The sequence below is a fragment of the Pedobacter agri genome (assembly GCF_032678665.1).
GTDB lineage: Bacteria > Bacteroidota > Bacteroidia > Sphingobacteriales > Sphingobacteriaceae > Pedobacter > Pedobacter agri_A.
In genome coordinates this window covers 229,522-344,864 of the sequence record NZ_JAVTSH010000007.1, presented here as the reverse complement: position 1 = coordinate 344,864, position 115,343 = coordinate 229,522, and the positions used below count along the sequence as shown (strand labels likewise).

The window sequence follows — 115,343 nt, the reverse complement described above, 5'->3', positions numbered from 1 at the left end:
AACTTCCCCACAGTAAATGATTTTGCCAATGCAAGCGAAGCCCAGGTTTTGAAGCTTTGGCAAGGCTTAGGTTATTACTCCAGAGGGAGAAATATGCACAAAACTGCGCAATTTGTTGTCAATAATTTCAATGGTATCTTCCCAAACCTGCATGATGAGTTATTAAAATTAATTGGAATTGGAGAATATACAGCAGCCGCAATTTCGTCTTTTTCATCTGGTGAGGCCAGAGCTGTTGTGGATGGAAATGTTTACAGGGTATTATCGAGGTATCTCGGAATTGATACTCCAATTAACTCGCCGGCAGGTAAAAAACAGTTTTTTAAACTGGCAAACGAGTTGCTGCACCAGGCTGATCCTGCATTATATAATCAGGCGATAATGGAATTTGGTGCCATGCAATGTAAGCCGAAATCTCCAAATTGTAGCATTTGCCCATTAAACCAAAGCTGTTTTGCGCTTCATCACCAATTAGTAAATGATTTACCGGTTAAAATCAAGAAAGCTGCCCAAAGGCATCGCTATCTCAATTATTTTATTTGTCGGCAAGGCGATAAAATTTTAGTCAGGGAGCGGCAAGCTGGTGATGTTTGGCAACATTTGTATGATTTTCCAAGTTTGGAAACAGAAACTGAAATAGATTTACATGGTGAGGCGTTTATAACTCTAGTAAAAAAATCATTCGGCCAAGAAGCCGTTTTTACCTACTTATCGGGTAAAAAACACATATTAACGCACCAAATTATCCATTTACGATTTTTTGTATTAAAAAATTATATATTTAACTTTAATAAACAAAAGGAACTTAATTGGGTTTCTTTAGGTAAGTTAGATGAGTTACCGCAGCCAAAAGCTATTCATGACTTTATACTTGAATATCTTTAATTTATCAGGATGGATTAACTAACCATCTTAGCGGGTGTTCATTTAAAAAAGAGAAAAAACTAACCAAAAATATTTATGTCTGGCATTAACAAAGTGATTTTAGTAGGCCATTTAGGCAAAGACCCTGAAGTGCGTCATTTAGATGGCGGAGTAACTGTAGCAAGCTTTCCTTTAGCTACATCTGAAACCTACAATAAAGATGGAAAACGAGTAGAACAAACAGAGTGGCATAACATCGTTTTATGGCGTGGCCTTGCCGAAGTTGCATCGAAATACCTTCAGAAAGGGAAGTTGGTTTACATTGAAGGAAAACTCAGAACCAGATCTTTCGAAGACAAAGAAAAAGTGAAGAAATACGTAACTGAAATTGTAGCCGAAAATTTCACCATGCTCGGCAGAAAAAGTGATTTTGAGCAAAGTCCTTCAACCGTTGTTCCACAAACTACCGAGCCGAAAATCCAGGATGAATTTACCATTGGGCCATCTGATGAAAATGGCGATTTACCGTTTTAGATTTTCATGGAGCGTAAGTACAAGTTAGCACATCCTGTTTTTATTCTCTCTGTAATTATTTTAATCGTTAACGATTTTTATTTAAAGCAAACCTTTCATAATACATTTACGGGAAAGCTGTCAGATTTTGTTGGTCTGTTTGCTTTCCCTTTCTTTTGGAGCATTCTTTTTCCAGCCAAAACTAAGGGGATACACATTTTGACAGGACTTTTGTTCTTGTTTTGGAAATCAGAATTTTCGCAGCCACTGATCGATTTAATCAATCAAACGGGATTGAAAACATTTAGAACGGTTGATTATACTGATTATATTGCACTTGTTAGCGTGTTTCTGTCGTATTATGTTCTACAAATTCCGTTTCGGTTTAAAACGCAATCTGCTTTCCGGAAATTTTTGTTTTTAATTTCAATATTCAGTTTTGTTGCGACGACACAGAAGAGAGATGCACCAACACGTCAGGATAATTTTAAATCAATTGATATTACCAATCAAGGCAATAAAAAATTAACTGCTATCATTCATTTTGAATATCCAGCTGTTATACTCAAAAAAGACAGCACTTTAAATAATGAATTTAATCGAAACGATACGGTAAGTTTAATGCCTGGTAAATCAGAAAGGATTATAACACCGATTATGATGGGTGACAGTTTGAAATTTCCTGATCATTTTAAAATTGTGGTGTTGAATGAAAAAGGGAAGGAAGTCAAAATTTATGATCGGGACTTATTTTTTAAAAGTGCAGATACCACCTATTATAAAGATGGACAAAGTGAGTATGCTGATTTTTGGAGTATTAAGATTGGAGAAAAAATACCTGAAACGCTTGCCGCACATACACTATTTGGAAGATGGAAAACCCTAGCATCTTACAAAAAACACCATACTTTTGAAATCAGGGAACAATACTATTATGATGTAGATCCGGATAGTGATATTGCTAAATATGAAATTCAGGATAGTATAATCACAATCGCTTACCCTAAAATGAAAAGAAGCGGCAAGGTAGAGAAGTTAAATGGTAGGAGTTTAACGGTAAAATGGGATGATAGGGGAACGTTAAGGTACGAAAAACTATATGATTAGACCTGCCCGTTTTGAAGAGCAGGCCTAATGATTTTATTCTACCGTAACCGATTTTGCTAAATTTCTTGGTTGATCAACGTTACAACCACGCATCACTGCTATGTGATACGATAATAACTGAAGCGGAATCGTTGCAAGTAATGGTAAAAATGCCTCATTTGCATCAGGAATTTCAATGCAGTAATCTGCCATTTTTGTAACTTTGGTATCACCTTGTGTTACAATGGCAATTACTTTACCTTTTCTGGCTTTAACTTCCTGGATATTGCTGATTACTTTTTCATACGATGAGTTTTGTGTTGCGATAAATACAACTGGCATTTCTTCATCAATCAAAGCAATTGGTCCGTGTTTCATTTCGGCAGCAGGATAGCCCTCTGCGTGGATATATGAAATTTCTTTCAATTTCAATGCACCTTCTAATGCCACTGGAAAGCCACTTCCTCTTCCTAAAAATAAGCAGTTGGTAGAGTCCTTTATTTTCTCAGCAACTTCTTTAATGATATCATTTGATTCCAACGCTTGCTGAATTTTTTCAGGAATGTTATCAAGCTCGGTTAACAATTCCATCATTTTTGAAGTGGTAATGGTACCTTTTTGTTGCGCCATGTAAAAGGCCATAAGGGTTAATACCGTAACCTGAGCAGTAAATGCTTTTGTTGAGGCAACGCCAATTTCTGGCCCCGCATGTGTGTAAACACCTGCATGAGATAATCTTGGAATGGATGCGCCTGCAACATTGCAGATGCCAAAAATGGTAGCACCACGCTCTTTTGCCATTTCTATGGCCGCCATCGTATCAGCTGTTTCACCAGATTGTGAAATCGCAATCACAACGTCTTTTTCGGTGATAATTGGATTACGATATCTGAATTCTGAGGCGTATTCAACTTCAACCGGAATTCGGGCGTATTCTTCAATTAAATATTCACCAACCAAACCTGCATGCCAAGAGGTGCCGCAAGCTACAATGATAATGCGATCAATGTTTTTCAGCTTTTCCGCATATTCTTTAATTCCGCCTAACTGAACTTTTCCTTCTTCAGGATAAATACGACCACGCATACAATCTTTGATAGATCTTGGTTGTTCGTAAATTTCCTTTAACATAAAGTGATCAAAGCCGCCTTTTTCGAGCATTTCCAGCTTAAGCTCAAGTTCCTGGATTAATGGTGTTTGCACAAAATTGTCCAATTGTTTAACCAAAAGATCATCTTTAGTAATTAATGCAATTTCATTATCGTTTAAATAAATTACATTTTTAGTATATTCAATAATTGGAGTTGCATCAGAAGCAATAAAATATTCACCTTTACCAACCCCTATTACCATTGGACTCCCTTTTCTGGCGGCAATTAATTGTTCAGGATGCTCTTTATCCATAATTACAATGGCATAAGCTCCGCTTACTTGCTGAAGTGCTAGGCGAACAGCTTCTAGCAGATCAATTTCCTCAATTTTTTGAATTTCTTCAATTAAATGAATTAAAACCTCTGTATCCGTATCACTTTTAAATTCATGATCACGCTGTATTAGTTCTTCCTTTAGTGTTGCATAATTTTCGATAATTCCGTTGTGAATGATCGAAAGTTTATCATTATTTGAAGTGTGAGGGTGAGAATTTCGATCTGATGGCACACCATGCGTTGCCCATCTGGTGTGCCCCATTCCAACTGAACCGGAACGATCCTGACTTTCAGCAAATTCTTCAAGCACTGCCACCTTACCTGCTTTTTTATAAATATGTTGGCCAGAATCATTCATTAGAGCTATGCCAGCGCTATCATAACCTCGATATTCCAATCTTTTTAAGCCTTTCAATACTATTGGCCAGGCTTCTCTATGGCCTATATAGCCTACAATTCCACACATAAATTTGTATATTAATAATCGACACGAATATACTAAACAAACGTTTGTTTTAATATAGTATGAGCGTACTACAAAAAAAGCCCTGGCAGTTGTTTAAAACTGCCAGGGCTTTTGTTAAGCACAGATTTATCTTAATTTATTTTGGTATAATAAATATTTAGTTTCATTTTATTAGTTGCATTACCAGCAGAACCAATTACTGCTCTACCAGCTGATGAAACAGAAGAGGTTAGCTGAAACTGGGTTAGTGAAGTCGGAGCCAAAAAAGTCCCGAAATCAGTCAGTTTTTTATCAATTAAATCCTGTACATAAGCGGTTACTACAAAAACATATCTGTTTCGAATTGAATCATAATATCCACCAAAAACAGCATCTGTAAGTTGACGTGAATCGCCGCTGTTACCTTGATTATGGTCAGGAACGTTTGTAGGTTGTTCTGCAATGTCCCAACGATAAAGCGAAAGCCTTGTTGCAGGTGCAAAAGGATTTGCGAATGTTCCGGCACTTAAATCAACAACCAATTCTGCTTTGTTTACAACTGCCTTGCCATAAGTATTGGTGAAGTTGGCTAAGGTAGGAAATGAAATTTTTGTTTTTACACCTGCCAGAGCTTGCAGATAAGTTACGTTATATTGTGTATTTGCATTGGCTGGCAATAATTGTGTGGCAACCTCTGTTCCTGTATAATCATGTTTAATGTTCGCTGCAGCACCCGATGGACTTACAGGAAAATTAACCGTTACAGTATCTCTACCATTGGTGGCATTGTTTTTTTTATAAACCATCTGCAGGTAAGAATTTGTTCCAGTTAGATCCAAAAACGCAATACCTCCAGTGCCTGTAGTAGCAGTTTTGTTTACTTGCGCATATAAACCCTTGAAATAATCTACAAACTTAGCACTTGTAGATGTTGCCGCAGGAGCCAGGTTTAATAAAGTGGTTTGGATAAAATCCTTATCTAATTTGATCCTGATTTGAGCTGGTACGGTTTTTAAAGTATCGGCCTTACCTGAAATAATATCAAAAATTTTGATTGGCGTTTTAGGGAAAATTTTGCTATTAAAACTACCTAACAACTGGCTGTTACGTGCCTGTACATCAGAGCTTTTAAAATTGGTAACCTTATTTGTAAGCTGATAAACGTCAATGCTGTATTTTGTGCTCGCCGTATCGCCATAAAACTGAGTACCCAGGTTTAGCACCAATATCGCTGAATCTAAAACAGGTGATGTGCCAAAATCGAAACTGGTGGTGCTTGGAACAACAGTCATGGCTACACTTGATTCTGTTTTGCCAAAAATAGGATCAACCATATAGCCTAGTGGATAACTTCCAATGCTAGCGGTAGTCACATCGCCTTCTTTTATCGTTTGCGATTTTATGGGTTCATTGTTTACCAGTGTACCGGTAATCGCAGTGCTTGGATCTACGTCCAAACCAACACCATCCGGATTTTTACACGACGCAAAAAGAAAAAGACCTATCAACAGGGTTAATAAGTCTTGTTTTGTAAATTTCATATTTAAAATAATAATACCTAATTAAGCAACAGAAACCAATTCATCATTTGAAATTTCTTCGTAAAATGAATAGAAGTTTTCAAAATTCTCGGTTAAGTTAAAGGCTAATGTTGGCTTATTGGAATCTTTAACAAATTTTAACACATCTTTGTCTAAGTTTTCATCTGCTAAAACAACTGCGTCTGCGTGTGTTACAGCTCCGATGTGCATGCTGTTACAATCTGATGGTAAGAAGGCTTTTGTATCTTCTTCAGTCATGTTAGCCATTACCGCTTTCTTAGCGAAATTGGCGTTTAATTTTTCTTCAAAACAATCTTCATAAATAGAATATACTACTTTAGAATTTTTGAAAGTAGGATCGTTTTTATAAGTTGTTTTAATGTAAGCGGGTACTAAAGAACTCATCCAGCCATGACAGTGAACGATATCCGGAGCCCAACCTAATTTTTTAACAGTTTCTAATGCGCCTTTGCAAAAGAAAATTGTGCGTTCATCGTTATCGTCGAAAAATTTTCCACTCGCATCTCTAAATACTTGTTTGCGCTGAAAATACTCTTCGTTGTCTAAGAAATAAACCTGCATACGTGCAGCGGGGATGGATGCTACTTTAATAATTAAGGGATTATCATTGTCGTCAATAATGATGTTCATTCCTGATAAGCGGATTACTTCGTGTAAACGATTTCTTCTTTCGTTGATGTTACCAAATTTTGGCATTAAGATGCGGATTTCAAATCCTTTTTCTTGCATCGCCTGTGGTAATTGACGTGTGATTTCAGAAATTTTAGTAAGCTCGAGGAAAGGCGACATCTCGTGTGTAACAATCAGCAGCTTCGTTTTTGCCATCTCCATATTCTAAGAAAATATTAAGTTAAATAAAAGATAATGAGCGGCAAAGATAAGCATAATAATACTATTTATCAATATAGACAAGCATTTGTTTGGTTTCGTTTGGATTATTTTACACCTTTACCACTTTAATTTAGATTGTCCAATTGGAAATATTTAAAACCAAATCAGCACTGGAGGCTTTTTTAAAACCTCTCAAAGCATCAGGTAAAAAAATTGCGCTCGTACCCACTATGGGTGCTTTGCACAACGGGCATATTTCGCTAATCGAGCTGGCCAAAGCAAACGCCGATGTTATTATTTGTAGCATTTTCGTTAACCCTACACAGTTTACCGATCCTAAAGATCTGGAAAAATATCCCCGCCCGATTGAACATGATTTAGCGATGCTCGAAGAGGCTGGTTGTAATGGTGTTTTTATGCCAAATGTAGTTGAAATGTATCCGCAGGGAGCTGATGAAAACTGGCATATCGATTTGGGAAAAGCAGAGTTTCTTTTAGAAGGTGAATTTAGGAAAGGGCATTATCAAGGCGTGACACAAATTGTAAAAAAGCTTTTTGATGCCGTTGATCCTGATGTAGCCATGTTTGGTCAGAAAGATTTTCAGCAGGTTTTAATGATTAAAAACATGCTTGCTCATTTTAATCTGCCTATTAATATTATTACTTGTCCGATTATTAGAGAAGATGACGGGTTGGCGATGAGCAGCAGAAATATTCACCTTTCTCCAGTTGATCGTGAAAATTCGCTCGTCCTAAGCAAGTCGCTTCAATATGTTGCAGATCATTTTAATGATTTTTCATTAGATGAGCTTGAAGAAAAAGCCAAGCAGTTTTACCAAAACATTGAAGGGGTAGAATTAGATTATTTTACCATTGCCAATGGAGATACTTTAGAAAAAGCAAAATCAAAAAATGAAGGCCGTTTAGTAGCTTTAGTGGCAGCAAAAGTTGGCTCAACCAGATTAATTGATAATATGATTATTAAGTAATGAATGAATTTTGAATGAGCGGATGATTGAATTCAGTACAGCTACATTCTCTCATCCTATCCTCCACTAATTCTCTCATTCATTCTAACTTTATTACTAACTTTGCCAAATGATTATCACAATATTAAAATCCAAGATACACCGTGTTAAGGTAACTCAAGCCGAATTGAATTATGTTGGTAGTATTACGATTGATGAAGATTTGATGGATGCAGCCAACATTATAGCAAATGAGAAGGTGCAGATCGTAAATAATAATAATGGCGCTCGTTTTGAAACTTATGTGATAAAAGGGGAGCGTGGCACAGGTACCATTTGTTTAAATGGTGCAACTGCTCGCCTTGCCCAGCTTGGCGATGTTTTAATCATCATGTCTTACGGTGCGCTTCCAATTGAAGAAGCTAAGCAATATAATCCGATACTTGTTTTTCCTGACGATAATAATCACTTGCTAAAATAGATCTTGATTATAAACCTCAAAACAGCGATAAAATATGTAACCCTTTTTTCTATCGGAATCTGGGTTTTATATTTAGCGTTTAGAGGTCAGGATTTAGGAAACATTTGGCTGGAAATCAAGTCTGCTAACTATTTTTGGGTGGGTGCTTCAGCACTATCTGTTTGGTTTGCTCATGTATTACGGGCTTTACGTTGGCGGCTGCTTTATCAGGCGATTCATTATCCGGTAAGTTTTTCAAATGCCTATCATGCGGTAATTATTGGCTATCTGGCAAATTTGGCTTTGCCACGTTTTGGCGAAATTGTTCGCTGCAGTATCATCCACAAAACTGAAAAAGTACCTATGTTCGCTTCAATAGGTACAGTAATTACCGAAAGGCTTTTTGATGTATTGGTCCTTTTTTCTACGGCAGCAGCCATGTTAGTTTTCCAGTATGATTTAGTTTCGGGCTTTATTCACAATGTGCTGGTTAAAGGAATATCAAACAAATTAGCCAGCCTTAGCTTACCAGGGATGATTACGCTGGCAGTTGTTGCGGTACTGTTCATCGCTTCTTTAGTTTACTTTCTCCGGCGAAGGTTTGGCAAAAAGTTCCTGCGGGTTTTTGTAAACTTAAGACAAGGATTTGGCTCCTATAGTAAACTTCCACAAAAAGCCCCTTTTTTGTTATACACCCTGGCGATTTGGATTTTTTATTTCTTATCCATGTATTTCGCTTTTTCTTCCGTTAAAGCTACTTCTGGTTTGCATTTTAATGCCGCATTCACTGCAATTGTATTTTCTGGGTTTGCCATGGCAGCCCCAGTACAAGGAGGTATAGGCGTATTTCACTGGGTTGTTGCCCAGGCGCTCGTTTTATACGCCATTTCTTTTAAAGATGGTTTAGCTTATGCAACAATCATACATTCATCACAGCTGTTATTAATACTAATTTTAGGTAGCTCAAGTCTCCTCATTTTATTTTACAAGAATGCCCGTAGGTTTACAAATACAAAATTCAAATAAACTGATGTAATTTTATTAAACCATTGTTTTCCTTTGAGTTATATGTGTAAATTGCTTCACAAAGTTGTGCTGATTTGTTTGTTTTGAATTCAAATTTCTTATATTTAATTATCCTAAGCTAACCACTTTTTTCGCTCGCCCCATCGTTAAAAACCCTGTTCTTATCAGGGCTTATTGTTCCTTTAAGTTTTGGCTGGGAAATACTTTAATCATCCAATACCAAAAATAAACTTGAGGAACAGGCATGAGCCAAACAATCAAAATATTTATTTCTTCATCAATCAAATTTGTTGGTTTAAGGGATTCTATTCGTTTGTTTTTTGATAAAAAGAATAAAATATATAATGGAAGGATCTTTTTCGAAACAGTTGTTTGTGAAGACTTTGATAACCATATAGCAGGTGGTTCGCAAAATAAATACAATGATTCAATAAAAGAGTGCCAGTATATGCTGCTTTTTTATTCGAACCGGGTAGGCATATACACCCGCGAAGAGTTTGCTGTTTCAACAGCTGGTCATATCAAAACATACATTTACAAACTTCCTGATGATATTTCGTCAACATCAATAGCCGATGCGGATAGTGTGAAGCAATTTAGTGCAATTTTGATGGGGTTGAATTATTTTCAGGAAGAGGCTGAAAATGTTGATCAGCTACTGAATAAGTTCTACCATGCTGTAGAGAGTAAAGTAATTGTTGATTTAGTGGCAAACCCTGTTATGAATGTACAATCTTTTCTATCGAAGAAGTTGTATCGGATTAACAGAGAAGATCCAATCGCTTACTTCAACGCAAACCTTAAGAATAATAAGGAAAAAAGCTGTACACTTTTCTTTTATAAGGCCAAAAAGCGAGACCAGCCAAATTATTATAATTATCGCCTGGATGAAATGCTGAATCAGGATCAATCCAAACTAACCACTTCCTTCAAATATATCGATCTCAATCGCATTTTTCAGCCCGATGAAGATGTAGATAAATGGTTGATCAGGTTTTTGGATGAATTTAATAATGTGTTCGATTCTAAACTGAACTTGGCCAGCAATTATGCTTCATCTGGCGAATTTATAACTGCTTTTTACGATTTGCTGAAATGTAACGACACCTGCAACTTAATATTGCCATTTCGCCTCGTGGGCCAATTGGAATTAAACGACCCGTTTTTGGTTAAGAATATCATCGATTTTTTAAAGTTATTCGATTTTAAGAAAAACAATGGCAACGGCATTTTTCTGCATTTTGTTTTTAATCTCGATATCGATGAAGAAAAGGAAACCCTCTTTTACAACGAAGTTAAAAATGAATTTAACGTTCAGGATTACACTACTTTAAAAGGCATTAATAAAAGAGATTTTGACCAATGGGCCGAGCTTTATACCGATAATGGGTTTGAACAGGAAGAGCTTGTTGATAAAATCATTGAAGCTTTAAAAAGCTTCAACAATCCCTTGCCCACTCAAATGGCTTATGTAGAGCGGGCAGTACAAAAAGTAATCACCAATTTAAATCAATCAGCAGTTTAGCTAATCACTCATATTATGAAAATAATAAAATTAACCAAAGCTCAGGATATTGGCAGTTATCAACCATCAGATGCACTGGTTTCTGTTCAAAAAATGGCCATGTCGCTAGGAAGGCCGTTATTACTGGCAGGGAAACCCGGAGTTGGTAAAACCCAGTTTGCGCATTGGGTTGCCAATCAAAGCTTTGAAAATTTCAATAAAAACGTTTTTCAGTTTAATACCAAATCTACATCGGTTTTTGCTGATCTGTTTTATGAATATGATGCTGTTTCACACTTTCGTGATGCAAACATCAAAACCGCCGCGGTAGCAAACGATGCTAAAACTGCTGCGGATTATATTACCTTAACAGCATTGGGTTTTGCTGTTTTATGCGCCAAGGGGTTAATTGTTGATGATGAAGAAATTCAAAAAATCATCAAACAGTCTAAACAAAAGCTGAAGATTGGCGATGCTGATCTGAGGGCAAAATCAGTGGTATTGATTGATGAAATAGATAAGGCACCAAGAGATTTTCCGAACGATTTACTTTATGAGATAGAAAATCTTTCTTTCTCCATCAAAGAAATAAATAAAACCATTACACTAAACGACCAGGAAAAGGAAAATGTAGTGATTATTTTAACCAGTAATGACGAAAAAAACCTGCCTGATGCCTTCTTAAGGCGATGTCTGTTTTATTACATCGATTTCCCATCAGAAGCAGAATTGAAAGCCATTGTAGCAAAAAAACTAACTATAAATGGAGTTGATTTTACAGCAAATGAACGCGATGGCCTAGATGAGAAGATGTTTTGGTTTTTTAAAATTTACGAAGCAAAAACCATTGATAAAAAACCATCAACATCCGAATGTATCGATTGGATTAACTATTTGAAAGAACATGACCTGCTTGATAAAAGTATTCAGCAATGCAAAAACTCATTCTCTTGTTTAATTAAAAAGAATGAAGATTTACAGGAATTGAATAAGCTGTTTCCTGATTTGGTGGCCAAAAATGTTTTAGACAATTATTAAAAGCCTCAAACCATGCCGCAAATTGATGCTAAACTTATTGATGAATTCCTTTACACCGAACTAAAAGGTAGAGGATTTTCAATTGATGTGGATGATTATGTGGTAACTGCTCAAATTGTTGAAGCGCTTAAAAATAATACTACTGATGCTGATCGGTTAAAGTTTGTTTTGGCTGCACTGGTTTGTAGAAACGCTGATGAACAAAAGCATTTTTATCTCTTGTTCGATAATTTTCTAAAAGAAAAAGAAACTAAAATATTACTGCAACAGCAGGAAGAAACTGAGTTAAGGACTGCTGCCGCTGCTATACAACGGAAAAAAACATTTAAATTTTTAGCCATTAGTCTATTGTTTGTACTGGTAGCTTTTTTCGTGCTGTTTTTACTTATTCCAATATCGAAAACAAAATATCTGACAGGTTTTGATGAAGATCTAATTTTTCCGAAACAACACATTACTGTTGGCGATTCCGTTCAATATTCTTTAAAATCAAGCTATCCTGCTGTTCAGAAATTTGGCGTGAAGCAAACATTACATCAGAAATACTTCCATCCTTTAGTAGATACTACCGGCATTACAGCGAAATGGAATTTGAAAGATACCACTGTTCAGAACCATTCGGACTTTAGCTATGCGTATCAGAAAACAGGCATAAAGCCAATTGCGCTTCAAATTACAAAACATGATCGCACTACCAATTTATTGAAAGATACCATTACGGTTTGCGATGGTTTGCCGGTGGTAACTTTTGATCAGGCTATTAAGGGAAAAAAAATAGCCTTTAAAATTGATAATCCTGAGAATAGGGCAGTAGTTTGGAAAATTGATGGCAAAGCGGTAACAGGTGGAAACAGGGAGTTGGACTATACATTTGATTCCGTTCGGGTTTATCAGCTCAATTGCAGATACCTTGATCAATTTTGTCCTCATGATAGTGTAGGCATAATTGCGGTGAATGTTATCGATGCAAATCAATTCACCGTTTCAAACAGCCAAATGGGTAACATCAAATCAGCAGTTACTCCAAAACTTAAAAGTTTATTTTATTGGTCATATGACATCATTGGTTTTTTTTTAATCTTAATGATCTTAACCTACTCTATTCCCAGACTATATCGCAAATATGAAAACACACAACTTGGTTTTCCATCAATCTATAGCGGAAAAGAAACACAATATTTAAAAAATGTTGAGCTCCCTGACTTTACGGGTAGCAAAGAACCATTGGATATTCAGTTTAATAATAAAAATAAATTAATAAGAGGTAAAGAGGCAATCGTAAAAATGGCGTTTAATTTAAAGCGAAAAATTGAATCCGATCAGTATTACTTAAACCTAAAAAAAACAAGTCTGGCAACCATACGCAACCTGGGCATGTTTACGCCAGTTCTTCAAAATAAAAGTTCGAAACGCAGCTACCTTGTTTTGATTGATAAAACCCATGAAAAAAATGTAGGATTTAAGCTTTTTCAGTATTTGGTGAGCCAGTTGTTAAGTCATCAGGTAGATCTGGATATTTATTATTATTACAAAAGTCCGCTTCGGGTGTTTAAAAAACACATCGACGATTCCGTAAATATCAATTATTTGAAAAACCAGTACCATCAATCTATTTTGATGATTTTTGGAGATGGCCATAATTTCATTGATGCTGTTTTGCCAGAAATTAATGCGGAAATAGAACATGCCTTTTCGTTTTGGCCATCGCGTTTGCTGCTCACTTCTATTCCAGTGCTCGATTGGTCTTTAAATGAAAAAATATTAGGTAAATTTTTTCACCTCCTTCCTGCTGATAACATAGGCTTGTTGAAAACGGTAGAGGTTTTACTAAAAAAGGAATACAAACAGGTTAAAGATACCCATGTTTTAAAAAATTATAGTGCCAACTTTATCGAATTTGAAGAAATCGGAGAACTTGATGAATATCTACATAACGAAAAAATGTTACAATGGATTGCCGCCATCGCTTTGTACCCAAAAGTTACCTGGGAGATCATTTTAGCTATCGGCGATAGGCTAGACAACGAATTGGTGACGTATGAAAATCTTCTTAAAATTTGTAGAATAGACTGGATTCAAAAAGGGATTTTTCCATCAAGAATAAGATTGGAATTGCTTAAGCGGTTAACAATTGAGAATGAAATCATCGCTAGAGAAACCCTTGTAAATTTATTGGAGGGTGAAACCGAAGTAGAACCAGGTTCATTTGCAAGTAATGAAAGGCGCTTGCAACTTATTGTGAATAAATTTGTTTTATACACCCATAATGCACAGAAATATAGTGCTTTCGGGCCTGTAGAAAAGGAATTTTTATTGCTCTACAACCAGCAAAAGCTTAGGGATATTCCGCTAAATATCTATCTAAAAGGAATTGACCCTGATCATAAAAATGACACCTGGGAAAATACCCTTCGCAATCGGGATAATAAAATTGATAATCTTGAGGCCTATAGTAATCAAAAACTGGGCATTACACCTAAAGAGGAGATTCGAAAAAAAATCCGTTCAAACCTTCTTCAAGCTATTATAATATTGGGTTTTTTATTTGCTTCACTCACGATAGTTGGTTTTGTAAAGCCCAATTTCTCGATGCTGGTTAATACTGAAACAAAAGCAATTCAGAATTGGAAAATCGCATTTCAAAAAGACAGTTGTTATAAAATTTTTAACCCGAATAGATTAGTTATGGCCGCGGGATCAAAAACTATATTTGATACGGTTTTAGTCAACCGTGATTCGATACACTTGAATAATTTACCCAGTGTTGCAGGTAAGGAAATTCGTTTTACATTTATTTCTTCTGCTGGCCTTGAAGCAGCAACATCAATGGTAATTTCTAGCGATCAGGTTAAGCTGCAAATCTCTGGAAATTGCAGGGAAGTAATTCCTGGAAATCCGGTATATCTTCGCTATTATCCTGAAGGATTAAAAGATAGTGTAGTACTTTTTCAAGTGCAACTGCAGGCAGAAAAATATGCCGTAAATAACACACTAGATCTAGAACTGACCGCGAAAAGCGAGGTAAGGTATGCCCTGGATGCTGACCGCAAAAGAGCTGTAAAAGTTGCCTCAGATGCTTCACTATTTTTTAAACGGGATATTCAGGCAGTTAAAGTTGAATCAACACATGAAAATCAGATTGAAGTTTGGATGTTAGGGAAATCATTGCCAACAATAGTAAATATCCAATACAATGACTTAACGCAGAAAACCTTTGCAACCAGGCTGCAAAGAAGCTTACAAAAATCGGGATACAAGGTAGAGGAAATTGTGCAGGGAGCGTTTGATTGGGGCAACGAGGTAAGGTATTATGATGACAACAAAAGGGGGGAAGCGGTAGCCATCCTTAAAATTGTTCGGAACGGTACCTTAGGGGAAATGACTACTAAAAAACTACAACTCAGTCTTCCTGAAAAAGATAAAAATATCATCAAAGTCTGGTTGAAAAATTTGCAGGATCCAACATCATGTAAATCGTACATGTCCAATAATGGTGCAACCATCTATTTTAAGACAGGAGAAAACACCGTTTCATCTGAATCGCAAGGAATATTAGATCAGCTCACAAAGAAACTGATGGATAGTCCGAGTGGCAACATTTCAGTTCGCGGCTATAGCAACAGTGAAAAAACAGCAATGCAAAATCTTGTGCAGGCTAAAGAGTTTGCAAACGCGGTGAAAACCTACCTGGTGAAAAATGGAATAGCGGAATCTTCAATCAATACAATATCGGATAGTGAGGTGACAAGGGCAATTAAAAACCCTTGCGACGATAAGGTTGTAATTAGCATTTCTACATCATCATCTAAAAAGAAATCAAATAGAAAAATGCCAAACAATAAGTATTAAATAAATTGCTATGCAGCCATAGTATTTTCAATTGGAAATGCTACATTTGATTTACTAACCTTTTATACATAAATGTTATGCATTTTGAATTAAGTGAAGAACAATTAATGATACAACAGGCTGCCCGCGATTTTGCGCAGCAAGAATTAAAGCCTGGGGTAATTGAGCGAGATGAGCATCAGAAATTTCCTGCCGAACAAGTCAAAAAACTTGGTGAACTTGGTTTCTTGGGGATGATGGTAAATGAGAAATATAATGGCAGTGGCCTCGATGCAATTTCTTATGTTTTAGTAATGGAAGAACTTTCCAAAATTGATGCTTCTGCATCGGTTGTGGTTTCTGTGAATAACTCTTTGGTTTGCTACGGTTTAGAAGCCTATGGAAATGAAGAGCAAAAAGAAAAATATTTAAAACCATTGGCGTCGGGCGAAAAAATTGGTGCATTTTGTTTATCGGAGCCCGAAGCTGGTTCTGATGCCACTTCTCAACGGACAACCGCTGAAGATAAAGGCGATTATTATTTGCTAAATGGAACAAAAAACTGGATTACGAACGGAAGTACTGCCTCAACTTATCTGGTTATTGCACAAACCCATCCGGAATTGAGACATAAAGGCATTAATGCTTTCATCGTTGAAAAAGGAATGGAAGGTTTCACCATTGGGCCAAAAGAAAACAAGTTGGGCATTCGTGGTTCTGACACACATTCTTTAATGTTTAATGATGTTAAAGTGCCAAAAGAAAATAGAATTGGCGAAGATGGTTTCGGATTTAAATTCGCCATGAAAACTTTAGAAGGTGGCAGAATTGGTATCGCTGCACAAGCTTTGGGTATTGCACAAGGTGCTTTTGAATTGGCTACACAATATGCAAAAGAGCGTAAATCATTCGGTAAACCAATTTCAGAACATCAGGCTATTGCTTTTAAGTTAGCGGACATGGCTACACAAATTGAAGCTGCCAGGTTATTGGTTTACAAGGCTGCCTGGTTAAAAGATCAGGGTTTACCCTATACCCAGGCAGGTTCAATGGCTAAATTATTTGCTTCAAAAGTTGCTATGGATGTTACCGTTGAAGCTGTTCAGGTTCATGGCGGTTATGGCTTTGTTAAAGAATACCATGTGGAGCGTTTAATGCGTGATGCAAAAATTACGCAGATTTATGAGGGAACTTCTGAGATCCAGAAAATGGTGATCTCGAGAGAGGTAATCAGGTAATATAGATGGATGATGGAAGATGTCAAATGGAATTATTTGTCCACCGTATATCTTCCATTTTACATCCAAACTTACTCTTTTTCTCCGGCAATAGCACCGAATATAGCTTTAATTAAGGCCACAATAATGGCTAAGAAAGCTGCAGCCAGGAAACCTGTTGTATTGAAAGAGGTCATCATGTTATCTACCAGAAGAATCATCAACACGGTGATGATAAATGAAACCAAGCCTAGTGTTAAAAAGTTGATTGGAAAAGTTAATAACCTCAAAATAAAACCGATGGTAGCGTTGGCAAGGGCAATCAAAATGGCTGCAATAATTGCATTTCCATAACCATCAATTGATACGCCAGGAACCAGTTTTGCGCCAATGTAAAAGGCAAGTCCCATTAAAAGAACTTCAATAATAAATCTCATAATTTTTAATTTTGTAAATGTTTAAATGCTTTTTTAAATATTTGGCCGTGTTTGCAATCGTGATGTTTGCATCAGCGTGTTCACATAGAAACAACAAACCAATCATTAAGTTTTCGGGCGATAGTGCATCAATAATAATTAAAAATTTTGATGAGGCAAGCTTATTGCAAGTTAAGAATGCTTACGCTACCAGTCCCGATTCCAATCAATTGGTATCAGTGTGGATGCAGCCAGGTGAATTGGATAGTTTACAGGATGATCTGCCGGTTGAAGGTACTTGTAAAGTTTATGGTGATTCCCTTGTTTTTATACCCAGCATAACTTTCGAAAAAGGAAAAACTTATGTTGTAGAAAGTTTCATCAATGTAGAATTTGCTAATGCCGGAAAGTTGATTTCAGGTGCTGCAAAGTATAATTTACAACCCCAACGACAATCACTTAAGCGGTAATAATCAGCATAATAATTAAGGCGGGTGTTTGATTTTTCATAAAGATTTCTTACATTTGCATTGTAATCGAAGAAAAGAGAAGGGGACAATGTCCCCTTTTTCTATGAAATCAGGTTAAAATATGCAGGTAGAAAAGAGAGTTGCAGACCTCGTTGAGGAAAAAATTGCAGATCGGCCAGAACTGTTTTTGGTTGAAGTGAAAATGTTGCCAAACAATAAATTAATTATTCATGTTGATGGTGACGAAGGTATTAGCATACAGGATTGTGTAGCGATAAGCAGGCATGTTGGTTTTCATTTGGAAGAAGAAAACGCAATTGAGCAGGCTTATAATTTAGAAGTTTCTTCTCCAGGTGTTGGCGAGCCGTTAAAGTTAAACCGTCAATACGTAAAAAATGTAGGGCGCACTTTAAGTATCAAACTTAATGGTGGACTTAAAAAGGAAGGTAAACTTTTATCAGTTACAGATAACAGCCTACTGATTGAAGAATCGATTAAAGAAAAAGGGAAAAAAGCGGTTACCATACAAACAGAAGTGCCGTTTAATGATATATTAGAAACCAGTGTGTTAATTTCATTTAAATAAAATGAGTACTACAACAATTAATTTGATCGACTCTTTTCAGGAGTTTAAGGATTTTAAAAATATAGATCGCCCTACGGTGATCAGTGTGTTGGAAGAGGTTTTTCGTAGTATGTTGCGTAAGAAATACGGAACTGACGAAAACTGTGATGTAATTGTGAATCCTGATAACGGGGATCTGGAGATCTGGAGAACGAGAAAAGTAATGGAGGATGGGTTTTCTGAAGATGATGATTTGGAAATTGAACTTGCTGAAGTTTCTAAGTTAGACAGCACTTTGGAAGTTGGTGATGATTACATCGAACAAATTACTTTAGAGAGTTTTGGTCGTAGAGCGATTTTAGCTGCCCGCCAAACTTTGGTTTCTAAAGTGTTGGAATTAGAGAAAGACGAAATCTTCAAAAAATATAAAGACCGTGTTGGTGAAATTATCACTGGCGAAGTTTATCAGGTTTGGAAAAAAGAAACTTTGGTTTTAGATGATGAAGGTAATGAACTTTTAATGCCTAAAACAGAGCAAATTCCAGCAGATTATTTCAAAAAAGGCGATTCTGTGAGGGCAGTGATTTCTAAAGTAGAAATGATCAATGCGAACCCGAAAATTATTATCTCGAGAACAGCGCCTGAGTTTTTGCAGCGTTTGTTCGAATTGGAGGTTCCAGAGATTTTTGATGGTTTAATTACTGTTAAGAAAATTGTTCGTGAACCAGGAGAACGTGCTAAAGTTGCAGTAGAATCATACGATGATCGTATTGATCCGGTAGGTGCTTGCGTTGGTATGAAAGGATCTCGTATTCATGGTATCGTTCGCGAATTGAAAAACGAAAATATTGATGTGATTAATTTCACTAATAACATTTCATTATACATCACCCGTGCTTTAAGCCCGGCGAAAATCACATCTATTAAATTGGATGATGAAACCAAACATGCATCGGTTTACTTAAAACCAGATCAGGTTTCATTAGCAATTGGACGTGGTGGACACAATATTAAACTGGCTGGTAAATTAACTGGTTACGAAATTGATGTGTATCGCGAAGCTGGAGAAGAAAGTGACGAGGATGTGGATCTAGAAGAATTCTCAGATGAGATTGATAGCTGGATCATTGATGAATTAAAGGCTATCGGTTGCGATACTGCTAAGAGTGTATTAGCACTTTCAGTAGAAGATTTGGTAAAACGCACCGACTTAGAAGAAGAAACCATTAAAGAAGTGGTTCAGATTTTACAGTCAGAATTTGAATAAGTGGTGTAATTGCCAAATAAACACTACTTTTGTATTAATAAGAAAAAATAACAGGAGCTAAATGTCAGACGACAAACCAATCATTTTAATTAAAGCTATTAAAGAACTTAATATAGGCATGGGTACGGCCGTTGAGTTTTTAAACAAAAAGGGATTCTCTGCCGAGAAAAGCCCTATGTTTAAACTTACGGGAGACATGTATGATGCCTTATTAAAAGAGTATCAGGGAGATAAGATCGTAAGAGAAGAAGCCAAACAAATAGTGATTGGTAAAATACGTCGTGACGAGCCTGAGACTGAGAAACCAGTAGAAGCGCCGAAGAAAAATACCGACTTTGAAAAAAGCGATGAGATTCTGATTAAGAATGCTCAGTCATTTAATCCTCCGGCAGAGAAACCTAAGGTTGTTGAAACACCAGCACCTCAGGTTGAGACACCAGCACCTGCGGCAGCAGCGCCAGTGAAAGAAACTAAGGCTGAAGACAAAGTTGAAGAAACTGGTTTGCCGGGCGTAAAAATTGTAGGGAAGATCGATTTAAATGATCTTAACTCGAAAACCCGCCCTGTTAAAAAGGAAGAGGCGCCGGTTACGCCGCCTGCTGCTCCAGTAGCTCAGGCAGAAGCGCCAGCTAAGCCGGTTGAGCAGCCTAAGGCTGAAGAAAAACTAGTTGAGGTTAAAAAGGAAGAAGCTCCGGTAGCTCAGCCTGCACCAACAGCTCCGGTTACTCCAGAAGTTAAAACACCAGAGGCCGCTAAACCAGTTGAGCAACCTAAAGCAGAAGAAAAACCTGCTGAAGTTAAACCAGCAAGCAATGAGCCTGAGGTAATAAAAGCACGTACCGTTAAATTAACTGGTCCGAATATTATTGGTAAAATTGTTTTGCCAACAACTCCGGATAGGAGAAACGGTCCGGTAGCGTCATCTAGCGATAGTGAAGCTGCAAAACGTAAGCGCAAACGTAAAAAAACTCCCGGTGCTCCAGGTCAGCCAGGTCAACATGGTGGTCAGGGTCAGCAAGGACAAAATCCTGCAGGACAAGGTCAGGGTGGTGCACCAGGACAACCGCGTACCCCATACCAAGGCAATAGGCCAGGTGGCGGAACACCTTACCAGGGTAACCGACCTGCCGGACAAGGTGGAACACCTTACCAGGGAAATAGAAATAACAACAGACCAGGTTTCCAAAACAGGAATGCTACACCAAGCGGACCTAAAGAAGAACCTACTGAAAAAGAAATTCAAGATCAGATCAAAGCAACACTTGCCCGTTTAAGTGGAGCAGGTAAGTCTGGTAAATTTGCTCAACGTGCCAAGTTACGTCGTCAGAAACGTGATGATGTAGCATTCAACGCAGAAGAGGCAGCAAATGAGCTTGAATCTCAATCGAAAATATTAAAAGTTACCGAGTTTGTTACAGCAAATGAGTTAGCAAGCATGATGGATGTACAGGTAACCAAAATTATTGGTACTTGTATGAGTCTGGGTATGTTCGTGTCAATTAACCAGCGTTTAGATGCTGAAACATTAACCATTGTTGCTGATGAGTTTGGCTACGAAATCCAATTCGTAAAACCAGATGAGGACGAAGAAAATGTAATTGAAGAAGTAGATAACGAGGAAGATTTAATCGAAAGAGCTCCGGTTGTTACGATTATGGGTCACGTCGATCACGGTAAAACTTCATTGTTAGATTATATTCGTAAAGCAAATGTGGTTGCTGGTGAAGCAGGTGGTATTACACAGCACATTGGTGCATATATGGTAACCACGCCTTCAGGTAAAAAAGTAACTTTCTTAGATACGCCAGGTCACGAAGCCTTTACAGCGATGCGTGCCCGTGGTGCTAAGGTTGCAGATATCGCAATTATTGTAGTTGCTGCGGATGATGCAGTGATGCCTCAAACAAAAGAGGCGATTAATCACGCACAAGCTGCTGGTGTTCCATTGGTTTTCGCTTTTACCAAAGTAGATAAACCAGGTGCAAATGCAGATAAAGTTCGAGAACAATTATCGGTAATGAACATTTTGGTTGAAGATTGGGGTGGTAAATATCAATCGCAAGAAATTTCAAGCAAAAGTGGTTTAAATGTTGATTTACTTTTAGATAAAGTATTGTTAGAGGCCGAATTACTAGAGCTTAAAGCGAATCCTAGTAAGAGGGCTACAGGTTCAGTAATTGAATCCGCTTTAGATAAAGGACGTGGTATAGTAACTACGGTATTGGTTCAGGCTGGTACGTTAAGAGTTGGAGATCCAATTTTGGCAGGTAGTTACAGCGGACGTGTAAAAGCGTTAACCAACGAACGTGGTCAAAAAGTTGAGTCTGCAGGTCCATCGCAACCGGTACAGGTTTTGGGTATGCAAGGCGCTCCTACAGCAGGTGACCGTTTCAACGCTTTAGAAAGTGAAACTGAAGCACGTGATATCGCAAACAAACGTATGCAGTTACAACGTGAGCAAGGTTTGCGTACGCAGAAACACATTACTTTGGATGAGATTGGTCGTCGTTTAGCGATTGGAAACTTTAAAGAACTTAATATCATCGTTAAAGGTGATGTTGATGGTTCAATTGAAGCATTAGCCGATTCATTGTTGAAACTTTCAACTGAGCAAATTCAAATCAACATCATTAGTAAAGGTGTTGGTCAGATCTCTGAATCTGATGTATTGTTAGCCTCTGCTTCAGATGCGATCATCATCGGTTTCCAGGTTCGTCCATCAACAGGCGCACGTAAATTAGCCGAAGCTGAGCAAATTGATATCCGTTTATATTCTATCATTTACGATGCAATCAACGAGATTAAATCGGCAATGGAAGGTATGTTGGATCCAGAGTTTGAAGAGAAAATCGTGGCTAACGTGGAGATTCGTGAAACGTTCAAAATCACTAAAGTAGGTACCATTGCAGGTTGTATGGTATTAGATGGTAAAATTACCCGTAACAGCAAAATCCGTATCGTTAGAGATGGTGTTGTGGTTTACACGGGAGAATTAGCATCATTAAAACGCTTTAAAGACGATGTGAAAGAAGTTAACAAAGGTTATGAGTGTGGTTTAAACATTCAGAACTTTAACAACATCGAAGTTGGTGATATTGTTGAAGCTTACGAACAAGTTGAAGTAGCTAGAAAACTGTAACAGGTTTTTAGATATAGAATTTAAAGTGACCTCAAAAAGGTCACTTTTTTTATGTCCAGCCGAAATCTATCTTAAAAATTTCCGTCCTGTTTTGCTATATATTTTATAGTCGTGGTATGATCAGAGGGTAAAAGCTTAAAGATAAAGCCTGAACTGCTATCAGTTTACTGCAACAGGTACGATACTGAAAAATAAATCTGCTTGTTGCAGTGGTAAATAAAAGCGAGCTTCAATTTAGGATAAGCCCAAGCCCGTTGATTAATACAATTTAATTGCGCCTCTAAAGCGACTTATATTCATCACTGCCCAACAGTCCATTTCCATTTCTTCGATTTTCCTATGTAATAAACTATTGCATAGGTTGAAGCGTAAATCAAGATAAAGATTGCAAATTGCAGGAAGAACAGGCTCCAAACACTTTCATTGGTGTACACAATCTTCAAAGGCCTCAAAATCATAGGCAGGAATATAATGATGAGTATATGGTGAAGCAAATGGATACCAAAGGTCATCGACCTTGGCTTCAGTTTCTCGATAGCCTGAAAATTGCAGTATCTGTATAAAAATAGGAACGATAATAACGAGAAAATAATATTTGAAAACCTTAACGTATTTCCGGAATCATTAGATCCTAAATGGATCAGATTAATGGTTTCGGCACATGATAGAACAAAAGCTATCAACATAGCGCCAAATAGGAGCCAGAAAGGCTGTTTGCTTATCCATTCGTTATATCGATCAAAGTATTTATGTAAGATAACACCCAGCCATAAATAAAATACAAATCCCAATAATGCAGTTGTATGTCCAGTTGGGATCCAGACATAGTATAGGTTTACGGAATAGAAAAGCGATAACAAGCCTAATATTACCCCAAATGTTATATTATACATGTATTTTCTGAAAACCAGCAGAATAGTAATACATAACATAAAATTTATGATAAACCAAAAGCTGGTTTGAACGATAATAAAATGGATTCTATCCAATATGTACTCGAGTGGGTGTGTAAAGCCCAAAGCATCGGTATGCTTTATGTACCGCACACCTTGATCGATATAAAAAAGTATGATAAAAACGGTTACCCAAAATATCCAGGGCCTAAAGGTTGTATTTAACCTTCTGCCTAAATATTGCTTTGTGCTATATTGGTTAAATTTATCCCCAATTAGAAACCCGGCGAGGATAAAGAACACAATAGTTCCAAATTTTATGAATTGCAGGGAAACTGTCTGAATAATTTGATCGTAAAGTGAATTTAACTTTAAGCCTAAGAAAGGAGAACTATGTTCCATTACAATTCCTATCATAGCTATAAACCTCATCGTATCGATAAAATCGTAATTTCTAACAATGTTTTTTGTAGTCATTTGGTGCAATTTTACGAAATTTGACATATTTATTTATATATCTTTCTTGTTTCATAAGTGTAAAAAATGTTAATTTATGATTAGTGTAATAATCTGCTCTGTTGATAAGGTGTTGTTAGAAGCAGTTAGGCAAAACATTACAACAACCATTGGGGTAGAACATGAGGTTATTGCCATTGATAACCTGAATTCGGGCAAAGGGATTTGCGAAGTATATAACGAGGGCGTGGCGCTGGCTAAATATTCATTGTTATGCTTTTTACACGAGGATATTAGCATAACAACCAATAACTGGGGTAAAACAGTTGTAGCCGTTTTCCGTGATGATAAAGTAGGACTGTTGGGCATTGCTGGGAGCACCTATAGATCTACCGTGCCTTCTGGCTGGTTTCCACCTCATGAATTCGGTACCTCAAGCTGGAGGCTGAACATAATCCAAGGCTCCCGTTATCAGAACAAAGCAGAGAAACACGAATATTTTAATCCACTAAAAGAGAACCTAAGTAAGGTAGCCTGTTTGGATGGTGTTTGGTTTTGCACAACCAAGAAAATTGCCGAAGAAATTAAATTTGATAGCGGTTTGTTATCGGGTTTTCATGGTTATGATATTGATTACTCGTTAGCTGTTGGACAACATTATGAAGTATTGGTCAGTTATGATATTCTCCTGTCGCATGCTTCCGATGGGAACTTTAATGATGAATGGTTGAAACAAATCATTAAAGTACAGCATAAATACCGGAATATACTTCCGCTAAATTATGAAGGCTATGAAAAGGAGGTAGTAGCTACAATGGAATCGTCATCCCTTAAACGTTTTCTCAAAGAAATCATAAAGAATAAAAGTTTCACATTTCAGGAACGCAAAAATGTTTTGAACACGTATTACCGACAAAATCTGATCGGAACATTCAAGTATTTAAGATTTCTATATCAGCTGATTAAGATAAGATCGAATTGATAACAGGCTTAATCTGATCTGGATGATAGCTTTTTATGAGATCTTTGGAGTAGTTAGACAGTTGCTCCCAAAGGCCCTTATTTTCGTAAAGCCTTAAAATCTGGTCGGCAAATTCCTGCGCAGTTGTAGCAAGTAAATAGTCCCTATCGGCAACTAATCCAATCCCCTCAGCACCAATAGATGAAGTAACCACTGGCAACGCATAGCTTAGGCTTTGACCGATTTTTCCTTTCATGCCTGCCCCGAATCTTAATGGAGCTGCAAACACACGGCTGTTGTTAAAGTAATCAGATACATCTTCAACATACCCCGTTACTGCAATTTTTTCCGAAGCCAATTCCATTACTTCACTGCTCGGGTTGCTCCCCAATAATGTTAATTTTATGGCAGGGTTTTTAGCCCAAACTAGTGGCATAATTTCTTTTGAAAGATATTTAACAGCATCTATGTTGGGTTTATGCGCATAACCACCAATAAATATTATACCTGATCTATCTTCAAAAGGAATGGCAAAGTTATTTTCTTGGCCGATATGGATATTCGGGATTACTATTGTTTTTGTGATACCATAATTTTCCAATATTTCTTTTTCATCGTTTGTAATGGCAATAGTAATGTCTGCAGCTTTTGCAAAAGCAAGTTCCTGCTCCCTGGTTTTATGTGCACCTTGTTTTAGCTCAGCGCTATTTAGCAGGTCAGCTTCTCGTTCTTCGCGTAAAAAATGTAAGTCTATGGTGTCGTAAATCCATTTTATTTTGGGGTTGTGGCTAAATAAGAACTCAAATTCTTTGTTATTTTGTGGTTTACAGATCCAGGCGATATCTATGTTGTCTAACTTGTTCATCAGCAGTTTAATCATGCTGTTACGGTTTGGAAACCGATACAGGATTTCTGCACCTAGATTGGTTAGCTGCTCAAAGTAGCTATTTTTTTTGAGCCCATCATTTGGCACAAAAATTACATGGTGCTGTAGGGATATAAGTATTTTGATAATATGCACCAGCCTTACCGAACCTGAATCTTTATCTGGCTCTGGTATGGTATCATCTATAACAAGAACAGTTTTGTTTTTTCTGCACTTCGCAAGAGATGACGCTATGTCGTTTAACTGCGGATAATTAATGAGTTGATTATGCCATTTTTGAGCAAACTTTTCTTTGTTTACCGCTTGAAATCTTTTTATTGGATGTTTCTCAATATCACTGCCTGAACTTATTCCTTCAAAATGGATCAGCTCTGATAAAGGCTGATAGATAACTTTTTTATTGAGGATGTGTTTAACCGATAAACAGAGGTCGGTATCTTCGTAATATGCTGGAATGTAGCGAGTATCAAAATAATTAAGTTTTTGTAAATCTGCATTCCTGATTAATATACTTGCGCCAGAGCAATAATCCACTTCTCTAATAAAATTATACTGTGGATGGGCTGGATCTTGATTGTTGCCGTAGTTGGCCGCATTGGCATCCGAAAAAACAAAGCCTCCGGTCTCTTGCAGAAATCCATTTGCATAAATAAGTTTACTTCCAACCAATCCAACCTGCTCATCGTTAAATGGTACCAATAAATTTTCAAGCCAATTGGTACTTACCTGGGTATCATTGTTCAGGAAACACACATATTCTCCTTTGGCCTGCTTTGCCCCATTATTTGACGAAATTAAAAAGCCGCTGTTAGCCTCGTTCCGGATATATTTTATGCCAGACAAATTCGATTTGAAAAATTTTTCTGTGCCATCAGATGAGCAGTCATCAACGACAATTACCTCATAAGATAAAAAAGAAGGAACGTTGTTTGATAATGAAAGTAAACAATTATAGCTGTATGATAAATTGTTGAAAACAGGTATTACAATACTAACTTTCGGACGATTATTCTCAATAAAATTGAGTCGTTTTTTTAGGATTTTTTCTTCAGGAAGAAGCGGTAATATCATTTCAGAAATGAAATATCTAAAACCAAAAAGTGTACTTAATATATCAGCTAATTTGTTTTGTACAAAATTTAAACCTTTGGCCGGGTGAATTGGCGAATACCTTTTGAATACAAGCGTGTAAAATGCCTGGTAAGCTTCTTTTTGAAATGTAATAACTGATGCCAAAACCAGTAGAAGCCTTAATAAATATTTTAGGTAAAATTTTGGATTTAGATAAAAGTACTCTGATTTACCAGAAATAACCCCGTGATTATATTTTGAAATAATTTTCCTGTTGTTCCTCTGGTTGAATTTATCAATCCATTTATAAATTTTCATTCAATAAAATATTAGTAGGTTTTTCTAACTAGTTTTAAAGCATAATTTAACCTGCTTAAGCCATATCTTGGCTTAAGATCGGGGAACAGCAGAGGGTAATTTTTGAAGAACATGTTGACCAAAAATATTTTGTCGAAAAAATTCAACCTGCTGTATGCTTTAAATAACCTGTAAATTAAAAGCTCATCATTTTTGCCGAGATCCTTGTAGTTTTTTGTTGTGGCTAAATTATCTATTATTTCCTTATACCTTTCTTCCCTTCCTTTTAAGGTGTACATAACAGAGTTGGAATGAATGCGGTGTTGGGTTAGTTTTTCGGGCAGGTATGTTATTTTCTGGTGGTAAATAGCCACAAAACCCATCCACCAATCATAAAATCCCTTATTTGGTATCGGGAAAAAAAACTGCGTAAATTTTTTAGAAAACAAACTTGTATGTCCGGTTACAAAATTTGAAAATAATAAACTTTTAAAAGTTTTGTCCCTCAACGAAAAGTTTTCATTTAATATCTGTCCGCTGATGATTTCTCCATGCTCGTTAATAAATGAAGAGTTGGAAAAAATCAGCCAATTAGCCCCAATATTTCGGTACAGCAGCTTTAGTTTATTCTCCAGCCAGATGTCATCCTGGTCGCTTATGGCGATAAAATCTCCCGAACAATAAGAAATTGCTTTTTGAAAGTTAGCATTAAAACCAATATTCTTTTCGTTAAAATAAACCTTAATCTGTCCGTATTTATCAGCATATTGCTTCAAAAGATCTTTTGTGCCATCAGATGAATCATCATCAACTATCACCAGTTCGATGTGTTTATAGGTTTGGTTAAGAATACTATCGAGTTGTTGCGGCAAAAAAATAGCTCCGTTATAGGTACAAAGCGCTATAGAAATAAGTGGCTCCATGATTGATTACTTTAACAGGAGTTTGACAATCTGTTTCAAATTTAAATTACTAACCGTAAATAACCCCGATTTTAAAAACTTGTTCAGTAAAGATTTATTGTCTGATTTTAATAAATAGTTGAACCAATCTTTTTGAAGTTGTTTCCTGAGTACCTTTTGATCAAATACCTGCCTTTCACGATTGGCTTTTAAGATGTTGATTAGGTGGGCCTCAACTTCTTGACTGGAAAAATCAGTGCCTTCAGGGCGTAGAATTGAATGGTGGATTAATAAGCTTTGCTCATCTACTTTATCGAATAGGAAAGATAATAAGTAGGCTGTTGTTTTGAGCTCACTTTGCACCATTTCTTCCCTTTTCTTCGATGTTATACTTTCTTCGTGAATGCGGTAGTGCAATAAGCGCTCATTCAAATTTGCAACCGGATAAGCCATTGTAATTTGAGAGAATAAAAAATAATCCTCAGCATACTTAAAATCTTCGCTGTAGGCAAATTTCTTTAATACTTCGGCATCAGCCATAATTGTTGGATGTAGAAAAGCATTGCGGAACAGGTTAAATACTTTGATTTCAGCACTGTGCTCCGGCCTGTTCAGGTTGTTTATTTCTTTCCCGTTTGCATCAATAGCAACAGCCCTGCTGCCGCATAATTTATAGCTGGGGTTTGCATAAAGAAAAGCAGCCTGTTTGCTTAATCTATCAGGCATGGCGATATCATCAGCATCCATTCTGGCTATATAATGGCCCATGCTTAACGTTAATCCTTGGTTCAAAGTATTAACTATACCCTTGTTCAGTTCGTTATTCACATATTTTATACGGCTATCGGAAAAAGAGCTGATTATGGCATGCGAATGATCTGTACTTCCATCGTTAATGATCAAAAATTCGAAGTTTTGATGAGATTGATTGAGTATGCTTTCAATAGCTTGCTTAACAAAAAGCTCGCTGTTAAAAACAGGCATTAATACCGTAATAAGAATTTTTTGCTTGTCAATCATGTACTGGGTATAGGTGCCGTAAAAATAAGATAATTTAAGCGTTAATAAGCGTGTAAAAGATGACAGAGATTTTTGCATCTTTAAAGCCGCAAAAAAAAGATAAAATGACTACAGGTTTTTCAAAAAAAGAAGGAGCGCCAATGCCTAAAAAAATATTGTTCATTACTCCGTTTTTTGGCAGAACTGGCTCTGAAATGCAATTGCTATACATCCTTGAAAATTTGAATGCAGAAAAATTCGAGCCCTACTTATTTACCCGTAACGATGGTTCTTTACTTAAAGATCTTCCGAAATACATCAAATACTTTGTTGGTTACAAGAAAAACAGCAACTATCTGCTCAGGCTTTTTAGGCTGCTATTGTATGGTGTTAATATAAACCCGGTAGAGTTTCAACTGCGGAAAATACAGAAAAAGGTAAAAGCAGATTATTGGTACATTAATACAATTGTAAATAGAGATGCTTATGCAATTGCGGTAAAGCTGGGCATAAAAATTATTTCCCATGTACATGAAATGCCACTTTACTACGACATGGTTAAAGAAAAAACCATAGAAAACGTATTAAAGTCTGATCTGTGTATTGGATGTTCAAAAATAGTTTGCCAAAATTTAGAAGATATGGGGCATAAAAACGTGAAATTGCTAAACAGCTTTGTTGACGAGCGATTTATTTCCCTTAGCCAGGTCAAAGTAAGCGAACAGTTTAATTTTTCTCCCAACGATTTTATCTGGATCATGGCAGGCAGTGTTAATGCCATTAAAGGTGTCGATTTTGTTATCCCGTTATTAAAAGTACTAGAACCCAACCATAAAATTATCTGGATCGGTGGCATTGAAGATTCGGGAACAACAGCTTATGCACAGATAGCCGGCAAAGCCGCATTTAAAGACAGACTTTTTTTTGTTGGCCGAAAATCTACCGACTATTACGATTACTTTAATTTGGGTAACGCTTTCTTATTATTATCGCGTCAGGATTCTTTTCCTTTAGTTATGCAGGAAGCTGCACACCTGGGTAAACCGATTGCCGGTTTTAATTCAGGAGGCATTGAAGAATACGTAAATGATAAGATCGGTATCGTAGTAAACCAACTTTCTTTTACTGATTTGGCTGAGGCAATGGAAACAATAGAAAAAAACTACGGGTCCTATGATAAGGATTACATTAAACGATATGCAAAAAGTTTTAATGCAACAGATCAAACCTTAAAGCTGCAATCGATTTTGGAAGAAATCTAATCGCTAAAAGCCTGCATATCGATTAAACGTTTGTAGAGTCCATTATGGCCCAGCAACTCAGTATGACTTCCACTTTCTACAACCTGCCCTCTATCTAAAACAACAATTTTATCGGCATGTTGTATGGTACTTAAACGGTGAGCAATTACAATTGAGGTGCGGTTTTTCATCAAATTGTTCAGCGCATCCTGTACTAATTTCTCCGATTCAGTATCAAGCGCTGAAGTGGCCTCATCCAACAGCATAATTGGCGGGTTGGCTAATACTGCTCTGGCAATACAAATACGTTGTCTCTGGCCACCAGAGAGTCGATTGCCTCTATCGCCCACAAATGATTGGTAACCATTTTCAGTGTTAAGGATAAATTCGTGGGCATTTGCAATTTTTGCCGCTGCAATCACCTCTTCCATGGTGGCATCGGGTTTTGCAAAGGCAATATTATTAAAAATAGTATCGTTAAAAAGGAAAGATTCCTGATTAACAATTCCCATTTTCGATCTGATACTCTCTACGGTTAAGTTTTTAAAATCTTGCCCATCAATTGTAATTGATCCTGATTTGGGATCGTGGAAACGAGGGATTAAATCCATAAGCGTACTTTTCCCGCCGCCTGATGGACCAACCAAAGCAATAGTGCTACCCTTTTTAACTTCAAAATTAATCGAGTTTAAAATCTGTTTATCACCATAGTTGAAAGAAACATTTTGAAATTTAATTTGATCATTAAAATAGTCAAGGTCTTTAGCTTCGGGCGCATTAACCAGCAAAGGTTTGGTGTCAATTAGGTCTAAAACACGTTCGCCCGCTGCAATACCCGAGTGGATGCCGCTAAATGAATCGGTTAATGCTTTAGCTGGACGCATTACCTGAGAGAAAAATGCAATGTATGCGATAAATTGACTGGTAGTTAAAGCTCCAGGTTGGTTGCTGATAATTAAATTTCCGCCGTACCAAACGATTAGAGATACCATAACAACACCTAAAAATTCAGAAACAGGCGATCCTAACTGTTGCCTTCTAATCATTTTCCTATTTAAGTTGGAGTAAAACTCGTTTTCTTGCTGAAATTTTTCTTTAACTCTGGTAGTCGAATTAAATGCTTTTATAATTTTTATCCCGCTAAGCGATTCATCTAAAAAGCCAATCATTTTTGCGAAAGATTCATGTGCTTCTTTAGCCTGTTGCTTAATCCTTTTAACTATTTTACTAATGATAAATGCAGATATTGGAATTACCAAAAGCGAAAATAAAGTTAATTTAACTGAAATGCTCAATAGCACTACAATGTAGAAAATTAGTGTTAGCGGCTCTTTAAATACAACTTGCAAGGTATTGGTTACCGTAAATTGTACTACTTGAACATCAGATGCTACTTTTGAAATAATATCTCCCTTACGCTCGTTATTGAAATAACCAACATGTAAATTCATTACATTGTTAAAAACTGTTTTGCGAAGATTTAATAAGGTATGTACCCTTAAATCTTCCATAAAACGTTGAGAGAAATACTTAAAAAAGTTGGATAACAATACCGATACAACAATGATAATACAGACATAGTTTAATGTTTCGGCTCTACCATTTACCTGGATAGAGTGTTTTACGAAATCAGAAAATTGGCCTGTTATATCGAAAGCAGAACTTGCAGATGATACCGAACTCAAAGTGCTTGGCGCATTTGAGGGAAGCAAAGTATCAAAGAGTGGTACCAGCAAGGTAAGGTTTAACGTGCCGAAAAGCACAGCAAGTAAAGTTACAATCACATAAGGAATTGCAAATTTTTCTATTGGTTTGGCAAAAGATAATAAACGAAAATATGTTTTCATTCGAGGTGAAATGTATATGTAAGATGGACGATAAATCAAACTACCGCCAAAAAAATCTAAATAAAACTTGGCAAAGGTAAACTTTTCGATTAAACCTTACAGATTTTCAGATACAGGATGATTAAATTTACAATCGCTTAATTTTCTTGTCCTTAATTGATTGATTGATCACGGTGATAATATCGTCAATGTTGCGGTGAGATTGATGCTTTAACTTTAGGTTAACTAACCTGCTTTTGCTCTTGTTTATCTGATTTTGATGATTCAAATAATCCAGATAGCTTTTCCAAACCCAGGTTTTACCAGTAAGTAACTTTGGAATGAGTTCGGTGAATATTTGTTGCAGCGGGTATAATGCTTTTCTGATTCCGCTTAGATGAATGCCCTGCAGAATATATCTGTTCCGGTAGTAAATTTTTTTAATGAAATTCGATTTGATTTGTGTTTTGGTGCTGCCGCTTACATGATGGAAGCAAAAAGATTGATGCTCGTAGTAACATTTCCAGCCGAGCTGCCAGGCACGCAAACTCAAATCAAAATCTTCTGACGAAAAGGGAGAATAAATTTCATCGAAGCCGCCCAGCTCCTTAAGTTTTTTTGCGTCAACCAAAGCATTTGCGCCTGAAAGATAGGCTGTATAAACATTTTCATCAGTCGGATTTTCGCTATAATAAAATTTGTTTGCTTTGATTCGGCAGCCAGAATAATATAACAGGCGGGCGGCATCCTCAATCCGGCTTTCATCAAAACTCATGATACGGGCCATCACCCCAAAAGTATCTTCCCGCTCAAAATATTTCCATTGTGCGTTAAAATAATCAGGGTTTAACTTCACATCAGAGTTCAGAAGTAAAATAAGCTCATACTTAGCTTCCCTTATTCCATGATTACACGTAAATGAAAAGCCCCTGTTCCTATCATTAATAAGCAATTTTACCGTTGGATAATGCTGCTGAATAAATTGAACACTGTCATCTTTAGAGCCATCATCAATCACGATGACTTCGAATGGGGAGCCGGTATTTTCTGCTGCTGTAAATACCGATGGCAAATATTTCTCTAACAAATGCTTGCCATTGTAATTTGGAATAACAATTGAAACGCTCTTTTGCATCTACTTTACAATTTTGTAATTACGGTATTCAAATAAGCGTAAGCCTGTTAAATCTTCAATTTTTTGCAGTAGCCTCCTTCTGAAATTCATTTTAGGCGTTTCTTTGGTTAAATCTTTTTCAAACTTCCAGTTGGCCGCAGCAATTCTTGGGGCCATCACTTTTGGATGAGTGCCATTAAAATGAACCAACCTATCGGCGTTGTGCATATCGAAAGATTCCTGAACCGGATAATTTGCTTCAATCCATTCTTCTGTTTGATAAAATTGATTGAAATTTCGCACTTTGCCCTGAAGGCCTTGTGGCGGTTTTACCCAGCCATAATGAAAAATGTAAGCATCTATCAGTTTTACCTTCAGCTTTCTGTCGTTGATGCGAAAACCCTGGGCATCACGATAGGAGTGTACGCCAGGCAGGTTTTTTATAACTCTAACTTCTCTCCTGTACCATCTTCGTGATTCCGCCAGATAATCATAAGAAGCATAAAAGTGTTTGTATTTTAATAAAAGCGCCTCTACCGCGTTATTCTCCAGCTCCAACTCCATTTCTTTTTTGATTACTGGAAGATAATCTTCATGAATGGCTTCATCGCCTTGAATATAAATCATCCAATCCGTATCAGCAGAAATTGCTGCAATGGCTTTATTGGTTTCATCAGCAAAAACTCTTCCGCCTTCGCGGATAGATTCATCCCAGATGGTATCGATAATTCTGATTTTAGGATCGATATTTTTAACCAGTTCTGCAGTTTCATCGGTTGAGTTGCCCAATGCAATCACAAACTCATCGCACAAAGGCAGCACAGAAAGGATGGCCTCTTTTGCAGGATAATCATTTACAACTGCATTTCTTAAAAAGGTAAATCCGGTAACTTTCATTCGGGACAGAGGTTTGTGCGCTTTGTGGTTTATTATTTTGTTAATTTGTACAAAGATAGTTTTATTGATGAATACCCATCTATCCATTTTAAACGAATTAAAGCAAGGCAATTATAAGATTTTGGCAAGGGCACTTACGCTCGTTGAAAATAACATTGCTCCTGCAGATCAGATTTTAAAAAGTTTAAATCCACATGCTGAAAACGTGGTTATTGGCATTACTGGGCCTCCAGGTGCGGGGAAAAGTACTTTGGTTAATGCGATTACGAATTACTTTACTGCCGAAAACAAACGGGTTGCAATACTGGCTATCGATCCAACCTCGCCATTTAATTTTGGTTCGTTACTAGGCGATCGGATCAGGATGGCATCGCAGTTCAATAATCCAAAAGTATTTATCCGTTCGTTGGCTACAAGAGGTGCGCTGGGTGGCATTTCGGCAAAAACCATTGAGATGGTTGATGTACTAAAGGCTTCCAATTTCGATATTATTTTAGTTGAAACGGTGGGTGTAGGGCAATCGGAAGTAGAAATTGCCGGTTTGGCCGATAAAACGATTGTGGTCTTAGTTCCCGAATCGGGCGATGAAGTACAGAACATTAAATCGGGCTTAATGGAGATCGCAGATTGTTTTGTAATCAATAAAGCTGACCGCGAAGGCACAGATACTTTTGCAAACAATCTGAAAAAAATTGTCCACCAGGGGTTCAAGCCCATCCCGGTATTAAAAACTGTTGCCGATAAGGATAGGGGTGTAGCAGAATTATGTAAATGGATGTTGAAGCCAGCTGAAACGACAAACGAGCGGAAGGCCCATCTTTTTGCGGAGAAAGCCTGGAGGATTATACAAAGCAAGAAGATGATGGATGTAGACAAAAAAAGGCTGCAAGAAAATATTCAGGCAGCCTTACTAAAAGATGATTTTAATGTTTATCGGTTTGCAGCGGATTTTTTAAAGGCCTAATTGCTTTCATTATAAATTGAGTAGAAAACAGTCACGTAACCGAAAACAAACAAATTAACTATTCATGATGTTTTCAATCTCTTCAGCCTCCACCGGAATATCAGCCATTAAATCAATATTGCCATTTGAGGTAATCAGGATATTATTTTCCAAACGGATGCCTAAACCTTCTTCAGGAATATAAATGCCAGGTTCTACTGTCAATATAGTTCCTACGGCAAAAGGGGTATATCTTCCAGCAAAATCGTGAACATCAATACCTAGATGATGTGAAGTGCCATGCATGAAATATTTTTTATAGGCAGGATAGTTTTTGTTTTGATTTTTCACGTCAGTAGTGCTTAGCAAGCCAAGATTAATAAGCTGCTCCGTCATGATTTCACCAACCTCTTCGTGATACGTGTTCCATACGGTATCTGCAACAATTAGTTTAGTTGCCTCTTTCATTACATGATGTACAGCATTATATACTTCTTTTTGCCTCGCAGTGAATTTACCGTTAACAGGAATCGAACGACTCATGTCTGCATTGTAGTTGGCATATTCGGCTCCAAAGTCAAATAAAATTACATCACCATCATTACAGGTTTGATTGTTGTCATTATAATGAAGAATATTGGCATTATGGCCAGAGGCAATGATTGGGGTGTAGGCATGTCCTGTACCACCTTGCTTTATAAATTCATGAATAATCTCTGCTTCAATTTCATATTCCTTAACCCCCGGCTTCGTAAATTTTAACACCCTCACAAAAGCATCTCGGGTGATGGCGCAAGCTTTTTTGGTTAACTCAATTTCTACATCAGATTTTACTGCTCTCAATTCACGCATGATTGGCGCTGACCGCTCATAGTGGTGTAGCGGATATTTCGCCCGCATCTGCTCTATAAAGCGAATGTCGCGGTAAGGTACAGTATGGGCATACCGGTCGTTCTCATTTGTATTAAGATAAATGTTATCTGCATAGTGAACAATGCTGTGTAATATGTTATCAAAATCTTCCAGCCAATAAATGCTTTCAATACCAGAAGCAGCCTTAGCTTGTTCTTTGGTATACTTGTAGCCTTCCCATACTTTTATGTAATCATTTGTCTGTCTTAAAAACAGGACTTCTCTGTATAAAGGATTAGGACAATCGGGATATAACAGTAATATAGTTTGTTCCTGATCAATACCGGATAAATAAAATAAATCAGGATTTTGCTTAAAGATATAGTTTTGATCGCCACTTCTTGGGAACTCATCAGCTGAATTAAACAGGGCTAACGAATTGTTTTTTAGCTTTTTAATGAAGTTTTTTCTGTTTAAGATAAAGAGGTTTTGATCAATTTGGGAATATTTCATAATAAATGCAATTTAACAAGGTGATGGCCAAATGTAAGAAAATCATTAATCACAGCGAAGTTTGGAACAGAGTTTGTATAAAAGTTTGAAAATTTAAAATTTTGTTTAATTTTGCCATTACTAAAAAATTAATCAATTAGATTGTTTACCCTTAAAAAGAAAAAAAGATTATGAATTATTCTACTTTAAAGAAAAGTGTTGCGCTTTCTTTAGTGGCATTAACAGGAGTTGCTACTCTTGCTGTCGCTCAAGATGCTCCTGCAACTACTTCTTCAACCAAGGTATTTGGTGGAAGAGGACAGTACAGAACCTGGTCAATTGGTGTTAATGCTGGTGTATTAGCTCCTGTTGTTGCTATTGGTGGTACTAATGATTTTGACAAATGGGATGTGAACTTAGGTTACGGTTTGAATATCCGTAAACAATTAGGTCACTCTTTCGCTCTAGAATTAGCTGGTGTTCGTGGTAAAGTTTCAGGATCAAACAATTCTGCGCTTTCTCCAGGTTCGGCTGTTAGAGAATTTGAAACTGAATTACAATATGCTGTAGATTTACGTGGTGTTGTTAATTTAGGTTCTATCGATTTCTTACGTCGTGAGAATTCAGTAGGTTTCTTCTTAACTGCTGGTGCTGGTTATTTAGCTTATGCTCCAAAAGTTACGTATACTAATGGAACTGTAGTTGACTGGAAAGGTAAATCTGTAGGTCCTGCTGATGACAGACACGATTCTCCAAAAGATTACGTAAAAGGTTTTTATATTCCAGTTGGTGCTGGCGTTAAATTCAAAGTTTCTGAGCGTGTTAACTTTAACTTAGGTTACACTATGAACTTTGTTGACGCTGATAACTTTGATGGAGTTTATGCTAAAGGTACTACTAAAGATAAATTCTCTTACGGTTATGCTGGTTTAGAATTCTCTTTAGGTTCTTCTGCAAAACCAAGCTTAGAGTGGTCTAACCCATTAGCTACAATGTACGATGAGTTAAAAGATCCAACTTTACGTCAAGAAGTTGAAGCATTGAAAAACCGTGTATCTAACGTAGAAAAATCTGTTGAAGATTTGAAAAAAGATACTGATGGTGATGGTGTTGCTGATCAATTCGACAAATGCCCAGGAACTCCTGCAGGTACTGCTGTTGATGGTTCAGGATGTCCACTTCCAAAATTCACTGCTGATTCAACTCAAAACTCTAATGTTACAGGTTTCGAGAAAATCGGTTTTGATTTCAACTCATCAGTTTTAAAAACTGAGTCTTATCCAACTTTAGATAAATTATCTTCAGTGTTACGTGAAAACGGTGGTAAAGTAACTGTAAACGGTTACGCTTCAAGCGAAGGTACTGCTGCATATAACTTGAAATTATCTAAAGACAGAGCAAACTCTGTTAAAACTTACTTAGTAAACTCTGGCGTTAACGCTAGTCAAGTTGCTACTAAAGGTTTAGGTGAAGCTAATCCAATTGCTTCTAACGATACTGAAGAAGGTCGTATCCAAAACCGTCGTGTTGAAACTGCTAGAAACTAGTATTTCAATATAAAGTTTAAAAGAAAGTCCCGATGCAAATCGGGACTTTTTTTATGCCTTTTAATTTTCTGAATGGTGCTTTTTAATTAAGTTTGTACCATGTACTTCTTCAGGAAAAAAGATCCGAATAGGCCAGATAATATTAATATTAAGATTATGCATTTCATTAATGCATTGGCAATAACAGTTTTTCTGGCGGGTATCATCTACAAGCTTGTTCAATGGCTTGCTAAATAATTATCTATTTGAGTATGAAACAAATCATCACCACAACAAATGCTCCAGCACCAATTGGACCATATAGCCAGGCCGTACAGGCAGGTAACTTTTTATTCGTATCAGGTCAGGTAGCAATAAACCCTGAAAATGGTGAGCTTAATCTCATTAATATTGAAGAAGAAACACATCAGGTAATGCGAAACCTTAAAGCAGTATTATTAGAAGCCGGCTTAACCTTTGATCATGTTGTAAAGTCTACTATTTTCTTAAGCGACATGGGGACATTTGGGCAAGTAAATGAAATTTATGGTCAGTATTTTACTTCAAATTTCCCAGCCCGTGAAACCGTGCAAGTATCGGTATTACCTAAAAACGTAAATGTAGAAATCTCGGTTATTGCTATCGTTGGATAATTTTGACAACGGGTAAGAGCAAATACTTTATAGCTGGAATTATCCCTTACATCATTTGGGGAACAATGTCAATTCCTTTGCGTAACATCAAAGGTTTTCCGCCACAAGAAATTTTATACTATCGGATATTTGTATCCATAGCGGTTGTGTGGGGAATTATTTTTCTTTTTAGAAGATCGGTACTTAAGAAGGATTTTAACATGATCCGTACGTTATCAACTCAAAAAAAGATAAAATTATTAGGGCTAACTGTTCTTTCCTCAATTTTAATAACAGGTAATTGGTTTACCTATATTTATGCGGTAAATAGCGTCAGCCTAAAAGCTGCGGCTTTTGCCTATATGGTTTGTCCGCTGTTAACCGCTTTGTGTGGTTTCGTTATCCTCAAGGAACAACTCACAAAAGCAAAAATAATAGCGTTAGTGGTTGCCTTTGTAAGTATCTTATTATTGGCTACAGGTTCCTTACATGAAGTGCTTTGGGCGATATTAATCGCGGCATTTTATGCTGTTTATGTTATTGTGCTGAAAGTAATTAAAGATATAGATAAATTTAATTTCTTAGGAATTCAGCTGGTTCTATCAGGATTGATGATGTTGCCCATGTATATGGTTAAATCAAGTGTTTTACCAACAGATGTATTCTTCTGGACGCATATTTTCCTTATTGCAATTGTTTTTACCATTATACCACTGTTTTTAAATGCTTATGCTTTATTGCGCATGCCATCATCGGCCTTAGGGATTTTGATTTATCTTAACCCAATCGTTGCATTTACAGTTGCATTTTTCTATTTTAAAGAGCGGATAGATAGCCACCAGCTTTTTGCTTATTTGCTTTTACTATTGTCGATCGTTATTTTTAATGCGCAAATGCTAAAAAGCATTGTTTTAAAGAAAGCCTAATAGTTTTGTACCATTCGATTTTAGATACACCTATTGAGTTTATAAAAGGCGTAGGGCCAAGTCGTGCAGATGTTTTGAAAAAAGATTTAGGTCTTTTTACCTTTCAAGATATGCTGTCGCATTATCCCTTTCGCTACATTGACCGTACAAAGTATTTTAAGATCAATCAAATTAATCCTGATGCACAATACATTCAAATCATTGGTCGGGTAATTAGCAAAAAGGTTATAGGTGATAAACGGACAAAAAGAATTGTTGCCGTTTTTAAAGATGAAACCGGAATCATGGAGTTGGTTTGGTTTCAAAGCCTAAAATGGGTTGAAGACCATATAACTGTCGGAGCGGCTTATGTAGCTTTTGGAAAACCAACACTTTTTAATGGCACCTTCAGTATCTCACATCCGGAAATGGAATTGTATCAAAATAGATCGGTGGGCCGTGGTAATTTAACTTTACAGCCCATTTACAGTTCCACAGAGAAGCTAAAAAAATTTACACTTGATTCTAAAGGGATTCAACGGTTAATTGCAGGTTTGCTTGATCAGGTGATTCCACAGGTTTCTGAAAATTTGCCACAATATATTATCGATAAATACCAGCTGCCAGATAAGAGAATGGCACTGTTAAATATTCATTTTCCTAAAAACGAAAAGGATTTAAATGCTGCACAACGCAGATTAAAGTTTGAGGAACTGTTTTACATCCAGTTGCAGTTACTGCATAATAAGCAATTGAGGCAATTGAAATTTAAAGGAGCAAATTTCGAGGTAGTAGGTGAAAAAGTAAATCGCTTTTATAAAGAATTTCTTCCGTTCGAATTAACCAACGCACAAAAACGTGTGGTTAAGGAAATCAGAATTGATACCCAACGCGGCATTCAAATGAATCGGCTTGTACAGGGCGATGTAGGGAGCGGGAAAACTGCTGTTGCACTCATGAGTATGCTTTTGGCAAATGATAACGGCTACCAGGCTTGTATGATGGCTCCAACGGAAATTCTAGCACGGCAACATTATGCTTCTATTACGGATTTAGTGACCGATGATTTGGTTAAAGTCGCAATCCTCACTGGAAACACGAAAAAAAAGGAAAGAACCATTTTGCACGAGCAGTTGGAAAATGGCGAAATTGATATCCTTATTGGTACGCATGCGTTAATTGAGGATAAGGTTAAATTTAAAAACCTTGGCCTGGTTGTCATTGATGAACAACATCGTTTCGGTGTGGAGCAAAGGGCGAAGCTTTGGCGTAAGAACATTATCCCGCCACATATTCTGGTGATGACGGCAACGCCAATTCCGCGTACCCTGGCCATGACTTTATACGGCGATTTAGATGTTTCTATCATTGATGAGCTACCTGCCGGAAGAAAACCAATTGAAACCCGGCATTTATTTGAAGGACAACGTTTACGTATGTTCGGTTTTATGAAACAGGAGATTGCTAACGGGCGGCAGGTTTACATTGTTTATCCATTGATTAAAGAAAGTGAAAAACTTGATCTCTTGCATTTGGAAGCGGGAGTAGAGCAGTTAAGTTATCAATTCCCTCGCCCTGATTATCAGATCAGCATTGTACACGGGCAAATGCCAAATGCCGATAAGCAATTCGAAATGCAGCAATTTATCGAGGGAAAAACGCAGATTATGGTTGCGACTACGGTTATTGAGGTTGGTGTTAACGTTCCAAATGCTTCAGTAATGGTTATTGAAAATTCGGAAAGGTTCGGGCTTTCGCAACTTCACCAGTTACGCGGACGTGTAGGTAGGGGAGCAGAACAGTCATTTTGTATCTTGATGAGCGGAAACAAGTTGAGCAAAGAAGGAAAAGTGCGTTTAGAAACCATGGTACGTACCAATAATGGCTTTGAAATTTCAGAAATCGATTTACAGCTACGTGGCCCCGGAGATATTGCTGGTACTCAGCAAAGTGGCGTATTGGATTTAAAGTTGGCGGATTTGGCCAAAGATCAAATTATTCTATCTGAAGCGAGGAATACTGTTATCGAGATTTTTTCAGAAGATCCGCAATTGGAGAAGCCTGAAAATGTAATGTTAAAAGCACATCTTCAAAAACTGGAGCGGGGAATTTCTTTCGATAAAATCTCTTAATATTAAGCTATAGTATTGATAGTCATTACGGTTTCCCGTAATTAAAATCTAAAAATTAATACTTACTTTCGTGCTCGCTCCCAAACAATGACCAAACGACTCTTTCTTTTTGCCTTTCTGTGCTTTTCTATGTGCAGTAAAGTTTCTTCAGCTTCAGTTTCTGAGTTGACAATTAATTTATTGAAATATAAATTTGCGGAACCCACAATTACTGCAAGTAGTAATACTATCTGCAGCGGTGGAACTGTAGTCCTATCTACTGCTGTTGTCAGTGGTGCAACTTATCAATGGATTAAAGATGGTGCAGATATTCCAACTGCTATCTCTTCCACATATTCTGCAACAGTAGTTGGAAAATATAAGGTTAAGGTAACCATAGGCGGAAATTCAGAAGTGAGTTCGGAAATCGAACTTGCAATGTCTACGCCAATAACGGCTTTTTTCAATTCTGATGCTACAACTAATACATGTAGTAATCAGGAAATTTCATTCACAAATACTTCTGTGGGTGGGGTATCTTATGAATGGGATTTTGGAGATCCTGCTTCTGGGGTAACAAATAATAAATCTACAGATCAAAATCCAAAGCATATTTTTATTGGAACAACAGGAAATGGAATCCAAACTTTTCCGGTCAAGCTCACGGTAAAAAATGCAGATGGATGCACGGTATCTTACACTGGAAGTGTGACTGTAAAACAGATACCAGATTTAGCCTTGACAGATAATAATGTATTTAGCCCATTTAGTAACTGTAATAATTCTCCAACACTTGCAAATCCAAATTATACAATCAAATTAAATAATGCGTCAACAAATTCATCCAATATTAGTACTTACACAATAGATTGGAAAGACGGTACTATTCAAACTAACTTAACATCTGCATCTTTTCCCATTTCTCATACCTATACACAATTAGGAGCTTTTGAAATGGTTGTTACCGGATATGGAGTTAATGGGTGTGATAATTCAAAAATTTATAAAATTGCTAATCAAAGTAATCCTGCTGGAGGATTAGGCACTTTAGGAAATACAGCAGGACTTTGTGCTCCTGCATCAATTCCATTTGTAATAAGTAACTGGCAGAATAATTCGCCAGGGACAGTTTACGTGTTAGACTATGGAGATGGTAAAACAGAGACTTTTCAGCATCCTTTGAATGCCACTAACATTGACCAAACAATTTATCATACATATACAACATCATCATGTCCGGCAACTAGCTTTACAGCAAAATTATTTGTTACAAATGCCTGTGCAACTACACCTTATACAGCAGGAAATATTCAAATATGGACGAGCCCAATTGCAAATTTCACTATTAACCCAACCTCTACATGCATTGGTAAAAATGTTAATTTTACAAATACTTCCACAAAGGGTAGTTATGGGATTAATTGTACAAACACAACTGTTTATTCTTGGGATTTTGGCGATCCAACTAGCTCCTCGAATACTTCAACACAGGAAAGCCCAAGTCATATTTATAATTCTGCTGGTACGTTCAAAGTCATTCTTACAGCTACAAATCCTTGTGGAGTTACACAAAAGGAAATGTTTGTCTGCATCAACCCACTTCCTACAGCTAGTTTCACTTTAGATAAAACTGAAGTTTGCATTGGCTCAACACCAACAGTTCAGACCACCAATATTTCAAACTTGCCATTGTGCGGAACCAATACTTATCAATGGGCAGTAGCTTATTCCAGGCTTACGGGATGTTCTACGGGAACCTCAAGTTATTCATTTGTTAGTGGATCATTGACTAGTCCAAATCCAGAATTTAAATTCAACAACCCAGGAATTTATACAATTACTTTAACAACCTCCAACGGAACAGGTTGTACTGCTACTTCAGCCCCCAAGACGGTTATAGTTAGAGAACCTCCTTCATTTACATTAAATATACCAACTTCTGTTTGTGCCGGTGTAGGTTTTAATCCAACCGCAACATTAAATAACTGTGGCTCAGAAACGGCACCAGTATATTCGTGGAAGCTCACGGGAGCGAATACTCCGACCTCTTCAGTTGCAAATCCAACTAATATAACTTATCCGGCAAGTGGAACATATACTATTGAATTAACGACTACAAATGCATGCGGACCAACAATTAAAACCGCAATTGTAAATGTTAGTGATTTGCCAGTAATATCTCCTATTGCTGATAAAAATGCATGTAACAATGAATCTATTTCTTCAATTACACTCTCAAGTTCGCCAATTAATAGTACTGTAACTTATGTTTGGACTAATAGTAATGCAGCAATTGGACTTGCGGCAAGCGGAACTGGAAATACAATACCTTCATTTACGGCTCGCAATACTACAGCGAATATCATTACTGCAACCATAACTGTTACACCAAAAATTGGTAGTTGTTCAGGAGTTCCTGTTACTTTTAAAATTACCGTTAACCCCATTCCTGCCAAACCAACTACCACGGCCACTGCAATAACTTATTGTTTAAATGATATTGCTACTCCTTTAACTGCAATTGGAACTGGTTTGAAATGGTATACGGCAGCACCAAATGGTTCGAATTTTAGTTCGATCGCACCAACACCCTCAACTGCTACTGCGACTACCATAGTTTATTACGTCACTCAAACCGTAAATGGTTGCGAAAGTTTACCAGAAACCATCACTATAAAAGTTAATCCATTAATATCGAATAACGTTATTGGTGCAGATCAGAATATTTGCTTGGGTAGTACGCCATCCATACTTAATCAGTCAGGCAGTCCGCTTTCAGGTGGAAGTGGATCTTATACCTACCAGTGGCAACAATCAGCAGACGGAACTAGCTGGACCGATATAAGTAATGCAATTGCCAGTACTTATCAACCCGGAAGTTTAAATGTGGATATTTACTATCGTCGGATCGTAAAAAGCCAGACCTGTAGTTCTGAATCTAATCCAGTTAAAATCTCCGTTCAGGGTACATTAACTAATTTTCAAGTTTCGGCAAATCAAAGCATTTGTAGCAGTTCTGTACCTGATAAAATAAAAGGAGAAACACCGATTGGTGGAAGTGGAACCTTTATTTATACATGGGAAAAATCGACAACTTCTGTGTCTGCTGGTTTTACAATCATTCCAGGAGAAAATGATATTGATTATCAACCTCAGGCATTGACGCAAACAACCTATTATAGAAGAATAACCAAAAGTGGATCTTGCTCGGCTACTTCAACACCTGTAACGATTGCGGTAAATCCAACGCCGGTTATGCAAACCGTAACCGATATTATTAATTGTGCCTCGTCAACAATTCCAGCTACTACTTTTCAAACCACGGCATCAAGTCCAAATGTTTCATTTACTTGGACTAACGATAATGTTAATATTGGTTTGGCATCATCTGGAAATGGAAATATCGCATCATTTACAGCTACCAATTCTACAAAATCTCCTCAAACAGGAAATTTAAGTGTAATTCCGACCTACACGGCGGGAGGAAAAGCATGTGTGGGAAATTCGACCACATTTAAAATTACTGTATTACCAAATATAGCAACAACGGCTATTGCTGATGTAACCACTTGTGCAGGACGCACTGTTCCGTTAACCGCTTTAGGTAGCGACGCCGCCGCTTTTGTTGGTAGTACAGTTACCTACAGTTGGAAAGTTACTGGTGGTTCAGTTGGATTATCAGATGGATCGGGTGCACAGATTCCGGCTTTTACGGCGGTAAATAATACGGCTTTACCCATTACGGTACATGTTAATGTTTTGCCAACTTATGCGTATCAGGGTAAGCAATGTGATGGAACAGCAATAGTTTATAAAATTACCATTAATCCTGCCCCAAGAATTAATTTTTCTATGCCCGATCAAACCATTTGCAGTTCGGCAGCAACAAATGCAGTAACTTTAAGTAGCACCACGCCAGGAGCAGGTTTTAGTTGGAATGCTACGCCAGTAAATGGTATAGCAGGGTTGATCGCTTCGGGCACAAATGAAATCCCATCGCAGGTTTTAGTCAATACTACTAACGCACCCTTAACAGTAACCTATCAAGCTACGGCATCAACTTCTGGTGTTGCACAATGTCCGGGTGGCGTATTTAGCTATAAAATTACGGTCAATCCGGCAACTTCCGTTTTCGCAAGCGAGGCTAATAAATCAATTTGTTCAAATAGTAAAACAGCGATAACCTTATCTTCAGCAGTGACCGGAACAGTTTTTAATTGGTCGGTAAGCAGCAACGCAAATATCACTGGTGCATCTAATGGAACTGGTGCATTGATCGATCAGACCCTAATCAATACATCTGCTGATGTCCAGACAATCGTTTACACCATTACCCCGAAATTTTCCGGAAATGGAACGGGCTGCGATGGTGCACCGATCACAGTTAATGTTACTGTAAAACCATCCCCAAAGGTTCAATTTTCAGCTTCGGATATTTCAATTTGTTCCGGAGATTCTTCGCCTGAGATTTCCTTGTCATCAAAAACAGTTGGCGCTAAAATAACCTGGACAAGCATTGTGCCGGTAGGAATAACCGGGGTTAACGCCTTGAACGGTTCTACCAACATTCCAGCTGAAAGTTTAACAAATAATACGAATGCCCCGCTAACGGTTATTTATACGGCAGTTGGCAGTACTGATGATTTAAATGCTTGTAGCGGCAGTAGGTTTGAGTATAAGGTTACGGTAAATCCAGTTTCGAGGATAACCAATACTATACTTAAACAGGAAGTTTGTTCAGGAACGAGTTCGAGTTTAGTAGTGCCAACCAGTAATGTTTCTGGAGCCACTTATAGCTGGACGGCTACCACGACATCAACTGATGTATCGGGATTTATAGCCTCCGGAACGGGAAATATTCCGGTTCAAACTTTAATTAACGCAGGCACAATGGCAGGTTCGATAAAATATTTAATCATCCCACGAGCAAATGACTGTGCAGGCGTACCAATTACCTACGAAATTACTGTAAATCCTAAACCAGTTTTCACGAGTAGTGTAAATGCAACCGCGATATGTAGTAATACATTATTTAGCTACGTGCCCACCAGTTCAACTAATGGAGTAACATTTAGCTGGAAACGAGCGGCTGTAAACGGAATAAGTAACACTGCGGCAAGGGGGAGTGGCATTGATGCTGCCGGAGCTATTTCCGAAACGCTGATTAATACAACAGTGAATCCAATTGAGGTTACTTACTTGTATGAATTAAGTTTGGGAGGTTGTGTAGCCACAACACCTTATCCTGTAAAAGTGACAGTCAATCCAGCACCAACCGCCTTATTCGGGCCTTTTAGTCAGAATGGATGTGCACCTTTTACTATCAACATCAAAAATTTAAATTCAAAAACATTTGCCAATACTTATACAGTAGATTTTGGAGATGGTTCGCCGATTGCAGTTTATACTGATGAACGAGATATCAATCATGTTTATGAAAATGATACGGCATTACCTAAAACTTTCAAATTAAAAGTTAAGACTAAAAATGATTGCGGCGAGATTGCATCAATAGAATATCTGATCGTTGTACAGCCACAAAGTGTATTTTCAAAATTGGTTTTGCAGGGTAATCAACGTTATGGATGTGCGCCTTTTAATATAGATTTTACAACACTAAATCAATCTACAGGTGCGAATGTGTATACATGGGATTTTGGAGATGGATCTCCAATACAAGAAACACATAAGATAAATGAGCCGCTTTCGCACACATATTTAATTGCAGGCGATTACACCATTACGCTAATGGCAACCAATGGCTGTTCAACGGTAAAAAGCCAGCAACCGATAACCGTTTATCCAAATGTGAGTGCAAGTTTTAAGGTGAGTAAGCCAGCTTATTGTTTAAGTGAAACCGTCGTGTTTACCAATACTTCTGATAGTCAGTTTACCGCAGTATGGAATTTTGGCGATGGAACAACAAGTACAGAAATTAATCCAACCCACATATACACTACGTCGGGCACGAAAACAGTTGTGCTTACCGCAACAAAACTATATCCTGATGGAAGTAGTTGTACCACTTCAACCACGCAATTGGTTGAAATAACATCTGGTCCGATTGCTTCATTTAACTCCAATGCAAGTATATTAAATTGTGGTCCATTTAAATTAGTCGTGACTAGTACACCAGCAAATGCGGCCAATGTGGAATGGGATTTTGGTGATCCGACCAGTTCAGACAATACTGCAACGGGTTATAGTGCAAGTCATACTTACTCTATTCCGGGCACCTATTTGGTTACAGCGAAAGCATATAGTTTACAGGGATGTACAGCCACTACCACGCAAACTATCAGAGTCACAGAAACGCCAAAACCTGAATTTACTTTCCCAAATAATTTGATTTGCGGGCCGAATGCAACAATAAATTTTAAAAACGAAACGACTTATGCGGGTACAGATATCGTAAGCTACAAATGGTATATAAATGATATGCTTGTAGCATCTACAAAAGATTTTACAAATACCTTTAATACGCCAACATCAGTTCTTTTACCCTATGTTTATAAGATAAAATTAGCAGCAACCAATATTTTGGGCTGTGTAAATACCATAGAACATTCGGTTCAATTTAACCCATTGCCACAGGCTAATTTTACAATTGCGATTGATAAAGCTTGTGTTCCCTTCAGTCCTCGATTAACAAATACTTCACTTTTTGCCGATAAATTTGAGTGGTATGTAGATGGGGTTTTAGTTTCAACAGATAAAAACCCTCAGAATATTATTTTCAATACGCCGGATCTGGTTCACGATATTAAGTTGATTGCAGATAATCAATATGGCTGTGGCAGTAATTCAATTACAAAGCAAGCTACAACATATCCAAATCCAACGGCTTCATTTACAGTAAAACAAGATGTTAGTTGTAATGGGGTGCTGGATATTGAAATTACCAATACCTCTATTGGTGCAACAACCTATACCTGGGATTATGGCGATGGATCGACTTCTTATGTTGGTAACAACCCTAAACATATTTATGGCAAAGCCGGAATTTTCGAGCTAAAATTAACCGCTTCAAATGGTTTTTGTTCTGCTGTGTTTTCTCATATCATTAAAGTTGCTGATGCGCCAAAGGCCGCATTTCTAACCGATGTAAAATCTGGATGTAACCAGTTAACGGTTGTGTTCCAAAACCTGTCGGTAAATTCGACTACCTATTTATGGGATTTTGGAGATGGTACTTTCTCTGCAGAAAAAAATCCAACACACAATTACAACTTTGTTAAATCACCATTCACGGTAAAACTTACGGCAAAGGGTGATTTTGGTTGCGAGGATCAAATTGTGATGTTAAATTACATTAGCGTATTCGCTCCGCCTACAGCCACAATTAATGTTTCGCCATCCCGAACAGTCAAAGTGCCCGATTATAGTTTCAGTTTTAAAGCGGAAACAGAAGATAATATTGTAAGCTATAAATGGGATTTTGGCGATGGTAAAACATCAGATAAGCAAAATATAAATCATAGCTACGCCGATGTCGGAACCTATAAAATTAAGCTTTTCCTAACAAATAGCTCCGGTTGTGTAAATGTAATTGACGATGAGGTAAGCGTAATTGGGGTGCCGGGTTATCTTTATTTGCCCAATGCTTTTGAGCCGGCTCATGCAAAGCCGGATATGAAAATATTTAAGGTGACGGCAACCGGAATGTCTTCTTATAACTTAAAGGTTTTCAATAAATGGGGACAAGTGATTTGGCAAACAAATAAACTCGATCAGGATGGTGTACCTGTTGAGTTTTGGGATGGAACAATGAATGGACAAGCGGCTCCCCAAGGTGCATATTATTGGAGTGCAGATGCGAAGTTTATTAATGGCAGCGATTGGAAAGGAATGAAATATGAGGGCAAAACGGCTAGTAAAACTGGCGTAGTTCATTTAATCAGATAAACATGAGAATTGAAATTTATAAACAAATGGCACAGCAAATGACAATTCTAAGAGCTTGTTTTTTACTGATGATTTTACTTTTATCTACCCAACTTTGTATTGCTCAGGATTTGATTTACTCCCAATTCTTTAACGCACCAAATTACTTAAACCCTGCATTAAACGGACAATTTGAGGGTGACTTAAGAATGAGTGCCATTTATAGGAGTCAGTGGACAAAAGTACAGGGATCATTATCCAACTACTCTTTTGCTGTCGATTATCAGGTGCCGAGTTTTGGTGGAGGTTTTGGATTGATTATGAATAAATCCAGCGAGGGAACAGCCTATATTTCGAAAACAAATTTTGCTGGTGTGTACTCCTATAGTATCGAATTTAATGAGAATACAATTTCTTTCGGAATACAAGCAGGTGTTACCAATAGAAAGATTGATTATGATAAGCTAGTTTTTCCTGATCAAATTGATGGAGGCGGAATTATTGGAGGTGGTGCAACATCAGCATCTTACCCAGCTTTTAATAATAAATATTTTTTCGATGCTGGTGCAGGTTTGAATTTTGTTACCGGCAACTTCATGGCGGGATTTTCGGCACAACACCTAAATAAACCGGATGAATCTTTTACAGGAAGTATTTCCAAACTTCCAATTCGTTATGGTGGCCACATGAGTTATATGATCAAAACCAGACCTTTCGATCATGATGACGATTCTGCGTTTATTCCATCAGTAGTCATTTACAATCAGGCCAAAATAAATTCCTTTAGCGCCGGTGTCCAATATAAAAATAGAAATGTAAATCTTGGTTTGTGGTATAGAGGCGATGGTAAACAGCAAGATGCAATTGTGCTCTCACTAATTTTTGATATTTTCAAGCATCGAGATAGCAACAGTAGAATGCGATTTGGTGTGAGTCATGATGCAACAACTTCCCGGATCAACTACACCAATACTGGCGGCACCACGGAGGGAGCTTTTGTGTATGAAATGGATTTACCTAATCGCGGAAATGCATCTGGTTACAATAACAGAGGTTCGAGTTATGCCAACAAATGTTACAAGTTTTACTAAGTATACTTTCGATAAGATCTCTTAATATCATTTCTCAGTAACGTTTCTAATGGTGTTCTAATTCCATTGCGGTTTTAATTTTTCAAACCTTAGTTTTGTGAAAAAAAATCCAGTGGCAGATTCAGATTCCAACCCCATAATCGTTAAACAAGATCCTTTCGCAGCACTTCGTTTCAAAGAATTCAGATCGTTTTTAGGCATGCGTTTCTTTTTTACTCTTGCTTATCAAATGCAAGCTGTAGTTATCGGTTATCACATTTATGAATTGACTCACGATCCGTTAAAACTAGGTCTTGTTGGTTTATGTGAAGCTATTCCTGCAATTGGTATTGCGCTTTACGGCGGCTACATTGCCGATAAAAGTGAAAAACGTGGTTTGCTACTCAAAATATTTTCGGGTGTGTGGCTGGCCTCGGTGCTCATGCTCATCATTACCAGTAAATACCTACATTTGAGAGAGGACCTTATTGTGCTGATTATGTATGGCCTGGTTTTTTGCATTGGTTTGGCAAGAGGTTTTTTTGGACCGGCTACTTTCTCTTTAATGGCCAATATTATTCCTAAAGAACTTTATCCGAATTCAAGCACCTGGAACAGCAGCAGCTGGCAATTGGCGACAATCATTGGTCCACTGTTAGGAGGGTTGATCAACTGGCTTTGGGGAATTACTGCTGCCTACAGTGTAATTGTTTTTTTAGTATCCGTATCACTGATTTGTATTTTTACGCTTAAAAAACACCCTGCCACATTTGCGCCCACACAAAATATTTTTCATAGTTTAAAAGAGGGAATTCAGTTTGTTTTTAAAACCAAAATGATGGTTTGGGCCATGAGTTTGGATTTGTTTTCTGTATTTTTTGGTGGTGCGGTGGCCTTGCTACCCATTTTTGCAAAAGATGTATTTCACCTGGGTTCTTTCGGCTTAGGTATGATGCGTGGTGCAGCATCGTCTGGGGCAGTAATTACGATGCTCTTAATGACAAGGTTTTCTCCAATGGGGAAGCCGTGGCGGAACCTTCTAATCGCCGTAACGGGATTCGGTTTAAGCATCATCTGTTATGGGCTATCCAGAAACTTCTACCTCACCCTTTTTTTTCTGTTTCTCGAAGGGTCGTTTGATAGTGTGAGTGTAATCATCCGCCAAACCATTATGCAGTTACTCACACCAGATAATATGCGTGGCCGTGTATCGGCTGTAAACAGCATGTTCATCGGCTCATCAAACGAAATTGGCGAATTCGAATCAGGACTCACGGCAAAATATATGAGATTAGTTCCGGCAGTTGTTTTTGGCGGAAGCATGACCATTGCAATTGCTGGAATTACCTGGCTTAAAACCAAATCATTGACCAAATTGAGCCTACAGGATATTAACGAACAAACGGCAAAAGTATAATTTTATTAAAGTAATAAAAGCTGGGAACAACTTTAATATTTAGGTATTATAGTTATTTGTTTACTACCATCAAGGTATTAACAAATTAAGGGCATGTGTCTGTGTTTTGATAAAGAATTTTTCTTAATGCCTTAATTTCTTAATGTTTAAAGAATGCGATGGCTGAAATTGGTAAGTTATAATGTTATGTTTTCTACCATTAAGGCGTTTAGAAACTAAGGGTAAAGGTGTCTATGTTTTGATGATAAATTTTTTTTAATGCCTTAATGCCTTAATGTCTTAATGTTGATAGAAAAGCCATAAGTGCCTAAATTGGTAAGTTATAATTTTATGTTTTTTACCATTAAGGCGTTAAGAAATTAAGGTTAGGTGACTATGCTTTTGATGATGATTTTCTTAATGCCTTAATTTCTTAGTGTTTAAAGAATGCGATGGCTGGAATTGAGAAGTTATAATATTATGTTTTTTACCATTAAGACATTAAGAAATTAAGGTTAAGTGACTATGCTTTTGATGATGATTTTCTTAATGCCTTAATTTCTTAATGTTTAAAGAATGTGATGGCTGGAATTGAAAGGTTATAATATTATGTTTTCTAACGTTAAGGCATTAAGAAATTAAGGTCAGGTGCCTATGTTCATGATGAAGTATTTTCTTAATTTCCTAATGTTTAAAGAATGCGATGGCTGGAATTGAAAGGTTATAATATTAGGTTTTCTACCATTAAGGCATTAAGAAATTAAAGGTAAAGGTGTTTATGTTTAAGATAAAAATTTGCTTAATTCCTTAATGTTGATACGGTAAGTGGCTGAAAAATTCAATTTTATCATTCTTTATCATTCCACATCACCGTAAGTGTCAACTCTTAAAATTATAACTTATGGTATTACAAGGGGAATACTCAAAACTTCCTGTTTTTCCCCCAGATCAAGTAGATGATCGATCCTAAAAATGGTGCGAGTAATATAATGATAAACCATAGTGCTTTTACCGGAAAAACCATGGTTCTGTTTCTTGAAATATGATAAAGTGCAGTTAAAATCAGTGCCAACCAAAGGATGGCACCAATGATAATAATGATTCCTATTTCGTTGCTTTCAATTTGCGCTAGTAACATAACATGAGGTTTTATTATACCTCAACAATTCTCTCGCCGATTTGTTGGCGCCACATCGCCTGATATAAACCATTTTGTGCAATCAAGGCTTCATGCGATCCCTGCTCAATGATCTGGCCTTTCTCTAAAACGTAAATTACATCGGCATGTTTAATGGTCGATAAACGGTGGGCAATTAAAATCGTCATGTGGTCGGTTAAATTGGAAACCGAACGGATAGTTTTAGTAATCTCTTCTTCAGTAATCGAATCCAATGATGATGTAGCCTCATCAAAAACTAAAATATCTGGCTGGCGAAGTAATGCTCTGGCGATGGATAAGCGCTGTTTTTCCCCTCCGGAAACTTTAACACCGCCCTCACCAATTAATGAATCCAGGCCTTTATCTGCTCTGGCCAATAAGGTTTGGCATGCTGCCTGGTTTAAAACTTTATAACATTCTTCATCGGTTGCTGTCGGATTTACAAAAAGCAAATTCTCTCTGATCGTTCCAGAAAATAGTTGAGTATCCTGCGTTACAAAACCGATTTTTTCGCGTAAGGCGTCTAAATCAATATCATCACTTGGTATGCCGTTGTATAAAATTTTACCTTCTTTGGCCGGATAAAGGCCAACCAATAATTTTACCAAGGTAGATTTGCCTGCGCCAGACGGACCAACAAACGCAATTGTTTGTCCACTTTGCGTTTTGAATGAAATGTTTTCTATTGCATTTCTGTTCGCAGTTTGATGTTTAAACCCAACGTTACTAAAAGTTAAATCTTTAATTTTATCGATAGAAATTGGATTTTCTGGTTTTTTATCGACAGGTGTGCTTAAAATCTTCTTAAAGTTAGCTAGAGAAACTTCAGCTTCACGCCAGGCCAAAATTACATTTCCTAGTTCCTGAAGTGGCCCAAATAGGAAAAAGGAATAAAACAAAAAAGTAAGGTACTGACCGGCTGTGATCGAATTATCAAAAATAAGCAACAATAAAACCAGTATCATTGTGCTCCGTACCAGGTTTACCGTTGTTCCCTGTACAAAACTCATGCTTCGCACATATTTTACTTTCTTTAATTCCAGACCTAAAATTTTATAGGTGGTTTTATTTAAACGCTCAATTTCCTGATCGGCTAAACCCAAACTTTTTACCAGTTCGATATTTCTTAACGATTCAGTAGTTGAACCCGCCAAGGCGGTAGTTTCACCCACGATAGAGCGCTGAATGGCTTTAATTTTTCGACTCAAAAACCAGCTTACAAAACTAATTAACGGAATGGCAGCAAAATATACCAAGGTTACTTTATAACTGATGGAAACCGAGTACACGATCACGAAAATCATCCCGATTAAACTTACAAACAAAATGCTGATGAAGGAAGTGATGAATTTTTCAGAATCTAAGCGAACTTTTTGAAGGATACCTAAAGTTTCACCACTGCGCTGATCTTCAAAAACCTGATAAGGTAATTTTAGCGAGTGTTGTAATCCATCGGCATACATTCTGGCGCCCACTTTTTGAACGATAACGCTGGTAAAGTAATCCTGAAAATTTTTCGCAATGCGAGAAACCATAGCAGCGCCAATCGCTAGTCCGATTAGTCCTAAAGAGCCCCAAAGGTATTGGCTGTAGGTTAATTTATCTTTTTGGTTGATGAAACGATCCAGAATTCTTCCAGTGATGTACGGATCTAAAAGTGAAAAGCCAATATTTAAACCTGCAAGCAATAGCGCTAACACCACAATCCATTTGTGGTTTTTCAGGTAGTCTAGTAATAATCCCATTAAAGTTTTGTTGTTTGTAGGTGCAAACATAAAAAAAGGGAATGGATAAAAATCCATTCCCTTTTTTTATGACTTTTTGGAAAGATACAGTCTATCTTACGATGACTAAAATCCGTATCTCAAACCAATTTGTGCCTGCCAAGGGTTACCCGTTGGTACCACAATTCCTGAGTTATTAATGCGGTAATTAAACTGACGATTTACAGTGTCGTAATTCGCTACTGCTGGGGTAGTAACACCTCCGGTTGTGCTTGCAGGAATACCTAAACCGTAAATTGCTTGTGTGCCTAGGTTTTCAGATGTTCCCCAGGTTTTTCTAAACAAGTTGGCCACATTGAATAAATCTCCAGAAATTTCAAGACTTTGTTTTCTATCAGCACCGAACTTAAACTGATAAGCAAGTCTTAAATCAATAGTACCATAAAAACCGTTGATTCCACCATTACGTTCGGCAAATGTACCTTCGTATTTCAAGATATAATCCTTTAAGCTCTGGCTTGCTAATGGATTATCTAATAATGCCTGCAAACCATTGCGAACATTTGCAGGAACGCTAGGATTATTTCTGTCAAAAATAAACGCCAAATCGTTTGTTGATACAAAATCGCCATTGGTATTTCCGCCAGATAATAAACTATACCTTGTTCCACCGATTGCTGAATAACGGATACCTGCTTTGATTCCGTAGAAGGATGGTAACGTACCATAAACCACCACTTTGTTGCGGAATTGACTATTAGAGTAAGTCATTTGGCTCAAGTTTCTTGGATCATCTACTACAGGCAATGATAATGTGGCAGAATTGGCTACGTTTCCGTTGTATGAAGTATTGTCTTTGGCGTCGTTCCAGGTATAACTGGCTGTGATTTCACCATCTTTAAAGTATCTCCAGGTACCATCAACCACAACAGCAAACTGATTTACTTTCCCTTTGCTGTTTAATTCCAATACCCTACCGAACGAAGCTGTAGTCAATCTTCCCGTTTTCCAATCCGCTACACCATTTGATGGGATAGAAGGAACAAACACACCTCTGTTACCTTCATTCGCTAAGGTGAAATATGGTGTTGCTGCCATGTTTCTGTCTACATACATGTAGTTGTTGCGGGCCAGGGTTGCAAAAGCTGTAATACCTAAACGAATTTTATCATTGATTAATTTACTGTATGATAAATTGGCTTTGTAAACCACAGGTAACTTCGCATCTTCAGCATAAGTATTAATTGTTGCTAATTGCGATGCCGCTAAAGTAGGTATTTGTCCTCCGTTTCTATAATCGTTAAAATTTGGGGCTGGAACAGCTGCGCCAGTTACATCAACAGTTCCGAAATGTTTTCCGTCGAAAGTTAGGTTGTTAATGGTTACATAATTATTAACATCTGAACCGAAAATACCAGCACCGAAACGTACATAATCCGTATGCTTCTCATTAACATCCCAGTTAAACTGGATACGTGGCTGAATCAAAAATTGCTTTAATTTGTGGTCTGTTCTTACGCCAATCGCATCAAATAATTGCTGGTTTAGGGGAGATGTTGGATAACTACTGTAATCAAGGCGTAAACCACCAGTGAAATCTAAGCCTTTGCCTAATTGCGTTTGCATCTGACCATAAATGGCTGAGTTCAATAGTTTACCAACCACCGTTGGATCAGCAACTAAAGGCACCTCTCTATAATAACGGTTTGCGATTAAGTTATCGAAGTTTTGTAATGACGTTTGTACGTTTCCTGCAGCGGCAGTACCCGAATTGGTAAACTCAAATCTTCCGTTAACTTCACTTCCGTATAATGATTTTGCATGCGTATACATGATATCCACACCAAAAGTGAATTTAATTTTATCGGTGTTGTAGTAAAGATTATCGACCAATTGGAAAACGTTATTTGTAAATCCTTCCTGACCAAAGCGATGTCCACCAATTTGGATGGCAGTAGTAACGTTGCTTCCGTTTGATAATGTTGAACCTAAGTTTCCTACAACTGCCCTTGGAATAGCGTATGACAATTGATCATTTTGTGTGCTCGCCTGGTAAGTGTATAAATGTTGAACTTTTAACTCATTTGTTACTTTACTGCTAATGGTAGAACGCAAGGTTGCCAATAAACTGTTATCAACGTTTTTATCGTTTCCGTAACTTTCATAAAAATTTATTGCTGTGTTATCAGCTAAGCCAAGTGGGTTTCTATCGTTTGTATAGTTGTCCCTAACGGTTAATAAATTCTTCTCATCAATTTGCCAATCTAAGCGAAGGAAACCTGCATCAGTACCTCTTTTTTTATCGAAAGAACCATATTGAGCGCTATTGGCCACGCCGTATTTGTTTCTGGCAACAGCTAAGAAGCTACCTAAAGTGGAATTTGTAACATTAAACCGAGCTTCATCAGCAAGAGAACCAATATCAGCAATAATTAATGGACGAGAATCTCTTTGATGATCCCAGCCTGCAAAATAATGTAATTTATCTTTAATGATTGGTCCGCCTAAGCTAAATCCGTATTGATAAGTAGAGAAATCGTTTACTCTTTTGTTTCCTCTGATGTCGTAACTACTGGCTAAAAAATCTGCTCGGTTGTAAGCAAATGCACTACCTGTTGTCTCGTTCGTTCCTGACTTGGTTACAGCGCTGATGGTTCCACCGCCGGCACGACCTAAACTTACATCGTATTGATTGGTAACTACTTTAAATTCGCGAACACTTTCAATGGAAATAGAGTATGGCGCACCACTTCGGCTGGTTGTACTTCCAGATGAAGTTGGGTTTTTTGCAGTCATACCATCAATGGTAAAGTTGGTAGAAGAACCTAACTGACCAGAGATACCACCTGGACCAGCCAATGGAGATAGATCGGTTAAACTAGAGAAGTTACGTCCGTTTACAGGCAACAAATTCATCGTCTTTGATGAAATTTCTGTTGAGGCGCCAAATTGTTGTGCCTTATTTCTCAGTGCAGAACCATTAACCTCAACACCACCTAGGTTTTGAGAAGTCTCTTGCATGTTGATAGCGATTTTTACGGCATCGCCCTGGTTTAGCATATAACCCGTTCTATTTTGTTCCGCATAACCAATGTAAATGGCTTTAACCGTATAAGGACCGCCCAATGGAAGTTCTTTAAAGGTGTATTCACCCTGTGCATTGGTGGATGTTCTGGTGGTAAAACCAGTTGAATTGTTTTTAATTTGAACTGAAACTCCAGGAATGGGCTTCTTCTGTTCATCCGTTATAATACCGGATATGGATGCTTGTGTAGTTTGTGCAATTGCTGAATGGGTAGCAAAAGACAATAGCAGCATCACTGCAACTAGTAAATTTTTCATCATTGTTTGATTTTTTAATAGGTTATGAAGCTTGCATGAGCTCGCAGAATATTGTTTGATGCTCATGCAGGTTTCATCATGATTAGTTCTGATTTTTATGATGCAAAATTGTAGTTGTAGTGTTAAGCTAAATTCGATTTTATGTTATCAAATGATTTATAAATTGTTTGTTTTATGGATTAATGTTAAAATAAATGCCATTGATTGTTTTTATCTATCGGCATCAATGCCTGCTGAAAGATAGATTTTCTTAATGCCTTAACGGTAAAAATTTTGACCATTAAGAAATTAAGGCATTAAGTTTGAAGTGACTCAATGTTGTCAGTTGGTATCAATGCCTATTGATAGATGGATAATTCGTATTTTCTTAATGCCTTAACGGTAAAATTTTTCTCTATCGGTTGGTGTCCTCACCAACCGAAATAAGTGATTAGGAAAACCTCATCAATATCTTATACTATATCTAATATTGTTTAATAGAGTCGTTTGGTGAGGACACCAACCGATAGGTCGGATGTTCTTATATTCTAATTCCTTAATGGTAAAAAAACGTGCTGATGAGACTGTGAAAATTCTTCATTGATCGAGTTCGCTTACTTCTGAAATCAGTTTTCTATATTTTTGACCATTAAGGAATTAAGGCATTTAGGTTTGAAGTGGTTTATAAATTCTCTATCGGTTGGTCTCCTCACCAACCGAAAATAAAAAACGGCCAATAAATTAATATTGGCCGTTCCTGTTAAATGAATATTCGCTTACTTTTTATCAGCTGTATACTTATCGCTGAATTTTTTATCCAGCTGTTTATGCAAATTATCCATGTTGATATCTCTTCCCTGAATAAACGCTTGCTCTACTTTATTGGTTCTCATGTCCAAAGCATCGCCAGCAGAAATAAAGAAAGTAGCATCTTTTCCAGGTTCAATGCTTCCGGTAGTTTTATCAACACCCATTACTTTTGCAGCATTTAGCGTGATGGTAGATAGTGCTTTCTCTTTATCCAAACCCCAGGCGGTAACTGTTCCAGCCATAAAAGGCAGGTTGCGCTGTTGCCAGTAACCGTCAATGCTTAGTACGACATTTAAACCTGCATTAGCCAAAACTGCCGCGTTTTTATAAGGCATATTAACATCATCATCGTTATTGTTTGGCAAAGCATGCGGCTGTTTAACTACCAGGCTAATGTTGTTTTCTTTTAAAAAATCAACTACTAAATAAGCTTCATCAGCGCCGGTTATTACTGGTGTAATGCCAAATTTTTTGGCAAAGTTTACGGCAGCAACAATATCCTTTTGACTATCAGCTGTGATAAACAATTTCTCCTCGCCAGAAAATACTTTTTTCATGGCATCAAAGCGGTTGTTGATTACTTCGGGTTTACCCATTTCTGAATAAGCCTTTGCTTCTGCGAAGAAAGAGGTTAACTGCGCAATTGCGGCCTGAGTCCTTTCCGCCAACATTTCTGCCGACATTTGCGGTCTGCCGAAACCCCCAAAGCCACCTCTAAAACGAGGCGTAACCGGCCAGCTCATGTGCATGGCATCATCAGTTTTAATGGCTGCATCTTCCCAGTTCCAGGCATCCAGTTGAACTACTGATGAACTTCCGGAAACCGTTCCACCTTGTGGCGTAGGTTGTGCCATCAAAACGCCATTGCTACGTAAAGTTGCCGGAACCTTCGAATCAGTATTGTAAGCAACGATAGAACGGATATGAGCGTTAAAATCGCCGATTTCCTGAAAGTCTAAAGTTGCTTTTACCGCCTCAATTTCAGTTAAACCTAAATTGGTTGTAGCTGCGATAAAACCTGGATAAACATGCTTTCCGGTGGCGACAATTCTGCTCACATCATCTTGTGGCACTTGTCCGTTTGCTGTAACCGAAATAATTTTTCCGTTACCAAAAAGAATGGTGCCATTTTCAATCACTGTTCCATTGCCAACATGAACGGTTGCACCGGTAATGGCGATGGTTTTGGTTTGTTTTTTCGCTGGCGAAATGTTTGCCTGGGCAAAACACATCAGGCTTGTTGCCGAAAAAGCCAGACTCATTAAATATTTTTTCATGTTAGTGTGCATGATCTTTCTCGGTTAATTCTGCTGAATAGTTTTCTAAAGTTTCGCAGTTATAAAGGCGTGGTGCATCACCCATTGGTCGTTGCATTCTGCCACCTTTACTTTTGCTTTCCAACATTTTTTGGATCAAACGGGCTTTTTCTGCTTGCTGAGTTTTAATTACCTGAGCATCTTTTTCAATGTCCCAGTAAGCGATACCGTCTACGAATGTTTTCTCTGCTTTTGCATAAATTGAAAGCGGATTAGCTGTCCAGATCACCACATCGGCATCTTTTCCAGGTTTTAAACTGCCAACCTTATCATCAATGTGTAGCATACGTGCAGGGTTCAATGTCACAAACTTTAAAGCATCCTCTTCCGGAACGTTTCCGTAAAGCACTGATTTTCCGGCTTCCTGGTTCAGGTGACGAGCCATTTCTGCATCATCAGAGTTGAAAGCTGTAGTTACACCAACGTTGTGCATAATTTTTCCATTGTAAGGAATCGCTTCAGCAACCTCATTTTTGTAAGCCCACCAATCTGAGAAAGTAGAACCTGCAATGCCATGCGCTTTCATTTTATCAGCCACTTTATAACCTTCTAAAATGTGCGTAAAAGTATTGATTTTAAATCCTAAGCTATCCGCTACGTGGATAAGCATGTTGATTTCGCTCTGTACATAAGAGTGACAGGTAATGAAACGTTTGTTGTTTAGGATTTCAACAATCGCATCCAATTCCAAATCTCTGCGAACGTTGCTGCCTTTTAACTTCATTGCCTTTTCGTATTCTTTTGCACGGGTAAATTCATCCACAAAAGTTTGCTCTACGCCCATACGGGTAACGGGGAAACGGGCACCTGTACCAAAGTTACTTTGTTTCACATTTTCGCCCAAAGCGAATTTGATGAAACCATCGGCACCAGCAAACTTCAATTCTTCGGGAGATTTACCCCAGCGAAGTTTAATCAATTGCGATTGGCCTCCAACCGGATTTGCTGACCCGTGTAAAATGTGAGAAGTAGTAACGCCACCAGCCAGTTGGCGATAAATATTTACATCTTCAGAGTTGATGATATCTGCAATGCGAACTTCGGCAGAAACCGATTGTGCGCCTTCATTTATACCGCCAGCGCCAGCAATGTGCGAATGCTCATCGATGATACCTGCCGTGATGTGTTTGCCTGTAGCATCAATCACCTTTGCGCCGCCGGCAGAAAGATTTTTTCCAACGGCTTTAATTTTTCCGTTCTCTAAAAGTACATCTGCATTTTGTAGAACGCCATCTTTTTCATTCGTCCACACAGTACCGTTTTTAATTAAAACAGTTTCTACTTTTGGTAGCTCTGCTGTGCCAAAAGCGGTGAAAGGATAAATTAATGAACCTACAGCCAGTGATGGTTTTGGTTCATCTTTTTTAGGCATTTCTTTCGCTGCTTCTTTGAAAGTTGCGGTAAACTTGCCGGTAGAACCATCAGCTAAAGCTGATTCGCCTTTGATGGTGATTGGGTTTGCTGAAGTAATGTATCCACTCAAGCGTACATCTCCTTTTGGATTTTTCTTCAGGTTGAAGTTAATACTAACCCAGTCGCCATTTCTGGTAAATGTTGCAGTAGTTTTTACACTATCCACACCAGTTCTTTCAATTGCAGCAGTAGAGCCACCACTTGTTCCGGTGATTTTTAAAGTTAAAGCACCAACGCCATCAACATTTAAGTTATAAGTTCCGCGTACGTCGCTTACATCCATTTTGTTAACAATGAAGCGTTTTCCCTGTACCCAGTTTTCGAAAATGATATTACCGTTTTTGAATAGGTTATCAGATGAAATGAGGAAGTTAGCCACTTTACCTTTTTCTAATGAACCTACTTTATCTCCAATTCCCAATAAATTGGCAGGAACTGTGGTTACGGCTAATAAAGCTTGTTTCTCGGTCAATCCGTTTTCAATCGCAGTGCGGATGTTTGTCCAGAAATCGCGGCTGTTTTCTAAACCAAAAGCAGTTAAAGCGAAATTAATGCCTGCTTTTTCTAAAGCTGCCGGATTAGTTGGAGCCAGTTCCCAACCTTTCATTTGTGATAAAGTTACGTTTCGGGCTTCGGCCGGATCTTCTACATCATACGCTTTTGGAAAAGATAGCGGGATGATTAAACTTGCACCAGTTGCTTTTATTTCATTGATGCGTTGATATTCATCGCCACCAGATTTAATAATGAATTTCTTGCCAAATTCTTTTCCGATTTTATCAGCACGAAGTACATTCTGCCAGCCATCAACCTCAAAAATTTGAGGAATGTTTTGCTGTTTTCCAAATTCATCCAAAGAGATATTATATTCATCTTTTTGTTTGCCGTACCAGGCTGCATCGTAATAAGTTTGACGCAACAAAGCGATTGACCCCATTAAAGAGGTAGGATAATCGTTTGATGAAGTTCCTTTGTTAAAGGAATAATTGGCTGCGGTTTGATCTTTCAAGATAACTGCATTATCAGCACCTTCATTAAGTGTTACAGCTGCAGAAACGCCACGGGCAATTCCATCGCGACTAATTACATTCACGCTTCCGAAACCAACTTTACGCAATTCATCGGCTTTTTTGGTATCAACTGAAAAAATATTTTTTACATAAGTTTCTGGTCTGATGGCTTCGTTCCAGCCATAAGCACCTTTTTTGGTAGAAACAAAAATAGATTGACGTTGCCCGCCAAAGCCACGGGTCTGAGCCGGTGCTTCAGCAATTCCATAATTGGAAAAAGCATCAACCAGTGAGGGATAAATAAATTTTCCTTTCAAATCAACTACCACATAACCTTTAGGTACAGCAACACCAGTGCCAACAGCCTGAATGGTTTGTCCTTTGATTAAAAGTGTAGCATTTGTTAAGGTTTGGTTGGCATTTACTACTATAGTTGCATTTGTAAAGGCAAACATTCCTGGCCGCGTATCAAAAGAGCCGTTTACAGGGAAGGTAGTTTGCTGTGCAAACATAATTGTAGTAGAAAATGCCATCGCAATAGCGAGTAAAATTTTCTTCATGATCAGTTTGGGGGTTTATTTTGTTTAAAACTAATATAAATTAGCGTTGGTTGAGTAGAATATCCTATTTTTTACAATTAATGCCTATTTTTGGACAAACATATTCTATAAAAATGTATAGTATCTTAAAATCTGCGCACTCTGGATGGCGCTACATCGTATTAATTTTATTAGTTATTGCAGTTGTAAATGCTTTATCGGGTTGGTTTGGTAAAAAAACTTACACAGAAGGTAATCGCAAATTAAATGTGTTTACGCTAATAAGTGCACACATTCAGTTTTTGATTGGCTTAGTACTTTATTTTTTAAGTCCGCTTACTAAATTACCAATGAGCGATGCGATTGGCAGATACTTTAAGGCAGAGCACACCGCAATGATGATTGTTGCCATTGTTTTAATTACTGTTGGTAATGCAAAATCAAAAAGAGTTGCAGATGCAGTAGACAAACACCGTAATATTGCTATTTTCTTCGGATTGGCGTTGGTATTAATTGTAGTTTCAATTTTGGTGATGACGAAAAATGTTCCTGGAAGATCATTTTTTGGGGTTTCTTAACCTTCTAATAAAATCGCGACCGAGGTTTCCAAAACGGTTGCAATTTTGAATAATCTCTCTAATATTTGTCTATTGTATTTATTTATCAGTTGAGTACTAAGTTATGATTGGCACATTCGGAATTTTGATTTTAATATACTCACTTTTTACAATTTGTATTACGTTAGTTTCTCATCGCGATTTTTTTAAAAGAAATTTTAATACAACTGAAGAAAAAAATAAGTGGCGAAAAAAAATATTCAGTACATGGACTGGAAAATTTGAGTATTTCTTTAGAATTGTACTTACTGGCAATAAAAAGATTAAAAACTTTCAATAACTATTTTCACAAATATTTCCATTATTCAAAATTCTTTATATTTTTGTCGCTCATGATCAACAATATACATACATGGCTTTGGCAAAGTAATTCAAAACAGAATTGCGCCGGCTGCGTATGAGGAAAATATTTTTTATCAACCTAAACCTTAAAGAACCATTAAAGCCCGGCGTAGAACCACACGCCGGGCTTTTATTTTTTAATAATAAATCCCGTTATTGCGAGACACGAAACAATCTTAATAGATAGCAGGTGTCAACGCTTAAGCAATGAGATTGCTTCGTACCTCGCAATGACGGCAATACCGTAAAAAAATGTACAGAATAAATACTACTTACAAAAAACTACTTGCCGATACCACCACACCTGTAAGCATTTATCTTCGCTTACGTGATGTTTATCCGAACAGTATTTTGCTGGAGAGTTCAGATTACCATAGCAGAGAAAATTCGATGAGTTTTGTTTGTGCCGACCCGGTTGCCGGAATTATCTTGAAGGGAAAACGATTGGAAACATATTTTCCGGATGGTACCGTTGGCATTACGGAAAGCAAAAACCTGATGCAGGAGATTGCAGATTTTAAGGATAAGTTTAAAGAGACTGAACTGCCTGAAATCAAATTCATATCAAGCGGGCTTTTTGGATATTTTACCTGGAATGCCGTGCAGCATTTTGAGGATATTAAATTTACTTCTGAAACCCCAGAGGGAGAAGAAATCCCTGAAATGCAATACCATTTATACCGTTATCTCATCGCGATTGATCATTTTAAAAATGAAATTACGCTTTTCAAAAACACGTTCGATGGGGAGGAAGAAAGTGATTTAGATAAAATGGAGTACCTGATTCAGAATAAAAATTATCCTGAATACAAATTCCAGCTTCGGGGGGAAGAAACTTCTAACCTAACCGATCAGGGCTTTATGGATCTGGTAGAGAAACTACAAAAACATATTTATCGTGGTGATGTATTTCAGATTGTGCCTTCAAGAGCGTTTAAGCAGGCTTTTTCTGGTGATGAATTTAATGTTTACCGTTGTTTAAGATCGATTAATCCATCGCCTTACCTGTTCTATTTCGATTATGGAAATTTTAAGCTTTTTGGTTCATCGCCTGAAGCACAAATCACTATTAAAAATAATACGGCCAATATTTTTCCAATTGCAGGAACTTTTAAGCGTAGTGGAAATGATATTGAGGATGCTGAACAAGCTAGAAAATTGGAGCAGGACCCAAAAGAAAGTGCCGAACATGTAATGCTGGTAGATTTAGCCAGAAATGATTTGAGTCGCCATTGCAACCGGGTAGAAGTGAAATCATTCAAGGAAGTTCAGTATTATTCGCATTTAATTCACCTGGTGAGTAAAGTAAGCGGTCATTTACAGGAAAATGTAAGTGCTTTTGATGTGGTTGCCGATACCTATCCGGCAGGAACCTTAAGTGGTGCGCCGAAATATAAAGCCATGCAATTAATTGATGAAAACGAAAAGTTGGGGCGTAATTTTTATGCCGGTGCAATTGGTTTTATGGGCTTTAACGAAGATTTTAATCATGCCATCATGATCAGAACGTTTATGAGTAAAAATAATGAACTGCATTACCGGGCTGGTGCGGGTATTGTGGCAGATTCAGTTCCTGAAACTGAAATGCAGGAAGTGAATAATAAAATTGCTGCCTTACGTAAGGCGCTAGAAATGGCGGAAGGCGTTTAGTTAGCAATGATCAGTTCAAAGTTGGCAGTTAAAAGAAGAAGAAATTTCAATGGAAAATAAAGATAGAAAGACCGTATTGGTAATCGATAACTATGATAGTTTCACTTACAACCTGGTTCATTTAATTAATGAGGTAGGTTACGAAGCTGTGGTTTGGAGGAATGATAAATTCGACCTGGCGGATGTAGCGCAATATGATAAAATTCTGCTTTCTCCTGGTCCGGGCATTCCGGAAGAGGCTGGTTTATTATTGGATGTAATTAAAACTTATGCGCCTACAAAAAGTATTTTTGGAGTGTGTTTAGGTCAGCAGGCCATTGCCGAGGCTTTTGGCGGAACGCTTTTAAACCTGGGGAGACCCATGCATGGCATTGCGACACCGGTTACCGTTGTGGATGGCGATGAGCCATTATTCTGGGAATGTCCGCAAACCATTAACGTGGGCCGTTACCACAGCTGGGTAGTGAGCAAAGAGAATTTTCCATCTTGTTTAAAGATTACAGCGAGAGATCATAAAAGTGAAATCATGGCTTTGAGACATGAAACCTTGGATGTTCGTGGGGTGCAATTTCATCCTGAAAGCGTATTAACTGAGCATGGAAAACAAATGATGGAGAATTGGTTGACAACCCCCTAGCCCCCTAAAGGGGGAACAATACGGAACGTCGAAAAACAAAATTAACTATTGCAAAACAAATAAATAAGCTATGAACGCCGGATATTCAAAACCCCCTTTAGGGGGTGGGGGGTCTATTTTAGATAAAATCGTATTACGTAAAAAAGAAGAAGTTGCGGATGCTAAGCGGCTGATTTCTATACAGGATTTGGAAAAGGCTGAACACTTCAAACGTACGCCTTATTCTTTTAAAGAGTTTTTGTTGGCTGAAGACAGAACCGGAATTATTGCAGAGTTCAAACGCCGTTCGCCTTCAAAGGGATTAATAAACGGCGTTGCTGATGTTGCTGAAGTAACTCAGGCGTATAATACTGCTGGTGCATCAGCGCTTTCTGTTTTAACCGATGTTGTTTTTTTTGGCGGAAAAACGGATGATATTTTAGCGGCAAGGGCGGTAAATCAGATCCCTATTCTTCGCAAGGATTTTATGATTGATGAGTACCAGATTTTAGAAGCAAAAGCCTGGGGCGCTGATATTATTTTATTGATTGCGGCTATCCTGACACCAAAACAGATTGCAGATTTAGGGAAGTTTGCGCAAAACCTGGGGTTAAACGTTTTGCTGGAAGTTCATAATTTGGAGGAATTGGAAAGAAGTATTTGCTCAAATCTGGATGCCATTGGTGTGAATAACCGGAACCTGGCTGATTTTACGGTAGATATTCAAACATCATTCGATTTGGTAAACAGAATTCCTGATGAATTTTTGAAAATTTCGGAAAGCGCCATCAGCAATCCTGAAACCATTAGAAACCTAAAAACCGCTGGTTTCAATGGGTTTTTGATCGGCGAAAATTTTATGAAAACCAATGATCCCGGCGCTTCAATAAAAGAATTTGTTGCGCAAATTTAAAGCATCATATGCGCAGCTTTTTGTCAGTTTGAGCCTGTCGAAGACCAATCTTTGGCGTTTCGACAAGCTCAACGTGACAAATCTCTAGAAAATATGGCGTGATATCATCGTTAAATTCCTAAAATCTAAAGTGTCACGCTGTTAATGTCTTCTATTTTTTCTTTCTGAAACAAACCATAAACGTTGTTGTTAAATAGTGGAGTAATCTTAATTATTTAACCAACAAATTGTTTTATGCAGTATCTCGACCATTTTTTCGGTTATCCTATTCCTATTTTTATCAAGAACTTAATTATCGGGATAGCCGCAATTTTACTTGGACTACTGATCAAATTCGTCATTCATAAAATCTTTCTTATGCTTTCTCGTTGGTGGGATTCAGTGATTATAAAATCCACCATCAAACATCTTCGCAGGCCAATTGCTGTTTTCATTCCTTTGCTCTTGCTAAATTCATCACTTGATATTATGGTGATGCCGGCTTCGGTTCGATTGCACCTAGATAAGATGCTCGAAATTGCGCTTACGGCAATTTTTGCGCTAATATTAGTCAGGCTGATTAACGTACTGGAAGATTTTTTTTACCTCAAATATGATCTCAATAAAGAAAATAATTTAAAGGAACGTAAAATCCGGACACAGCTACAGTTTGTTAGAAAGTTTATTGTTTCGCTGATTATTATAATTACTGCCGCTATTATTTTGTTGAGTTTTGAAAGCATGCGCAAAATCGGTGCAGGTTTACTTACCGGAGTTGGCATTGGTGGAATTATCATTGGTTTCGCCGCACAAAAATCTCTGGGAAATTTACTGGCAGGTTTTCAGATTGCTTTTACGCAGCCCATCCGGATTGATGATGTGTTAATTGTAGAAGGAGAATGGGGGAGAGTGGAAGAAATAACCCTGACTTATGTTGTTGTGAGTATCTGGGATCAGCGGAGATTGATTTTACCCATCACGTACTTCATTGAAAAACCCTTTCAAAACTGGACCAGGGTTTCGGCAGATTTGCTGGGAACAGTCTTTTTATATATGGATTACACCATTCCGATTGAACCCTTGCGCCAGGAACTAACGAGGCTTTTAACAACTAATTCCCTATGGGATAAAAGAGTAAATGTGGTTCAGGTTACAGATACAAATAAAGATGGCTCAATTGAGATCAGGTTTTTAATGAGTGCTTCTAATTCTTCAAGAGCTTTCGATTTACGCTGTAACGTCCGCGAAGCGATGATCACTTTTATCCAAAATAACTATCCTGAAAGCTTACCAAAAACAAGGCTGGAACATAAAGATAAGTTTGCAGGGTTGTAGTTTTACCACCTAAGACACCTGAATTATACTGAGGTGTCTTAGGTGGTGAAATTTATTTAAACAAGCCTTTCAGCTTTGCTAATTTCTCCTGCAAATCGCCGTCAGCATCTTTTTTCGCCTGTTGCGGTTTTGGGGCAAAATTCCTGGATCTTTGCTCGCTGCTCTTTGCTCCTTGATCTTTATTCCTTGCTCCTTGTTCCTTATTCTTTGCTCCTTGATCCTTACTCTTTGTTCCTTGTTCTTTACTCCTTACTCCTTGTTCCTTATTCCTTACTCCTTCTGGTTTCGGACTATTTTCAGTTTTCATCGATAAGGATATGCGCTTGCGGGCAGCATCAACTTCCATTACGGTAACCTCCACTTTCTGATGTACTTTAACAATATCATTTGGATTGGCCACAAAACGGTTTGCCAGTTGACTGGTATGCACTAAACCATCCTGATGCACCCCAATATCAACAAAAGCACCGAAATTGGTAATGTTGGTTACAATTCCAGGTAATTTCATTCCTATTCTTAAATCGCTGATTTCATTTACGCCATCGGTAAAGCTAAAAGCTTCGAAAGCTTCACGCGGATCGCGGCCTGGTTTAGCCAACTCTTTTAAGATATCATTCAATGTAGGCAAACCAATCTCATCGGTAACATATTGTTGCGGCTTAATTTGCTTTTGCAATTGTGCATCTTTCATTAGGGCAGAAACTGTTGTGCCTAAATCTTTGGCCATTTTATCAACTACCGCATATCGCTCCGGATGCACGCCACTCACATCTAAAACGTTTTCAGCATTGCGGATGCGTAAAAAACCAGCCGCCTGCTCATAAGCTTTATCTCCCAATCGAGGAACTTTCTTTAAGCTTTCGCGATTTTTAAAAGCACCATTAGCATTTCGGTAATCAACAATATTTTGCGCCAAAGTTGGCCCTAAGCCAGAAACATACGCTAAAATTTGTTTCGATGCCGTGTTCAATTCAACCCCAACTGCATTTACCGCACTTATTACAGTATCATCTAAACTGGCCTGTAATTTATTTTGATCAACATCATGCTGATATTGTCCAACACCTATTGATTTCGGGTCGATTTTTACCAGTTCCGCCAGTGGATCCATCAAGCGGCGACCGATAGAAACCGCTCCACGAACGGTAATATCCTGAGTTGGAAACTCTTCTCTGGCTACTTCCGATGCAGAATAAATAGATGCACCACTTTCATTAACCATTACGATGGTAACTTGTGGTAAATTCAAACCACGAATAAACGCTTCGGTTTCTCTGCCAGCAGTTCCGTTACCAATGGCAATGGCCTCCACATCATGTTTTTCGCAAAGCTGCTGAATGGTTAATTCGGCATTCTTCACATTGCCTTGCCCCGTGTGCGGGTAAATGGCCGTATTTTCTAAAAGCTGCCCTTGTTTATCTAAACAAACAACCTTACAGCCTGTACGAAATCCTGGGTCAATCGCCAACACATTTTTTTGCCCCATTGGTGCAGCAAGCAATAACTGGCGGGCATTTTCTGCAAAAACTCGAATGGCCTCTTCATCTGCTTTTTGCTTGGTTAAAACGCGAAGTTCGGTTTCCATAGCGGGCTCTAACAAACGTTTGTAGCCATCTTCTAAAGCTTGCTGAACTTGTTTCGAGGCAGCATTGTTGCCCAAAACAAACTGGTTTTCGAGCAATTCAATTGCGCCTTCTGCCGGTGGCAAAGCATCCAAACGTAAAATCAACTCTTTCTCACCACGGCGCATGGCCAAAACACGGTGCGATGCAGCAGTTTTAACGGGCTCATTCCACTCAAAATAGTCCTTGTATTTAATGCCTTCCTCTTCTTTTCCTTTAATTACCTCCGATTTAAATTCTGCCTTTTCCTGAAAGTAAGTCCGCATTTTGGTTCGGGCTTCAGCATTTTCAGAAATCATTTCTGCCATAATATCTCTTGCACCAGCCAATGCTTCTTCCAGAGAATTTACCCCTTTTTCAGTATCAACATACTTGTCTGCTTCAGCGTCTAAATCAAAGTGCTTCTGATCAAAAACTTGCAATGCCAAAGGCTCCAAACCTTTTTCTTTTGCTACAGATGCACGGGTTTTACGTTTCGGTTTGTACGGAAGATATATATCCTCCAGAAGTGAAATGGTTTCCGCTTCGTTAATTTTCTTTTCCAGTTCGGGCGTCAGTTTTCCGAGCTCGGTCATCGATTTCAAAATCGCTTCGCGGCGTTTATCTAAATCGCGTAATTGTAGTACCCTATCGCGGATGGCAGCCACCTCAACCTCATCTAAACTTCCGGTTAATTCTTTTCGGTAACGGGAAATAAAAGGTACGGTTGCGCCTTCATCCAACAGGCTCACTGTAGCCGTAACTTGTTTTTCTGCAATTTTTAATTCTGCAGCTATGATTTTATGATGAGCTAACATATCAAGATTTTCAATTTTAAAGGAAGCAAAGCTAATCAGGATTTACGGAATTTAAGGATTTTTAAAATCAAGTTTTCCACCGGAAAATGTGAGGAAATTTTTATTTTCGGTTGGAGGAGACACCAACTGATGAGGGACATTTCAACAAAACCACTTCAAACCTTAATGCTTAATTTCTTAATGGTCAAAATAGAGAACTGATCTCGGAAGTGAGCGTACCCAATCGGTGAAGAATTTTCGCATTGGTATTAGCGCATTTTTTTACCATTAAGGAATTGAGAAAATAAGAACATCCGACTTATCCGTTAGTGTCATCACCAATCGATTCTCGTAAATCATATTAGATACAGCGTAAGATATTGATGTGGTTTCCTAACCACTTATTTTGGTTGGTGGGGACAACAACTGATGAGGGACATTTCAACAAAACCACTTCAAACCTTAATGCCCTCAATTTCTTAATGGTCAAAATAGAGAACTGATCTCGGAAGTGAGTGTACCCAATCAGTGAAGAATTTTCGCATTGGTATTAGCGCATTTTTTTACCATTAAGGAATTGAGAAAATAAGAACATCCGGCTTATCCGTTAGTGTCATCACCAACCGACTCTCGTAAATCATATTAGATATAGCGTAAGATATTGATGTGGTATTCCTAACCACTTATTTCGGTTGGTGGGGACACCAACCGATAGAGAAAAACCTTAATGCCTTAATTTCTTAATGGTCAAAATAGAGAACTGATCTCTGAAGTGAGCGTACCCAATCGGTGAAGAATTTTCGCATTGGTATTAGCGCATTTTTTTACCATTAAGGAATTGAGAAAATAAGAACATCCGACTTATCCGTTAGTGTCATCGCCAACCGACTCTAGTAAATCATATTAGATACAGCGTAAGATATTGATGTGGTTTTCCTAACCACTTATTTCGGTTGGTGGGGACACCAACCGAAAGAGAATTTTATCTGATAAAATTGTATGTGAATATAATTTCGCAAGATCATTAAAATTTGAAAAGCAATAACAGCAGTCAAATTAATGTTCGTCTGGCTTTCCGCTAAATGCCCGATGAAAAATCGGGCGATACCGCTGCAATCCAGTTTAGGTGGACAGGTAAATGCAACTATTTGCAGTTGCATAGCTTACCATATTATTACCTGTTTTGAAGGGATAATAAAAAAAGGCCTGTTCTCACAGGCCATTTTAGTTAATACATTAAAAATATCGTTGGTTTTTTATGAAGATCGATTTCCTCCTTGCGCCAGTTGTATACGCTTTGAGTTTTAATAAATTCATCTTCGGCAGTTAGGTTGCTGGCCACACAAATTTGTGTGTTGGGTTTGCAACTTTTAAGTACTTCTTCAAAAAGTTGGTTATTTCTGAAAGGCGTTTCAATAAAAATTTGTGTTTGCTTATAACGGCTGGCTGACAGATCTAAATCCTTAATACGTTTAGTGCGCTGTTCCTTATCAATGGGCAAGTATCCCCAAAAAGCAAAACTCTGTCCATTAAAGCCTGAAGCCATTAATGCCAATAAAATTGAACTTGGGCCAACCAGCGGCACTACCTTAATGCCACGTCTGTGTGCTTCGGCTACAATATCGGCACCAGGATCTGCAATACCGGGGCAACCTGCTTCACTCATTAAACCCACATCTTTTCCTGCTTTCAGCTCATTAAAAAATTGCCCTAAGTCGGTACGGTTATGTTTTCCATAATCATGTACAATTAAATCTTTCTGAGGAGTTTTCAAACCTGCCTCTTTTAAAAAGCGACGAGCTGTTTTACTGTTTTCTACAATATAGGTGTCAATTTGGTTAATGGTATCAACCAAATAGGGCGTAAAGGTTTTGTGTGCTACCTCTTTAGCAAGAGGAACAGGAATAAGATATAAAGTGCCGTTCTGCATGTTGCAAAAATAGGTACAATAAACAGAATTTTAGTTTTAAAGTTTTGCTCGAGCCCAATATAATCTCTTTTGTAAACAGTGGTGTAGCAAATTTTATTTCTAAATGACTTATTTTCTGCACAATTATCACGTTTATAAAACGTTAAATAATAGTTAAATATGCTTTAATTGGCATGATTTGGCAGAAAACTAAAAAACTATGCAAGCATATTAAACCTTGCTAATTTTTGGTTCTCTAATTGATACACACAAGTTAGGTTATTAAAATAAACACACAAATGAAAACACTGAAAAAATCGGCAGTTGTGCTGGGGCTTTTTGGGCTTCTTGTCGGAACCACCACCTTAGTCAGGGCACAAGACTACCAGGATAGCTACCAGGATGATGGTTACAGCACTGGGAACATTTCCATGCAAACTTTTTACGATGAATTAAGCCCTTATGGAACCTGGATTCAGGATCCGCAGTACGGTTATGTATGGCGTCCGGATGTAGATCAGAATGAGTTCCGCCCTTACTATACCAATGGGCGTTGGGCCATGACAGAATATGGCAATACCTGGGTTTCCAATTATGATTGGGGTTGGGCGCCATTTCACTATGGCCGTTGGGTAATAAACAGTTATCGCCAGTGGATTTGGCTGCCAGATACCAACTGGGGACCAGCATGGGTTGATTGGAGAAGTGGTGATGGTTATTACGGCTGGGCACCAATGGCGCCAAGCATTAACATCAACCTAAGCTTTGGCCGCCGTTACGTGGTACCAGAATTTTGCTGGAACTTTATTCCGCAAAGAAATATTTACATTAATACCTTTCCAAGATATGATTACGGCCGTAACAATGTTTATATCCGCAACACCACTATCATTAACAACACTTATGTTTACAACAGAAGAAGTTACTATGGCGGTCCAAGGATGGAAGATATTAGAAGAGCGACTAATCGTGATGTAACAGTTTATCGTTATGCGCAAAGTAATCGCCCGGGTGCAAGTAGAGTAGGCGGAAGGGAAGTGTCGATTTACCGACCAAGGCCAGAACGTAATGCAGTTGATAATCGCAATGCTGCGCCAAAAAAATTTGAACAAGGAAATGCAGGAATTAGCAGGGGCGGTAGAAATGAAGGCTATGCAAATCGTGATCAAAGAGGCAGAGATAACAATGCCAATCGTGGCACTAATGAACAACGAGGAAACAACGATAACCGCTTTGGTTCTAGAAATGATAACCGCAACGGCAGAGGTAACGATGCAAATGTTGGCAGAGATAATCAACCTAACAATAGGGGTGAGGCTTATGACCGCAATGCCAACGGAAGAACAAGCCGCGGAAATACCAATGGAATTGAGCAAAGAAATGGTGATGCGAATGTGAACAGAAGTCAGGATCAGCAGCGTTCGGAGCAAATGCGCCAGCAGCGTAACCAGCAAGATCGCATGAGCCAGGATCAGCAACGTGCTCAACGTGAAGTGAGGGGAAATGACGAGCGCTCACAACAAATGCAGCGTCAACGTGCTGAGCAAGCCGCTCAACAGAACTCGCAACGTAACGAGCAGATGCAACAACAACGTTCACAGCAAATGGAACAGCAAAGGGCTCAACGTAATGAGCAGATGCAACAGCAACGTTCACAGCAAATGGAACAGCAAAGGGCTCAACGTAATGAGCAGATGCAACAACAACGTTCGCAGCAAATGGAACAGCAAAGGGCTCAACGTAATGAGCAGATGCAACAACAACGTTCTCAGCAAATGGAACAGCAAAGGGCTCAACGCGATGCACAACAACAGCAACAAAGGGCCCAACAACAACAACAAATGCAACAACGCCAGGAACAAAGAAGAACTGAAGCAGCACCTCAGCAACAAAGAGGGGGCGGCGAAAGAAGCGGCTCTGAAGGAGGAAGACCATCGAGAGGTGGACGAGGATAGATGGATTGAAAGTCCCGATGAAAATCGGGACTTTTTTATGGGTATTTATTGCCCCGCAGCTTGATGCAATTCGCTTAAATCTTTTCCTCTAAAAGTACTTTTAGCATTTGGATGAAGATTGTCGGGATCTAACAAGAAAGTCTCGATCCCAAGTTCTAAACCAAATTTTATTTCAGATTCTGCATCATCACCAATAATCAGAATTTCATTTTTGTTCAGGTTATGTTTTTCGATTAAATTAATAAAAGCTTGCTTTTTATTTGATACAGAAACATCAACCACCTGCACCTCTTCAAAATCATCGGATATGCCCAACATGATAACTTTTGATTTTTGCTGTTTTGGAAAGCCGGCCGTAACAATAAATTTCCGGCCTTGCAAGCTTTTAATATAGGGATAATCGTCACTCGGTTGAAGCGGCTTCAACACTTCCCGATTGGCAAGATATTCAACGGTGTGATCAATCACATCTTTTGGAAACCGGTATTTTTCTGCCACTTTTAAAAAAGGGGTTCGCAACATTTCATCTTTAGCTGCCTGGTAATCTGCCTGATCGATCTGTAAATTTTGTTTATCCAACAGATCATATAGCCCAGTCATTAATACCTCTTTATTAGGTTTGGTAAAATAAATTGTGTTATCAAGATCAATAAAAAATACTTGTTTCATTATGGATTGGTTTTTGTATGATGAAAAAAGTTAAAACACCTCAAGGTAAAATATGTTTAATTACTAAATAGCAAACATCATGAAAAAAGAGACAAAAATTATAGTAGGCGTATTAGCCGGAGCAGCATTGGGAGCAACTATCGCATTAGCATTATCATCAGATTCTACTAATGATTTAAAAGGTAAAGTATCAGATTTTTTTGCTGATTTGCTAGATGCATCAAAAGATAAATTAGCAGGCTTAGCCGATAAAGCTTCAGGAGTAGCCGATAAGGTAAAAGATAAAATTGCTGAAGTAAACGCGTAACGAAATTGGAAATGCCGGAAATATCCGGCATTTTTATTTCAAATTTCTAACCACATCTAAATGAAGATTGCCTTTCACGGTGCTGCCCGTACAGTTACGGGAAGTAAGCACCTTATTACCCTAAAAAATAATACCCAAATATTATTAGATTGTGGACTGTTTCAAGGAATGGGCCACGTTACCGATAAGCTGAATGATTATTTCGGCTTCGATCCAAAAAAAATCACCTATCTCATTTTATCTCATGCCCATATCGATCATTGTGGCCTTTTGCCTAAATTGGTTGCTGATGGTTTTGAAGGGAAAATATTCTGTACGCCTGCTACAATGGATTTATCCAGAATTCTGATGATGGATTCGGCAAAGATTCAAATGCAGGACGCTGAATTTTCTAACCGGCACCTGCGGGAAGGAGAAGAGATGGAAGAAGCACTTTATACTGATGAAGATGTAACCAAAACATTAAGCCAGATGAAGATTGTTGCTTATGAAGAAGATTTTAAAATTGATGAGCACATTAGCTTAAAATTTACCGATGCCGGCCATATTCTGGGAAGTGCCGCAGTACATTTAACCATTACCGAAGATGGGAAAACCCAAAAACTTACTTTTTCAGGTGATGTTGGCCGTTATGGCGATTTACTTCTAAAAAGCCCACAGCAGTTTGATCAGGCAGATTATATTTTAATGGAATCAACCTATGGTGATTCATTACATAAAGATCTTGATCCGATTGAGGACATGCTTTTTGAAATCATCAACCACACTTGCAAAGTAAAAAAGGGTAAAGTCATTATCCCGGCTTTTGCCGTGGGCAGAACACAAGAATTGCTATTTGCCTTAAATGGTTTGGAGTTGAAAGGCAAATTGCCTGACGTTCCATATTACGTAGATAGTCCTTTATCATCTAAAGCTACTGAAATTCTGCGCAATCATCCAGAGGTTTACAACAATGGTGTGAAACAGGTTTTAAAGGTTGATCATGATATTTTTGGCTTCAAGGGTTTACGTTTTATAGAAAGCGTTGAAGAATCAAAAAAGTTAAATGAAGATCCGCGACCTTGTGTCATTATTTCTGCTTCAGGAATGGCTGATGCCGGACGTGTGAAGCACCACATCCGAAATAATATTGGTAATCAGAAAAACACCATTTTAATGGTTGGCTATTGTGAACCAAATTCATTGGGTGGACAATTAATTGCAGGTAAAAAGGTGGTTGAAATTTTTAGAGATGAATATGAAGTGAAAGCTGAAATTCAATCTATAAAATCGATGAGTGCGCATGGCGATTACGAAGATTTATTGCAGTTTTTATCGTGCCAGGATCCGGCGAAAGTAAAACAGCTTTTTTTGGTTCATGGTGAATATGATGTTCAGCAAAATTTTGCCACCAGATTGAAAGATCATGGATTTAAGCATGTAGCTATTCCAGAATACCATCAGGAGTTTGAATTGGAATAGTTTTTTGATTCAACTCGTTGTTATTTCGACCGCAGCGGAGAAATCTTTGAACCTTGTGATTATCAAGTTTTGAAAAATCATTTATTTATTTATTGTAGGGTACAAAAGCAATTATTTAATGAGATTCCTTCGTGCCTTGCAATGACGATTATGTTATTTTCAGTGTTTCGCTTGTCTTCATTTCGACCGCAGCGGAGGAATCTTTGTATAGGTTTTTGGCTTTTTATCCTTTTATCCTTCAACTTACAACTTTCAACTATCTTTGCCTTATGGATGTTTTTGGTAAAGCGCTTACTGATATTTATAAAACCGGCGAAGCCGATATACTTTGGCTGCATAATTCTTACGGCGAGCCAGAAGAAATGCCTTTAGAATTCTTCTTTCGTGATGATGAGGATATGCCTGTATTGGAACTGCAAGCATTGAAAATGTGCGAAGGAAGGGTGTTAGATATTGGTGCCGGAGTTGGCAGTCACGCTTTGTTGTTACAGGCCTTTAACATTGATGTAACTGCTATTGATGTTTCGGAAGCGGCTGTGAATATTATGAAAGATCGTGGAGTTAAGAAAGCTTTGCTGCAAGATGTTTTTACCTATCAGGAAAAATTTGATACCATTTTAATGCTGATGAACGGCATCGGCCTAACCGGAACTTTAGCAGGATTCAAAAATTTTCTAATCAGGATAAAAGATTTACTTAATCCTGGCGGACAGGTGATTTTTGATTCATCTGATATTTCATATCTCTACGAAGATCTGCCAAAACCTCAAAACCAATATTACGGTGAGGTTTCTTATCAATACGAATATAAAGGCGAAAAAGGGAATTGGTTCAACTGGGTTTATGTTGATAAAGAAACCATTAAAACTATCGCAAAAGAAACAGGTTGGAACTGTGAAATGATATTTGATGATGGTGAAGATCAATATCTGGTGAAATTGACTTTAACTTAAGATCGGCTTTTAGAAACACAAGGTAATCTAACTCAGATAGACTACCTTGTGTTTTGGAATACGGTTCGTTAATTTAGAAATTAAAAAATGTTTGTCGGCCGCCTACTTTTTGTCCGAAGTTTTGAATATTGTAGGTCAATGTCAACATGCCATATCTTCCCAAGTTGTTTGTCTGGTAATCAATTACGCTATTCCCCGTAATCTCAACCGATCTTCGCACATTACTTTGCAAAATATCATTAATGGCTAATTTCAATTGTAATCTGTCATTTTTCATAAACAAATAGGTTACAGCTGCGTTCCAGAGTTTAATGTTATTGTTATAACCTGCAATTTGTTGTGTGTTGGCAGTTATGGCGAAATTGGTTTCAAACACTACCTTTTTAGGATATCGGATGATCAACTCTGACGTTGCCGTATGTGTATTGTAGCTTAGGTTTGTATAAAAATTATCCTGATAACGGCTGCGGTTTAAACTAACCGAATAAAATTGAGAAATCTCCACCATATCGTTAAAGTTCACACGGACATTACCGTTTGGTCCGACGTAAAATACATTGGCATCACTGCGGATATTATTGATAATTACAGGTGAATGATTAATGTTCCCCCAAACGCCTATCCCCAATTTTAACGTTGTTTTATTGATTTTAAAATCTTTTGAACCATTTGCGCCTCCATTAAAATTGTAGATGCCACTTACGTTAATTGGCGTAATGGTTTGTACACCATTGCTAATGCTTATGGTATTTACAATTCCGTTTTTGGTGAAATTTCCATAACCGTATAAATTGTAATTGATCAGATTTTTAGGATCATATTTATACATGTTAATGCTCAATCTTTGCGTTCTTGCAGGGAGCAAACCCGGGTTACCATTTCTAATGTACAGTGCATTGGTATTATCGGCAACAGGCTGAAGGTAGCTCACATTAGGCTCGGTGAAACGGGCGTCGTAATTCAATCTGAAAATTTTATAAACCAATTGGAAGGTTGGCCATATAAAATTGTAGCGCTGATCGATATTGTTTGAATTGCTGAAACGATTATTTAATGAGATATAATTGTGTACCACGCCTGGTTGGATATTAAAATCTTTTGTGATTTTATACCTTAAACTTAAATTGGCATTCGTTTTAAAACCATTTTGTTCTACCGTTTGGCTCAAATTCGGTATCGCAATATCATATAGTTGATTTGCCGGATTCCGGTAAAAAGTGCTCAGTGCATTTTCATTGTTGAGGATATTTCCACTCAAATCAATTTTAAAACTAAGCTTTTTGCTAATCGGTTCACTGTAATTGGTGTAAATGTACGATCTGAAATTCTCAACCTGATTGTTGCGTAGCTGATCAATTTCGGAAGTTGATGGGGTTAGAAAAAAATTGCTGATGCTCCGGTTGTAGTTAAAATTAGGGTTCGGCGTAGTAGATACATCGAAACCAATATTAAATGATCTTCCGGCTTTCTTAAAATCTTTGCTCAAATCGGCAACCAGTTGATATTTATTGCTCGATGAATTCCGATCGATTAGATTTTGCAGGTTGTTTACCAACTGGCCCGAAGCATTTGTATTGGTAGCATAATTCGTGCTTACTGTATTAGTGGAGTTTAAAACGATAAAAGGTTCAATGGTTAATTGTGTGAGCGAGTCTATTTGCCAATCCAACTTCCCTGCAATATTATGTTTCAGGGTTAACGCACTTGTATTCTCATTTGCATTTGTAATTAACCGATCATTACCTAAGGTTTGGTTGGTATTGGTTAGTTTTTCAAGCAAATTATCGTTGCGCCCGAAGAAATATTGGGTATTCAGTTTTATTCCTTTTTTGGTTAGTGTGTTAAAATTAAAACCTCCGCCTGAAGAAGTTTGGATGCCATTGAAACTACCGCCGAAACTAATACCATTAAATTCAAAGTATCCTCCTGAACTCATCATCATGGAATTTACACCACTTCGGGCAAATCCACCAATCCTTTGTACATCATTCGGGTTAAAACCAGGCTGATTAATATTGTTCCCATAAGCAAGCACACTTACCTGGGTGGTATCGCGAAAAAAGTTCATCAATCCGCCGGCCTGATAAAGTTCTTTGGTTCCGCTTCCGGCATATAATTTTCCAAAAGCGCCCTTCTTAATTGCTTTTTTGAGTTTCAGGTTTATAATCTGAGGAATTTCAGCTGCTGTCAAATCGGGATCTCGCCTTTTCGCCTGCTTATCATCAACCACCTGAACTTTATCAATAATGTTTGCCGGTAGGTTTTTAGTAGCAATTTGCTGGTCGCCACCAAAAAATTCCTTTCCATCAACCAATATTTTGCTCACAGCCTTGCCGTTAACCTGAATTGAGCCATCGGAGGCAATTTGTACACCCGGAAGTTTTTTTAATAAATCTTCCACAACAGCCGAGGGAAGTGTTTTGAACGATTCAGCGTTAAATTCAATCGTATCTTTTCTGACAATGATGGGCGGCCTTTCTGCCACAATATTCACTTCATTTAGATCATTGGCTTTGGTTGATAAATAAAGCGTTCCTAAATTTAAATTAGGGTTTTCGGCCGTTAATGATATTTCCTTTCGGTAGGTTCCATACTGCCATGCCGTAATAACCAGGCGGTATTTAGTGCCGATCTGTAAATTATTTATTTTAAATGTTCCCTTATCATCAGAAAGTTTGTAGCTGTTCAGCACACTGTCGCCAACTTTATAAACAGAAACTGTTGAATAATTTAAAGTGGTTTTGTGGTTAGCGCTGTCGGCTAAAATGCCGGTAATGCTTCCATTCTTTTGAGCAAATAAACTAAGAAAAACAAGGCTAAGCGTTAGGGATAATAATAATTTTTTCATGTAGGTTTCTTGATAAGGGAAGCTTAAAGGTAAGTGCGTTTATATTTTGGTTTGGAAAAATGTGATGAGCAAGTGTTAAAAAGTGATGAATTGTCTGGTTAGATTACAGACGCCAAAAATTTAAAAGTGTTGCAATAAAAAGACAAGTAACTAAATATTTAGTTAAAATAAGTTTGTTTTTCACTTTCACAAACACAATCGTAGAAATTATGATGGAAAGGGTTAAAGCTAGTGTAGAGTGAGATGGCTTTCAACATAAAACTGAGCCGACTCAAAATAAAAAATCCCCGGCAAGTTAATTCCGGGGAAGTTAAGATCAAATTAAGCGTGTTACTTTAAGTCGTTGTAACTAACAATTTTGATATCGGGGTTTTTTGATAAAATTTCTTCCATTATTTTGCGGTGCGCTGCGCCAACACCAACAACAACCCTTGTAGCTTTTTTAGCTTTTGCCTGCTCGATTACGTTTTTACACATCCCTTCATTTCTTAACGTCCATTGTGCAATCATTTCTTTAACTGTTTCAGTTGGAAAGCCTGCATAACCAAAGAATTTTTTGCCTCCGTAGAAATTCCATGCATCATTAAGCTCGGCATATTTATCTGTATTCATGCCTGCGTACTCATCATCTTTAAATTTCTTTTCTTCTTCATCGGCATAGCTCGAATATTGTTCGATTGCTTTTAAGGTTTTTGCTTCGGCAGAAAGGGTGTCAGCTTTTGCTTTAGCAGATAAAATTTTGAAAAGCGAATCAGTTTTACCCCAGGCAACACTCCATGGCTCATCAAAGGTTTGACAATCCATGTTATAAATTTGATTTTGACCTAACTGGTAAATTAACGGAAAGAAAATCTTGTTGTATTCACTTCCAGGTCGTAACACATTTAATTTCTTCAAAGAATCTGTGCCACCAAACATTTTATTGTACGCTGCTTTCTCTTCATTACCAAAATGAGGTTTCATATAATTATCTAAAACGTAAACCTGATAATCAAAATTTCCCCTATCCCAGGTTTTAGCATATTCAACTGCCAGATGCATTCTTGTTTGATGATAATTTGGAGATGATAAAAGCGCTTTTTGATTTTTCCTGATTAATGTTGAAGCATTCTTAGCTGATTCGGGATTTAGTTCTTGGATATAATTCACTTTCGTTCTAAAACCTTTTTTTGCCCAATTGTTATCATCCAGTTTTGCGTAATCTTCGGCTGGGATGTATTCTCCAAAAACCATATCTGGTTTGAAGTTTTTTAGCTTATCAATAACTGCTTGAAAATTTTGTGTGGATTGCAAATTGTTATGACTTGAGCCAACAATTACAATTTCTATCTGGGCTTTTGAAGTTAAGGCGATGCTAATTAAGACTAATATTGCAAGGGCCGTTTTTTGTATCTTTTTCATAAGGAATCTTGTTTCTGATTTGTTGATTCAAAGATGTGAAGAAGATGCAGGTGTACATATTTCATTATCCGAACTGCCCGAAATTTTATCCCAAAACAGTAATTAATATTACGAAAGAAGATGTTCGAGGTTACTCCATTAATTTTTTGTTGAAATTTACAATCAGTTTAAACAGATCATTGTACTCAGTAAGTGGCAGGTTTTTTTCTACATCGAAAACATCATGGTAGGCAGATGGTCCTCCCTGAGTATAAATGAAAAAAGCCGGAACGCCTTTTTCAGAGAAAAAATAATGGTCGCTATTGGCTGCTTTGCCTCTTGGGTTTATTTTTGAAATGTATTTGTGCTCGTTGTTAATTTCATTGAGTTGCGCAAAAGCTCCTGGATAAACACTTGCATTAACAACTGTCATTCCTGCTTCGCCTGTGCCTACCAAATCAAGGTTGATGAGGAATTTAATTTTGCTTAAAGACAACAATGGATTCTCAGTAAAGTATTTTGATCCAAAAAGTCCGGCCTCTTCAGCAGCAAAGCAAATAAAACCAATGGAGTAAGGCTGCGGGTTCGCCGCATAATATTTAGCCAAGCTCAACAAGGTAGCTACTCCTGCGGCGTTATCATTGGCTCCGGGAAAATATGTTTCAGCACCCATGCCCCCCAAATGATCGTAATGAGCGGTAATCATCAATATCGAATCGGGATATTTTGTACCCTTAACTAAACCACAAATATTTGAGGCCTGGAAATTAGTAACGAATTGGTTTTCGATATCAACCGCAATTTGCTTAGGCAGTTCTTTGAAATTCTTCCTGTTTATTTGAATCTGGGTGGTCTTGCCAACCTCTGTCGCTACAGACCACGTTAATTTTTCTTTTAAAGCAACTTTAAGCAGGGGCGAAGCTAAAAAATTCAAGCTGTCTGTTTGTGTGAGATTTCCCATAAACCTAATACCCGGGCTTTCGTTGTTCACGATAAAATCCTTTCCTGGTACTAATTTTTTGCCGTTAATTTCCACATTCATTTTGCCTGGAAAAGTATTTACCGGAAAGTTGAAACCTTGTTTGTAATTAATTGAAAAAGGAACCAGGCCAGATTTTTTATACTCTGTCGCTAAAAAATCTGCTGCTTTTTGCATTCCGTTTTTAGTGTAACCTCTTCCCCAAAATGCTTTGGAACTGAGTTTATTCACCATTTTTCTGGTGTATACAGAATCCTGGGCGAAACATTGTAATGAGGAAAACAAGACTAATAGCATCAACAACTTTTTCATGGTTGTAATTTAATATTGTTCATCGGAATTTTAAGGATAAATAAATATAAACGATAGGAATCGTTTGGCTATTGATGCACTCGTTAGAAACGAGCGCAAGCAGGTTGTAATTTAATATTGTTCATCGGAATTTTAAGGATAAATAAATATAAACGATAGGAATCGTTTGGCTATTAATGCGCTCGTTGGAAACGAGCGCAAGCAGAAAACAATAGGAATCATTTGTCAATGAAAAAAGCCATTTAACGCTTACATTAAATGGCTTAAGATGTGATTTTGAAATAGGTTATTTTGCTAAATAGGGCTGTAAAGCCGTTTTTATTTTTTCTTTATTTTGAGTAGCAGACCATTTTTCTTTAATGGATTGATCCCCTAAACTGAACAGCGTTTCATAAAGTAGTTTTCCGTTGGCACTAGTTTGAACCTTAAAATTTGTGTTTGATGTCTTTGCAAAGTCTGCCCATACATCACGCACATCTGCCCAATAATTTTTCTGCTCACCCCACCATTTTTGTGCATAGGCAAATTTTGCAGCATCAATTTTGGTAAACTCTTCATAACCTTTTTCAATGGCAACCAATTTATCGCCCTGCGGTGTACGAACCACTTTTTTATTGTCTTGTTCAAACATCCAACCATCTTTGGTAATGGTAATTCTGCTGCCGCGATTTAAAACATTGTAATCTTTACGAACTGTTGATTCTCTTCTCGGCAGTGGAGAGTCAGTTTCACTTTGCCATGAATCATGCCCGCCAACGTGACTCCAGGTTCCATAACCCTGGTAACGTGGACTATCATCAACCTGATATACTTTTTGAGTCCATTTACCTTTTACATCTGCGGCTTTTAAGGTTGCTTTTTTCCAGGCATTATCTTGTGTATACAACATAATTTCCGGATCTTCATACGTCCAATCCTGGCGCCAGTGCTTAATCACCGTAGAATCGTTAATGGCTAACATGTGCTGAATTACAATTCTTTTTGGTTCATCAACAATAATTTCTGCCCACTCGTTACCATGGCTTCTGTAAGGTTTGCTAAAAGTATAATCAGGATTTGGAGAAGTTACTTCGGCATAGTTGAAGTTTACTTTATAAAAACCGGCTAATGCCTTGATCGAATTTCTGTCTTGCTCCAGTTTATCTTGAGCATGCGCACTAACTGTTACAAGCGCTGTTAATCCAAAGATTAGGTTTAAAATTTTCATTTTATATTAATTGTTTAAGGTTGTATTAATGATTTGCAACTGCAGGGCTTTTCTTTTTCTTCTTCTTGCCCCACCAAATGATGAAACCGGTTATTGGTAAACTTGCTGCGATTAAGCTGGCGAAAAATGCCAGGATTTTACCTGGTAAACCTAAAATCGCACCGACATGGATGTCGTAATTCATGCCGATTAAAGCTTCTCCTGCGTTTTTTTCTGATTGATTTTTGCGGTTTAACAATTTCCCTGAATATTGATCGAATTGAATCACATCATGGTTCCAGTAGGTTTCGTCACCTCTGTAACCTGTGGCATAAATGGTTGCAGTGCCTCCTTCAGCTGGCGACATTCCAATCCGGTCGGCATCAGTAAATTTTTGCTTCGCCTGTTCATAAGCAACATCAAAAGGAATTGCTGAGATGGTTTTGGTCGAGTCTGATTTAACTTCTACAAAAGCTGGCGGCGTTACACTTCGCGACGCCACGACATAAACCGTAGTTTGAAACCACTTGAAGGCCCAAACCAATCCTGTTAAGGCAAGGATTAAACAAATGATCATTACATAAAAACCCAGAACATTGTGCAGGTCGTAGTTAATGCGTTTAAATTTTGCCGACCATTTTATTTTGAAACTTTTATCGAAGTTTGATTTCTTAAGGTTTTTTGGCCACCACATGATCATACCTGAAATCAAAAGAAATACAAAAATGATAGTTGCCCAACCAATAATTTGCTGGCCGATGGGATGGTTAATTAAAAAACTCCAGTGGAGCATTTTAATGATTCCAAAGAACTCGTACTTATGATCTACCACCAAAGTAACCTTGCCTGTGTAAGGGTTTACATAAACTACATCGTAATAATCAACCGAATCAAAATACCAGAATGCTTCGGGATTACCTGCTTTGTAAACACCAAACTCCCATGCACGATCTGGTGCTTTGTACGTTGAAATGAAAGTGATTTTTTTGCCTTTGCCTAAAGCTTTTTCCGCATTCGCTTTGAGTGTACTTAAAGGTTGTGTTTGAGGTTTTGCCGGTACAGCTACAAAAAACTCCTTTTGATGAATGAATGCTGTAATTTCATGCTGAAAAGCAAAGATGCACCCGGTAATGCCCAAATGAAAAACCACTAAGCCAGAGGCAATGCCTAACCACAAGTGTAGCCAATCACTGATTCTTCTTAATCTCGATTTTTTAGGTTTTTTTGATGTTGTTTTTGTTAGTGCCATTAAAAGCTTTTTTTACTAAAATAACCAATTGCCAGTTTAGCTATCAATTGGATAAGGTTTGTTGGAATGCTTTTAGTTAACTTGTGTAGTATAAGTTACTAAATGCCATACCTTCTCATAATCTTTTCCGTTCAATTTTCCAGTAGCTTTCTCCTCAGTAAAAGCTTCTAAAAAATAGTTTCCTTTTTGCTCAGGTTTAAAAGTGAATTTACCATCTGCATCAGTTTCGGTAGGCACTTCTTTTCGCTCTGCATTTACAACGGTAAGCTTCTGCTTGGCCAACGGCGTTTTATTGTAGATGACCTGATAAGTTGCCGCTTCTCCAACTTTTTGTACATGTTTGGCAGGTCTGATGGTTAAAGCTGCATCTGCCGGGAAAGCTGTGTTAACTTTTGAGCCTCCAACCGCAACATCGGCAAAAGCATAATACAATAATTTTCCTTTTTCGTAAACATCTGCCACTTCATGTACCACTGAAAGTTTATATGTTCCGTTTTGGTCAGGAGTGAAGTTTGCTTTGAAAAAATGTACATCCGGCGAAGCCGTTAAAACTTTTGTTGTACCATTTGGGGCGGTTAAAACAAGTTTAAACGATTTTAGATTGCTAAACCATTTCGCTGCTGAATCAGGTTCATTGGCTTCATATTCGCCGAAGAAGATTTTCACTTCCTGTGCCTGGCCTTTTTTTCCGATGGCGGTAGTTTCAATCCATAGTGCGTGAGAAAAAGCACTGGTAACACTAAATGCAAGTAAGAATAATAATAGGGATAATTTCGTTTTCATTATTTTTCGGTTTAAGTAAAGCCAGTACAAACCATCTGACAGGTTTGTACTGGCGGTATGATTAAAATTTGTAAGCTACGCTAACTCTAAAGTTTCTTGGTGCTTCAGCCTGCCATGAATAAGCAGCCTGATTGTAATCTGGAGCATTCCAATATCCAGTATAATAAGATCCGGTGTATAAGTATTTATCTAAAATGTTGAACACGTTTCCCGTGATTTTTAGTTTTTTATTTCCCCAGAAAAGTCCGCCATCCAGTTTAAAGTAATCAGGTAAGTTTTGTTCTGGATTTGTTGGACTGAAGTTGGCCGTTGCCCTGTCAACCAAATAAGTAAATCCGCCAGAAATACCTAAGCCTTTTAAAGCACCATTTTGCAACGTATAGGTTAACCAGGCATTTGAAGTATGTTTGGCAAAACCAGGAATAACTTGTCCTACAAATAAAACATCAGTAGAGACTCCATTTGCAACTTCAGTTACTTTTCCGTCTGTATAGGCGTAGTTAGCAATTAAATTTAAGCCTTTGGCCAATTCTCCTCGAACATCGAACTCGATCCCTTGTGCTCTTTTTTCTCCAACAATAATGCTGAAATTTTCTTTTATTGTATTAGTTGGATCATTAGGGTTTGGGACAAATATATTATTAGGATCGGCAGTAAGCTCATTTTGTTTGGTAATTCTGTAAGCCGATAGGGTTGTATTCCAACGGCCATCGAACCAATCTTTTTTAATTCCGATTTCTTTATTGTTTCCTGTTATCGGTTTTGGTGTGGAACCATTACGCAAAAAGCCTGATTGCGGCGTAAAAGCCTCATCATACAAAGCATAAACAGAAGTATTTTTATCAACCGATACACTTAAGCCAACTCTTGGTGTGATGTGTTTCGCTTTATCTGGTGAGCCACCCCAAGCCGATTGACTTACATAAGTGTATCTACCTGCAAGTGTTAAACGGATTCTGTTTTCCCAGAAACCCAATTCATCCTGAAGATAACCGCTTAAGTATTTCTGCCCCATTAATCCACCGGCCGCAATAGCCCTTTCTTGTAAGCTGGCAGAGCGATCGAAATTTGGGTAGCCATTTGATGGAAAACCATAATTTGGATTGGCTAAATTAAATGGCGATGATGCAGCATCCAGATCATGAGATTGTCCCCAATCTGCGATATAATCTTTTTTTCCGCCATCAAATCCCGCTAAAATCCGGTGAACTATTCCTCCGGTGTTAACTGTACCGTTTAAAAATACCTGAGCCAGGTGCATGGAGCTTTCTGCATCCCAGATGCCAACATTACGGATAATTGTTCCATTAGGATATACAGCTGATGGCCATGAACTTGAACCATTTTGTAAGTATTTATAGTATGCAGCCTGCGCTGTTAATTTCCAGTTTTGGCCTAATTGCTGCTGCAAATTGAACGTTAAACTGTGATCATTGATACGGGTTGGTTGTACACCAGGTTGCGTTAAGGTAAAATCTCTTGGCAATGTTGCATAACCAGTGGTACTAAACAAATAATATGAACCTACTTCAGTCATCTTTGCATTTTGCAAAGTGTATTCTGCGGTTAATTTTGTGCTCGGTGTAATCTGATAACTTAAAACAGGGGCAAAACTGTAGCGATCGTTTTCTTCATATGGTCTGAAAGATCCTTTACTTTGCGCTGCGGCATTTAACCTGAATAAAAATTTTCCATCAGCTGTTAACTTGTGGTCAAGGTCGATGGTGGTTCTGTATAAATCGTAACTCCCGGCGGTAAAAGAAACTTCACCCTGGTTTAAACCTGTAGGCTTTTTAGTTACCACATTGTACATTCCGCTTGGATCGCCATTGCCCAGCATAAAACCTGCCGGACCTTTTACAAACTCGATGTGATCTACGAAACTCATATCTTCCGTTAACGGACCCCAATATGATGAAACTACATTAAAGCCATTACGCATGGCCTGAATTTGTGAACCCCTCATTAATACGTTTGTATACAAATCGCCCCAGTGTTCTAAACGAACAGCTCCACTAACATTTCTCAGTATTCCATCGCTCATGCTAATAAGTTGCTGATCTTTAATTACCTGGTTGCTTACCACCTGAATATTTTGTGGCGCTTCCAATAATGGCTCGTTTAGCCTTAAGGTGGCTGAAGGTAAACTCACTTTGTATTTTTTATTGATGCCCGCAACGGTCACCTCTTCCAAGGCCTGATCGTTCTCTACCAGAACAAAATTTACTGATTTATTTTCTCCCTCAATAATTGTAATTGTTTGCTCAGATGAGTTAATTCCAACTGCCGATGCTTTAATGGTATAAGTTCCGGGTTTCACACGGTTAATGGTATATTTTCCTTCATCATCTGTAATGGTACCCTGGCCTTTACCTTTTAAGCCTACAGAAATGTAAGCGGCTGGCTTGCCGTTTGAAGTGGTCACAATACCTTTAATGGTAGCAGGTTGCTGAGCGTATGACAAGAAATAGAAGAAGGTAAGTAAGAACGTTAAACTGAATAGTCTGACTTGGTGCATGTTAAATTTTATTTGGATTAATTCTAAACAGTCGCAAAATAACGTTAGAAAATTTTATTATCCAAATTATTTTGAACAATTCTAAATAAGATCGATGGATTTAACATTTCAACAAATAAAGCTGTTCATGATTAGCGCAATACTCAGTTTAAATAAAAAAGGATTGCCGATGTGGCAATCCTGAAATGGTAATTTTTGGGGTAAAATTTTTATTTAATAAGAACTGTCGTTACGTTTATTGCTCGTTCTGTATCATTAGTTGGATTGATTAGGCCACCGCAAATAATATCGTAATGATATCCTGCAGCTAAGGTTGCGCTTGATGAAACTGCTTTTACCGTTCCGGTTGAAGTTTCCTTCGCATCAAATGTGTAAGCACCCGGTGTTACGGCGATAAATCCGCTTGCTGTTTTGTAGCTTTTGTTTGTAATTAATGCAGTGGTTTCGCCAGTTTTTGCTAAATCTAAGGCTGGCGCATCAGGTGATAAATTGATGTAACGGATATAAGCCCGATCAGCTGATGCCATGCTTAAGTCGTCTGCAATTAGCAAACCCTCCAACGAACCAGGCTTATTAATCAAGTAAAAGCTGTTGTAAGTGCTAGGACTTAAATTAATGGTTTTGGTAAATAAACTTTCAGCATTATTTTCAGCAGTGAACTTTACGGTTGTGGAACCCGAACCATTTGTTGTATAAGACGTTGAACCGCCATAAGGCAATGCCGAAGAACTTACTGAAGTGCTATTGATAAATGGATAATATGTAGCTAAAGTTGGGGCTGAATTGATAACTCTGAGGTAACCAATGGTAGTGTCAGTGTCTTCTTTTTTTTTGCAGGAACTAACAGCAAATAAAATGAGTAGTAGAATTGCAGGCGTTAGCGTTGAATTTCTTGGGCTAAATAAGGAAAGATTCTTCATTAATTTTCGGTTTGATTTAAGATAAAACGTATGCTATTAAAACGGCAACGACAATGAATTCGCTACAGCATTGCAAATATTGGCTTTAAACCCTAATGCTGTTGTTAAATGATGTTAAGCTATGTTAAACTACTTACAGGTTTTGTTAACAATGTTAAAATTTGTAAAGTAACTGCAGCTAGTCGGTGTAAAGGCTACGTTTTCAGCTTAAAGGCGCAATTCATTTTAAGTCAGGAGAGTTTAAAAAAATGTTATGATTTTATAAAAAAATCAGTTTATTATTGTGTAACTCAATTATTATTTAAACCTTTGCACCTCAATAGAGTTAAAGCCGTTTTAATACGCAAGAGATGATTAAAAATTTTTTACATAAACTTTCTGTTTTCACAACGCAATTAGCGTTTGGGAAAAGTCTGTTTATTAATCATTTCCAACCCGTATTTTACTATCCCACAAGCCGGCAAAATTTTACTCCACGTATTTAGTACTCCACTAAACGTAACGAGGAATTGATCCTCTCTAAAAACCCAATTAACAAGAATACTTATAATTTTTCGTTAGAAAACGAATGGATATTAACGAATTTATAGTGCAGGTTGCACTTCCTGAACATCGTGTATTTGCAGAACAAATCGTAACCGAGATGGCCGAATCTGCTAAAGCACGTGGTACGGGCATCGCTAAGCGTTCACCTGACTATGTTGCAAATAAAATGCAAGAGGGCAAAGCCGTTATTGCATTTCATAAAGATGGTACCTGGGCTGGTTTTTGCTATATCGAAACCTGGAGCCACGGGCAGTTTGTGGCCAACTCTGGTTTAATTGTTTCGCCTGAATTTAGAAAAGCAGGCTTAGCGCATGCCATCAAAGAGAAGGTTTTTGAGCTTTCCAGAAGTTTGTACCCAAAGGCGAAGATTTTTGGCTTAACCACAGGTTTAGCGGTAATGAAAATTAACTCTGACTTAGGTTACGAACCGGTTACTTATTCAGAATTAACACAGGATGAAGAATTCTGGAAAGGTTGCCAAAGCTGTGTAAACTTCGAAATTTTGAAAATGAAGGAGCGTAAAAACTGCATGTGTACAGCAATGCTTTACGATCCGGCTACTCAAAAACACGATGCGGCCAAAAAATTCGCTGAAGAGTTACAAAAGAAACCCAAATTATATGAGCGTTTTATGCGCATCAAGCAACGTTTAGTTGTTAAACCTAAGCCAAAATCGGGCTTTAAAGTATTGATGTTTTTATTTACCCTGTTATTTAATAAGTAATGAAAAAAGTAGTTTTAGCTTTTAGCGGAGGTCTTGACACCTCATTTTGTTGTATTTATCTGGCGCAAGATCGCGGATTAGAAGTTCATTCGGTAATTGTAAACACGGGTGGTTTTTCTGATGAAGAATTACAGGAAATAGAGAAAAGAGCTTACGCTTTAGGGGTAAAATCTCACGCTGTGGTAGATGAAACTGAAAACTATTATGATGGTTGTATTAAATACTTAATCTTCGGAAACGTATTGAAAAATGCAACCTATCCACTTTCGGTTAGTGCAGAACGCGTTAGTCAGGCTACGGCAATTGCTAATTACGTTAAAAAAATTGGTGCTGATTATGTTGCTCATGGAAGTACCGGTGCGGGTAACGACCAGGTTCGTTTTGATATGATTTTCAACATCATCATTCCAGAAGTTGAAATCATTACGCCAATCAGAGATTTGAAATTATCCCGCGAAGCGGAAATAGAATATTTAGCCGAACACGGCGTAGAATATAGTGCTGAAAAGGCAAGGTATTCAATTAATAAAGGTTTATGGGGAACTTCAGTGGGAGGAAAGGAAACTTTAACTTCTCACGAAACTTTACCGGAAAGTGCCTGGCCAACCCAGGTTTCGGAAACGGAATCGCGTAAGCTGGAATTAACTTTCGAAAAAGGAGAATTGGTAGCCATTGATGGTGAAACTTTAGCTCCCGTTAGAGCGATTCAAAAATTACAAGCGATTGCGCAACCTTACGGAATTGGAAGAGATATCCATGTTGGTGATACGATCATCGGGATTAAAGGACGTGTTGGTTTCGAAGCTGCAGCGCCAGTTTTAATTATCAAAGCACACCATACTTTAGAAAAACATACTTTAACAAAATGGCAGTTAAGCTGGAAAGAACAGTTATCTTCTTTCTATGGTAACTGGTTACACGAAGGTCAGTTCCACGACCCAATTATGCGGAATATTGAAGCTTTTTTAGCTGATACGCAGAAAGTGGTAAGTGGTAAAGTTTTCGTTGAATTGTTGCCTTACCGTTTCCAGATTATTGGTATTGAATCGAACCACGATTTAATGAGCAATAAATTTGGTAGCTACGGCGAAATGAACAACGCCTGGAGTGGAGAAGATGTTAAAGGCTTCTCTAAAATTTTTGGTAACCAGGTAATGATTTGGCATAAAGTTAATTCTGAAGAAGCTTAAAGCTAAAAGACTAAAGTAGAAAGCTTCCGTTCCTGCTTCGTCATTGCGAGGAGGAACGACGAAGCAATCTCTTTACAATTGTCATCCTGACTTGTCCCGATTTACATCGGTAGCTTGTCGAAGGATTATTAAAACTAATTTTCATATCCATCTATAATTGATAGAACAGATTATGAGTAACAAAATTAAGGCTGGAATAATTGGTGGGGCAGGATATACAGGTGGCGAAATGCTCCGCATCTTGATTAACCATCCAAACGTAGAGATTGCTTTCGTAAATAGCACCAGCAACGCTGGAAATTTAATTTCCGATGTACATACCGATTTAATCGGCGATACAGATTTACGTTTTACAGATAGAACTGATTTTGAAGAATTATTTAAGTCCCCTCTTTCAGGAGGGGATTTAGGGGAGGCTGTACTTTTTCTTTGTGTTGGCCATGGCGATGCCAAGAAATTTTTAGCTGCTAATCCGATAAATGATAATATCAAAATCATCGATTTATCACAGGATTTTAGACTTTCAGCCAATGCTGGTTTTTCGACTCCTGACTCCGGACTTCAGACTAAATACTTTACTTATGGCTTGCCTGAATTAAATCGTGATAAAATAAAATCTGCTAAAAATATTGCAAATCCAGGTTGTTTTGCTACCTGTATTCAATTGGGTTTATTGCCCTTGGCGGCTAAAGGTTTAATCAATGCAGAAGTTCATATCAATGCAACTACTGGTTCAACCGGTGCCGGACAAAGCTTAGCAGCAACCTCGCACTTTAGCTGGAGAAACAATAACCTTTCCATTTACAAAGCGTTCGAGCATCAACATCTAAATGAAATTGGTGAGAGTTTATTGCAATTGCAGCCATCGCTTTCAGAGGCTTTGAGTTTCATCCCGCAACGCGGAGATTTTACCCGCGGGATTTTAGCAGCCATGTATTTAGAAAGCGATTTAACGCTGGAGGAAGCACAGAAAATTTATGAAGATTATTATAGTGCACATCCTTTTACGCATGTTAGTCGGAAAAACATTGATTTAAAACAGGTTGTAAATACCAATAAAGCGCTGGTTCATGTAGAAAAGCATGGCAATAAATTATTCATCATCAGCATTATTGATAACCTGTTAAAAGGCGCCAGCGGACAAGCAGTTCAGAATATGAATTTAATGTTTGGCTTGGAAGAAACAGCAGGCTTGAAGTTGAAGGCAATAGGGTTTTAAGTTTTAAGTAATACGTTTTAAGTGTATGCAGAATTTTAAAGATTTGAAAGTTTGGGAGAAAGCCCATCAGCTTACACTTAGTATTTATAAAACAAGTGCCAAGTTTCCAAAGGAAGAAATTTATAGTTTAACAAATCAACTTCGGCGGGCGTCGGCATCAATACCAGCAAACATTGCCGAAGGTTGTGGTAAAAATTCACAAGCAGATTTGGCTAATTTTTTAAATATCTCTTTAGGTTCGGCTAATGAAACAGAATATTTTTTGATTTTATCAAAAGATTTAGATTACCTAACTGAAGAACAGTTCACAATTTTATCAAACAGTATAAATGAAGTTAAGGCAATGCTTATCAATTTAATTTCGAGAGTGAGAGCACCCAAACCTATAACTTAAAACGTACAACTTATAACATAGTAATATGCAACTATTCGACGTTTATCCTCTTAACGATATAGAAATTACCAAAGCATCTGGCAGCAATGTTTGGGATGCTAACGAACAAAAATATTTAGATTTATATGGCGGTCACGCGGTGATTTCAATTGGCCATACCAATCCGCATTATGTAAGTCGCCTAACTGACCAATTAAACAAAGTTGGTTTTTATTCCAACTCGGTTAAAATTCCTTTGCAGGTTCAGCTTGCTGAGAAATTAGGGCAGGTTTCTGGGAAGAAAGATTACCAATTGTTTTTAGTGAATTCAGGTGCAGAAGCAAATGAAAATGCGTTAAAACTGGCTTCATTTTACAACGGAAGAAAAAAAGTTATTGCTTTTAGCGGTGCTTTCCATGGTCGTACCTCCTTAGCGGTTGCGGTAACTGATAATCCGAAAATTGTAGCGCCGGTTAATCAAACGGAAAATGTAATCTTCCTGCCTTTTAATAATGAAGTGGCTTTAGAAGAAACTTTTAAATCGCAGGGCGATGAAATCTCTGCGGTAATTATCGAAGGTATTCAAGGTGTAGGCGGAATTAAAGAAGCTTCGAAAAGTTTCTTACAGAAAATCCGTTCACTTTGTGATGAGTACAATGCGGTTTACATCGCCGATTCGGTTCAGTGTGGTTATGGTAGAACAGGTTTGTTTTACTCACACGATTATTCAGGTGTTGAAGCCGATGTTTATACCATGGCGAAAGGAATGGGTAATGGGTTTCCGATAGCGGGAATTTCGATTGCACCAAAATTTAAGCCTTGGCACGGCGAATTGGGCACAACATTCGGAGGTAACCATTTGGCTTGCGCTGCGGCTTTGGCGGTTCTAGAAGTTATGGAGCAGGATAACCTGATGAAGAATGCTGAAGAAATTGGCAACTACCTAATCACCGAATTGAGAAAATTCGAGCAGGTTGTTGAAGTCCGCGGTCGTGGCTTAATGATTGGAATTGAGTTGCCTGAAGAATTGGCTCATATTAAAAAGGAGTTATTATTTAAACATTTTATCTTCACTGGCGAGGCAAAACCAAACGTAATCCGTTTATTGCCAGCCTTAAATTTAACTAAAGCACATGCTGATGAATTTTTGGCAGCCTTTGGAAAAGTGCTGAAAGCTTAAGGCCGAAAGCGCAAAGCATCATTAATAATGAGAGACTACAGGAATTATGAAGTTTGGCAAAAAGCACATAAGCTAACCCTTTTCGTTTATGGGGACTTATTACCTATTTTGCCAACTTCAGAAAAATATGACCTGAACAGCCAATTAAAGCGAGCAACATATTCAATTGCTTTAAATATTGCTGAGGGAGCAGGAAGAAATTCTGATGCTGATTTCGCAAGATTTTTAGATATGGCTTTAGGGTCTTGTCATGAAACTGAATATGCCGTATTATTGGTAAAAGATTTAAACTATATATCTGAAGAGCTATATAGAAAAACAGACAGTAAAATTAATGAGGTAAAAGCAATGTTGATTGGCCTCTTGAAAAAAATTAGAAAATAGAGCAGGAAAAGCTTTTTGCTTTCCGCTTTTAACTTTCCGCTTAAAATGAAACTTTTCACTTCCGTACACGATGTTCCAAGCATCAAACAATTTGTAAAGGATGCGCTTGAATTAAAAGCGAATCCTTATGCACACCAGAGTTTGGGTAAAAACAAAACCTTAGGATTGGTTTTTATGAACCCAAGTTTGCGTACCCGTTTAAGTACTCAAAAAGCGGCGCTAAATTTGGGTATGAATGTGATGGTGATGAATCTGGATAAAGAAGGTTGGGCCTTAGAAACTCAGGATGGCGTGGTCATGAATGGCTCAACAGTGGAGCACATTCGCGAAGCTGCAGCTGTAATGGGTCAATATTGCGATATTTTGGGATTGCGTTCTTTCCCGAAATTGAACAACCGTGAGGAAGATTATAGCGAAGATTTCTTTAACAAATTTGTGAAATATTGCGCTGTTCCAGTAGTGAGTTTGGAAAGTGCAACCCGTCACCCGCTACAAAGCTTTGCTGATATTATTACCATTCACGAAACCTGGAGGAAACAAACTGATGGCAGAAAACCAAAGGTGGTTTTAGCTTGGGCGCCACACGTTAAAGCTTTACCACAAGCGGTTCCGAATTCTTTTGCCGAATGGATGTGCAAAGCACAAGCGGAAGGAATGATTGATTTTACCATCGCTCAACCTGAAGGTTACGAATTGGCAGAAGAATTTACGCCAGGTGCCGATATTCAATATAATATAGAGGAGGCTTTGGCTGGCGCTGATTATGTGTATGTAAAAAACTGGAGCAGCTATAAAGAGTACGGTAAGGTTTTGACTTATCCAGATGGCTGGATGATGAACAACGAAAAGCTGAAATTTACAAACGATGCGAAAGTAATGCACTGTTTGCCGGTTCGTAGAGATTTGGAATTGTCTTCGGAGATTTTGGATGGACCAAATTCATTGGTTATTCATGAGGCTGGAAATCGCTTATGGGCAGCACAGGCCGTAATTAAAGCAATGTTGGAAGAATTATAAAAAGCAGAAAGACTAAAGCTAAAAGACCAAAGCTTTCAGCATTTTGCTTTAAGCTTTAAGCTAAATAAAATGAAACAACTTACAATCATAAAAATCGGCGGAAACGTAATCGATAACTCTGCGAATCTGCACCAGTTCTTGTTAGATTTTACGGCTTTGCCCGGCGATAAAATTTTGGTTCATGGCGGTGGTAAAATCGCAACCGAACTGGGCGAAAGCTTAGGTATTGAAGCCAAAATGGTTGAAGGTAGAAGAATTACCGATATTGAAACTTTGCGCATTGTAACAATGGTTTACGCCGGCTTGATTAATAAAAATATGGTTGCCCAACTGCAAGCCAAGGGTAGCAACGCCATTGGTTTAACGGGTGCCGATGGAAATATTATTAAAGCTAAAAAACGCCCCGTTAAAGAGATTGATTATGGTTTTGTTGGCGATTTGGATGAAAACTCTGTTTCTTCAACTACGTTGGACAGCTTACTAAAAGCTGGATTAGTGCCAGTTTTATGTGCAATTACCCACGATGGCGAAACCCAATTGTTAAATACCAATGCCGATACGATTGCCTCTTCGGTTGCAGTGGCGATGTCAGCCTTATATGAAACCCGTTTGGTATATTGCTTTGAGAAAAAAGGAGTGCTGAAAGATGTGAATGATGATGATTCGGTAGTGAGAGAAATTAAAGCTAACGAATTTGAAGGTTTAAAGGCTGATGGAACTGTACAAGGCGGAATGATTCCGAAGTTACACAATGCTTTTGAAGCGATAAAGAAAGGTGTTTCGACGGTTTATATTGGCAAAGCCGATGAATTGTCGGAACTAGCTGAAGGTACTTTCGGGACGAAGATGAACCCCTAAATCCCCTAAAGGGGACTTTGCATTGAGGAAAAAGCGTGTTGCCAAAATTACAAAGCGCAAAACAGTTTTTACATGCAATGGGTTTGCACCCAGTATTCCCCTCTTCTAGAGGGGTGCCCGCAGGGCGGGGTGTTTTTTTGGCGAATTGAGCTTGCTTCGTTTCTTGTAATGACAGGTGTAATTTAAACCTGATAGAAGCGGAAATACTTTTTTTAGCAGCGACTTTGAATTATCTGTCATGCTGAGGCACGAAGCATCTGCAAGCGATGAAACAGATGCTTCGTGCCTCAGCATGACAATGAGTTTAAAAAAGATTGAAGTGAATAGCAGGACTGACATTAATAGCATTACTGAAACTGCTTTTCAAATAAATATTAGATTGATTAAAATCGGTGAAATCACCAAAATCTGTGTAATCAAATGAACAAGAAAATAGCCATCATCGGTAGCGGAAATATTGGTTTATCTTTAGCAAAAGGCCTGGTGAAAGCCGATTTTGCCAAGGCTGGCGACATTACGCTTACCCGTAGAAATATCGACCATTTAAAATCTTTCGCCGAGGCTGGATTTGTGGTTAGCAGTAACAACAAGCAAGCGGTTGCTGATGCTGATGTTATAATTCTTGCTGTTTTGCCGCAACAATTAAATACGGTTTTAGATGAAATTAATGCTTCGATAATTGCCGCTAAACATTTGGTGATTTCGGTAATTTCGGGTGTAAGTTGCGCTGCGGTTCGGGAGAAATTGGGCGATGATGTGGAAGTGATTCGCGTAATGCCAAATACAGCTATTGCTATTGGCCAATCGATGACTTGCATGGCAAGCGACAATGCTTCGGCAGAAAATATTGCTGAGGTGACTAAAATGTTTGAAACGGTTGGTTCTGTAGTCAAGATAAATGAAGATTTAATGACTTCTGCTACGGCACTTTGTGCTTGTGGTATTGCATTCTTTTTGAGGGCAATCAGAGCAGCGTCGCAAGGCGGTGTAGAAATTGGATTCCATGCCGATGAAGCACTTAAAATGGCTGTTCAAACGGCCAAAGGAGCAGCTGATTTACTTTTATTACATGGCACACACCCGGAATCAGAAATAGATAAAGTAACTTCGCCGAAAGGTTGCACCATTGCCGGTTTAAACGAAATGGAGCACAATGGCTTTAGTTCATCATTGATAAAAGGTATAAAATTATCGGCCTTAAAAGCAGGGAATTTGTACGTAAAAGAAGCTTAAAGCAGAAAGCTCAAAGCAAATAAAAGTGCAAGTTTGAGATTAGTCTTGATACTTGATACTAACTACTCGATACTATGTTGTTAGAAAATATACAAAAAGAAAGTCTGGATTTATTGCGACAGCTAATTCGCATTCAGTCTTTCAGTAAAGAAGAAGACAGAACGGCGAATTTAATCGCTCAGTTTCTAGAGGAGAGAGGAATTAAAACGCAGCGCAAAATGAACAATGTTTGGGCTTACAACAAGCATTTCGATGCCAATAAACCTACATTGCTTTTAAATTCTCATCACGATACGGTTAAACCAAACTCTGGTTACACCCGCGACCCATACGATGCTGCCATTGAGGGCGATAAATTGTTTGGTTTGGGCAGTAATGATGCCGGTGGTTGCCTGGTTTCGTTAATCGGAACGTTTTTATATTATTACGAACAGGAAAATTTAAAATATAACATCTGTTTAGCCGCAACGGCGGAAGAAGAAATTTCTGGAAATAATGGTTTAGAATTGGTTTTGCCAGATTTAGGTGAGCTTGAATTTGGTATTGTTGGGGAGCCAACTGAAATGCATTTAGCCATTGCAGAGCGAGGTTTGTTGGTTTTAGATTGTGTATCTCATGGTAAAGCAGGTCACGCAGCCAGGGAAGAAGGCGAAAATGCCATTTATAAAGCGCTGAAAGACATCGAATGGTTCAGAAATTATCAATTCCCTAAAGTATCAGAAGTTTTCGGACCATTGAAAATGACGGTTACGATTATTAACGCAGGTTCGCAACACAACGTAGTGCCGGCAAATTGTACGTTTACGGTTGATGTTCGGGTAACAGATGCTTACACCAATGAAGAAGTTTTAGAAATTATCCGGGCGAATGTAGATTGTGATGTTACACCACGTTCAATTCGTTTGAAGCCATCATCAATAGACAAAAATCATCCAGTTGTTCAGGCTGGTGTAGCACTTGGCAAAACAACTTATGGCTCGCCAACCACTTCAGACCAAGCTTTATTAGATATTCCATCGGTAAAATGTGGGCCAGGTTTTTCTGGTCGCTCGCATATGGCTGATGAATTTTTATATGTTCGTGAAGTAGCTGAGGGTGTGGAGGGATACGTGAATATGTTGAAACCAGTGATACAATAATCCGTCATTGCGAGGCACGAAGCAATCTTAATGCTGAGGAATCGTAAGATGTTTTTAATTATACACAAGGAGGATTGCTTCGTGCCTCGCAATGACGGAGATGACTATAAAACACTTTGCGCTCTCTGTGAAAAACTCAGTGAGCTCTGTGGTAAAATGATAAAATAGCTTGGCGTCCTTTGCGAAAAACTTAGCGTCCTTTGCGGTTAAATAAAGTAAAATGAAGATTTGGCAAAAAAATATAGATGTAAATAAGTTTGTAGAAAGCTTTACGGTTGGAAAAGACCGAGAGCTGGATTTACAAATGGCAAAGTTTGATGTATTGGGTTCGTTAGCTCATACCCAGATGTTAGAAACCATTAATTTGCTAACCGCAGATGAATTAAAAATTGTTCAAAAAGAGCTTAAAAACATTTACGCTGAAATTGAGGATGGAAACTTCACCATTGAAGATACAGTTGAAGATGTGCACTCGCAAGTAGAGTGGTTGCTCACCCAACGCATCGGCGAAGCAGGTAAGAAGATTCACAGCGGTCGCTCGCGTAACGACCAGGTTTTGGTTGATTTAAAACTGTTCTTCCGTGCTTGCATTGAAGATATGGTTGGCCAAACCTCAATTTTGTTTAATCAGTTAATTGAACTAAGCAATACGCACAAAGATAAATTAATGCCTGGTTACACGCATTTGCAGATTGCCATGCCATCATCTTTCGGTTTGTGGTTTGGTGCGTATGCCGAAAGCCTGGCCGATGACATGGAACTGATGCTTGCCGCATGGAAAATCACAAACAAAAATCCCTTAGGTTCTGCTGCGGGTTATGGTTCCTCATTCCCCTTAAACAGAACATTAACCACCAATTTATTGGGTTTCGAAAGCTTAAATTATAATGTGGTTTATGCGCAAATGGGTCGTGGTAAAACCGAAAGAATTTTAGCGCAGGCGATGAGTGCGGTGGCGGCAACTTTGGCTAAAATGGCAATGGATATTTGTTTGTTCATTAACCAGAATTTTAGCTTTATCAGTTTCCCGCCAGAACTCACAACAGGTTCGAGCATTATGCCACACAAAAAGAATCCTGATGTTTTTGAACTGATTCGTTCTCGCTGCAATAAAATTCAGGCGTTGCCTAACGAAATTGCAATGATGATTACCAATCTTCCATCGGGTTATCACCGCGATTTGCAATTGCTTAAGGAAAACCTTTTTCCTGCAATCACTTCGCTGAACGAATGTCTCGAAATCGCCACTTTCATGTTTCAGAACATCACCATAAAAGATGATATTTTGAAAGATAAAAAATACGATTATCTGTTTAGTGTAGAAGTGGTTAACGATTTAGCTTTGCAAGGCGTTCCATTCAGAGAAGCTTATAAAATAGTTGGCGAACAAATAGAAAACGGTACTTTTGCACCATCGAGCCAAATACATCATACACACGAGGGAAGCATCGGCAACCTTTGCAACGAAGAAATTGCTGCATCCATGCAGGCAGTTTTAGCTCAATTTGGTTTTGATAAAGTAAATAATGCGATAGAAGATTTAATTCGTTAGGTCGTCATTGCGAGGCACGAAGCAATCTTAAAAAATAGAGCATATGAAAATCAAAATTACCAAGGAAATTCTTAAGGCTTTGAAAGAAGTAGAACAGATTAGGAAAGGAAAAAGAAAAACTCTATCCTTAAAAGATATATAATAAAATATAGCGATTTTAATCAACACTATTTAGATTAACACGAGTAATAAACATATATGAAAGTATCAAAGATAGCCAGTGCTCTAATTGGCTCAGAAATTATCAAAATTGGTAACGAAGTTAACGATATGAAGCGCAAAGGTGCATCAATCGCTAACTTAACTATCGGAGATTTTGATTCGAACATCTATCCAATTCCAACAGAATTAAAAGCAGGAATTGTCGATGCTTATAATGCAAATCAAACCAATTACCCGCCAGCTGATGGTGTTTTACAATTAAGAGAAACCGTTTCAGAGCTATTAAAGGATAGATTTGGACTGGAGTATAACACCAATAGCATTTTAGTTTCTGGTGGTTCTCGTCCGTTAATTTATGCTGCCTATTTAGCCGTAATCGACCCGGGCGATACTGTTGTTTTCCCAGCACCATCGTGGAATAACAATCATTATTCCCATTTAACGTCAGCAAAAACAATAATGGTTGAAACCGATGCAGCTCATAACTTTATGCCAACTGCAGCGCAATTAAAACCACATTTAAAAGGGGCAACAATGTTGGCTTTGTGCTCGCCATTAAATCCGACAGGAACGATGTTCGATGCAGACTCATTAGCGGAAATATGCGATGTGATTTTAGCAGAAAATGCATCTCGTGGAGCAGATGAAAAACCATTGTATTTAATGTACGACCAGATTTATTCGCTTTTAACATTTGGTAAAGAGCATGTAAATCCGGTTTCTTTACGTCCTGCAATGCGTGAGTTTACCATTTTTGTTGATGGTACTTCGAAGTGTTTGGCTGCAACTGGTGTACGTGTGGGTTGGGGTTTCGGTCCGGAAGATATTGTGAATAGAATGAAGGCTTTGGTTGGACACATGGGCGCATGGGCACCTAAAGCCGAACAAGTTGCCATGTCGAATTATTTTAACGATAAAACACAGGTTGATACATTCTTAACCAGCTTTAAAGCTCAAATTCAGGATAGCTTAAATGCGCTTTACAACGGTTTTAATGAATTAAAAAGTGAAGGTTTTAATGTTGATGCAGTTGAGCCGATGGGTGCAATTTATTTAACCATTAAAATCGATTACATCGGAAAAACAACTGAAGACGGTCAGCTTTTAAAAGACAGTGCAGACGTAAACTTCTACCTAATTAAAGAAGCTGGAGCGGCATTGGTTCCTTTCTCTGCTTTTGGTAACGAACACAGCATGCCATGGTTCAGGGCATCGGTAGGTGCTTGTACGCTTCAGGATATAAAAGATATGTTGCCAAGAATTAAAACTGCGCTCAGCAAGTTGAAATAAGCAAATTTGAACACCCAATCAAACAATTTTGTCAGCTTGGGTGTTCAAATTAAGGTCTCATCTAAATGCTCTTATGGAAAATAAATATACGCCTCAGGGATATGCTTCAACATCAGCAATTCTCATCACACTCGCTATTGGAATTTTAGCATCCATCATCTTACCTATTATTTACATCATTCTAGGTAGGTTAATACCAAATATCTGGTTCATCGCCATTATCGCTTTTTTGCTGGGTATGGGCCTGGGTTTTTTCATCGATCTGGGTGTAAAAATCGGAAAACTCCGAAATCGGAAAGTCGTTACTGCAATTGCCGTTTTTTGTGGGTTATTTGCCTTTTACGTTCAATGGGTATTTTTTGATACGTTAATCTATAGCCAAAAGGGATTCACATTTAGTCTGAGTTCGACCGATATTAAGTTATTAGCTGATGACTTCTTTTTCCTTTTCACGCATCCGAATATTCTCTTTCAGGAAATTGTAAATCTGAACGAAGTTGGGTCATTTCGGATAAAAGGCACTGATACCGTGAGTGGATTACTATTATGGGTGATCTGGGCAGGCGAATTTATATTCATCCTGGGCGGAATCATATTTGCGGTTTTAAATGGCCAGGTTACAAAACCTTATTCAGAAATAAACGACCGGTGGATGATTAAGCGCAAGACGTTAAATCGCATTCCGATGGTAGAAAATAAAGAGCAACTTTTGAGCGAGTTAAACAACCGAAATTTTGTTGTTTTGAATGATCAGCCATCGCTAATGAATGAAACAAATTACGCGGAAGTAATCATTTTCGAATCAATGGGCGACCCTACAAAATATATTAGTATTTTGAATGTTTCGAACCCTTCGGGTAAGGCAAAAGATAAAAAAATGGTTAATGTTGTTACATTTTATCCCTTGCAGAACGCGAATATTTAGTTGTTTGCAATATCTCGAATCTAAGAAAAAGCTCCAATTCATTAATGAAATTGGAGCTTTTTTAATTTTAAAACTCAGGACTTAAGATTTACAGTTCAGCACTTAATCTTCCCTGCTTCCGTCATCAGCCATTCTCACCATTTTCGGTTCGAACTTTGCAATCACATCAACCAGTTCAGTTTGCGCAGCCATCACTTTGTTAATGTCTTTATAAGCCATTGGCGCTTCATCTAAACCAGCACCAATTAAGGTTACATTATGGTCTTTCAAAATGGCTTTCATATCTGATTTTGTAATCGACTGAATGGCTTTCGTACGGCTCATTTGTCTGCCCGCACCATGCGACGCTGAGTTAATCGACTGAACTTCGCCTTTACCGCGAACCAAAAAACCTGGCGCAGTCATGCTTCCTGGAATAATACCCATCACGCCTTTACCAGCTGGTGTTGCTCCTTTACGATGAACAATCACTTCTTCACCGTCTAACATTTCTTTCCATGCAAAATTATGGTGGTTTTCTACCTTGGCTAAAACCTTAGCGCCAATTGCTTTGGTTAAACGTTTATGAATCACTTCATGGCAGGCAGAAGCATAATCGCCAGCTAAATTCATGGCAATCCAATATTCTTGTCCTTCTGCTTTATTCAAATCCAAATAAGCAAGATTCGCGGCTTCTTTCGGAAGTTTACAAATATCTTTAGCCAGTTTAGTAAAATGACCAGCAATGGTTGCACCGAAGCCACGAGAACCGGAGTGCGTTAACAAAGCCACATAACGTCCTTTGTTAATATTTAAAAGCTCATCTCGCTCTGCGAAATCTATAATTCCCCATTCTACAAAGTGGTTTCCACCACCCGAAGTACCCAATTGTGCCCAGGCTTTTCCATGTAGATTTTTGAGAAAAGGAGTGGAGTTGAAAGCCTCGTTTTCTAAAACTTCGTGGTCGGCTTTTTCGTTACCTTTAAAATTCTGACCAGCGCCAAATTTTGTAAAAGCAATGAGTTCACGTTTGTACATCGCATCTTTTCCGAAATAATGTTTTTCAGGAATATCGAAAATACTTAATGCCATTCGGCAACCAATATCTACCCCAACACCGTAAGGGATTATTGCATTTCGGGTAGCTAAAACACCACCAATTGGTAAACCGTAACCTTGGTGCGCATCGGGCATTAAAGCACCTGCAACCGAAACGGGTAATTTCATAGCAACATCCATTTGGTTTCGAGCACCTTCTTCAATATAATCGGTGCCAAAAATTGAATATCCTTTTACGTTGCTATCTAATTCAATGGGTTCGTCTTTCGGTGCGTTGATTTCCTCTATCATCGCTGCTGCCAACGAACCTAAAATTTTATCATCCAAAAAACTTTCTGGGTAATCTTTTACTTTCTTTAATAGGGTTAATAATTCTTGCTCTTCAATATGCGAGAAATTATTTTTCAAGATATCTAAAGCCAAGCCTAATATTTTTCCTTCAGAATAACCTATTTCTATTAAGGTTTTTCCTGTTATGTTATTTTTCATTTTATTCCTAACTAATCCTCGGCAGATTTCATTCACCTAACCGAGGGGTTTCTAAATTTAAATTATTTTATTTTAAACTCGTCTTCGCGAGGCACGAAGCAATCTCAGCAAATAGGCTGCTTCGTGCCTCGCAGTGATGTATTATTTAACAAAAATTTGTTTCAATTGGTCAACAATTTGGCCGCTGCCCGATAAGCTGATGGTATTGATTTTTTCTGCGATTTTCTCTACATACTCCATCTCTTTCAACTTATACAACATGGCATTATCTTCCATTAATTTGGCGGTGTTTAACAAACTTCTTGTCGAAGCCGTTTCCTCCCTTCGTGTAATGATATTTGCTTGCGCTCTTTTCTCGGCGATTAAAACTTGATTCATAATCTCTTTTACATCGCCTGGTAAAATAATATCCTTAACACCACAGTTCGTTAATTTAACACCTAAATCTTCTGCTTTTGCAGTGGTTAAATCCATTACTTGCGCTGCAATTTTCTCCCTGCTTTCCATTAACTCATCAAAAGTCATTAAACCGATTGATTCTCTTAAAGCCAATTGCATGGTAATGTACAACTGTTTTTCAAACTCCTTGTTCTCTAACAATGCTTTGATAATATCAACTACTTTGTATTGAATGCTGAAGTTGATTCGTAACTGTGCTTTATCTTTAGTTAAAATTTCTTGACCGATAATTTCCATGTTTAATTGTCTCATATCGGTTTTTAAAACACTAATGGTTGTCGCATTTTTCCAGTACAAATAGTTTCCAGCGTCAATCACTTTTTCGAAATTTCCATCGATAAATAACAATGCTTTCTCGTACGATTCTACTTTGTATGCCCTGATATAATTTACCAATAAAGCTTTCTCTAATAAGTTTCGATCAATATTAGCATCGATTTCAATGTTGCTAATGTTGACTTTTTTGAAAGTATAGGTTGATAAACCCTTCCAAATGGCGTGTTTACCAGCAGTTAATACACTTTTAAAATTATTGTTTCTATAAACTAAAGCCAACTCATTATCGGCTACTTCTACAATGTGTACTAAGTTTACAAAGTCGTTATTCATTAACAAAACTTCCAACTCTGCCAAGGTGAAGAAATATTCTTTTCCCATGTCGTACACCATAATATCCTCCCCGAAACCTAACCAGTAAGTTCCTTCAGTTAATACGTTTTTTAATTTCCCTTTTTTAAACACCAATCCAACATAATTGGTGTTAATTGTTACTCTTTTCATGTTTTTTTGATATTTAGATTTTATAATATTTAGTTCATTTTCTTTACAAAGCATTGCAAAAGCGCACTCATTTGTTTCTTGCGGAAGTAAATTGATTCCTGATGTTTTTAAGAATGAAATCAAGCTTTGTCAAATATTTAAATCGAAGATTTAAATAAATTTTTCTGCGAGATTTGATTTTTAAATCAGCTCTTTCATCGTTTTACTTTCAAAGCAAAAGGCAAATTGCTTTTTGGATTTTTAAAAAATCCAGAAGCTGAATGCGGTTTTACAGTGCTGTTCTTTGAGTGATTTTAAAAGTTACTCTTCTTTTTTGTTTTGGATTTTGAGCCCTAAACGCTTACCAATTAGCAATTCCAACGGACAGTCGGAAGCAGGATTCGAACCTGCATGATTTGGTTGTTATTCTACCCCTGAATTATTCCGAATGCTCGGAAGTGGGACTCGAACCCACGACACACAACGTGTTTAGACAATCTATTACAACTTATACCAGAATATAAAATTTATACTTTGGGGCTATACAGAAACCCACAACTATGGGTACTCATTGTTTAGTGTTGCCATCCCGATTTTCATCGGAATTTTTTTATATGATGATTATATTTTATCAAAGAACTTATCCTCAGCAGGCAACATTCACCTGCCGAGGGGTTTATTGTTGGTTGTGAGAGTGTCTAAAATTATTCCCATAACCAACATTACAAAGATGCCACCGCCACTACGCGACAGATTTGCGTAATAAAAAATATCTTCAAAAGAATATTTAACATTCTGTTTTTCAAGTAAATAAATTTTAGTCTGTTTGCATTATTTCTCCAATTGCGCAATTGTATTGCGTAGATGTAGAAGACTTTCTTATATTTAGACAAGCTGAAACGTCAGATTTTTTACCCAAACCAAAATTCACTCAAAATGGCCGTAAATAAATTAGCGCTTATCCGATACAAAACAATTGATGATTGCTTAAAAAACCGTTTCCGCAAATGGACGTTGGATGATATTATTGAAAAGGTAGCCGAAACACTTTACGAACTGGAAGGGATTACCAGTGGCGTAAGTAAAAGAACCATACAGGCCGATATTCAATTAATGCGTAGCGATAAACTTGGTTATAATGCACCAATTGTAGTTCAGGATAAACGATTTTATGCCTATGAAGACGCAAGTTACAGCATTACAAAAGCCCCGATAAATAATGCCGATGTAGATAAAATGAAAGAAATTGTTGGTGTGTTAAAGGAATTTAATGCTTTCAATTATTTCGATGAAATGAGCGATATGATCGCCCGCCTCGAAAATAATCTCTACAAAAGCACAAAACAAAGTGGAAACAATATCCAGTTAGAAGGCAATAAGTTGGTAAAAGGCTTAGAGTGTATTCCGCCTTTATATCAGGCTGTTTTAAATAAACGTTCGTTGTTGATAGAATATAAATCCTTTAAAGCACAACAAGGGCAGCAAGGCATTTATTATCCATATTTATTAAAAGAATACAGAAACAGATGGTTTTTAATCTGCAAAGCGAAAAAAAGACCTGGAATTTTAAATTTGGCTTTAGATAGAATCATCGATTTTCAGGAATTACCCAACGAAGAATTTTTGAATCACCAGGGTGTAGACTTCGATCGGTATTATGATGATTTAATAGGTGTGACTAAAAATGACAGAGACCGGGCGCAAAAGGTAATTTTAGCGTTTACAAATGATCATGCTCCTTATGTTGTCACTAAGCCCTTGCATTCATCGCAAGTGGTGTTAAATAAAAACGAGCAAACAACAACTTTTAGAATTGATGTTGTTTTAAATTATGAACTCGAAAGAGAAATCCTAGGCTTTGGAGAATGTGTTAAAGTACTTTCACCACGATACTTAATCTCGAAAATTAAAAAACGATTAGCGCAATCCTATCAGCAATACGAGAACAATGTTGCCAATAAATCGTAGCGGAAGCTACTATTCCTTTTCCATCAACGCACTTACGTGTTGGGTTAACTTAACGAAATCATCGACTGTAAGTTGCTCAGCCCTTTTTTCGAAATAAATATGATCATCCATTTTATCTTTTGGCATTACCGCAGAAACGGCATTACGCAAAGTTTTTCTACGTTGGTTAAAGCCGGCTTTTACCACATGCCAAAATAATTTTTCGTCACAATCTAATGTTTCTACTTCATTTCTGGTTAATCGAATAACTGCCGAATGTACTTTCGGTGGAGGATTAAAAGTACCTGGTTTTACCGTAAAAAGATATTCGATTTTGTAGTAAGCCTGAAGGAAAACACTTAAAATTCCATAATCTTTTGTACCTGCCGGCGATGCACACCTTTGAGCTACTTCTTTCTGAAACATGCCAACCATTTCCACAACTTTATGGCGGTTGTCTAAAATCTTAAATAAAATCTGCGAAGAAATATTGTAGGGAAAGTTTCCGATAATGGCAAACTGGCCCGGAAAAATCGCATCAAAATCCAGCTTCAAAAAATCTCCGTTAATTAGCCGGTCGCCGAGTTGAGGATATTTTTCATTCAAAAAATGAAAAGATTCGGTATCAATATCAATTAAGTAAGTTTGTAAATCCTGGCGTTGCAACAAAAAATCAGATAAAATACCCATCCCAGGACCAACCTCTAAAACCTGATTGTATTTATCGGTATTCACCAAACTTTCTACAATGCGGTTGGCAATACCTTTATCAGTTAAAAAATGCTGACCTAAATGTTTTTTCGCTTTTACTAAACTCATAGCAGCAAAGGTAATGATTTAAGGTGGAAGGTATGAGGTTTGAGGCATAAGGTATGGTCATTCATTTTACAATCCCCATAGCTTAAACCATCCACCCTATACCTTATTTATCAAATCAAATCAGTAATTTGCGCTAAAATTTTCCAGTAATTATGAGCAATAAACTTAAAATTGGCATCAGTATAGGCGACGTGAACGGTATCGGTTTAGAGGTAATTATTAAAACATTATCTAATCCAGCTATTTTAAATTATTGTACTCCAATTGTTTATGGTCATACTAAGGTTTCCTCTTTTCATAGAAAGGCAAATAACCTTGGCGATTTCAGCTTTAATGTAATCAATCACGCCAATCAGGCGCAACTGAAAAAAGCCAACATGATTAATTGCTGGGAAGAAGATGTGAAAATTGAGCTTGGCCAGGTAACGGCTACCGGTGGAAAATATGCGCTTTTATCATTAGAAAGGGCAACCGCCGATTTAGTAGCTGGCGACATTGATGCTTTGGTTACGGCTCCCATCAATAAACATAACATCCAATCAGAAACTTTTTCTTTTCCAGGCCATACCGAGTATTTGCAGGAGAAAAGTGGGAGTAAAGATGTACTGATGTTTTTAATTAGTGAAAACTTACGTGTGGGTGTGGTTACAGGTCATATTCCTGTTAAAGATGTGCCAACGTCAATTACCAAAGAAAAAATTCTTAGCAAACTAAAGCTGATTAATGATAGCCTTAAAAAGGATTTCTGGATCGAGAAACCAAAAATTGCCGTTTTAGGCTTAAATCCTCACGCCAGCGATAATGGTTTATTAGGCGCTGAAGAAGCAGAGATCATCACGCCTGCTATTCAGGAAGCTTATGATAAAGGTTTGATGGTTTTCGGACCTTATCCTGCCGATGGTTTCTTCGGCAATGGCAGCTACAAAAAGTTTGATGCGGTGTTAGCCATGTATCATGATCAGGGTTTGATTCCTTTCAAAACTTTGGCTTTCCACAACGGTGTAAATTATACTGCAGGATTAAAATTTGTGCGCACATCTCCCGATCATGGTACCGGGTACGATATTGCGGGTAAAGATTTAGCCGATTCAACTTCATTCACCGAAGCCTTGTTTTCTGCCATTCATATTGTCAAAAACCGCAGGGAGCAGGAGGAAATGTTGAGTAACCAATTACGTGGCGGCGGTAAAGTGGTGGAAACACAGTTCGACATTAAAGATGATGCTTCGTAAAGCTTAAAAGCAAAATTTCGACAGTTTTAATTTTTTTAGAAAAGCAAGGTCCAGTATTTTATCGGTTCCGGTAGTCCTGCTATGCGTTTCTCCCGAAGAAAAATCGGGATCCACTTCTATCAGGTTTATTTTTGTTAAAATTGTGTTTCAAATTCAAACGAAATGAGCAAAATTTCTTCCATATTAAAACCCGAAGAGTTGACATGGTTAAATCTCGATAATGAAATCGTAATTGTTGATGCCAGCGCCGGATCAAAAGCCCGTTATGATGAACAACATCTTGCAGGTGCAATTTTTGCAGATGTTAACGAAGACTTGGCCAATATTGGCGACTTTGCCAAAGGCGGACGCCATCCACTGCCAACTTTAGATCAGTTCAGTAAGGTGCTACAAAAACTTGGTATCACCAAAGAAAGTCATGTGATCGTTTATGATGATAAAAATGGCAGTAACGCAGCAGCCAGATTCTGGTGGATGTTAAAATCAATCGGACATGAGAAATTACAAGTAATCGATGGTGGTTTTCAAGCTGCGGTGAAAGCAGGTTTCCCTGTAACCAGTAAGGTTGAAATACCAAAGTCGGTTGATGAATACGAGGTTCAAAATTGGACATTGCCGCTATCAGATATCAGCGAAGTAGAAAGAGTAGCTAAAACCGATGATCATATTGTGATTGATGTTCGTGATGCGAATCGTTATGCGGGCTTAACAGAACCAATCGATGCCATTGCAGGGCATATTCCGGGCGCCATTAATATTCCATTTACTGAAAATTTAGATGCTGATGGACGTTTTTTAGAACCAGAAATTTTAAACGAAAAATATACTGCCGCTTTAAAAGAAGTAAAGCCTGAAGATGTGATTGTGCATTGTGGTTCGGGTATTACAGCCTGTCATACATTATTAGCCATGGATTACGCAGGTTTACCGATTCCGAAACTCTACGTTGGTTCATGGAGTGAATGGAGCAGAAACGGCAAGGAAATGGTTTTGGCTAATGCTTAGCGCTTTCCTACACAGGCTAAAGTAAACTAAAGCCCATTGGCGTGAAAATACTTTTTGATTTGCGGCAACCCTGAATATTCTGTCATGCTGAGGCACGAAGCATCTGCAACCGATGAAACAGATTCTTCGTTCCTCAGAATGACAGAGGTTTAAAAAAGATTCTTCCGAAAAACGATACTTTCGGAACCAATGAAGCGAATAAATTGATTTTCAAAAATTTATTCAACAACCATTATTCTTTAATTGAAATTTTGGATGTTAACAATTTTTAAAAAACATTTTTTATCTAATTATTTTATCCCTACATTTGCAGGCTAAAATTTTATAGTACTTTGAAGCCATTAAAACAATTTTCTATACCGTTTACCGGATTAAAATTGGGAGTTCATCACTTTGATTATGAGCTTGATGACCGCTTTTTTAATGCATTTGAGTATTCGTTAATTAAAAGCGGAAATTTAAAGGTTGACCTGGAACTTGAGAAACAAGAGACCATGTTGCTTTTAAAATTCAAAGTTATGGGTACAGTAAATTTAGATTGCGATAAATGTTTATCGGAGTTTGCCTACCCGGTAAACTTGTACGAAAGACAAATTGTAAAATTTGCTGAAGATGAGCTGGAAAGCGATGATGAGGAAATCATCACGCTAAGCCGTAAAGATACCGAGATTGATATATCGGCACCTTTATACGAAATGATTAACGTGGCCGTACCTTATATCAAAAACTGCGAGCAGGCAGATAAAGATTGTGATCAGGAAATGATTGATCGTTTAGAACAACTCTCTATTGATAAGCAGGCAGAAGAAAACGAACAAACAAGCGACCCACGTTGGGAAGCCCTTAATAAGTTAAAAAAATAATTAGATTATACACCAATGGCACATCCAAAACGGAAAATCTCGAAACAGAGAAAAAACAAAAGAAGAACACACTATAAAGCAGTGACACCTTCTTTAGCAACTTGCGCAGCAACAGGTGCTATTCACGTACCTCACCGTGCTTACAACGTTGATGGTAACCTATACTATAACGGTAAATTGGTTATCGAAAATACTCAAATCGGGTAATTTTCTTAAAAAATTGTTTGTGTTTTCAGCGGCTTTAGTCATACCTTAGTCAACTGAAAAATCAGGGTTTAACCTGAGCTTAACACAAACAGATTTTTTCTATGAAAATAGGCCTCGACATAATGGGCGGAGACTATGCTCCCAAAGCAATCGTTTTGGGAGCAATAGCAGCTCATCAATCGCTAAACGCCGGAGAACATTTGGTTCTCATTGGCGATACCGAACAGATTAAACCGATTCTCGCAGAAGAGGGTTTTAATCCGGATCACTTTGAATACGTTCATACTGATGAAGTGATTGGTATGGGCGAACATCCCACCAAAGCAATTGTTCAGAAACCAAACTCGAGCATCGCAGTAGGTTTTAACCTTTTAAAAGAAGGTAAAATCGATTCGTTCGCAAGTGCTGGTAACTCTGGTGCAATGTTAGTTGGCGCTGTTTTTAGCGTTAAAACTATCCCGGGCATCATCCGCCCTTGCTTATGCTCTATTCTTCCAAAACTTAAAGGCGGTACCGGCTTATTATTAGACGTAGGTGCAAATGCCGATTGCAAACCCGATATTTTATTACAGTTTGGTGTACTGGGTAGCCTGTATGCCGAAAATCTTTTCAAAATCGAAAACCCAAGGGTTGCGTTAATGAATATTGGCGAAGAAGACGAAAAAGGAAACATGCTAAGCATGGCTACTTTTCCGTTAATGAAAGATACCAATCTGTTTAATTTCGTGGGTAACGTAGAAGGTAGAGATTTATTTAACGATAAATCGGATGTAATCGTTTGCGATGGCTTTACCGGAAATGTGATGCTGAAACTGGCAGAATCATTTTACGTAATAACCATTAAAAAAGGTTTAAAAGATGAGTTTTTCGATCGTTTTAATTACGAACAATACGGTGGAAGTCCGGTTTTAGGCGTTAACGCTCCCGTTGTTATCGGACATGGAATTTCTAGTCCGTTAGCTGTTAAAAATATGGTTCTTCAATCCAGAGAAATGATTACCACCGGATTGGTAGAAAAAATTAGAATGGCATTTAAATAATTTATTTAAAATTTTTCAAATGAGTAAAATTCACGCTGCTATTACGGCAGTTAATGGTTACGTCCCCGACTATGTGCTTACAAACGCAGAGTTAGAAACCATTGTTGACACTTCGGATGAGTGGATTACCAGCAGAACGGGAATTAAAGAACGCAGAATTTTAAAAGGTGAAGGCTTGGGTACATCAGATATGGCGGTTCATGCTGTAAATGGTTTGCTTAAAAAAAGAGGTATTGATGCAAAGGAAATCGAATTAATTATCTTTTGCACCACTACGCCAGATTTTACTTTCCCTGCTACGGCTAACGTTTTAGCTGATAAAGTTGGCGCAACCAATGCCTGGGGTTATGATTTACAGGCAGCCTGTTCTGGCTTTATTTTCGGCTTATCTACTGGTGCATCATTTATTGAATCAGGAAGACACAAAAAAGTATTGGTGGTAGGTGGCGATAAAATGTCGTCAATTATCAATTACGAAGACCGCACCACTTGTATCATTTTTGGTGATGGTTGCGGTTGTGCTTTATTAGAGCCAAATGAAGAAGGTTTAGGAATTCAGGATTCTATTTTAAGAACTGATGGTTCTGGCAGAGATTTCTTAGGAATGAAAGCTGGCGGTTCAGTTAAGCCAGCCACCCACGAAACCATTGATGCAAGAGAACATTTTGCACACCAGGAAGGTCCAACAGTTTTCAAATTTGCCGTAACCAATATGGCAGATGTAGCTGCAGAGATTATGGAACGTAACAGCTTAACATCTGATGATATTGCCTGGTTGGTGCCTCACCAAGCGAATAAACGCATTATCGATGCTACAGCAAACCGCATGGGCGTTACTACTGATAAAGTAATGATCAACATCGAACGTTACGGTAATACCACCAACGGAACCATTCCTTTATGTTTATGGGAATGGGAAAGCAAACTTAAAAAAGGAGATAACATTGTGTTGGCTGCTTTTGGCGGAGGCTTTACCTGGGGTTCAGTTTATCTTAAATGGGCTTACGATACAAATTAGGAATTTGAAATAGTCAATAGAAAATAGACAAATGCATCATAAGCGCTGCCTATTTCTTATTTCCAGTGCCTATTTCTCTATAATTACAAACAAAAAAAGTATAACTTAGTTAATTCATTTATAC

At 37.8% G+C, this 115,343-nt stretch carries 85 protein-coding genes (1 of these 85 running past the window's edge); 54 read left to right on the top strand and 31 right to left on the bottom strand.

Annotation, left to right across the window (positions count from 1 at the left end):
• The 3 genes from mutY to R2Q70_RS16245 form a co-directional block, all read left to right on the top strand.
• Positions 1-885, top strand: the 3' portion of a protein-coding gene (mutY, locus tag R2Q70_RS16255) for an A/G-specific adenine glycosylase (RefSeq protein WP_316808603.1). Its footprint begins 159 nt before the window's first position; 885 of the gene's 1,044 nt are visible here — the last part of the coding sequence; its start codon lies beyond the left edge, outside the window; it ends in the stop codon at positions 883-885.
• A 75-nt stretch (positions 886-960) separates the two neighbouring features.
• Positions 961-1,398: a single-stranded DNA-binding protein gene (locus tag R2Q70_RS16250; RefSeq protein WP_316808602.1), complete on the top strand. Its 438-nt coding sequence runs from the start codon at positions 961-963 to the stop codon at positions 1,396-1,398.
• Positions 1,399-1,404: 6 nt separating this feature from the next.
• Positions 1,405-2,484 (top strand): hypothetical protein, encoded by a 1,080-nt coding sequence (locus R2Q70_RS16245; RefSeq protein ID WP_316808601.1) that lies wholly within the window; start codon positions 1,405-1,407, stop codon positions 2,482-2,484.
• Positions 2,485-2,517: 33 nt separating this feature from the next.
• Here the strand turns inward: R2Q70_RS16245 and glmS are convergent, their stop codons facing one another.
• The 3 genes from glmS to R2Q70_RS16230 form a co-directional block, all read right to left on the bottom strand.
• Complete coding sequence (gene glmS / locus R2Q70_RS16240) at positions 2,518-4,356, bottom strand: glutamine--fructose-6-phosphate transaminase (isomerizing) (RefSeq protein WP_316808600.1); 1,839 nt, start codon at positions 4,354-4,356, stop codon at positions 2,518-2,520.
• 131 nt (positions 4,357-4,487) lie between these two features.
• The gene (locus R2Q70_RS16235) at positions 4,488-5,876 is read right to left on the bottom strand and encodes a DUF4270 domain-containing protein (protein ID WP_316808599.1); all 1,389 of its coding nucleotides are present in this window, start codon (positions 5,874-5,876) and stop codon (positions 4,488-4,490) included.
• A gap of 21 nt (positions 5,877-5,897) precedes the next feature.
• Entirely contained in the window at positions 5,898-6,722 is an 825-nt protein-coding gene (locus R2Q70_RS16230) for a glycogen/starch synthase (protein ID WP_316808598.1), read from the bottom strand.
• Positions 6,723-6,871: 149 nt separating this feature from the next.
• On the opposite strand from R2Q70_RS16230, the gene panC reads away from it, so the two are divergent.
• The 7 genes from panC to R2Q70_RS16195 all read left to right on the top strand — a co-directional run bounded on the left by panC (position 6,872) and on the right by R2Q70_RS16195 (position 16,790).
• Positions 6,872-7,717, top strand: a complete 846-nt coding sequence (gene panC / locus R2Q70_RS16225) for a pantoate--beta-alanine ligase (protein ID WP_316808597.1) — start codon at positions 6,872-6,874, stop codon at positions 7,715-7,717.
• Positions 7,718-7,826: 109 nt separating this feature from the next.
• Positions 7,827-8,177: an aspartate 1-decarboxylase gene (panD, locus tag R2Q70_RS16220; RefSeq protein WP_316808596.1), complete on the top strand. Its 351-nt coding sequence runs from the start codon at positions 7,827-7,829 to the stop codon at positions 8,175-8,177.
• 3 nt (positions 8,178-8,180) lie between these two features.
• Positions 8,181-9,182, top strand: a complete 1,002-nt coding sequence (locus R2Q70_RS16215; protein WP_316808595.1) for a lysylphosphatidylglycerol synthase transmembrane domain-containing protein — start codon at positions 8,181-8,183, stop codon at positions 9,180-9,182.
• Between the two features lie 244 nt (positions 9,183-9,426).
• A complete protein-coding gene (locus tag R2Q70_RS16210) occupies positions 9,427-10,707 on the top strand; it encodes a hypothetical protein (RefSeq protein WP_316808594.1) in 1,281 nt (426 codons plus the stop codon).
• 15 nt (positions 10,708-10,722) lie between these two features.
• Positions 10,723-11,724 carry a MoxR family ATPase gene (locus R2Q70_RS16205; protein WP_316808593.1) on the top strand — a complete coding sequence of 334 codons (1,002 nt, stop codon included), beginning with the start codon at positions 10,723-10,725 and terminating at the stop codon, positions 11,722-11,724.
• A gap of 12 nt (positions 11,725-11,736) precedes the next feature.
• The gene (locus R2Q70_RS16200; protein ID WP_316808592.1) at positions 11,737-15,573 is read left to right on the top strand and encodes an OmpA family protein; all 3,837 of its coding nucleotides are present in this window, start codon (positions 11,737-11,739) and stop codon (positions 15,571-15,573) included.
• A gap of 77 nt (positions 15,574-15,650) precedes the next feature.
• Positions 15,651-16,790: an acyl-CoA dehydrogenase gene (locus R2Q70_RS16195; protein ID WP_316808591.1), complete on the top strand. Its 1,140-nt coding sequence runs from the start codon at positions 15,651-15,653 to the stop codon at positions 16,788-16,790.
• 71 nt (positions 16,791-16,861) lie between these two features.
• Here R2Q70_RS16195 and R2Q70_RS16190 read toward each other — a convergent pair whose 3' ends face one another.
• The gene (locus R2Q70_RS16190; protein ID WP_316808590.1) at positions 16,862-17,206 is read right to left on the bottom strand and encodes a phage holin family protein; all 345 of its coding nucleotides are present in this window, start codon (positions 17,204-17,206) and stop codon (positions 16,862-16,864) included.
• Between the two features lie 17 nt (positions 17,207-17,223).
• On the opposite strand from R2Q70_RS16190, the gene R2Q70_RS16185 reads away from it, so the two are divergent.
• From R2Q70_RS16185 to infB, 4 genes are all read left to right on the top strand, one after another.
• Entirely contained in the window at positions 17,224-17,655 is a 432-nt protein-coding gene (locus tag R2Q70_RS16185; protein WP_316808589.1) for a hypothetical protein, read from the top strand.
• A gap of 121 nt (positions 17,656-17,776) precedes the next feature.
• Positions 17,777-18,241: a ribosome assembly cofactor RimP gene (gene rimP, locus R2Q70_RS16180; RefSeq protein WP_316808588.1), complete on the top strand. Its 465-nt coding sequence runs from the start codon at positions 17,777-17,779 to the stop codon at positions 18,239-18,241.
• A gap of 1 nt (position 18,242) precedes the next feature.
• Complete coding sequence (gene nusA / locus R2Q70_RS16175; RefSeq protein ID WP_316808587.1) at positions 18,243-19,487, top strand: transcription termination factor NusA; 1,245 nt, start codon at positions 18,243-18,245, stop codon at positions 19,485-19,487.
• A 61-nt stretch (positions 19,488-19,548) separates the two neighbouring features.
• Positions 19,549-22,626 (top strand): translation initiation factor IF-2, encoded by a 3,078-nt coding sequence (infB, locus tag R2Q70_RS16170; RefSeq protein WP_316808586.1) that lies wholly within the window; start codon positions 19,549-19,551, stop codon positions 22,624-22,626.
• Between the two features lie 299 nt (positions 22,627-22,925).
• Here infB and R2Q70_RS16165 read toward each other — a convergent pair whose 3' ends face one another.
• On the bottom strand, positions 22,926-23,996 hold the full coding sequence (locus R2Q70_RS16165; RefSeq protein WP_316808585.1) for an acyltransferase: 1,071 nt from the start codon (positions 23,994-23,996) through the stop codon (positions 22,926-22,928).
• Between the two features lie 76 nt (positions 23,997-24,072).
• On the opposite strand from R2Q70_RS16165, the gene R2Q70_RS16160 reads away from it, so the two are divergent.
• On the top strand, positions 24,073-24,957 hold the full coding sequence (locus R2Q70_RS16160) for a glycosyltransferase (RefSeq protein WP_316808584.1): 885 nt from the start codon (positions 24,073-24,075) through the stop codon (positions 24,955-24,957).
• Here R2Q70_RS16160 and R2Q70_RS16155 read toward each other — a convergent pair.
• The 3 genes from R2Q70_RS16155 to R2Q70_RS16145 are packed head-to-tail and all read right to left on the bottom strand — an operon-like array spanning position 24,938 to position 29,190.
• The gene (locus R2Q70_RS16155; protein ID WP_316808583.1) at positions 24,938-27,211 is read right to left on the bottom strand and encodes a glycosyltransferase; all 2,274 of its coding nucleotides are present in this window, start codon (positions 27,209-27,211) and stop codon (positions 24,938-24,940) included. The two genes, R2Q70_RS16160 and R2Q70_RS16155, sit on opposite strands and share 20 nt — an antisense overlap.
• Positions 27,212-27,222: 11 nt before the next feature.
• Positions 27,223-28,113 carry a glycosyltransferase gene (locus tag R2Q70_RS16150; RefSeq protein WP_316808582.1) on the bottom strand — a complete coding sequence of 297 codons (891 nt, stop codon included), beginning with the start codon at positions 28,111-28,113 and terminating at the stop codon, positions 27,223-27,225.
• 6 nt (positions 28,114-28,119) lie between these two features.
• A complete protein-coding gene (locus R2Q70_RS16145; protein ID WP_316808581.1) occupies positions 28,120-29,190 on the bottom strand; it encodes a glycosyltransferase family 2 protein in 1,071 nt (356 codons plus the stop codon).
• Between R2Q70_RS16145 and R2Q70_RS16140 the strand changes: the two genes are divergently transcribed.
• The gene (locus R2Q70_RS16140; RefSeq protein WP_316808580.1) at positions 29,172-30,353 is read left to right on the top strand and encodes a glycosyltransferase; all 1,182 of its coding nucleotides are present in this window, start codon (positions 29,172-29,174) and stop codon (positions 30,351-30,353) included. The two genes, R2Q70_RS16145 and R2Q70_RS16140, sit on opposite strands and share 19 nt — an antisense overlap.
• Here R2Q70_RS16140 and R2Q70_RS16135 read toward each other — a convergent pair.
• From R2Q70_RS16135 to R2Q70_RS16125, 3 genes are all read right to left on the bottom strand, one after another.
• Positions 30,350-32,179, bottom strand: coding sequence for an ABC transporter ATP-binding protein (locus R2Q70_RS16135; RefSeq protein WP_316808579.1), 1,830 nt, complete (start codon positions 32,177-32,179; stop codon positions 30,350-30,352). The genes R2Q70_RS16140 and R2Q70_RS16135 overlap by 4 nt on opposite strands.
• Positions 32,180-32,306: 127 nt before the next feature.
• Complete coding sequence (locus R2Q70_RS16130) at positions 32,307-33,293, bottom strand: glycosyltransferase family 2 protein (protein ID WP_316808578.1); 987 nt, start codon at positions 33,291-33,293, stop codon at positions 32,307-32,309.
• Positions 33,294-34,169 (bottom strand): glycosyltransferase family 2 protein, encoded by an 876-nt coding sequence (locus R2Q70_RS16125; RefSeq protein WP_316808577.1) that lies wholly within the window; start codon positions 34,167-34,169, stop codon positions 33,294-33,296. It abuts the gene before it with no gap.
• A gap of 67 nt (positions 34,170-34,236) precedes the next feature.
• Between R2Q70_RS16125 and meaB the strand changes: the two genes are divergently transcribed.
• Entirely contained in the window at positions 34,237-35,133 is an 897-nt protein-coding gene (gene meaB / locus R2Q70_RS16120; protein ID WP_316808576.1) for a methylmalonyl Co-A mutase-associated GTPase MeaB, read from the top strand.
• A 54-nt stretch (positions 35,134-35,187) separates the two neighbouring features.
• Here meaB and R2Q70_RS16115 read toward each other — a convergent pair whose 3' ends face one another.
• Positions 35,188-36,477, bottom strand: coding sequence for an aminopeptidase P family protein (locus R2Q70_RS16115; protein WP_316808575.1), 1,290 nt, complete (start codon positions 36,475-36,477; stop codon positions 35,188-35,190).
• Positions 36,478-36,647: 170 nt separating this feature from the next.
• On the opposite strand from R2Q70_RS16115, the gene R2Q70_RS16110 reads away from it, so the two are divergent.
• The 8 genes from R2Q70_RS16110 to R2Q70_RS16075 all read left to right on the top strand — a co-directional run bounded on the left by R2Q70_RS16110 (position 36,648) and on the right by R2Q70_RS16075 (position 52,001).
• Positions 36,648-38,003 carry an OmpA family protein gene (locus R2Q70_RS16110; protein ID WP_316808574.1) on the top strand — a complete coding sequence of 452 codons (1,356 nt, stop codon included), beginning with the start codon at positions 36,648-36,650 and terminating at the stop codon, positions 38,001-38,003.
• Between the two features lie 99 nt (positions 38,004-38,102).
• Positions 38,103-38,240 (top strand): DUF6728 family protein, encoded by a 138-nt coding sequence (locus R2Q70_RS16105; protein ID WP_316808573.1) that lies wholly within the window; start codon positions 38,103-38,105, stop codon positions 38,238-38,240.
• A gap of 14 nt (positions 38,241-38,254) precedes the next feature.
• Entirely contained in the window at positions 38,255-38,635 is a 381-nt protein-coding gene (locus tag R2Q70_RS16100; RefSeq protein WP_316808572.1) for a RidA family protein, read from the top strand.
• A 2-nt stretch (positions 38,636-38,637) separates the two neighbouring features.
• The gene (locus R2Q70_RS16095; protein WP_316808571.1) at positions 38,638-39,540 is read left to right on the top strand and encodes an EamA family transporter; all 903 of its coding nucleotides are present in this window, start codon (positions 38,638-38,640) and stop codon (positions 39,538-39,540) included.
• A 5-nt stretch (positions 39,541-39,545) separates the two neighbouring features.
• Positions 39,546-41,651 (top strand): ATP-dependent DNA helicase RecG, encoded by a 2,106-nt coding sequence (gene recG / locus R2Q70_RS16090; RefSeq protein ID WP_316808570.1) that lies wholly within the window; start codon positions 39,546-39,548, stop codon positions 41,649-41,651.
• 87 nt (positions 41,652-41,738) lie between these two features.
• Complete coding sequence (locus R2Q70_RS16085; protein WP_316808569.1) at positions 41,739-49,535, top strand: PKD domain-containing protein; 7,797 nt, start codon at positions 41,739-41,741, stop codon at positions 49,533-49,535.
• 2 nt (positions 49,536-49,537) lie between these two features.
• The gene (locus tag R2Q70_RS16080; protein WP_316808568.1) at positions 49,538-50,605 is read left to right on the top strand and encodes a PorP/SprF family type IX secretion system membrane protein; all 1,068 of its coding nucleotides are present in this window, start codon (positions 49,538-49,540) and stop codon (positions 50,603-50,605) included.
• A gap of 97 nt (positions 50,606-50,702) precedes the next feature.
• On the top strand, positions 50,703-52,001 hold the full coding sequence (locus R2Q70_RS16075; protein ID WP_316808567.1) for an MFS transporter: 1,299 nt from the start codon (positions 50,703-50,705) through the stop codon (positions 51,999-52,001).
• Between the two features lie 901 nt (positions 52,002-52,902).
• On the opposite strand, the gene R2Q70_RS16070 is transcribed toward R2Q70_RS16075, so the two are convergent.
• The 5 genes from R2Q70_RS16070 to R2Q70_RS16050 form a co-directional block, all read right to left on the bottom strand.
• Complete coding sequence (locus R2Q70_RS16070) at positions 52,903-53,118, bottom strand: PLDc N-terminal domain-containing protein (protein WP_316808566.1); 216 nt, start codon at positions 53,116-53,118, stop codon at positions 52,903-52,905.
• Between the two features lie 14 nt (positions 53,119-53,132).
• Positions 53,133-54,884, bottom strand: coding sequence for an ABC transporter ATP-binding protein (locus R2Q70_RS16065; protein WP_316808565.1), 1,752 nt, complete (start codon positions 54,882-54,884; stop codon positions 53,133-53,135).
• Between the two features lie 105 nt (positions 54,885-54,989).
• Positions 54,990-58,208 (bottom strand): TonB-dependent receptor, encoded by a 3,219-nt coding sequence (locus tag R2Q70_RS16060; RefSeq protein ID WP_316808564.1) that lies wholly within the window; start codon positions 58,206-58,208, stop codon positions 54,990-54,992.
• Positions 58,209-58,960: 752 nt separating this feature from the next.
• Complete coding sequence (locus R2Q70_RS16055; RefSeq protein ID WP_316808563.1) at positions 58,961-60,271, bottom strand: amidohydrolase family protein; 1,311 nt, start codon at positions 60,269-60,271, stop codon at positions 58,961-58,963.
• Between the two features lies 1 nt (position 60,272).
• Positions 60,273-63,293, bottom strand: coding sequence for an amidohydrolase family protein (locus tag R2Q70_RS16050; protein ID WP_316808562.1), 3,021 nt, complete (start codon positions 63,291-63,293; stop codon positions 60,273-60,275).
• 113 nt (positions 63,294-63,406) lie between these two features.
• Here R2Q70_RS16050 and R2Q70_RS16045 point away from each other — a divergent pair, with 113 nt between their 5' ends.
• The 5 genes from R2Q70_RS16045 to R2Q70_RS16025 all read left to right on the top strand — a co-directional run bounded on the left by R2Q70_RS16045 (position 63,407) and on the right by R2Q70_RS16025 (position 68,724).
• Positions 63,407-63,850 carry a cytochrome B gene (locus tag R2Q70_RS16045; RefSeq protein WP_316808561.1) on the top strand — a complete coding sequence of 148 codons (444 nt, stop codon included), beginning with the start codon at positions 63,407-63,409 and terminating at the stop codon, positions 63,848-63,850.
• 633 nt (positions 63,851-64,483) lie between these two features.
• Entirely contained in the window at positions 64,484-65,881 is a 1,398-nt protein-coding gene (locus R2Q70_RS16040; protein WP_316808560.1) for an anthranilate synthase component I family protein, read from the top strand.
• A 49-nt stretch (positions 65,882-65,930) separates the two neighbouring features.
• The gene (locus tag R2Q70_RS16035) at positions 65,931-66,518 is read left to right on the top strand and encodes an aminodeoxychorismate/anthranilate synthase component II (RefSeq protein ID WP_316808559.1); all 588 of its coding nucleotides are present in this window, start codon (positions 65,931-65,933) and stop codon (positions 66,516-66,518) included.
• Between the two features lie 70 nt (positions 66,519-66,588).
• Positions 66,589-67,410 (top strand): indole-3-glycerol phosphate synthase TrpC, encoded by an 822-nt coding sequence (gene trpC / locus R2Q70_RS16030; protein WP_316808558.1) that lies wholly within the window; start codon positions 66,589-66,591, stop codon positions 67,408-67,410.
• Between the two features lie 234 nt (positions 67,411-67,644).
• On the top strand, positions 67,645-68,724 hold the full coding sequence (locus R2Q70_RS16025) for a mechanosensitive ion channel family protein (protein WP_316808557.1): 1,080 nt from the start codon (positions 67,645-67,647) through the stop codon (positions 68,722-68,724).
• Positions 68,725-68,776: 52 nt separating this feature from the next.
• Here R2Q70_RS16025 and R2Q70_RS16020 read toward each other — a convergent pair whose 3' ends face one another.
• Both R2Q70_RS16020 and R2Q70_RS16015 read right to left on the bottom strand, forming a co-directional pair.
• Complete coding sequence (locus R2Q70_RS16020; protein WP_316808556.1) at positions 68,777-71,143, bottom strand: Tex family protein; 2,367 nt, start codon at positions 71,141-71,143, stop codon at positions 68,777-68,779.
• Positions 71,144-72,350: 1,207 nt separating this feature from the next.
• A complete protein-coding gene (locus R2Q70_RS16015) occupies positions 72,351-73,052 on the bottom strand; it encodes an SAM-dependent methyltransferase (protein ID WP_316808555.1) in 702 nt (233 codons plus the stop codon).
• 278 nt (positions 73,053-73,330) lie between these two features.
• On the opposite strand from R2Q70_RS16015, the gene R2Q70_RS16010 reads away from it, so the two are divergent.
• Positions 73,331-74,986, top strand: coding sequence for a DUF6600 domain-containing protein (locus R2Q70_RS16010; protein ID WP_316808554.1), 1,656 nt, complete (start codon positions 73,331-73,333; stop codon positions 74,984-74,986).
• 45 nt (positions 74,987-75,031) lie between these two features.
• Here the strand turns inward: R2Q70_RS16010 and R2Q70_RS16005 are convergent, their stop codons facing one another.
• Positions 75,032-75,655, bottom strand: coding sequence for an HAD family hydrolase (locus tag R2Q70_RS16005; protein WP_316808553.1), 624 nt, complete (start codon positions 75,653-75,655; stop codon positions 75,032-75,034).
• A 79-nt stretch (positions 75,656-75,734) separates the two neighbouring features.
• Here R2Q70_RS16005 and R2Q70_RS16000 point away from each other — a divergent pair, with 79 nt between their 5' ends.
• From R2Q70_RS16000 to R2Q70_RS15990, 3 genes are all read left to right on the top strand, one after another.
• Positions 75,735-75,962 carry a YtxH domain-containing protein gene (locus tag R2Q70_RS16000; RefSeq protein WP_010599784.1) on the top strand — a complete coding sequence of 76 codons (228 nt, stop codon included), beginning with the start codon at positions 75,735-75,737 and terminating at the stop codon, positions 75,960-75,962.
• A 60-nt stretch (positions 75,963-76,022) separates the two neighbouring features.
• Positions 76,023-77,423 carry an MBL fold metallo-hydrolase gene (locus R2Q70_RS15995; protein WP_316808552.1) on the top strand — a complete coding sequence of 467 codons (1,401 nt, stop codon included), beginning with the start codon at positions 76,023-76,025 and terminating at the stop codon, positions 77,421-77,423.
• Between the two features lie 269 nt (positions 77,424-77,692).
• The gene (locus R2Q70_RS15990) at positions 77,693-78,376 is read left to right on the top strand and encodes a class I SAM-dependent methyltransferase (protein ID WP_316808551.1); all 684 of its coding nucleotides are present in this window, start codon (positions 77,693-77,695) and stop codon (positions 78,374-78,376) included.
• A 73-nt stretch (positions 78,377-78,449) separates the two neighbouring features.
• Here R2Q70_RS15990 and R2Q70_RS15985 read toward each other — a convergent pair whose 3' ends face one another.
• The 8 genes from R2Q70_RS15985 to R2Q70_RS15950 form a co-directional block, all read right to left on the bottom strand.
• A complete protein-coding gene (locus R2Q70_RS15985) occupies positions 78,450-81,224 on the bottom strand; it encodes an outer membrane beta-barrel protein (protein WP_316808550.1) in 2,775 nt (924 codons plus the stop codon).
• A 330-nt stretch (positions 81,225-81,554) separates the two neighbouring features.
• Positions 81,555-82,625 carry a DUF5694 domain-containing protein gene (locus tag R2Q70_RS15980; RefSeq protein ID WP_316808549.1) on the bottom strand — a complete coding sequence of 357 codons (1,071 nt, stop codon included), beginning with the start codon at positions 82,623-82,625 and terminating at the stop codon, positions 81,555-81,557.
• Between the two features lie 130 nt (positions 82,626-82,755).
• Positions 82,756-83,817 carry a M28 family metallopeptidase gene (locus R2Q70_RS15975; protein ID WP_316808548.1) on the bottom strand — a complete coding sequence of 354 codons (1,062 nt, stop codon included), beginning with the start codon at positions 83,815-83,817 and terminating at the stop codon, positions 82,756-82,758.
• Positions 83,818-84,181: 364 nt separating this feature from the next.
• Positions 84,182-85,102 carry a DUF6607 family protein gene (locus R2Q70_RS15970; RefSeq protein WP_316808547.1) on the bottom strand — a complete coding sequence of 307 codons (921 nt, stop codon included), beginning with the start codon at positions 85,100-85,102 and terminating at the stop codon, positions 84,182-84,184.
• Between the two features lie 25 nt (positions 85,103-85,127).
• Positions 85,128-86,330: a PepSY-associated TM helix domain-containing protein gene (locus tag R2Q70_RS15965; RefSeq protein ID WP_316808546.1), complete on the bottom strand. Its 1,203-nt coding sequence runs from the start codon at positions 86,328-86,330 to the stop codon at positions 85,128-85,130.
• A 72-nt stretch (positions 86,331-86,402) separates the two neighbouring features.
• Complete coding sequence (locus R2Q70_RS15960; protein ID WP_316808545.1) at positions 86,403-87,113, bottom strand: DUF4198 domain-containing protein; 711 nt, start codon at positions 87,111-87,113, stop codon at positions 86,403-86,405.
• A gap of 61 nt (positions 87,114-87,174) precedes the next feature.
• The gene (locus R2Q70_RS15955; protein WP_316808544.1) at positions 87,175-89,631 is read right to left on the bottom strand and encodes a TonB-dependent receptor; all 2,457 of its coding nucleotides are present in this window, start codon (positions 89,629-89,631) and stop codon (positions 87,175-87,177) included.
• Between the two features lie 209 nt (positions 89,632-89,840).
• A complete protein-coding gene (locus tag R2Q70_RS15950) occupies positions 89,841-90,551 on the bottom strand; it encodes a DUF4397 domain-containing protein (RefSeq protein ID WP_316808543.1) in 711 nt (236 codons plus the stop codon).
• A gap of 568 nt (positions 90,552-91,119) precedes the next feature.
• Here R2Q70_RS15950 and R2Q70_RS15945 point away from each other — a divergent pair.
• From R2Q70_RS15945 to R2Q70_RS15885, 13 genes are all read left to right on the top strand, one after another.
• Positions 91,120-91,821 carry an N-acetyltransferase gene (locus R2Q70_RS15945; RefSeq protein ID WP_010600148.1) on the top strand — a complete coding sequence of 234 codons (702 nt, stop codon included), beginning with the start codon at positions 91,120-91,122 and terminating at the stop codon, positions 91,819-91,821.
• A complete protein-coding gene (gene argG / locus R2Q70_RS15940; protein ID WP_316808542.1) occupies positions 91,821-93,011 on the top strand; it encodes an argininosuccinate synthase in 1,191 nt (396 codons plus the stop codon). Before R2Q70_RS15945 ends, argG begins: the two co-directional genes overlap by 1 nt.
• A 172-nt stretch (positions 93,012-93,183) precedes the next feature.
• Positions 93,184-94,230: an N-acetyl-gamma-glutamyl-phosphate reductase gene (argC, locus tag R2Q70_RS15935; RefSeq protein WP_316808541.1), complete on the top strand. Its 1,047-nt coding sequence runs from the start codon at positions 93,184-93,186 to the stop codon at positions 94,228-94,230.
• Between the two features lie 25 nt (positions 94,231-94,255).
• Complete coding sequence (locus R2Q70_RS15930; RefSeq protein WP_316735192.1) at positions 94,256-94,624, top strand: four helix bundle protein; 369 nt, start codon at positions 94,256-94,258, stop codon at positions 94,622-94,624.
• 25 nt (positions 94,625-94,649) lie between these two features.
• The gene (locus tag R2Q70_RS15925) at positions 94,650-95,783 is read left to right on the top strand and encodes an aspartate aminotransferase family protein (RefSeq protein ID WP_316808540.1); all 1,134 of its coding nucleotides are present in this window, start codon (positions 94,650-94,652) and stop codon (positions 95,781-95,783) included.
• Positions 95,784-95,810: 27 nt separating this feature from the next.
• Complete coding sequence (locus R2Q70_RS15920) at positions 95,811-96,167, top strand: four helix bundle protein (RefSeq protein WP_316808539.1); 357 nt, start codon at positions 95,811-95,813, stop codon at positions 96,165-96,167.
• A gap of 45 nt (positions 96,168-96,212) precedes the next feature.
• Entirely contained in the window at positions 96,213-97,184 is a 972-nt protein-coding gene (locus tag R2Q70_RS15915; RefSeq protein ID WP_316808538.1) for an acetylornithine carbamoyltransferase, read from the top strand.
• A 69-nt stretch (positions 97,185-97,253) separates the two neighbouring features.
• Positions 97,254-98,042 carry an acetylglutamate kinase gene (gene argB, locus R2Q70_RS15910; protein ID WP_316808537.1) on the top strand — a complete coding sequence of 263 codons (789 nt, stop codon included), beginning with the start codon at positions 97,254-97,256 and terminating at the stop codon, positions 98,040-98,042.
• 420 nt (positions 98,043-98,462) lie between these two features.
• Complete coding sequence (gene proC / locus R2Q70_RS15905; RefSeq protein ID WP_316808536.1) at positions 98,463-99,275, top strand: pyrroline-5-carboxylate reductase; 813 nt, start codon at positions 98,463-98,465, stop codon at positions 99,273-99,275.
• A gap of 74 nt (positions 99,276-99,349) precedes the next feature.
• Positions 99,350-100,414, top strand: a complete 1,065-nt coding sequence (locus tag R2Q70_RS15900; protein WP_316808535.1) for a M20 family metallo-hydrolase — start codon at positions 99,350-99,352, stop codon at positions 100,412-100,414.
• Between the two features lie 220 nt (positions 100,415-100,634).
• On the top strand, positions 100,635-101,966 hold the full coding sequence (gene argH / locus R2Q70_RS15895; RefSeq protein ID WP_316808534.1) for an argininosuccinate lyase: 1,332 nt from the start codon (positions 100,635-100,637) through the stop codon (positions 101,964-101,966).
• Positions 101,967-102,164: 198 nt separating this feature from the next.
• Positions 102,165-103,418: a pyridoxal phosphate-dependent aminotransferase gene (locus R2Q70_RS15890; RefSeq protein ID WP_316808533.1), complete on the top strand. Its 1,254-nt coding sequence runs from the start codon at positions 102,165-102,167 to the stop codon at positions 103,416-103,418.
• A 73-nt stretch (positions 103,419-103,491) separates the two neighbouring features.
• The gene (locus R2Q70_RS15885) at positions 103,492-104,343 is read left to right on the top strand and encodes a hypothetical protein (RefSeq protein ID WP_316808532.1); all 852 of its coding nucleotides are present in this window, start codon (positions 103,492-103,494) and stop codon (positions 104,341-104,343) included.
• Between the two features lie 102 nt (positions 104,344-104,445).
• Here R2Q70_RS15885 and R2Q70_RS15880 read toward each other — a convergent pair whose 3' ends face one another.
• Entirely contained in the window at positions 104,446-105,870 is a 1,425-nt protein-coding gene (locus R2Q70_RS15880) for an RtcB family protein (protein ID WP_316808531.1), read from the bottom strand.
• 141 nt (positions 105,871-106,011) lie between these two features.
• Positions 106,012-107,109, bottom strand: a complete 1,098-nt coding sequence (locus R2Q70_RS15875) for a slipin family protein (RefSeq protein WP_316808530.1) — start codon at positions 107,107-107,109, stop codon at positions 106,012-106,014.
• A 915-nt stretch (positions 107,110-108,024) separates the two neighbouring features.
• On the opposite strand from R2Q70_RS15875, the gene R2Q70_RS15870 reads away from it, so the two are divergent.
• Positions 108,025-109,056: a WYL domain-containing protein gene (locus R2Q70_RS15870; protein WP_316808529.1), complete on the top strand. Its 1,032-nt coding sequence runs from the start codon at positions 108,025-108,027 to the stop codon at positions 109,054-109,056.
• Positions 109,057-109,065: 9 nt separating this feature from the next.
• Here R2Q70_RS15870 and rsmA read toward each other — a convergent pair whose 3' ends face one another.
• Positions 109,066-109,854 (bottom strand): 16S rRNA (adenine(1518)-N(6)/adenine(1519)-N(6))-dimethyltransferase RsmA, encoded by a 789-nt coding sequence (rsmA, locus tag R2Q70_RS15865; RefSeq protein WP_316808528.1) that lies wholly within the window; start codon positions 109,852-109,854, stop codon positions 109,066-109,068.
• A gap of 152 nt (positions 109,855-110,006) precedes the next feature.
• On the opposite strand from rsmA, the gene pdxA reads away from it, so the two are divergent.
• The 6 genes from pdxA to R2Q70_RS15835 all read left to right on the top strand — a co-directional run bounded on the left by pdxA (position 110,007) and on the right by R2Q70_RS15835 (position 115,219).
• Positions 110,007-111,086 carry a 4-hydroxythreonine-4-phosphate dehydrogenase PdxA gene (gene pdxA, locus R2Q70_RS15860; RefSeq protein WP_316808527.1) on the top strand — a complete coding sequence of 360 codons (1,080 nt, stop codon included), beginning with the start codon at positions 110,007-110,009 and terminating at the stop codon, positions 111,084-111,086.
• A gap of 162 nt (positions 111,087-111,248) precedes the next feature.
• Positions 111,249-112,091, top strand: coding sequence for a sulfurtransferase (locus R2Q70_RS15855; RefSeq protein WP_316808526.1), 843 nt, complete (start codon positions 111,249-111,251; stop codon positions 112,089-112,091).
• Positions 112,092-112,423: 332 nt separating this feature from the next.
• Positions 112,424-112,954 (top strand): DUF177 domain-containing protein, encoded by a 531-nt coding sequence (locus R2Q70_RS15850; protein WP_316808525.1) that lies wholly within the window; start codon positions 112,424-112,426, stop codon positions 112,952-112,954.
• Positions 112,955-112,969: 15 nt separating this feature from the next.
• Positions 112,970-113,161 carry a 50S ribosomal protein L32 gene (gene rpmF / locus R2Q70_RS15845; protein ID WP_010600130.1) on the top strand — a complete coding sequence of 64 codons (192 nt, stop codon included), beginning with the start codon at positions 112,970-112,972 and terminating at the stop codon, positions 113,159-113,161.
• 101 nt (positions 113,162-113,262) lie between these two features.
• Complete coding sequence (plsX, locus tag R2Q70_RS15840; protein WP_231426566.1) at positions 113,263-114,201, top strand: phosphate acyltransferase PlsX; 939 nt, start codon at positions 113,263-113,265, stop codon at positions 114,199-114,201.
• Between the two features lie 19 nt (positions 114,202-114,220).
• Entirely contained in the window at positions 114,221-115,219 is a 999-nt protein-coding gene (locus R2Q70_RS15835; RefSeq protein WP_316808524.1) for a beta-ketoacyl-ACP synthase III, read from the top strand.
• The last annotated feature ends 124 nt before the right edge of the window (positions 115,220-115,343 follow it).

What these genes read in the sequence shown, in the direction of transcription:
- argC (WP_316808541.1), top strand. Translation starts at nt 93,184, where the DNA reads ATGAGTAACAAAATTAAGGCTGGAATAATTGGTGGGGCAGGATATACA.
- R2Q70_RS16140 (WP_316808580.1), top strand. Translation starts at nt 29,172, where the DNA reads ATGACAGAGATTTTTGCATCTTTAAAGCCGCAAAAAAAAGATAAAATG.
- R2Q70_RS15950 (WP_316808543.1), bottom strand. Translation starts at nt 90,551, where the DNA reads ATGAAGAATCTTTCCTTATTTAGCCCAAGAAATTCAACGCTAACGCCT.
- R2Q70_RS16085 (WP_316808569.1), top strand. Translation starts at nt 41,739, where the DNA reads ATGACCAAACGACTCTTTCTTTTTGCCTTTCTGTGCTTTTCTATGTGC.
- R2Q70_RS16150 (WP_316808582.1), bottom strand. Translation starts at nt 28,113, where the DNA reads ATGGAGCCACTTATTTCTATAGCGCTTTGTACCTATAACGGAGCTATT.
- R2Q70_RS15915 (WP_316808538.1), top strand. Translation starts at nt 96,213, where the DNA reads ATGAAACTTTTCACTTCCGTACACGATGTTCCAAGCATCAAACAATTT.
- R2Q70_RS15985 (WP_316808550.1), bottom strand. Translation starts at nt 81,224, where the DNA reads ATGAAAAAATTATTATTATCCCTAACGCTTAGCCTTGTTTTTCTTAGT.
- R2Q70_RS15960 (WP_316808545.1), bottom strand. Translation starts at nt 87,113, where the DNA reads ATGAAAACGAAATTATCCCTATTATTATTCTTACTTGCATTTAGTGTT.
- R2Q70_RS16245 (WP_316808601.1), top strand. Translation starts at nt 1,405, where the DNA reads ATGGAGCGTAAGTACAAGTTAGCACATCCTGTTTTTATTCTCTCTGTA.
- R2Q70_RS15975 (WP_316808548.1), bottom strand. Translation starts at nt 83,817, where the DNA reads ATGGTGAATAAACTCAGTTCCAAAGCATTTTGGGGAAGAGGTTACACT.
- R2Q70_RS15890 (WP_316808533.1), top strand. Translation starts at nt 102,165, where the DNA reads ATGAAAGTATCAAAGATAGCCAGTGCTCTAATTGGCTCAGAAATTATC.
- R2Q70_RS16160 (WP_316808584.1), top strand. Translation starts at nt 24,073, where the DNA reads ATGATTAGTGTAATAATCTGCTCTGTTGATAAGGTGTTGTTAGAAGCA.
- R2Q70_RS16195 (WP_316808591.1), top strand. Translation starts at nt 15,651, where the DNA reads ATGCATTTTGAATTAAGTGAAGAACAATTAATGATACAACAGGCTGCC.
- R2Q70_RS15995 (WP_316808552.1), top strand. Translation starts at nt 76,023, where the DNA reads ATGAAGATTGCCTTTCACGGTGCTGCCCGTACAGTTACGGGAAGTAAG.
- trpC (WP_316808558.1), top strand. Translation starts at nt 66,589, where the DNA reads ATGAACGCCGGATATTCAAAACCCCCTTTAGGGGGTGGGGGGTCTATT.
- R2Q70_RS16060 (WP_316808564.1), bottom strand. Translation starts at nt 58,208, where the DNA reads ATGATGAAAAATTTACTAGTTGCAGTGATGCTGCTATTGTCTTTTGCT.
- R2Q70_RS16080 (WP_316808568.1), top strand. Translation starts at nt 49,538, where the DNA reads ATGAGAATTGAAATTTATAAACAAATGGCACAGCAAATGACAATTCTA.
- pdxA (WP_316808527.1), top strand. Translation starts at nt 110,007, where the DNA reads ATGAGCAATAAACTTAAAATTGGCATCAGTATAGGCGACGTGAACGGT.
- R2Q70_RS16165 (WP_316808585.1), bottom strand. Translation starts at nt 23,996, where the DNA reads ATGACTACAAAAAACATTGTTAGAAATTACGATTTTATCGATACGATG.
- R2Q70_RS16000 (WP_010599784.1), top strand. Translation starts at nt 75,735, where the DNA reads ATGAAAAAAGAGACAAAAATTATAGTAGGCGTATTAGCCGGAGCAGCA.
- R2Q70_RS16135 (WP_316808579.1), bottom strand. Translation starts at nt 32,179, where the DNA reads ATGAAAACATATTTTCGTTTATTATCTTTTGCCAAACCAATAGAAAAA.
- plsX (WP_231426566.1), top strand. Translation starts at nt 113,263, where the DNA reads ATGAAAATAGGCCTCGACATAATGGGCGGAGACTATGCTCCCAAAGCA.
- R2Q70_RS16145 (WP_316808581.1), bottom strand. Translation starts at nt 29,190, where the DNA reads ATGCAAAAATCTCTGTCATCTTTTACACGCTTATTAACGCTTAAATTA.
- R2Q70_RS16185 (WP_316808589.1), top strand. Translation starts at nt 17,224, where the DNA reads ATGTTTAAATGCTTTTTTAAATATTTGGCCGTGTTTGCAATCGTGATG.
- proC (WP_316808536.1), top strand. Translation starts at nt 98,463, where the DNA reads ATGAACAAGAAAATAGCCATCATCGGTAGCGGAAATATTGGTTTATCT.
- R2Q70_RS16065 (WP_316808565.1), bottom strand. Translation starts at nt 54,884, where the DNA reads ATGGGATTATTACTAGACTACCTGAAAAACCACAAATGGATTGTGGTG.
- R2Q70_RS16190 (WP_316808590.1), bottom strand. Translation starts at nt 17,206, where the DNA reads ATGAGATTTATTATTGAAGTTCTTTTAATGGGACTTGCCTTTTACATT.
- R2Q70_RS16155 (WP_316808583.1), bottom strand. Translation starts at nt 27,211, where the DNA reads ATGAAAATTTATAAATGGATTGATAAATTCAACCAGAGGAACAACAGG.
- R2Q70_RS16050 (WP_316808562.1), bottom strand. Translation starts at nt 63,293, where the DNA reads ATGAAGAAAATTTTACTCGCTATTGCGATGGCATTTTCTACTACAATT.
- R2Q70_RS15990 (WP_316808551.1), top strand. Translation starts at nt 77,693, where the DNA reads ATGGATGTTTTTGGTAAAGCGCTTACTGATATTTATAAAACCGGCGAA.
- R2Q70_RS15930 (WP_316735192.1), top strand. Translation starts at nt 94,256, where the DNA reads ATGCAGAATTTTAAAGATTTGAAAGTTTGGGAGAAAGCCCATCAGCTT.
- R2Q70_RS16070 (WP_316808566.1), bottom strand. Translation starts at nt 53,118, where the DNA reads ATGTTACTAGCGCAAATTGAAAGCAACGAAATAGGAATCATTATTATC.
- meaB (WP_316808576.1), top strand. Translation starts at nt 34,237, where the DNA reads ATGAATACCCATCTATCCATTTTAAACGAATTAAAGCAAGGCAATTAT.
- R2Q70_RS16105 (WP_316808573.1), top strand. Translation starts at nt 38,103, where the DNA reads ATGTACTTCTTCAGGAAAAAAGATCCGAATAGGCCAGATAATATTAAT.
- R2Q70_RS16015 (WP_316808555.1), bottom strand. Translation starts at nt 73,052, where the DNA reads ATGCAGAACGGCACTTTATATCTTATTCCTGTTCCTCTTGCTAAAGAG.
- nusA (WP_316808587.1), top strand. Translation starts at nt 18,243, where the DNA reads ATGAGTACTACAACAATTAATTTGATCGACTCTTTTCAGGAGTTTAAG.
- rpmF (WP_010600130.1), top strand. Translation starts at nt 112,970, where the DNA reads ATGGCACATCCAAAACGGAAAATCTCGAAACAGAGAAAAAACAAAAGA.
- panD (WP_316808596.1), top strand. Translation starts at nt 7,827, where the DNA reads ATGATTATCACAATATTAAAATCCAAGATACACCGTGTTAAGGTAACT.
- R2Q70_RS15920 (WP_316808539.1), top strand. Translation starts at nt 95,811, where the DNA reads ATGAGAGACTACAGGAATTATGAAGTTTGGCAAAAAGCACATAAGCTA.
- R2Q70_RS15955 (WP_316808544.1), bottom strand. Translation starts at nt 89,631, where the DNA reads ATGCACCAAGTCAGACTATTCAGTTTAACGTTCTTACTTACCTTCTTC.
- R2Q70_RS16020 (WP_316808556.1), bottom strand. Translation starts at nt 71,143, where the DNA reads ATGTTAGCTCATCATAAAATCATAGCTGCAGAATTAAAAATTGCAGAA.
- rimP (WP_316808588.1), top strand. Translation starts at nt 17,777, where the DNA reads ATGCAGGTAGAAAAGAGAGTTGCAGACCTCGTTGAGGAAAAAATTGCA.
- R2Q70_RS15835 (WP_316808524.1), top strand. Translation starts at nt 114,221, where the DNA reads ATGAGTAAAATTCACGCTGCTATTACGGCAGTTAATGGTTACGTCCCC.
- R2Q70_RS15925 (WP_316808540.1), top strand. Translation starts at nt 94,650, where the DNA reads ATGCAACTATTCGACGTTTATCCTCTTAACGATATAGAAATTACCAAA.
- R2Q70_RS15880 (WP_316808531.1), bottom strand. Translation starts at nt 105,870, where the DNA reads ATGAAAAATAACATAACAGGAAAAACCTTAATAGAAATAGGTTATTCT.
- R2Q70_RS15870 (WP_316808529.1), top strand. Translation starts at nt 108,025, where the DNA reads ATGGCCGTAAATAAATTAGCGCTTATCCGATACAAAACAATTGATGAT.
- R2Q70_RS16235 (WP_316808599.1), bottom strand. Translation starts at nt 5,876, where the DNA reads ATGAAATTTACAAAACAAGACTTATTAACCCTGTTGATAGGTCTTTTT.
- R2Q70_RS16200 (WP_316808592.1), top strand. Translation starts at nt 11,737, where the DNA reads ATGCCGCAAATTGATGCTAAACTTATTGATGAATTCCTTTACACCGAA.
- R2Q70_RS16005 (WP_316808553.1), bottom strand. Translation starts at nt 75,655, where the DNA reads ATGAAACAAGTATTTTTTATTGATCTTGATAACACAATTTATTTTACC.
- R2Q70_RS16010 (WP_316808554.1), top strand. Translation starts at nt 73,331, where the DNA reads ATGAAAACACTGAAAAAATCGGCAGTTGTGCTGGGGCTTTTTGGGCTT.
- R2Q70_RS15900 (WP_316808535.1), top strand. Translation starts at nt 99,350, where the DNA reads ATGTTGTTAGAAAATATACAAAAAGAAAGTCTGGATTTATTGCGACAG.
- R2Q70_RS16130 (WP_316808578.1), bottom strand. Translation starts at nt 33,293, where the DNA reads ATGCAAAAGAGCGTTTCAATTGTTATTCCAAATTACAATGGCAAGCAT.
- R2Q70_RS16230 (WP_316808598.1), bottom strand. Translation starts at nt 6,722, where the DNA reads ATGGCAAAAACGAAGCTGCTGATTGTTACACACGAGATGTCGCCTTTC.
- R2Q70_RS15980 (WP_316808549.1), bottom strand. Translation starts at nt 82,625, where the DNA reads ATGAAAAAGATACAAAAAACGGCCCTTGCAATATTAGTCTTAATTAGC.
- R2Q70_RS15885 (WP_316808532.1), top strand. Translation starts at nt 103,492, where the DNA reads ATGGAAAATAAATATACGCCTCAGGGATATGCTTCAACATCAGCAATT.
- R2Q70_RS16110 (WP_316808574.1), top strand. Translation starts at nt 36,648, where the DNA reads ATGAATTATTCTACTTTAAAGAAAAGTGTTGCGCTTTCTTTAGTGGCA.
- R2Q70_RS15875 (WP_316808530.1), bottom strand. Translation starts at nt 107,109, where the DNA reads ATGAAAAGAGTAACAATTAACACCAATTATGTTGGATTGGTGTTTAAA.
- R2Q70_RS16040 (WP_316808560.1), top strand. Translation starts at nt 64,484, where the DNA reads ATGTACAGAATAAATACTACTTACAAAAAACTACTTGCCGATACCACC.
- R2Q70_RS16035 (WP_316808559.1), top strand. Translation starts at nt 65,931, where the DNA reads ATGGAAAATAAAGATAGAAAGACCGTATTGGTAATCGATAACTATGAT.
- R2Q70_RS16210 (WP_316808594.1), top strand. Translation starts at nt 9,427, where the DNA reads ATGAGCCAAACAATCAAAATATTTATTTCTTCATCAATCAAATTTGTT.
- R2Q70_RS16250 (WP_316808602.1), top strand. Translation starts at nt 961, where the DNA reads ATGTCTGGCATTAACAAAGTGATTTTAGTAGGCCATTTAGGCAAAGAC.
- R2Q70_RS16100 (WP_316808572.1), top strand. Translation starts at nt 38,255, where the DNA reads ATGAAACAAATCATCACCACAACAAATGCTCCAGCACCAATTGGACCA.
- argB (WP_316808537.1), top strand. Translation starts at nt 97,254, where the DNA reads ATGAAACAACTTACAATCATAAAAATCGGCGGAAACGTAATCGATAAC.
- R2Q70_RS16205 (WP_316808593.1), top strand. Translation starts at nt 10,723, where the DNA reads ATGAAAATAATAAAATTAACCAAAGCTCAGGATATTGGCAGTTATCAA.
- rsmA (WP_316808528.1), bottom strand. Translation starts at nt 109,854, where the DNA reads ATGAGTTTAGTAAAAGCGAAAAAACATTTAGGTCAGCATTTTTTAACT.
- glmS (WP_316808600.1), bottom strand. Translation starts at nt 4,356, where the DNA reads ATGTGTGGAATTGTAGGCTATATAGGCCATAGAGAAGCCTGGCCAATA.
- R2Q70_RS16115 (WP_316808575.1), bottom strand. Translation starts at nt 36,477, where the DNA reads ATGAAATATTCCCAAATTGATCAAAACCTCTTTATCTTAAACAGAAAA.
- R2Q70_RS16025 (WP_316808557.1), top strand. Translation starts at nt 67,645, where the DNA reads ATGCAGTATCTCGACCATTTTTTCGGTTATCCTATTCCTATTTTTATC.
- R2Q70_RS15970 (WP_316808547.1), bottom strand. Translation starts at nt 85,102, where the DNA reads ATGAAAATTTTAAACCTAATCTTTGGATTAACAGCGCTTGTAACAGTT.
- argH (WP_316808534.1), top strand. Translation starts at nt 100,635, where the DNA reads ATGAAGATTTGGCAAAAAAATATAGATGTAAATAAGTTTGTAGAAAGC.
- R2Q70_RS15855 (WP_316808526.1), top strand. Translation starts at nt 111,249, where the DNA reads ATGAGCAAAATTTCTTCCATATTAAAACCCGAAGAGTTGACATGGTTA.
- R2Q70_RS16055 (WP_316808563.1), bottom strand. Translation starts at nt 60,271, where the DNA reads ATGAAAAAATATTTAATGAGTCTGGCTTTTTCGGCAACAAGCCTGATG.
- R2Q70_RS16125 (WP_316808577.1), bottom strand. Translation starts at nt 34,169, where the DNA reads ATGAAAGTTACCGGATTTACCTTTTTAAGAAATGCAGTTGTAAATGAT.
- argG (WP_316808542.1), top strand. Translation starts at nt 91,821, where the DNA reads ATGAAAAAAGTAGTTTTAGCTTTTAGCGGAGGTCTTGACACCTCATTT.
- R2Q70_RS15945 (WP_010600148.1), top strand. Translation starts at nt 91,120, where the DNA reads ATGGATATTAACGAATTTATAGTGCAGGTTGCACTTCCTGAACATCGT.
- R2Q70_RS15965 (WP_316808546.1), bottom strand. Translation starts at nt 86,330, where the DNA reads ATGGCACTAACAAAAACAACATCAAAAAAACCTAAAAAATCGAGATTA.
- R2Q70_RS16045 (WP_316808561.1), top strand. Translation starts at nt 63,407, where the DNA reads ATGTATAGTATCTTAAAATCTGCGCACTCTGGATGGCGCTACATCGTA.
- infB (WP_316808586.1), top strand. Translation starts at nt 19,549, where the DNA reads ATGTCAGACGACAAACCAATCATTTTAATTAAAGCTATTAAAGAACTT.